We start from the raw sequence: 115,343 nt of genomic DNA on the forward strand, positions 1-115,343 counted from the left end.
AACCTCTTTTTCAGAAGTTTTTCTCCGCAGATTCAGCTTCCTGAACCTCTCAACCCGGCGGCCTGTAAGCCGTTGTTCCGTGTCGATGGAGGCGCATTATAGGGAGTTTCCTCACCCTGACAACCCCTAATTTGCGAAAAATAGCGCGTTCGCTGCATTCCACAGCAAAAGGGCAGTTTATACGCAGTTATGCACAAACTTATCCACATTCGTCCGCAGCTGCGAATTTAGACGAGCATCACGCAAACGTTTTCGCTACAATGCCTCGCAAAATCCAGGCCCCCTGTTGGGGGCGTTACCTGAATCCCGGGCCGGTTCTTTTCTCTATAGAGAAAGAAGTGACTAAGATTGATGTAACGCTCTTATCTATGCGAACCAAAGCCAAGGGATAAATCTCATGCAACAACCTCGTCCTGTACGTCGCGCTCTGCTTAGCGTGTCTGACAAAGCCGGAATCCTCGAATTTGCTCAGGCGCTGTCAAAGCGCGGTGTCGAGCTGCTCTCCACCGGTGGTACCGCCCGCCTGCTGGCAGATGCTGGCCTGCCCGTGACAGAAGTCTCGGACTACACCGGCTTCCCGGAAATGATGGATGGACGTGTCAAAACCCTGCACCCGAAAGTGCACGGTGGCATCCTGGGACGCCGCGGTCAGGATGACGCCATCATGCAGGAGCACAGCATCTCGCCAATTGACATGGTGGTAGTGAACCTTTATCCCTTTGCCCAAACAGTTGCCCGTGAAGGCTGCTCGCTGGAAGACGCCGTTGAAAATATCGATATCGGCGGCCCAACCATGGTGCGCTCCGCGGCCAAGAACCATAAAGACGTGGCAATTGTGGTCAAAAGCAGCGACTACCAGGCAATCATCGATGAAATGGATGCCAACAGTAACTCTCTGCAGCTGGCAACCCGTTTCGACCTGGCGATCAAAGCCTTCGAGCACACAGCCGCCTACGACAGTATGATTGCTAACTACTTTGGCAGCCTCGTTCCGGCTTATCACGGCGAAACCACTGAACCTTCCGGTCGCTTCCCACGCACGCTTAACCTGAACTTCATCAAGAAGCAGGATATGCGTTACGGCGAGAACAGCCATCAGGACGCTGCCTTCTATATAGAAGAGAACGTTTCTGAAGCTTCTGTTGCCACCGCACAGCAGGTTCAGGGCAAGGCGCTGTCTTATAACAACATCGCAGATACCGATGCGGCGCTGGAATGTGTGAAAGAGTTCAGCGAGCCAGCCTGTGTGATCGTCAAACACGCTAACCCTTGCGGTGTGGCCGTGGCAAGTTCCCTCCTTGAGGCTTACGAGCAGGCATACAAGACCGACCCGACCTCAGCCTTTGGCGGCATCATCGCATTCAACCGTGAACTGGATGAAGCAACAGCTCAGGCAATCATCAGCCGCCAGTTCGTGGAAGTGATTATTGCCCCTTCCGCCAGTGGAGCCGCCCTGAAAGTAACGGCAGCCAAGCAGAACGTGCGCGTGCTGACCTGTGGTCAGTGGCAACAGCGCCAGGCCGGTCTGGATTTCAAACGGGTTAACGGTGGTCTGCTGGTGCAGGATCGCGATCTGGGCATGGTAACCGAAAGCCAGCTGCGTGTGGTCAGCAAGCGCCAGCCAACGGAGCAGGAACTGCGTGACGCGCTGTTCTGCTGGAAAGTAGCCAAGTTCGTTAAGTCCAACGCCATCGTCTATGCGCGTGACAATATGACCATCGGCATAGGCGCAGGCCAGATGAGCCGGGTTTACTCTGCGAAAATTGCCGGGATTAAAGCGGCCGATGAGGGACTGGAAGTGAAAGGCTCGGCCATGGCCTCTGATGCCTTCTTCCCGTTCCGAGACGGCATTGATGCTGCTGCTGCCGTCGGCGTCAGCTGCGTTATCCAGCCGGGTGGATCTATTCGCGATGAAGAGGTGATCGCCGCCGCTGATGAACACGGCATTGCGATGATCTTCACCGACATGCGCCACTTCCGCCACTGATTAAGGACTCAAAGATGAAAATTTTAGTAATTGGCAATGGCGGACGTGAACACGCACTGGCGTGGAAAGCCGCTCAGTCACCGCTGGCAGAAACCGTTTTTGTGGCCCCGGGCAACGCCGGTACCGCGCTGGAACTCGCCCTGCAGAATGTGGCCATCAGCGCCACCGACATCACTGCCCTGCTGAACTTTGCGCAGAGCGAAAAGATCGATCTGACCATTGTCGGCCCGGAAGCGCCGCTGGTGATTGGCGTGGTTGATGCGTTCCGCGCGGCTGGATTGAAGATTTTTGGCCCAACTCAGGCGGCCGCCCAGTTGGAAGGCTCAAAAGCCTTCACCAAAGATTTCCTGGCCCGCCATCAGATCCCAACTGCGCAATATCAGAACTTCACCGAAGTGGAGCCGGCGCTGGCTTACACCCGCAGCAAAGGCGCGCCTATCGTGATCAAAGCTGATGGTCTGGCTGCCGGTAAAGGCGTGATCGTGGCGATGACGCTGCAGGAAGCGGAAGATGCCATCCAGGATATGCTGGCCGGTAACGCCTTTGGCGATGCAGGCCACCGGATTGTGGTGGAAGAGTTCCTCGACGGCGAAGAAGCCAGCTTTATCGTGATGGTCGATGGCGAAAACGTACTGCCAATGGCCACCAGCCAGGATCATAAGCGTGTGGGTGATGCCGATACCGGCCCGAACACCGGCGGTATGGGTGCTTACTCCCCGGCTCCGGTCGTAACCGATGAAATCCACCAGCGCGTGATGGACGAGGTGATCTGGCCAACCGTGCGTGGCATGGCTGCCGAAGGCAACGTCTATACCGGCTTCCTGTACGCGGGTCTGATGATCGATAAAAGCGGCCAGCCGAAAGTGATCGAATTTAACTGCCGCTTCGGTGATCCGGAAACTCAGCCGATCATGCTACGCCTGCAGTCAGATCTGGTGGATCTTTGCCTGGCGGCCATTGACGGCAAGCTGAATACCAAAGACTCCGTCTGGGATCCTCGTCCTTCACTGGGCGTGGTGCTGGCGGCGGGTGGTTATCCTGGCGACTACAACACTGGCGACCAGATCCACGGCCTGCCGCTGGAAGAGACGCCGGATGGCAAAGTCTTCCACGCGGGCACCAGAATGCAGGATGACCTGGTGGTGACCAACGGCGGACGGGTACTCTGCGTAACCGCACTGGGCGAGGATGTTGCCGCGGCACAAAAACACGCTTACGATCTGGCGAAAAACATTTCGTGGGAAGGCAGCTTCTGCCGTAAAGATATCGGCTACCGGGCAATTGACCGCAAATAAGAGTCTGGCCCCGACATACAAGCTGAATAACATCACAAAGGCCGGATAATCCGGCCTTTTTTATAGCTAAAAATCAGCCGCTTTCGGCTCAGCCGGGCAGACATCATCCTTTGAGACCAGCAGCAGTTGGGTACCTTTTGGCGCTTCCAGCCAGGAGAGGCTGACTGGCTTACCGGACTCCTGCTGGTGCTGCACAATGTAGTTGGTCGAGTAACGATCAAAGCCGGGCCGGATTTCGCCACCCTGACAAAGCGTGACGGTTCCGTCCGTTGACCAGTGGCCCTGTTTCAGCAATACGCGCCCTTCCAGCAGGTCGTCACTGATTTTCAGCATACGCCCTGCATCAAACTGATATAACGCCACAGCGTCAGGCGAGAGCGCTTCACGGCGTCCTTCCAGCTGCCGCTGCATAAAGCTGAGGCTGCCATCCTGGTCAAAACGCATCGTGACGCTCTCCGGATGCTCTCCGGCGGTGTGCCGTTCAATAGAGATCAGCTTATTTTCCTGCCACTGGTACTCGGTGGTTTCCGTGGCTGAGTCGCTGAAAGGGGTATAGACGGTCATCAGGTGGCTGGAGTGCGGCGCGCTCTCTTTGCGCCAGATCCTGACTGCCCCGCGATCGGCAAGGTACCCGCTGCCGGTGAAGTCAGGAAGCTTTGGACGCGAGCTGCAGCCTGCCAGTAACAGCATTATCGCGAGAGTGAACAGAGTGAAAGGAGAACGAGTCATAGTGTGAGTATCACACAAAGAAAGCAAAAATGCCGCAGCAGAGGAGGCTGAGGCAGTAGGAGAAGTGGACAGTGGAAGTCAGCCTGAACAAAAGGGGCTTAACGCCCCCCTGTTTGGAACTCTTCACTGTCACACTATTACTTAACAGCGTCTTTCAGTGCTTTACCAGAAACAAATGCCGGTACGTTTGCAGCAGCAATTTTGATTTCTTTACCAGTCTGCGGGTTGCGGCCAGTACGCTCAGCACGGTGGTTCACTTTAAAGGTACCAAAACCAACCAGTTGTACAGCATCACCTTCTTTCAGAGACTCAGTAATCGCAGCCAGTGTGGATTCCAGAGCAGCTTTAGCCTGGGTCTTAGACAGGTCCGCTTTGTCCGCAATTACATCAATCAGTTGAGTCTTGTTCATAAGTTATCCTTACAGTGTATTTATCGCTTGCTAAGCACCGAGTGCGAGGGAAAAACCAGATTCTGGCACTCTCCTGCATACACGCACCGATAGCCACTTTTTTCAGCCCCCCAAATGTAGACCAGACAGGGGGCCAATGTGAAGCCTTAAGGCGCTACAAATCAGGCCTGAAGTCACGTTTTCTCGCCTTATTGCTGAAAATTTATACCGATATTGCTGATCCCCGACTCCCGCAGGTCAGATCGCAGTCCTTTTATCAGTTCGGGATCCCTCTCCTCACAGGCGCTCAGCAGGCGAAAAATCTCCCACTGGATGTCCCATTCTTCTTCAACAGCGGGATTCTCTTTTAACTCTTCATCGGTCATTTCGCGTTCGGCCTGGGTCATTTCCAGCATCGCCACGGTGGTGATCGAAGTCTCGCTGACCGCAATGGCATGCGCCAGGGTTTCACCACTCAGGCGCGAATGCAGCAGCTCGCTCAGTGCCACACAGGCATCAATAGCCGGATAGACGCCATACAGGTCGTAATCCTCTGCTACCGGGATCGCCTCTTCCAGCTTTTCCAGCTGCGAGTCAAAATTAACTTTGGCATCTTTTATCACCAGAGTTTCCCAGATCAGGTCGAGAATGCGGCGATAAAGCTGACCGTCGCCAAACCCGGTCTGCTGGCAGAAAGCCCAATAGTTGGGATACATGCGTTCACACAGGCAGGCCATAAAAGTAACGTGCTGCCAGCTTTCCAGCTTTTCCAACCGCAGGTGAATCGGATTACGTAACATGATGGGCTCTCTTCAACATTAGTGCGCGGTCTGCAGTGTAACTGAAAAGACCGCGTCTCACACCGTTAACCCTTTGCTGACAGCCGCACAAAAGCCGGGCGCTGTGAAGCGACAGCATCGGCCCAGCGGGTCGGTTCTGGCAGACGATAACCCTGCAGACAGGTTTCCACCCAGTGCAGAGCTGTATCCGCGCTGATGCGATGGCCCGGAGAGATAAACAGCGGGTTACAGCGACGCTTGCTGCGCAGCACCCAGCCAATCTGCTCACCTTTATCCATCAGCGGCTGACGTGCACCTGGTTCCTCATCCAGCAGTTCGAATTTGCCGCACAGACGGCTCTTGGCAACCCCGATAGTCGGCACATCCACCAGCAGGCCAAAATGGCTGGCAACGCCAAGGCGGCGGGGATGCGCAATTCCCTGACCGTCAACAAACAGCAGGTCGGGCTGGTGTTGCAGCTGCTGCCAGGCAGCCAGCAGGGCGGGATATTCACGGAAAGAGAGAAAACCGGGGATGTAAGGCATGGTGGTGGCAATCCGCGCGACGCGGTGCTCAACCATTTTCAGCGAAGGATAGTCCAGAATAACCAGAGCAGCACGGGTGACCTCACCGCCCTGTTCAAAACCGACATCCGCGCCAGCGATATAGCGCGGAGGCATTACCTCAAAATCATCCTCGCGTACTACTGCGGCGGCACGAGTCAGCTGCTCTTGCTTTAATGCCTGAATATCCATACTCAGTCCTGATGATAAGGGCGTGAAAGTTTGTGAACCGCCTCCACAAAGACTCCGGCGTTTTCTGGCGGCACATCCTGATGAATGCCGTGGCCCAGGTTGAACACGTGACCGGTGCCATTGCCGAAGCCCTGCAGAATGCCTGCCACTTCCTGCTCAATGCGATCGGGCTGGGCATACAGCATTGACGGATCCATGTTGCCCTGCAATGCCACTTTATGGCCCACGCGGCGGCGCGCATCGGCGATATCGGTGGTCCAGTCCAATCCCAGCGCATCACAGCCGGTTGCAGCCATCGCTTCCAGCCACTGTCCGCCGCCTTTGGTAAACAGGGTCACCGGCACACGACGACCGTCGTTTTCATGCAGCAGGCCATCGACGATTTTGTGCATGTAATTCAGTGAGAACTCCAGATAATCACGGCCGGTCAGCACGCCACCCCAGGTATCAAAAATCATCACTGACTGTGCGCCCGCACGGATTTGCGCATTGAGGTAGAGCGTCACGCTGTCTGCCAGCTTGTCCAGCATCAGGTGCAGAGTCTGCGGCTCGGCGTACATCATCTTTTTCAGTTTGGTGAAGGCTTTGCTGCTGCCGCCTTCGACCATATAGGTCGCCAGCGTCCACGGGCTGCCGGAGAAGCCGATCAGCGGCACTTCACCCTGCAGATTTTTGCGGATGGTACGCACGGCATTCATCACATAGCCCAGTTCCTGCTCCGGATCCGGGACTGGCAGCTTTTCAACATCTTCCCGGCAGGTCACCGGGGAAGAGAAACGAGGACCTTCACCGGCTTCAAAATAGAGGCCCAGCCCCATCGCATCAGGGATGGTCAGAATATCAGAGAACAGGATCGCGGCATCCAGCGGATAGCGACGCAGAGGCTGCAGCGTCACTTCACAGGCCAGTTCGGCATTTTTGCACAGCGACATAAAATCACCGGCCTGGGCGCGCGTGACTTTGTACTCTGGCAAATAGCGTCCGGCCTGGCGCATCATCCACACTGGCGTCACATCTACCGGCTGGCGCAGCAGGGCGCGCAGATAACGATCGTTCTTCAGTTCACTCATCTTTAATGACTCTCTCTTTTTCAGGCGCGCAGTATACCATTCATTCCGCCTCGGCGCGGCAGAGGACAACGGTATCTTCAATCAAACGGCGAGCCACGGTCCCCGCAGGCGGCAGCTGTGGCAACGCATCAAAGCGATACCAGCCCGCCTCCAGCAGCTCTTTCGGATCGATGTTGATTTCACCACTGTCGTAATCGGCCATAAACGCCATCATCAGCGACTGAGGGAACGGCCAGGGTTGCGAGGAAATATAACGCAGATTTTTCACCTTCAGCCCGCTCTCCTCCATCACCTCACGCGCTACTGTCTGCTCCAGCGTTTCGCCCACTTCGACAAAACCGGCCAGCACGGTGTAAACGCCGTTGCGGTGTTTGGTGTGCTGCGCCAGCAGGATCTCTTCCCCGCGACGGATGGCCACGATAATGCAGGGCGCGATCTGCGGATAATAGCGCTGACGGCAGTGACTGCACAGGCAGGCCCATTCGGTTTTGCTGTGGTGCATCTCATGACCGCAATAGCCGCACCACTTATGAGAACGATAAAACTCTGCCAGCTGGATCCCACGCCCGGCAAGCTGGAACAGGCCAACGTCCTGATCGAGGATCTGCCGCAGCGATCCCATCTCTTCTTTACGGCTACCGCAGATCAACCACACCGGCTCACCCTGCCATTCGCCGATCAACGATCCTTTCGATCCACTCAGGCCTAATTCTTGTGCATTGCCGTATGGTAATTGACCTTTTGGTAACCAAAGTTTATGTTCGTGGCTGACAACCCACCAGCCAGCGTCTACGCTTGAAATCTCACGTTGCATAAATTTGCTCATCCTCAGCTTCACGGTGCTGGATTGGGGTTAGAGATAAAAATTAAACACTTACGGAGTCACTCATGCTTAACCAGTTGGAAGTTCTGACCGCGCGCGTTGGCGGGTGCAGTGACCTGGTAGACTTTTGTCTGCGCTCACGTAAGCAGCTGCTGGTTGCCTATTATCAGATGGTTGGCATCAAGCCTAACAAGGATTCGCTGACTACGCTCGATGAAAACGCGCTGGATACTTTTTGCCAGAGTCTGGTGGACTATCTTTCTACCGGTCACTTCACCATTTATGAACGCTTTATTGAAGAGATGGAAGGCAGTGAACAACTGGCAAAAGCCGCGCTAATCTATCCCTCTCTGCAGGCGAATACTGAGCAGATAATGCAGGTTTACGATTCTCATCTCGAAAATGCTATCGATGATGATAACTGCCTGGCGTTCCAGACAGCGCTGTCGGCCGTGGGCGAAGCGCTGGAGGCCCGTTTCACACTGGAAGATAAATTTATTCAGCTGGCGCTGAATAAAAACTCGGAGCAACTGGGTGCGGCTAACGATTCCCCGCTCGCTCGCCCGGCCTGAGAAGTTAGCAGTTTGTAAAACCCTTGTAGTTTCCAAAAAGCCCCTTTATGCTGAGTGGGCAATTAAGTGACCCGCCACCAGGCGTTCACACTCGTTCTGCCCTCCCCGCTGTGGGAAGCAGAATTCTTCTTGTCGGAGTGCCCCACGGGGCTGAGACCGTTAATTCGGGATCCGCGGAACCTGATCAGGTTAGTACCTGCGAAGGGAACAAGAGTAAAATTCAGTGATGGTGTGTCCCCGTATATCCTCACACCCTGCACTTACTCCTCCGAACTCCGGACAAGCAACTTTCCCTATTTATTCAGGAACGTGCTATGTCTACCGTTGATAAAAAACCCACCCGCCGTGAGCAGCGTGCTGAAGCACAACAGTTTATCGATTCCCTGCAGGGCACCGCTTTTCCCAACTCTAAACGTATCTGGCTGACGGGCTCCCGTGACGATATTCGCGTGCCAATGCGCGAAATCCAGCTAAGCCCGACAATGGTTGGCGGCAGCAAAGATAACCCGCAGTTTGAGGATAACGAGCCAGTGCCGGTCTACGACACTGCCGGACCTTACGGTGATCCTGAAGCGAAAATCGATGTGCATGCCGGTCTGGCACGGCTGCGTAATGAGTGGATCATCGGGCGTGGCGATACTCAACCAATTGAGCAACTCAGCTCGGTTTATACTCAGCAACGGCTGGCCGATGAAGGGCTGGATCACCTGCGTTTTGATAATCTTCCGCATCCACGCCGGGCGCTGGCTGGCCGCTGTGTTACCCAGATGCATTATGCACGCCTGGGAGTGATCACCCCTGAGATGGAATTTATCGCGCTGCGGGAAAATATGGGACGCGAGCGTATTCGTGGGGAAGCCCTGCTGCAGCAGCATCCGGGCAACAGTTTTAGCGCTCATCTGCCGGAAAACATCACGGCCGAATTCGTCCGCCAGGAAGTTGCTGCTGGCCGTGCGATCATCCCGGCCAATATCAACCACCCGGAATCGGAGCCGATGATCATCGGTCGCAATTTCCTGGTGAAAATCAATGCCAACATCGGCAACTCGGCGGTCAGCTCCTCGATCGAAGAAGAAGTGGAGAAGCTGGTGTGGTCAGCCCGCTGGGGTGCCGATACCGTTATGGATCTCTCCACCGGTAGAAATATCCACGAAACCCGCGAGTGGATCCTGCGTAACAGTCCGGTACCCATCGGCACGGTGCCGATCTATCAGGCGCTGGAAAAGGTGAACGGCATTGCCGAGAACCTTAACTGGGAGATCTTCCGCGACACCCTGCTTGAGCAGGCCGAACAGGGCGTGGATTACTTCACCATCCATGCAGGCGTGCTGCTGCGCTACGTGCCGATGACCGCCAGGCGCCTGACCGGCATCGTTTCCCGCGGCGGCTCAATCATGGCGAAATGGTGCCTGTCGCATCATAAAGAGAGTTTCCTCTACCAGCACTTCCGCGAAATTTGTGAAATCTGTGCGGCTTACGACGTCTCCCTGTCGCTGGGCGATGGCCTGCGTCCGGGCTCCATTCAGGATGCCAACGACGAGGCTCAGTTTGCCGAGCTTCACACGCTGGGCGAGCTGACCAAAATCGCCTGGGAATATGATGTGCAGGTGATGATCGAAGGCCCCGGCCACGTGCCGATGCAGATGATCCGCCGCAATATGACCGAGCAACTCGAGCATTGCCACGAAGCCCCGTTTTATACCCTTGGCCCGCTGACCACCGATATCGCGCCGGGTTATGACCACTTCACCTCCGGTATTGGTGCAGCGATGATCGGCTGGTTCGGCTGCGCCATGCTGTGTTACGTGACGCCGAAAGAGCACCTTGGCCTGCCGAACAAAGAGGATGTGAAGCAGGGACTGATCACCTATAAGATCGCTGCCCACGCGGCAGATCTGGCAAAAGGCCATCCTGGCGCGCAGATCCGCGATAACGCCATGTCTAAGGCGCGTTTCGAATTCCGCTGGGAAGATCAGTTCAACCTGGCTCTCGATCCGCACACAGCCCGCGCCTACCACGACGAAACGCTGCCGCAGGAATCCGGCAAGGTCGCACACTTCTGCTCCATGTGTGGCCCGAAATTCTGCTCGATGAAGATCACCCAGGAAGTGCGCGAATACGCGGCGAAGCAGGAAGCGGAAGCCAGACCGATTGAGATTGGCATGGCCGAAATGTCAGAAGCCTTCCGCCAGCGCGGCAGCGAGCTGTATCACCCTGCTGATGCACTCTCGCCGGAGGAAAAAGTATGAGCCGTGGCCCGTTTCCCGTCACGGAAGAGCGACTTGGCCTCTATCCGGTAGTTGAAACGGTGGAGTGGATCGAGCGCCTGCTGGCGGCTGGCATACGCACTCTGCAACTGCGCATTAAAGACCAGACGGAAGCCGCGGTCGAACAGGATGTGGCTGCCGCAATCGCACTGGGCCGACGCTACCGGGCGCGGCTGTTTATCAATGACTACTGGCGGCTGGCGATCAAATATCAGGCTTACGGTGTTCATCTGGGTCAGGAAGACCTGGACACCGCCGATCTGGATGCGATCCACCGTGCCGGTCTTCGTCTGGGTCTGTCCACCCACGATGATGCCGAGTTGGATCGCGCCCTGGCCGAGCAGCCTTCCTATATCGCGCTGGGCCATGTATTCCCGACGCAAACCAAAGAGATGCCCTCTTCCCCTCAGGGACTGGAAGAGCTGAAGCGCCATGTTTCACGATTAAAAGGAGTCTCAACAGTAGCGATTGGCGGTATCACTCTGCAACGCGCTCCTTCTGTGCTGGCAACCGGCGTGGGCAGCATTGCTGTGGTCAGTGCTATTACCCAAGCTGCGGATTGGAAATCTGCCACGGAACAGCTGCTGGCGCTGGCCGGAACAGGAGGTGCCGCCCATGTTCAGTGACAGCGATTTTATGCGCTACAGCCGCCAGCTGCTGCTGGAAGAGTTTGGTCTGGATGCCCAACAGAAGCTGCTGGCGGCCAGCGTGCTGATTGTAGGGCTTGGCGGGCTTGGCTCTCCTGCCGCGCTGTACCTCGCCGCGGCTGGCGTCGGTAAGCTGCTGCTGGCCGACGACGATAAGGTGCATATCAGTAACCTTCAGCGGCAAATTCTGTTTCGCAGCAATGAAACTGGCGAACCCAAAGCAGCCGCAGCGAAAAGGCATCTGCAATCACTGAACCCACAGGTGGAGTTTATCGCCGTGGAGCATCGTATGGATGCGAAAACACTGAAAGAAGCGATGCAGTGGGTCGATCTGGTGCTGGACTGCAGCGACAACATACAAACCCGCCAGGCGGTGAATGAAGCCTGTTTACAAAGCGCCACGCCACTGATCAGCGCCAGCGCGGTTGGCCTCAGCGGCCAGCTACTGGTGCTGACTCCTCCCTTCAGGCACGGCTGCTACCGCTGCCTGTGGCCGGATGATGCCGAACCGCAGCGCAACTGTCGGACGACGGGCGTGCTGGGGCCGGTGGTCGGCGTGATGGGAACGCTGCAGGCGCTGGAAGCCCTGAAGATGCTGTCAGGCCACGCTTCATCGCTGGACGGTAAGCTGAGGCTGTTTGACGGCCGCCAGCAAACCTGGCGCACGCTGAACCTTGAGCGCAGCGCCCACTGCCCGGTATGCGGAGGCGGCTATGAACATTGTGGTTAACGATGAGCCGATGGATCTGAATGACCCGCTGACGCTGAAGGCGCTGCTTGAGCAGCTTTGCCGCCAGCAAACGGGAACTGCGCTGGCAGTCAATCAGCACATTGTGCCCCGCGACCGCTGGGCTGACTGGCTCTTACAGGAAGGCGATGAGCTGGTGATTTTTCAGGCCATCGCCGGAGGTTGATATGTTACAGATAGCCGATAAAACCTTTTCTTCCCGTTTATTCACCGGCACCGGCAAATTTTCCAGCCCTGCCATGATGCTGGAAGCATTAAAAGAATCCGGCACACAACTGGTGACAATGGCAATGAAACGGGTCGATTTGCGCGGTGGTGATGATGGCATTCTGCGCCCACTGCAGCAACTGGGCGTGCAGTTGCTGCCCAATACGTCCGGTGCCAAAACGGCGGAAGAAGCTATTTTCGCCGCCAGGCTGGCCCGTGAAGCGCTGGGCACTCACTGGCTGAAGCTGGAGATCCATCCTGATGTGCGCTATCTGCTGCCTGATGCGGTTGAAACGCTAAAAGCGGCCGAAGCATTGGTGAAAGAGGGGTTCACCGTGCTCCCTTACTGCCACGCCGATCCGGTGCTGTGCAAAAGGCTGGAGGAAGCAGGCTGTGCGGCAGTGATGCCGCTGGGAGCACCCATTGGCAGCAATCAGGGGCTCAAAACCCGCGATCTGCTGGCGATGATCATAGAGCAATCCTCCGTGCCGGTAGTAATCGATGCAGGAATTGGCGCCCCCAGTCACGCCAGCGAGGCACTGGAGCTGGGCGCAGATGCGGTGCTGGTTAACACCGCCATAGCTTCAGCGATTCATCCGGTACAGATGGCGCGTGCTTTCCGGCTGGCGGTTGAGGCTGGAGCACTCGCTTATCGTAGCGGGCTGGGCAGCCGCCATCAGCAGGCGATTGCCACCAGTCCGCTGACCAGTTTTCTGCAAAACGGGGTAATGGAATGAGGAGCTTTGTCTCTGAGTGGGAAAAGCTGGAGTGGGACGATATCCGGCTGCGCATCAACAGCAAAACGGCAGCCGACGTTGAGCAGGCGCTGAATGCCCATAAAGTGGGCCGCGAGGAGCTGATGGCGCTCCTCTCGCCTGCCGCTCAGGCTTATCTTGAGCCACTGGCGAGAAAGGCGCAGCTCCTCACCCGCCAGCGCTTTGGTCATGCGGTGAATCTGTTTGTACCCCTGTATCTATCAAATCTCTGCGCAAACGATTGTACATACTGCGGCTTCTCCATGAGCAACCGTATCAAACGCAAAACGCTGGATGCGGATGAGATCGAGCGTGAATGCCAGGCAATCCGCGCTATGGGGTTCGATCAGCTGTTGCTGGTCACGGGCGAGCACCAGACAAAGGTGGGTATGGACTATTTCCGTCAGCACCTGCCGGCCATCAGGTCACATTTCAGTTCGCTGATGATGGAAGTGCAGCCGATGAGCGAACCGGAGTATGCCGAGCTGAAAGCGCTGGGGCTGGATGGCGTACTGGTGTATCAGGAAACTTATCATCCGGCGGTGTACAGCCAGCATCACCTGAAAGGGAATAAACAGGACTTCTTTTTCCGGCTGGAGACCCCTGACCGGTTGGGCCGCGCGGGCGTGGATAAAATCGGGCTGGGGGCGCTGATTGGGTTGTCAGAAAGCTGGCGTACGGACTGCTACATGATGGCGGAGCATTTGCTGTGGCTGCAAAAAACGTACTGGCAAAGCCGTTATTCTGTCGCCTTCCCCCGCCTGAGGCCCTGCGCTGGCGGGATCCAACCGGCTTCGCTGATGGATGAGGCTCAGCTGGTACAGGTGATCTGCGCCTACCGTCTGTTTGCGCCGGAAGTTGAACAATCCCTTTCAACCCGTGAATCACCGCAGTTTCGCGATAGGGTCGTGCCGCTGGCTATTAACACCGTCAGCGCCTTTTCGAAGACCCAGCCAGGCGGCTATGCGGATGGCAAAATCGAGCTGGAGCAGTTTGCTCCGCATGATAACCGCCATCCGCAGCAGGTGGCCAGAGCGCTGGTACAAAGAGGACTGCAACCCGTCTGGAAAGACTGGGACAGCTATCTGGGACGGAAGCCAGTGATTTAGAACGAACCCGCAGCGTTGTCAGGCATGCCACCAGAGATCGGCAAGTTTGGCAACGTCTGCTTCTGGTCGGCAAAAATGACCCGGCCAATCAGGCTGTCTTTATTCACCACGCCATATTTCAGGTTTGTTGCCAGGAACTTACGTTCCAGCCCGGTCAGTTTAATCAACGGAGGCAACGCTTCCGGCACGCTGTCCACCATCATCATTCGGCTGAGCTGTACGGCATTCCAGCTGACCAGGCGTTGATAATAGAAAGCATTAGCTTCGCATTTTCTCAAATAAAAGTTGTACTGATTGTACTCGCGAAGCGCCAGCTGTTGAGCAATATTCAGTATGAGATAGCCTGGATCGGTAATGCGCTGTACAACCTGTTCATAATCAGGTCTGCTTTTCAACTGGCGGAAATACTCCACAGCACCAAGTTCCATAATCGGACTGAAATAATGCAGCCAGCGTTTAATAAAATCATTACCCGGTGGCGCAGCCATAAACCAGGTTTCAATAATGGGATAATTTTTGTCTACCGTTGAAACATCACGATAAAAAGCGACCATATCGTAGCGACTGTTCAGATTTACCGACAGGAAGTTGTCAAGAGAACGATTAAGAATGGTCGTGGCATCCATCCAGATCCCGCCGTATCTGTATAGCAATTCCAGGCGGATATAATCGCTTTTATGGGCCACCAGCATATCAGAACGGGTGAACTGCAACCCAGGCAGAAACTGCTGCAGGTTAACACTGTTGACTACGGTCAGCTTATATTCCGGGTTTTCACGGGCTATTTTGTTCACGAATGCCTGTATTTCTGATGGCAGTGTGGAGCCTGCCCAGAACATCCAGATCTGTTTAGGAATGGCAGGCAAAGCCGCAGGGTGAACCACAATATCCAGGTCTTTCTCAAGAGAAGGATCGTAATCGGCTAATCTCTTGCGCTTACCTATTTTTTTCTCTGCCAGCAGCCGTAATGAGACCACATTTTTCAATAGCGGACGCACCAGTGCCTTGAGTGAATTCTTATTCATAACCTCTCCTGCGCCAGGCCATGAGAAAGACCCAGATAATATAGATATAGAAGATCCACGCCCATGAAATGGACGCAAAGAGGGACAGCAGATTTATTTTAATAAAGCTAACAAAGAAAATTCACATCAACAATGGAAAGTCGTGGAAAGCGGGAATTTAAGAAAAACCTCAGCGCCAGTTTATTCATTAATTTCACAAACATGCCGCAAATTCAGACGAGAAATTAATAAATATATTTAAGTTAAGCAATACTGAAGAAACAATCGCTTAATGAAATACATTTCGCAGTTTTGTTTATAAACATGTAACGATATTAATTAATCCTGAAGCGTCATCGCAAAACTAATTTATGGTACTGGTGGCATTTTTTTAGCAGCGTACGGTAAGCGCGGTCGATGCCATGACGGCACCGACCAGGCCCGGTGACACTCCTCCCCTGTCGGGCCTGCCTCACTTCATCACTGCCGAAGAGGGGAGGCATTTCTCCATGGCCAGCTCAACAGCGGCACCAAGGATCGCCAGCGCCTTATCAGTTCGCTCGGTAAAGGGCTGGGCATAGTTAAGGCGTAAACAATTACGGTACTTACCGGAAGCGGAAAACAGTGAACCGACGGCAATTTGTATGCGACTTTCACGCAATTCCCTGTTGAGACGCACGGTATCCAGTATTTCAGGTAATTCAATCCAGATTAAAAAGCCGCCCTGCGGTCGGGTGACGCAGATCCCACAGGGGAAGTGCTTGCGAACCGAAAGGGTAAATATCTCGAGGTTACGCTGGTACATCTGCCGCATACGCCGCAGGTGCGCAGGGTAATATCCCTGGCGGATAAACTCGGCCACGGCCATCTGTGGCTGCTTTGCCGTGGAGCCGGTGACGATATATTTCATGTGCAGCACACGGTCGAGATAGCGCCCCGGAGCCACCCAGCCGACCCGCAAACCGGGTGCCAGCGTCTTGGAAAATGAGCTGCAAAGCAGAACCCGGCCGTCTTCATCCAGTGATTTCAGGGTGATGGGACGGGGATAGTCATAACTCAGCTCACCGTAAACATCATCTTCAATAATCGCCACGTCAAAACGCTGGGCCAGTGCCATCAATGCGCGCTTTCGCGGTTCCGGCATAATAAAACCCAGCGGGTTATTACAGTTGGGTACCACGATAACCGCTTTCACCGGCCACTGCTCCAGGGCCAGCTCCAGAGCTTCAAGGCTGATGCCGGTGCCGGAGTCAGTGGGGATCTCAATGGCTTTAATGCAAAAGCCCCGCAGCGTCTGCATGGTGCCGTGAAACGTCGGTGATTCAACGGCAACAATATCTCCCGGCTGGCAAACGGCCCGGATCGAAACAGAGAGTGCTTCGTGGCAGCCAGTGGTGATCACAATATCCTGTGGCGTCAGGCTGCAGCCGCTGTCGATGGTCAGACGCGCAATCTGTTCACGCAGTTCCGGGACACCATAAAGATTGTCGTAATCCAGCATCCCCGGATCCTGCTGATGCCCGATGCGGCTGAAGATCTTCCACAACGGCTTAAGCGATGGCTGATCAAGATCCGGCATCCCGCTGCCCAACTTAACGATGTCCTTTTCTTCCCGAACGCTGAGCAGTTCGAGCACTGATTCCCACTGGGTAATTTCAACGGGTCGTTGCACCGGACGGGTTAATGCCGGGACGGGAGGAACCGCTTTGCGGGGCGTCACAAAGTATCCAGAGCGTGGCTGTGGAGTAATCAGCTGCTTCTCTTCCAGCAGATGGTAAGCCTGCTGAACTGTACTGATACTGACGCCATGTTCAGTACTCAGCGTTCTCACCGACGGCAGGCGCTCTCCAGCCTGATAAAATCCCTGCTCAATCCGCTTCGCCAGCAGATCGGCCAGATGCTTGTATCTTGTCATTGTATGCTCCGTTAAATCAGTCACCAGGGAAAACCAGTACAGATTGATTCGTAAACAACCATTCAGCGCCACTATTACGCAATCTGTATGTTAAATAAAGGTGATTTTTGCATCTGTATCGCCCGACACGTTCATTGCAGAATAGAGCCATATCAACGTGAGGAGGACAAGATGGAATTTCATGAAAACCGGGGTGGTCGCCCCTTTAAAGACTCACCGTTTCGCCTGATGTACCTGCTACCTTACCGACTGTGGAGAGCCTGGCGGCTGAGAGCACACACCCGCAAGGTTCTCTCCAACCTGAGTGACCTGCAGCTGAAAGATATCGGTTTAACCTGCGAAGATGTGAAGCGTTATAAATAATGTGGTGTTGGGCGCAGGGATTACTGCACCCTTTTTTGGGGCGGCTGAATTCGTTTAGCTGCCCATTTTTCGCTGGGATTTCAGGCATAAAAAAACCCCACCGAAGTGGGGTTTTTAAGCTGGGTATTAGCGACGATTAATCGTCGTTGCCACCCAGGCCAGCGTTCAGCAGCTCTGCCAGGCTGGCAGACGCTTCGTCTGCAGTCACCTGAGGCACCACTGGTGCTTCGCCAGCAGCCTTGCGGCGCATACGATCCTGGTGATAAGCGTAACCTGTACCGGCTGGGATCAGACGGCCCACGATAACGTTCTCTTTCAGGCCGCGCAGTTCGTCGCGTTTACCCGCAACGGCTGCTTCGGTCAGTACGCGCGTTGTTTCCTGGAACGAGGCCGCAGAGATGAAGGACTCGGTCGCCAGTGACGCTTTGGTGATACCCAGCAGATCGCGCACGTATGTGGCCGCGATTTTGCCGTTGGCTTCCAGGTCTCGGTTGGAGATCTTAACCCGTGACACTTCAACCTGCTCGCCATCCAGGAAGTCGGAACTGCCTGCACTTTCGATGGTGGCTTTACGCAGCATCTGCCGAACGATGACTTCGATGTGCTTATCGTTAATCTTAACGCCCTGCAGGCGGTAAACTTCCTGCACTTCGTTAGTGATGTAACGGGTCACAGCATGCACGCCACGCAGACGCAGGATGTCATGCGGTGACTCTGGTCCATCGGAAACCACGTCACCACGCTCCACACGCTCACCTTCGAACACGTTCAGCTGACGCCATTTCGGAATCATCTCTTCGTACGGATCGCTACCGTCTACCGGGGTGATAACCAGACGACGTTTCCCTTTGGTCTCTTTACCGAAGGAGATGATGCCGCTGATTTCAGCCAGGATTGCCGGCTCTTTCGGACGACGGGCTTCGAACAGGTCAGCAACACGTGGCAGACCACCGGTGATGTCCTTGGTACCGCCAGATTCCTGCGGCACACGAGCCAGGGTATCACCAGAGCTGATCTTGATACCATCTTCCAGCTGCACAATCGCTTTGCCCGGCAGGAAGTACTGAGCAGGCATATCGGTACCTGGGATCAGCACGTCGTCACCGTTACCATCAACGATTTTCAGCGCAGGACGCAGATCTTTACCACCGGCAGTACGTTCAGCACTGTCCAGGATCACCAGAGAAGAGAGACCGGTCAGGTCATCCGTCTGGCGGGTAATGGTCTGGCCGTCGATCATATCGGTGAAGCGAACGAAACCGCTCACTTCGGTGATGACCGGCATGGTATGTGGATCCCAGTTTGCTACGGTCTCGCCCGCTGCAACCTGCTCGCCGTCACCTTTCGCCATGGCTGCACCGTAAGGAACTTTGTAGCTCTCTTTGGTACGGCCAAATTCGTCGATCATTTTCAGTTCAACGTTACGTGAAGTGATGATCAGTTTGCCCGCGGAGTTGGTTACCGACTTGGCGTTGATCAGCTTCAGCGTACCTTTGTTCTTGACCTGAATGCTGGATTCAGCAGCCGCACGAGATGCCGCACCACCGATGTGGAACGTACGCATCGTCAGCTGTGTACCCGGCTCACCGATGGACTGTGCAGCGATAACGCCGATGGCCTCACCTTTGTTGATGATGTGACCACGTGCCAGATCGCGTCCATAACAGTGGGCGCACACGCCGAAGTCAGTTTCGCAACTTACAACAGAGCGGACTTTCAGGCTGTCGACTGAATGCTCTTCCAACAGGTCACACTGGTGTTCGTGCAGCAGCGTGTTACGCGGCAGCAGAATGTCAGCAGTACCTGGCTTCAGCACATCTTCCGCGGTCACACGACCCAGAACACGTTCGCGCAGTGGTTCTTTAACATCACCACCCTCGATAACCGGAGTCATCATGATACCTTCATGGGTACCACAATCGTCTTCGGTCACCACCAGATCCTGTGCCACGTCAACCAGACGACGGGTCAGATAACCGGAGTTCGCGGTTTTCAGTGCGGTATCCGCCAGACCTTTACGGGCACCGTGCGTGGAGATGAAGTACTGGAGTACGTTCAGACCTTCACGGAAGTTCGCGGTGATCGGCGTTTCGATGATGGAGCCATCTGGCTTAGCCATCAGACCACGCATACCGGCCAGCTGGCGAATCTGTGCAGCAGAACCACGAGCACCGGAGTCGGCCATCATGAAGATGCTGTTGAAGGAGACCTGACGCTCTTCCTCACCGTCACGGTTAATGACGACTTCGGTAGACAGGTTTTCCATCATTGCTTTCGCAACACGTTCGTTAGCGGCAGCCCAGATATCGATCACTTTGTTATAGCGTTCGCCGGCTGTGACCAGACCAGACTGGAACTGCTCCTGGATCTCAGCCACTTCAGCTTCCGCTTCGGTGATGATTTCCACTTTCTTCTCCGGGATAACCATGTCGTCGATACCAACAGACGCACCAGAGCGAGCCGCATAGGCAAAGCCGGTGTACATGGTCTGGTCAGCAAAGATAACCGTTGGTTTCAGTCCCAGGATGCGGTAACAGGTGTTCAGCATCCTGGAGATCGCTTTCTTGCCCAGCGCCTGGTTGACGATGGAGAAAGGCAGACCTTTTGGCACGATCATCCACAGGATGGCACGACCAATCGTCGTATCGATCAGGCTGGTTTTAGCAACCCACTCGCCCTGCTCATTTTTCTCGTGCTCAGTAATACGCACCTTAACGCGGGCGTGCAGAGAGGCCAGGCCAGCGCGGTAAATACGCTCAGCTTCTTTCGGGCCTGTCAGCACCATGCCTTCGCCTTTGGCGTTAACACAGTCGCGGGTCATGTAGTACAGACCCAGTACAACGTCCTGAGAAGGAACAATGATTGGTTCACCGTTCGCAGGAGACAGGATGTTGTTGGTAGACATCATCAGCGCACGCGCTTCCAACTGGGCTTCCAGCGTCAGCGGTACGTGAACAGCCATCTGGTCACCATCGAAGTCGGCGTTATAAGCCGCACAAACCAGCGGGTGCAGCTGGATGGCTTTACCTTCGATCAGCACTGGCTCAAAGGCCTGGATACCCAGACGGTGCAGCGTTGGTGCACGGTTCAGCAGGACCGGGTGTTCGCGGATCACTTCATCCAGGATATCCCAGACAACAGCTTCTTCACGCTCAACCATTTTCTTGGCGGCTTTAATGGTGGTAGCAAGACCACGCAGTTCCAGCTTGCCGTAGATGAACGGTTTGAACAGCTCCAGTGCCATTTTCTTCGGCAGACCACACTGGTGCAGACGCAGGTATGGACCTACGGTGATAACGGAACGACCAGAGTAGTCGACACGTTTACCCAGCAGGTTCTGACGGAAACGACCCTGTTTACCTTTGATCATATCGGCCAAAGATTTCAGAGGACGTTTGTTAGAACCGGTGATCGCACGACCGCGACGGCCGTTATCCAGCAGCGCATCGACCGCTTCCTGCAGCATACGTTTTTCGTTACGTACGATGATATCTGGCGCAGCCAGATCCAGCAGGCGTTTCAGACGGTTGTTACGGTTGATCACGCGACGGTACAGATCGTTCAGATCCGACGTAGCGAAACGACCGCCGTCCAGCGGAACCAACGGACGCAGGTCCGGCGGCAGCACAGGCAGCACGGTCAGGATCATCCACTCTGGCTTGTTGCCAGACTGCACGAACGCTTCCAGCAGCTTGATACGCTTGGTCAGTTTTTTACGTTTGGTTTCGGAGTTGGTTTCGTTCAGCTCTTCACGCAGCTGCTCGCATTCCTGCTCCAGATCCATGTTTTTCAACAGGGCCTGGATCGCTTCCGCACCCATTTTCGCGTCGAATTCGTCACCAAACTCTTCCAGCGCATCCAGATACTGCTCTTCAGTCAGGATCTGACGACGCTCAAGGTTAGTCATGCCGCCTTCAACAACCACATAAGATTCGAAGTACAGCACGCGCTCGATATCACGCAGTGGCATGTCCAGCAGTAAACCGATGCGGGATGGCAGCGATTTCAGGAACCAGATGTGCGCAGTTGGAGAAGCCAGCTCAATGTGGCCCATGCGCTCACGGCGAACTTTGGTCTGTGTAACTTCAACGCCACACTTCTCACAGATTACACCGCGATGTTTCAGGCGCTTGTACTTACCGCACAGGCACTCGTAGTCTTTTACCGGCCCGAAAATACGCGCACAGAAAAGCCCGTCACGTTCTGGTTTGAACGTACGGTAGTTAATGGTTTCTGGCTTTTTAACTTCACCAAAAGACCAGGAACGGATCATGTCTGGCGAGGCCAGAGCAATTTTGATCGCATCAAACTCTTCGGTCTTAGTTTGCGCTTTCAGAAACTTAAGTAAGTCTTTCACGGATTAGCTCCCGTCGGAGTGAGACTTCTCAGCACGCCCGGCAGGGCGTGCTGTAACCAGTACAAATTCGAGTGCTTACTCGTCTTCCAGCTCGATGTTAATACCCAGCGAGCGGATCTCTTTCAACAGTACGTTGAAGGATTCCGGCATGCCCGGTTCCATCTGATGGTTGCCGTCAACGATGTTTTTATACATCTTGGTACGGCCGTTCACGTCATCAGACTTCACGGTCAGCATTTCCTGCAGGGTATAAGCGGCACCGTATGCTTCCAGTGCCCACACTTCCATCTCACCGAAGCGCTGTCCACCGAACTGCGCCTTACCACCCAGCGGCTGCTGAGTAACCAGGCTGTAAGAGCCGGTAGAACGTGCATGCATTTTGTCATCCACTAAGTGGTTGAGTTTCAGCATGTACATGTAGCCAACGGTAACCTGACGTTCGAACTGTTCGCCGGTACGACCATCGAACAGGGTGATCTGACCGGAAGGAGGCAGGCCGCCGAGCTGCAGCAGCTCTTTGATCTCGCTCTCTTTCGCGCCATCGAACACCGGAGTCGCGATAGGCATCCCTTTCTTCAGGTTTTCCGCCAGACGCAGCACTTCATCGTCAGTGAACGTATTCAGGTCAACTTTCTGACGCACATCGGTGCCCAGATCGTACGCGCGCTGAATGAACTCACGCAGTTTGGACACTTCTTCCTGCTTCTTAAGCATAGCGTTAATTTTCTCGCCGATGCCCTTCGCAGCCATACCCAGGTGGGTTTCAAGAATCTGACCAATGTTCATACGTGATGGTACGCCCAGCGGGTTCAGTACGATATCGACCGGCGTACCGTTCTCATCGTATGGCATATCTTCGATCGGGTTGATCTTGGAGATAACACCTTTGTTCCCGTGACGACCTGCCATTTTGTCACCAGGCTGGATCTGACGTTTAACGGCCAGATACACTTTAACGATTTTCAGCACGCCAGGTGCCAGGTCATCGCCCTGAGTGATTTTGCGGCGTTTCGCTTCGAGTTTTTTCTCAAACTCGTGCTTCAGTTCGTCGTACTGCTCTGCCAGCTGTTCCAGCTGGTTTTGCTTGTCTTCGTCGGTCAGACCGAGTTCCAACCAGCGCTCGCGAGGCAGCTTGTCCAGTTTTTCCGCTTCAACGCCGCCGGAAACCAGCAGGTAGTTGATACGGCTGAACAGGCCGGCTTCGAGGATCTGCAATTCTTCAGACAGGTCTTTCTTCGCCTGCTTCAGTTGCATCTCTTCGATTTCCAGCGCGCGCTTGTCTTTTTCCACGCCATCGCGGGTGAAGACCTGCACGTCAATAACGGTACCAGACACGCCGTTCGGTACGCGCAGAGAAGAGTCCTTAACGTCAGACGCTTTCTCACCGAAGATCGCACGCAGCAGCTTCTCTTCTGGCGTCAGCTGGGTTTCACCTTTCGGCGTAACCTTACCTACCAGAATGTCGCCACCGGTTACTTCAGCACCGATATACACGATACCGGATTCATCCAGTTTGGAGAGCGCAGCTTCACCCACGTTAGGGATGTCAGCGGTGATCTCTTCCGGCCCCAGCTTGGTGTCACGGGACACACATGCCAGTTCCTGAATGTGGATGGTGGTGAAGCGATCTTCCTGTACCACGCGCTCGGAGACCAGGATGGAGTCTTCGAAGTTGTAGCCGTTCCACGGCATGAACGCGACGCGCATGTTCTGACCCAGAGCCAGTTCGCCCAGATCCGTTGAAGGACCGTCAGCCAGCACGTCACCACGTTCAATTGGTTCGCCCAGGTTGACACACGGCATCTGGTTGATACAGGTGTTCTGGTTAGAACGGGTGTATTTGGTCAGGTTGTAAATGTCGATACCGGCTTCGCCCGGGTACATCTCGTCTTCGTTAACTTTAATAACGATACGGGAAGCATCCACGTACTGAACGGTACCACCACGTTTCGCTACGGCTGTTACACCGGAGTCAACCGCTACCGCGCGTTCCATACCGGTACCTACCAGCGGCTTATCAGCACGCAGAGTGGGAACCGCCTGACGTTGCATGTTTGCACCCATCAATGCGCGGTTGGCGTCATCGTGTTCCAGGAACGGGATCAGGGAAGCACCGACAGAAACCACCTGCTGGGTGGAAACGTCCATGTAGTCAACCTGATCGCGGCTGAACAGACTTGATTCGCCTTTGCTACGGCAGGTCACCAGGTCGTCCACGAAGTGACCTTCGTCGTCGAGGTTGGTGTTCGCCTGAGCGATAACGTAGTTACCCTCTTCAATTGCAGAGAGGTAATGAATTTCGTCGGTCACCACGCCTTCGCGAACGCGACGGTATGGGGTTTCCAGGAAACCGTACTCGTTAGTCTGTGCGTACACGGACAGGGAGTTGATCAGACCGATGTTTGGACCTTCAGGCGTTTCGATTGGGCACACGCGACCGTAGTGAGTCGGGTGAACGTCTCGAACTTCAAAGCCTGCACGCTCACGTGTCAGACCGCCCGGGCCAAGTGCAGAGATACGACGCTTGTGCGTAATCTCAGACAGCGGGTTGTTCTGGTCCATAAACTGTGACAGCTGGCTGGAACCGAAGAACTCTTTCACTGCGGCAGAGATTGGCTTGGCGTTGATCATGTCCTGAGGCATCAGAGTGTCCAGGTCGCCCAGGGACAGACGCTCTTTCACCGCACGCTCAACACGAACCAGGCCTACACGGAACTGGTTTTCAGCCATTTCGCCAACGGAACGGATACGACGGTTGCCGAGGTGGTCAATATCATCCACTTCGCCAATACCGTTACGGATACCGATGAGCTTCTTCATCACTTCAATGATGTCGTCTTTGCTCAGGATACCTGAACCTTCGATCTCGTCACGCAGCAGAGAACGGTTGAACTTCATACGGCCAACCGCAGACAGATCGTAGCGGTCTTCAGAGAAGAACAAGTTCTCGAACAGGTTTTCAGCCGCTTCACGTGTTGGTGGCTCACCAGGACGCATCATGCGGTAGATCTCAACCAGCGCACTCAGGCGGTCGTTGGTTGGGTCGACTCGTACGGTTTCGGACATGTACGAGCCGTGATCCAGATCGTTAGTGAACAGCGTTTCAATACGCTTGTGGCCGGACTGGCTCAGTTTAGCCAGCAGATCCAGCGACAGCTCCATGTTGGCTGCAACGATCAGTTCGCCGGTGTTTTCGTCGATGTAATCTTTAGCGACGACTTTACCCGCGATGTATTCAACCGGAACTTCGATGTGTGCAACAGCATCTTTTTCCAGCTGACGAATATGACGTGCAGTAATGCGACGGCCTTTCTCTACGTATACCGTTCCGTTGGATTCAATATCGAAAGAGGCTGTCTCACCGCGCAGGCGCTCAGGAACCAGTTCCATCTGCAGCTTGTTGTCGCGGATTTCATACACGATTTTTTCAAAGAACAGGTCAAGGATCTGCTCAGTGGTGTAGTTCAGCGCACGCAGAATGATGGTCGCAGGCAGTTTACGGCGACGGTCAATACGGACGAACAGGTTGTCTTTCGGGTCGAACTCAAAGTCCAGCCAGGAACCACGGTAAGGGATGATACGTGCGTTATACAGCACTTTACCCGAAGAGTGGGTTTTACCCTTATCGCTGTCAAAGAAGACGCCAGGACTACGATGCAGCTGAGAAACGATAACGCGCTCTGTACCGTTGATAACAAAGGTACCGTTATCGGTCATGAGCGGAATTTCACCCATGTAAACTTCTTGTTCTTTGATGTCCTTAACGGTGCCTTCCGGCGCTTCGCGCTCGTAGATCACCAGGCGCAGTTTAACGCGCAGAGGAGCAGAATACGTGACACCACGAATCTGACACTCTTTCACATCAAATACAGGTTCGCCTAAACGGTAGCTGACGTATTGCAGCTCGGAGTTACCGCTGTAGCTTTGGATCGGGAACACGGAGCGGAAAGCAGCTTCCAGACCGTATTGACCTTCAGGATCTTGCTCGATGAACTTCTGGAACGAGTCAAGCTGGATAGAAAGGAGATATGGAATATCCAGAACTTGTGGACGTTTTCCAAAATCCTTACGAATGCGTTTTTTCTCGGTATAGGAGTAAACCATAGGGTTCCTCAGCTCGCTGAAAAGTAGAACCTCTCTGTCCGTCCAGGGGGGACAGTTCATGCAACGCTGTTTTGTCTGTTCGAAAAGCAGAAAGCTTTTCGTAATACCTCTTTCTATCACGCTTAAATCATTTCATTGCCGTTGTCAGGGCGGGGAGCCCGTTCAGGAAGGCAGTATATTAAGTCGTCGATAGAGAAAGATATTAAGCAAATCAATGACTAAACAGTGTGAAACGTCATTGACGCTTAGAGCGCAAAAAGGCTGGTGACCGAAAAGTCACCAGCCATCAGCCTGAGTCACCCTTGCGGATTAATCAAGCTGCAACCTGAAAGGTTGGCTTACTTAACTTCAACTTCTGCGCCAGCTTCTTCCAGTGCTTTCTTCAGAGCTTCTGCGTCGTCTTTGCTGATGCCTTCTTTCAGGGCAGCAGGTGCAGACTCAACCAGGTCTTTGGCTTCTTTCAGGCCCAGACCAGTCGCGCCGCGTACTGCTTTGATCACGGCAACTTTGTTAGCGCCGATAGCTTTCAGTACAACGTCGAACTCAGTTTTTTCTTCAGCAGCTTCAGCAGGACCGCCAGCAGCAACAGCTACAGCAGCAGCAGCAGAAACACCGAATTTTTCTTCCATAGCGGAAACCAGCTCAACAACGTCCATTACAGACATAGCCGCTACTGCTTCCAGAATTTGATCTTTAGTGATAGACATGACAATTGTTCCTGTGAATCAGAAAATAGTTTATACGTTAAAGTGCAACAGGCAAAAAGTGCGATTAAGCAGCTTCTTTGGCGTCGCGAACGGCTGCCAGAGTGCGGACCAGTTTGCCTGCAGCGGCTTCTTTCATGGTCGACATCAGACGTGCCAGCGCTTCTTCGTAAGTTGGCAGAGTTGCCAGACGGTCAATATTGGCCGCACTGATCAGCTCACCTTCAAAGGCCGCAGCTTTGACCTCAAATTTTGCATTCGCTTTCGCGAACTCTTTGAACAGACGAGCAGCAGCGCCCGGGTGTTCCATAGAGTATGCAATCAGGGTCGGACCGACGAACGTGTCTTTCAGGCACTCGAATGGAGTCCCTTCAACGACGCGGCGCAGCAGGGTGTTACGAACAACACGCATGTATACGCCAGCTTCACGACCTGCTTTACGCAGTTCAGTCATTTTGTCTACGGTCACGCCGCGAGAATCCGCAACAACCGCAGACAGCGCGCCTTTGGCTACTTCGCTGACTTCAGCAACAATCGCTTGTTTGTCTTGAAGATTTATTGCCATTAGCTTTTGCTCCTGGATTTTGGCCGGAGATGAATTTCTCCGGAACTCACTTCACCTGACCCCGGTTGCCCGGCGCAGGCGCTAAACACGGTGAGCAGAATCCAGCAAAGACTATAAAAATATTCTTCAGGTTCTGTCACCATCTACGCAGGAAATTAAGTGTTACCTTGCGGTCGCACACCTGCGGTCTTGGACGGAGGCCTGGATAAGGCCAGGCTCCAACCGAAAATTCTGTCTATCCGGCGTCATTCAAACTGCGAGTGACTGGAATAGGGGTTCTGTATAATTACAGAACAACGGGCGTAAGATTCTAGTAGAAACTTTCACCCGCGTAAAGCAGATTAGTTAGCAGCAGCGTTCAGGCCAGCCTGATCAACCGCAACACCTGCACCCATAGTGGTGGAGATGCTAACTTTCTTGATGAAAACACCTTTAGCCTGAGAAGGTTTAGCTTTTTTCAGCGCAACCAGCAGGGATTCCAGGTTTTCTTTCAGTTTATCTGCGTCGAAATCAACTTTACCGATAGTGGTATGGATGATCCCGTTTTTGTCGTTACGGTAACGAACCTGACCTGCTTTAGCGTTCTTAACAGCTTCAGCAACGTTAGGGGTTACAGTACCAACTTTCGGGTTTGGCATCAGACCACGTGGGCCCAGAACCTGACCCAGCTGGCCAACAACGCGCATTGCATCAGGAGATGCGATAACCACGTCGAAGTTCATTTCGCCTTTTTTGATCTGGTCAGCCAGATCTTCCATACCTACCAGCTCAGCGCCGGCTGCTTTAGCAGCTTCAGCGTTTGCGCCCTGGGTAAATACGGCAACGCGAACGGAACGGCCAGTACCGTGTGGCAGTACAGTTGCACCGCGCACGTTCTGGTCAGATTTACGAGCATCAATGCCCAGGTTTACCGCTACGTCAACGCTTTCTACGAACTTGGCAGTAGCCAGTTCTTTCAGCAGAGCAACAGCTTCGTTGATGTCATACTGTTTAGTTGCATCAACTTTGTCACGGATCACGCGCATGCGCTTGGTCAGCTTAGCCATTTCTTAGTCCTCTACTACCAGGCCCATGGAACGAGCAGTACCTTCGATGGAGCGAGTCATCGCTTCAACGTCAGAACCAGTCATGTCCGCAGCTTTGGTTTCTGCGATTTCACGTACCTGAGCACGAGATACTTTACCTACTTTGTCTTTGTTCGGCTTGCCGGAACCAGACTTGATACCAGCCGCTTTCTTCAGCAGTACTGCTGCAGGAGGGGTTTTGGTAACGAAGGTGAAAGAACGGTCAGAATAAACGGTAATAACAACCGGAGTTGGCAGACCTTTCTCAATGGATTCTGTTTTGGCGTTGAACGCTTTACAGAATTCCATGATGTTAACGCCCTGCTGACCCAGTGCCGGACCAACCGGTGGACTTGGGTTTGCCATACCGGCTGCAACCTGCAGCTTGACGTAGGCTTGTACTTTCTTAGCCATGATAATTCCTCTATTGGGTGCAAACGCTCTGTAAGGAGCTCCCCGTGATTAATATTCACACGCTGAATACAGCGCATAAAAACAAAAGGCGCGAAATTGTATTGCAATTTCGCGCCTCTCGCAACCGATTTTCACCTGCCGGGCTTACTTATTGATCACACTACCGCAAGCCGGGCTGGGGCTGAATATCAGCCTTTATCAACCTGTCCAAAGTCCAGCTCAACCGGTGTTGCACGGCCGAAGATGGAAACGGAAACTTTCAGGCGGCTTTTCTCATAATCCACTTCTTCCACCACACCGTTGAAGTCGGCAAACGGACCATCGCTGACGCGGACCAGTTCACCCGGTTCAAACAGGGTTTTCGGACGTGGCTTATCACCCGCTGACTGCAGGCGGTTCATGATCGCGTCGACTTCTTTATCGCTGATAGGTGCCGGACGATCGGAGGTCCCGCCGATGAAGCCCATGACGCGCGGCACGCTTCGCACTAAGTGCCAGCTTGCATCGTTCATGACCATCTGGACCAGAACATAGCCTGGGAAGAACTTGCGCTCGCTTTTACGACGCTGTCCGCCACGGATCTCAACCACTTCTTCGGTTGGAACCATAACTTCGCCAAAAAGTTCTTCCATGTTATGTAACTTGATATGCTCGCGCAGCGACTGGGCTACACGGCCTTCAAAACCGGAAAACGCCTGAACGACGTACCAGCGCTTTTTAGGAGCTTCAGACATCTCAGAACCTCAGGCCAGTGATAAACGATACCAGACGGACCAGAATACCATCCAGCCCCCACAAAATCAGTGACATCACGGCAGTTACCGCGGCAACGATTAACGTGGTGTGCAACGTTTCCTGACGAGTCGGCCAGATGACCTTGCGAACTTCAGTGCGCGCTTCACGGGCAAAAGCCAGCGTTGACTTGCCTTTTGCCGTCAGCAGCGCGATGCCACCTGCTGCTGCGATCAGGATTACAACGGCCAGCGCACGCAGCGGGAGGGTAATTTCACGGTAATAGTAGTTGCCTACGATAGCTGCAATCAGCAACACCGCCACAACCAGCCATTTTACCGCTTCCAGGCCGCGCCCGCTCCCTTGAGCTTCGGTATTAGCACTCATAAACCAACCTGCCACAATAAATCAGAAACTATTTTGCCCCGTAAAACGAGGCAACCGAACCGAATGATGCTGTCAGGCGAAACTCGGCATATAACGCCGTGCAACAGAGCCTGCCTCAGCAATGATTATGGTTGAAAATCACTGATGAGCCAGGTTCTATGTTACAGCGTGCAAAAAGGGCATCAAATGATGCCCTCTTCATGTGCGTTGCGTCAAATATTATCAGCGATTATGCGATAACTTTAGCAACAACACCCGCACCAACAGTACGACCACCTTCACGGATTGCGAAACGCAGACCGTCGTCCATCGCGATTGGGTGGATCAGGGTAACAACCATTTTGATGTTGTCACCAGGCATCACCATCTCAACGCCTTCTGGCAGTTCGATAGTACCGGTCACGTCAGTAGTACGGAAGTAGAACTGAGGACGGTAGCCTTTGAAGAACGGAGTATGACGGCCGCCTTCGTCTTTAGACAGAATATAAACTTCTGACTCGAACTTGGTGTGTGGCTTGATTGAGCCTGGCTTAGCCAGAACCTGACCACGCTGGATATCTTCGCGCTTGATACCGCGCAGCAGGATACCGCAGTTCTCACCAGCACGGCCTTCGTCCAGCAGTTTGCGGAACATTTCAACGCCAGTACAGGTTGATTTAGCGGTATCTTTGATACCAACGATCTCAACTTCTTCGCCCACTTTCACGATGCCGCGCTCAACACGACCGGTAACAACGGTACCACGGCCAGAGATTGAGAACACGTCTTCGATTGGCAGCAGGAATGGCTTATCAATCGCACGCTCTGGCTCTGGGATGTAGTTATCCAGGTGACCAGCCAGTTCGATGATTTTCGCTTCCCACTCAGCGTCGCCTTCCAGCGCTTTCAGAGCAGAACCGTGAACGATTGGGGTGTCGTCGCCCGGGAAGTCGTACTGTGACAGCAGGTCACGAACTTCCATTTCTACCAGTTCCAGCAGCTCTTCGTCATCAACCATGTCGCACTTGTTCAGGAACACGATGATGTAAGGAACGCCAACCTGACGACCCAGCAGGATGTGCTCACGAGTCTGAGGCATTGGGCCGTCAGTTGCAGCAACGACCAGGATTGCGCCGTCCATCTGAGCAGCACCGGTGATCATGTTTTTCACATAGTCGGCGTGGCCCGGGCAGTCAACGTGCGCATAGTGGCGAGTTGGGGTGTCATATTCAACGTGTGAAGTGTTGATGGTGATACCACGAGCTTTTTCTTCTGGCGCGTTATCGATCTGGTCGAAAGCACGTGCAGAACCGCCGTAGGTTTTAGCCAGAACGGTGGTGATAGCAGCAGTCAGGGTAGTTTTACCGTGGTCAACGTGGCCGATAGTACCAACGTTGACGTGCGGTTTGGAACGTTCAAATTTTTCTTTAGACATCGCTTGTCCCTCTAAGACACGGATAAATCGGTGATATCACCACATCAACCAGGCATTGCCTGAATAGTTGAATTTTAACGCACAGAGAAGAATCAGGGAGGGAGATTTAGAAGTGGTGCTGATACCCAGAGTCGAACTGGGGACCTCACCCTTACCAAGGGTGCGCTCTACCAACTGAGCCATATCAGCACGGCTTGGAGCGGGCAGCGGGAATCGAACCCGCATCATCAGCTTGGAAGGCTGAGGTAATAGCCATTATACGATGCCCGCATCCTGGAACTCTGCTACCTGTTCTGTCTGTAGCTTATGAATAATAAGAAAAGAATTCTCATTATTCGAGTCAACCCGCATACGCTTGATGACTCCGACTGTGCTTGTGCTCAGTCTAAAATCGGTATCCCATCCCCAGACGATTTATGGAAATTTTTCATCTGGTTCAACCTTAACCTCAAGGTCGGGATGGTGGTGGGGGAAGGATTCGAACCTTCGAAGTCGATGACGGCAGATTTACAGTCTGCTCCCTTTGGCCGCTCGGGAACCCCACCTGGGGTACTTGATGGTGCCGGCTACCGGAATCGAACTGGTGACCTACTGATTACAAGTCAGTTGCTCTACCAACTGAGCTAAGCCGGCATCAAGTGACGCGCATTCTAGGAAGACCGGCCGCATGATGCAACAAAAAAATCGCGATAAATGTTCTTATGCCTGGTATTTGTGCAATTCTTCGCAAATCGCCCCTCTTATTCAGGATTTCCGTTCATATAATCAGCGCAAGGGCGGTTTTTTCACCACCTTATTCCGGGGCATCTGACTGATAAAATCTGGTGGGCAGCATCGTCGTTAAATGAGAGTGGTGATTTTTTTGCACCATGGCGATCGTTTTGCACGTTAAGCGTGCGTTTTTTCTGCAACACGGCACATCTCTTTCCCATCCGGGCAGCGTTTTGTGAATTGGATCACTTATTGCATTTCTTCTTATAAGCCAACAGAGGAGGACACCGCATGAAAATCGTGATGATCAATGCCGCCACCCTACCTGTCTATCGTAGCGAACTGGCAGAACTGCTGCTTAACGCAGTCACCAGCGACGCCGCGGATGGCGAACGACAACGTCTTTCTCAGGAGCAGGCAGAGAGTTATTTTCACAGCCTGCGGGCCGGGCTGGCTAAAGGTGACAGAAAGCTGTGGATTGCCCGCGACGATCAGGGCGTCACTGGCAGCGTCCAGCTGGAGGTTTGCCTGAAGCCGGAAGGCCGTAATCGCGCCGAGATTCAGCAACTGCTGGTTCACGATCGCGCCCGCCGCCTGGGCACAGGTAAAAAGCTGATGGCAGCTCTGGAAGAAGAAGCAATGAATCTGCAGCGCGGCCTCCTTTATCTGGATACGCCAGCAGGAGGTGCCGCCGAAGCTTTTTATCGCGCGCTGGGATATCGTTGCCTGGGCGAGCTGCCTGACTTCTCCTGCACTTCTGAAGGTTACTCCCACTCTGCCGTCATCTATTACAAGCGGCTGTTTGCGGTTAATCAGGTTATCAGGGCGATTGCCAGCTAAAAATTCAATAAATGCGGGTGCCGTTACGTTTGCACCCGCAGATTTTATTTTTCCTTCTGGTTAGGCCCCGTCTGGTGGTAACCTCCTGCCCATTGTTTTCTGAAATTTCCCTTAGTCCGTGAGTCGGCGTTGCCGCGCTCCTGAAATGTTTTCACATCACGACGGGCAAATTCTTGCTGGCAGAAGCATGCATATGAGTAAAAAAGAATCCTTGTTGACCACACCCTACCTGCAATTTAACCGCACTCAATGGGCCGCGCTGCGTGATTCCGTGCCGATGACCCTGAGTGAAGAGGAAATTGCCCGTCTTGAGGGGATAAACGAAGATTTGTCTATTGAGGAAGTGGCTGAGATCTATCTGCCGCTCTCCCGCCTGCTTAACTTTTATATCAGTTCCAATCTGCGCCGCCAGGCCGTGCTGGAACAGTTCCTCGGCACCAACGGCCAGAAGATCCCCTATATCATCAGCATTGCTGGCAGCGTGGCGGTGGGCAAAAGCACCACGGCTCGCGTACTGCAGGCTCTGCTCAGTCGCTGGCCGGAACACCGCCGCGTTGAGCTGATCACCACCGACGGTTTTCTGCATCCCAATGATGTATTGAAAGAACGCGGGCTGATGAAGAAGAAAGGGTTCCCGCAATCGTATGATATGCACCGGCTGGTGAATTTCGTGTCCGATCTGAAATCGGGTGCATCGCAGGTCACCGCTCCGGTTTATTCACACCTGATTTATGACGTCATTCCTGACGGCGATAAAGTGGTGCAACAACCGGACATCCTGATTCTGGAAGGGCTGAACGTGCTGCAGAGTGGTATGGATTATCCCCATGACCCGCATCACGTCTTTGTTTCTGACTTCGTGGATTTCTCCATTTACGTTGATGCCCCACAGGAGCTGCTGCAGCACTGGTACATCAATCGCTTCCTTAAATTCCGTCAGGGTGCCTTTACCGATCCCGATTCCTACTTCCACCACTACGCACAGCTGCCGGAAGATGAAGCTGTGGGCATAGCGAAACAGCTATGGGAAGAGATCAACCTGATGAATCTGAAGGAAAACATTCTGCCGACCCGCGAGCGGGCAAGCCTGATCATGACCAAAAGCGTTAATCACGCGGTGGATCTGGTGAGATTAAGAAAATAACCGCTGGCCGCCTCATTGCGGGTGGCCACGTTCACGTTTTTAGCGATGCGCATCAAGCCAGACAGCGTAGGCTTCATCCCAAATCGCCGCAGGCGTTCCCGCTTTACCCAAACCAAATCCATGCCCACCACGGGTAATTTTAATCTGCTGGACCGGCACGCCCATCCGGCGGCAGGTATCGTGCATGATTTGCGTGTTATGCGGATTGGAAATTGGATCGTCATCGGCCTGCGCTAAAAATGTCGGCGGAAACTTACGTGTGACGTAGCTTTCCACGGACCAGCCAGCTTCATCCGCTGGAGAAGGATTTGCGCCGAGCAGCTCAAAATGAGTGTGCGTATTAATGTAAGGGGGTTCGAGGGTGATCACCGGGTAGATTAACGCAGCGGTGTCCACCACCGGTACGATATGATCCATCGAGTCCTGCGGTTCATAAGTCACGAAATCAGGACGCGCCGCCGCCATACCCATCAGGTGGCCGCCAGCCGAGAAACCCAGCAGATGAACTTTGCGCTCCATTGAGCGAACCAACCTGATCGCCCGCTGGGCATCCTGCAGCGGTGCCAGCCGCCCGGCCTTCCACTTCTCACGCGGCAGCCGGTAACTCAGTACATAAGCAGTGTAGCCACGGGCATTCAACCAGCGCGCCACCGGCCAGGCCTCCCCCCCCATACCAATCCAGCGGTAACCGCCACCGGCCGCGATCAGCACCGCCGAACCGTTAGGCTCCTCAGGCTGAAAGCGTTGGATCGCAGGGCTGACAATATTCGACCATGAGCCGTTAGCAGAAATACGCAACTCCCCACTCGGGCCTCCGCCGCCAGGAGGATCGTCCTGCCAGAGAGGAATAATATCTTCTCTGGCAAACAGCTTTCCGGTCGTCATGGCAAGCAACGTGGCGCCGGTTCCCAGTATCAACCGACGACGACTAATCATCTGGCATTTCCATCCTCTGTGACAAACAAAATGACATAACCATGCCGCCGCACCGGACAGCCGTGCGTACAGAGAAAATATGCAATGTGAGTGCCAAAAACAATTGGGTAATTACGGGCCACACTATGCCGGGCTTTTATAACCGTTTTTTTTATCGGCATGAAGATGAAGTCTCTTCACCGCTTTTTATGCGATTTGCCCCCGATGAGGCAAGCAAAAAAAGACTCAGCCAGAAAAAAGAGGGGAAAACTGCCCGGAAAGACCAGGCAGGGAGTAAGGTCAATGGCTCGCGGCCTTTTCACGGCGGGACAAGCTGTCCAAGTAGCCCATCACAAAAGCGGACAGCACAAATGCCAGATGGATGATCACATACCACATCAGCTTGTTGTCCGGGATATTCCTCGCATCCATAAATACCCGCAGCAGATGAATAGAAGAGATCGCCACAATTGAGGCCGCGACTTTATTTTTCAGTGAGCCGGAGTCCATTTTGCCGAGCCAGCTGAGTTTTTCCTTGTCCGCGGAAATATCCAGTCTGGAGACGAAATTCTCATATCCCGACAGCATCACCATCACCAGCAGGCCGCCAACCAGCGTCATGTCGATCATCGACAGCAAAACCAGCACCAGATCGTTTTCGGCCATCGCCAGCACATTTGGCAGCAGGTGAAAGACTTCCTGGAAAAACTTGATAGCCAGCGCTAACAGGCCAAGCGACAGCCCGAGGTAAACCGGTGCCAGCAGCCAGCGCGAAGCATAAATAAGATTTTCAGTGAAACGTTCCATAACATCCCGTAGGCAGTTCAACACGGGCATCAGTATACCTGAGTCAATGTTAAATTCTGCATCGGGGGCCGTCATAACCCCGGAATTTAACGGACTTTACTTGCCTGCGAGGTGGGGGCATTCTCCGTGGCCGGTTCCAGCACGCGCTGAACCTGGCGCTCATAGCCAGTCAGGCCCTGAGTCATTTCATTCCCGGCGCGGGCCTGACCGAAACAGAAGCCAGGATCGCACAAAGCCGCAGCATAGCTTACCGGCGCGGAAAGCGCGGTCGCTGAGGCAAAGCAAGGGCCGCCGAACGCCAGAGCGATCAGGATTAGGGAAGATTTTTTCATGTTAGGTTGCCGTAGTTAACTGACTGCAGGATTACCCTGCCAGCGCTGACTCAGTAAAACTCCCGATGCTGATTGCGATAGTCTCTGGGTGTGACGTTAAAATGCTTTTTGAACACGCGCTGGAAGCACTGCTGGGAAGAGAAACCCAGGTCCATTGAGATGGTCATGATAGTTTTGTGCGAGCTGACCAGACTTTTGGCGGCTTCATCCAGACGGCGGCAGCGGATAAATGAACCCAGGGTCATGCCCTTTTTCTCTTTAAACGCACGCTGAAGATGCCATTTTGAATAGCCGGAACGCGCTGCCACGGCTTCAATATTTAACCCATCGTCCAGATGTTCTTCAATCCAGTCGATGATGACTTCCACGATTTCGCCTTTCACTTGCTCTCTCCTGCTTTAGGCCCCCTGCATACGGTGCCGCCAGCCCTGCCACGATGAAAATAATTACTGCTTTGTGTTTATTGAATAAATTTTGATATGCAACTAATAACGTAACTTATCAAAATTTTATGAAAAGAAGGATATAAAGAAGTCTAAAATAGTTCAAATAGATATTTTGAATCTTCATTTATAGACTTCATCTATATTCTAACGGAAAGGGTATCAGGACAGCCCGGAGAGGGCTGCCCTGTGCTCCTCTAAAACAGGGAAACGATGCGACGTAACAGCCGAATTCGTGGTTCTATGGATGCCGTTTCCAGCCACTCAGCCGGGCTGTGGAAACCCGCGCCAATCGGACCCAGGCCATCAAGCGTAGGGATACCCAATGCGGCAGTATGATTTGCATCACTTCTCCCACCCACGGCCTGCCAGGTAATGGCAATCCCCTCTTCTTTTCCTGCCGCTTCCACTTTCTGCATCAGCAACTGCGTTGCCTCACTGGCCGCCATAGCGGGCTTATGAGTGAAACGGACAATCGAGGTGGTGACCCCTTCAAGAAAACCTTTCGCGCATAAAGCCTGAAGTTGGCTGTCGATACGATCGTATTCGTCGTTCTCCCAGAAACGTACATCCAGTTCAGCCGTCGCCTTATCGGCCACCACATTTCCGGCACTTCCGCCATCAACAACGCCGACATTCAGCGTGGTGCCGCGCTGCCAGTCTGCCAGAGCGCTGATGGCAATGACGCTGTGAGCCAGCGCGGTGATTGCCGAGCGCCCCTTTTCAGGATCGTTACCGGCATGCGCAGCGACCCCATTGAAGGTGAGCTGGTAGCCCGCCAATCCACTCATGTGAATAAACCGAGCCGGTCTCCTCATCCGGATTCATCGCGACCGCAATTGTCAGACGCCGGGCATCTGCCTCATCTAACCCGCGCATTGCCCACAGGATATTAAGCAGCCCACTTTTCATATCCGCCACGCCTGGGCCATAAAGGCGATTTACATCCTGGCTCAACGGACGCTGGGCAACGGTACCCGGCGGAAATACTGTATCCAGATGCCCCACCAGCAGGAGATCACATTTCTCAGCCTGCTTTTTATTGCAGACAAACAAGCCTGGCCCCACCTTATCGCCCAGATCGACCCGTTCGGTATGCCAGCCTTCGCGTTGCCACAACGCTTCCATGATGCCCGCCACTGTGGCGACGCCGTCAGGTGTCTGGGTACCGCAGTCAACATTCACCAGCGTTTTCAGTTCTTCAATGTAATGTTCAAGATTCATTGTCACGTCCTGTTCAGAGAATAATGCGCATCAGCAGCATGGCCAGCAAAGCATTGATCACCGAAATGGCAATCATCAGCGGGATACGTCCGGCTCGCGTGCCGATCACGCCAAGAACCCGACCGAGATACTGCCCCTGAGAGCCCATCAGATAGATGGCTGGTGCGAGGATCGCAAGGTGTTCGCCGGTAATCTCCAGGGCTTTAATGATGATAAAGGCCATCACCACATTAGGGAGGGTGCTGGTCGTGGCAATGTTCCAGCCCTTGCGGGCACCTTCCACAAACACATCGGTAATAACAGGATTGGACTGAGGAGCACTCATGACGCTTCTCCTTCTGCCGGGGAAGCGATGGTAGCGGATTTTCCGGTCAATTTAATGATCAGGCGCATCAGATTCGCGCCGAAGATTTTCATCACGACCATCACCGCGATGCAGGCACCGATTGAGGTGGGAACCGCAGCCGTTCCATCTGCCGCCATTAGCGTGAACAGGATCGCGCCGGAAGAGAAAAAATTAGTGATCATTGCCCCGGCAGAAAACTGAAACATGGCAAAAACATCTTTCTCATTTTCAGTAAGTTGCCCCTCATTGGCCAGATTTCGCGTCAGCGACGCACCGACATCCGTGCTTTGCAGGCTGCCAATCAGCGCCAGTCCGGTTATACCCGGTATCCCCAACAATGGCCGTAACAGAGGAGTCAGCAGCTTACGGGCGGCACGCAGTGCGCCATAATGTTCCAGCACGTTGATCATGCCGAGAGCAAACATCACCGCGGGGATCAACCCCAGCGCAAACAGAAACCCATCCATCGCGCCGCTGCCGCCCGTACCACGAAACGCACTGGCTGCAGTGGTCAGGGTGCCCTCCTCCAGACTGGCTTTACTCACCACTTTGCCGAAAGTACCATTGAGCGTGGTGAAATCGAAAACGCCGTACCACTCTTTTCCGCTTAGCAGACCAGAGAAGAAAACCGCTGCAAATCCCAGCGCTAAGTATGCGCCAGGCCCTACCTTGTAATCCTCAGGTGCAGAACTGTTCATATCCTTTTCCTTGTTAAAGTGCGATCACGCAGGACCATTCTGGCGAAATTTCACTCAGGAAAAATGATGCAAATCATTACGTCACGGTACCACCCGGGAGAAAAAGACAAAAATGTGAGCCGTAAGCGGAGTGTCTGCGTCCTCTTTTCAGTTATAAATGGCCTGGCAGTCAATATCGGATTTAAGATAGGGTTTAAATAGCTGAAATAGATAATTCAGAATCATATATATAGATACCCCCTATCGAGGGCAGCCATGTTAGATCTCAATCTGGTCCGCGTGTTTACCGCCATCTATGAGACCCGCAGCGTCAGCGGAGCAGCAGACCGGCTATTTATCACTCAGCCCTCTGCAAGCTATGCGCTGGCGCGGCTGCGCAATGAAACAAACGACGAACTGTTCAAGCGCAGCCGTAAAGGAATGGAACCCACGCCGACAGCCGTTCAACTGTATAAGGTGTTTAAAAAATCCCTGACCGGCATTGAGCTGGCCGTGGCTGAAACCCGCAATTTCAAACCCGAAACCGCGCGCCATAAATTTCGCCTGGCCCTTTCCGACTTGGGCGAGCTGCTGTTACTGCCACGCCTGGTCACGCATCTTCGACAGGTCGCCCCTAACGTCCAGCTGGAAGTGCTCCCGGTGGATATGCAAAAACTGGATGAGTGGCTGCTGACCGGCAGGATTGATGCGGCCATCTGTAACCGCAACGAGACGGTCTCCTCCGCCCAACGCGAGCTGATTATGTATCAACGCTACGTCTGCCTGCTGAACAGTAACCATCCGCGCATTGGCGATAAGCTGACGATGGACGACTATATGCATGAGCAGCATGTGGTCGTCTCAGCCACCAGCGGCCACCATATTGTGGAAGATCGCCTGAAGGAGTTCGGGCTGGAGCGGGATATTGTGGTGGAAGTGCCTCACTTTGCCGCATTGGGTGAGCTGATCGCCTCCAGTGAACTGCTGGTGACGCTGCCTTTCAACGCTGCCAGCATCTACGTCAGGCGTGGCAATGGCCGCATCCTTGAGCTGCCTTTCAACGTGCCTAACCCGGAAGTTTTTCTGTACGCTCACACGGAGATTGGGGATATCACTGCCAAAACATGGTTTTACAACGTGCTGTGTCAGGCCGCACCGATGATGATCGACCCTGTCTCATAGAAGACTCTGCGACGGGAAAACCGGATGCAGAGCACATTCCGGATAAGCTTTTTCGCCAGCGGACCGGCCTGCGGCGGAAATGTGAACCGCTTCAACCAGCCTTGTGACTCTTGCTGAATTCATCGCGAAAATACGCCCGTAATTTCGACATCAGCACAATGACCCGCCCTGAAACGCCCTCCTATAGTTGAAGAAACCCCGCTTATCAGCAGCAGAAGGTTAATTATTATGACTGTAAAAAACAGCTCGCACGTCCGCGTGTGGATATTAATGCTGATATTATTTCTCTCCGTCATCGCCTATGCGGATCGTTCTATTCTCTCGATAGCCGGTGGAGCGATTAAGGATGAATTCGGCCTTTCACCCCTTCAACTCGGCTTTGTTCTTTCAGCTTTCAGCTGGGCATATGTAATCGGCCAGATCCCCGGCGGTTTATTTCTTGACCGCTTCGGCACAAAAAAAGTGTATGGCGTGACGCTGGTGCTATGGTCACTTTCAACATTAGCGATGGGCTTTGTCGGAGAATTTGCCACGGGTATCACCAGCGCGCTGGTCATTATGTTTACTCTGCGCTTCACTCTGGGATTAATAGAAGCGCCCAGCTTTCCGGCCAATGCCCGCATCGCCATTATGTGGTTCCCGAAAGCCGAACGCGGGCGCGCCTCTTCGCTCTTTGCCTCTTCTCAATATTTTGCCGTGGGAATTTTCTCTCCGCTTTCCGGCTGGCTGGTCTCAGAGTTTGGCTGGCCGTGGCCGTTTTTTGTGCTCGGTATGATCGGTATCGTCGCCTTCTGCGCATGGCTCTGGTACATGCAGGAACCGCGTCAGCACCGTGGCGTTACTCCGAACGAGCTGAATCATATTGTTGAAGGCGGCGGCCTGATTGATATTGATTCCGCCGTGCAGAGAAAAGATAAATCACGCCTTTCCCGTGAAACTTTCCACAAGCTGTTAACGAACCGGATGCTGTGGTGCGCCTATATTGGCCAGTACTGCACTATCGCGCTGAGTTATTTCTTTATCACCTGGTTCCCTATCTATCTGGTCCAGGCGCGGGGAATGGATATCCTTCACGCCGGATTTGCCACCGTCGCCCCTGCGCTGTTTGGTTTTGCCGGTGGCATCTCTGGGGGAGTTATTTCCGACTACCTGATCCGCACCGGATGGTCAGTCTCGTGGGCACGTAAAACACCTTATATTGTCGGCATGCTGATGGCTGCCACCTTAATAGCTGCAGCCGTTGCCAACAGTAATTTCTGGGTCATTGCGATCATGTCTTTTGCTTTTTATGGCAAGGGGATTGCGGCAGGTGCAGGGACCTGGGCCATTATCAGCGATACCGCACCAAAAGAAGCCGTTGGCCTGGCCGGAGCGATATTTAACTGCGTCGGTAATATTGCCGGAATAGTGACGCCTGTTATCTTCGGCTATCTGGTCGCGCTGACCGGCGGCTACAGTGTGGGTCTCGTATTTGTTGGCGCACACTGCGTGGTCGCAGCAGCCTGTTTCCTGTTTATCATGGGGCCAATTGTGCGCGTCGGCGGCGAAACGCCCGAAGACGAGGTTGGCTATCAGCTGCCGCAGCGTGCACGCTAATCAGGCTTAACCCGCCACCGCCCGGCTTTAACGCCCCGTGCGGTGGCGGCAGAAGACGTTGATCTTCGCGCGCAAAACCGTCACTTTAGCTCTTCATGATTCACCAGGTACGGGCCGCCGTACCGGTATGAAGACGGAGTGCATCGATGTCAATAACCCTTCTGACGCAGCTGGCCGATCTCCCCGCCAGTCAGTGGGATGCCCTCACCCCTGACGATCAGCCCTTTCTCCGCCACGCCTTTCTCAGCACGCTGGAAGAGAGCGGCTGCCTGGGCAAAGGTACCGGCTGGCAGCCACAACATCTGCTGTGGATGGAAAATGGCGAAGCTCGTGCAGCCTTGCCGGGCTACCGCAAAACCCACTCAATGGGCGAGTACGTGTTTGACCATGCCTGGGCTGATGCCTGCCTGCGGGCCGGTGTGCCTTACTACCCCAAATGGCTGGCCGCCGTTCCCTTCAACCCGGTAACCGGAGCGCGTTTACTGGGTGAGCCTGATGCGGCACTAAAGCTGCTGCTGAGCATTCCGGGCTTTCTGCAGGAGCAGCAGTTGTACAGTGCGCATATCAACTTCGGCAATGCTCCGACTGCGGAGCTACTGGCCAGCCAGCCTCGCTGGCTGCATCGTCTTGGCTGCCAGTACCACTGGCACAATCCCGGCTACCGGGATTTCCAGGACTTCCTCGATACGTTGATGTCGCGCAAGCGCAAGCAGATCCGCAAAGAGCGCGAGTTGGTCGCCAGCCAGGGTTTTGAGTTTGAGTGGCTGGCGGGGCATCAGTTGACGGAAGCTCACTGGGACTTCGTTTATGCCTGCTATGCCAACACCTATGCCGTTCGCGGCCAGCGCCCCTATCTGACGCGCCAGTTCTTCAGCCTGCTGGCGGAGAGAATGCCGGAGGCGATCCGCGTGGTACTGGCGACGCAAAACGGTCTGGCCGCCGCGATGGCGTTCAGCCTGGTGGATGGCAATACCTTCTATGGCCGCTACTGGGGATGCCTGGAAGAATTTAACCGCCTGCATTTCGAAACCTGCTTCTACCAGGGAATGGATTACGCCATTGCCAATGGCCTGCAGCGGTTTGATGCAGGCGCACAGGGCGAACACAAGCTGGTGCGGGGCTTTGAGCCGACCATTACCCAGTCCTGGCACTATTTGCGGCATGAAGGGCTGCATGAAGCAGTGAAGGATTACCTGCAACAGGAACGGGAAGGTGTGCTGGCATGGGCAGAAGAAGCACGGGAATCACTGCCCTTCCGGCGTAATGAGGGCGTTTGACTGGACCCGCGCCTGCAACGGCGCGAGTCCGACAGTTTGCTTCTGACGTAATGGCCTGCGCTCTCCACGCAGGCGGATCAATATTCGCCGACAAAACCACCGGTCTGATGTTGCCACAGGCGGGCATAGAGTCCACCTTTCGCCAGCAGCTCTGCATGGCTGCCCATCTCGGCAATCCGGCCGTTCTGCAGCACGACTAAGCGGTCCATTTTGGCAATGGTCGACAGCCGGTGCGCAATGGCGATGACCGTTTTGCCTTCCATCAGCGTTTCCAGGCTCTCCTGGATCGCCGCTTCCACCTCTGAGTCCAGCGCCGACGTGGCCTCATCCATAATCAGGATCGGGGCATCCTTCAGCAACACTCTGGCAATCGCGATACGCTGGCGCTGACCACCAGAAAGCTTCACCCCACGCTCACCAACATGCGCATCCAGACCATAGCGGTCCTGAGGGTCAGAGAGCATCGGGATAAACTCATCGGCTTTGGCACGATGGATCGCCAGCTGCAGCTCCTCTTCGGTGGCATTGGGGCGACCATACAGTAGATTATCGCGGATGGAACGGTGCAGCAGCGAGGTATCCTGGGTGATCATCCCGATTTGCGCACGCAGACTCTCCTGGCTGACCAGGGCGATATCCTGACCGTCAATCACGATCCGGCCGCCGTTCAGGTCATACAGGCGTAGCAGCAGGTTCACCAGGGTAGATTTTCCCGCTCCGGAAGGGCCAATCAGCCCGATTTTCTCTCCCGGACGGATGGTCAGCTGCAAATTCTCAATGACCCGGCGATCTTTGCCGTAATTGAAGTTTACGTCTTCGTAGCGGATCTCACCGCTGTGGACTTTCAGCGCCGGAGCCTGCGGTTTATCGGTTACGCTCACGGGCTGAGCGATAGTTTGCAGGCCATCCTGCACCATCCCGATATTTTCAAAAATGCCGTTTACCACCCACATGATCCAGCCGGACATGTTCACGATGCGGATTACCAGACCGGTAGCCAGAGCGATGGCACCCACGCTGATCAGCGACTGCGTCCACAGCCACAGCGCCAGGCCGGTGGTCCCCACAATCAGCAGTCCGTTCAGCGTGGTGATCGCCACATCCATATTGGTAACCATACGGCCCTGCTGGCGACTTTTATCGGTCTGATCGCCTATCGCCTCACGGGCATAGGCTCGTTCCAGATCGCTGTGGGCGAACAATTTAAGCGTGGTGATGTTGGTGTAACCATCAACGATGGTCCCCATCAATTTAGATCGCGCATCGGAAGAAGCCACAGAGCGGGATTTCACCCGCGGCACAAAATATTTCAGGCTGATAATGTAGCCCGCAATCCACAACAGCAGTGGGATCATCAGCCTCCAGTCAGCCTCGGCGAACAGCACCAGCGAAGTGATGGCATAAATCAGCACGTGCCACAGCGCATCCACCGCCTGAACGGATGAGTCACGCAGGGCGTTCCCGGTTTGCATAATGCGCTGGGCAATGCGCCCGGCAAAATCGTTCTGGAAGAAGTTCAGGCTCTGGCGCAGAACGTAGTTGTGGTTCTGCCAGCGGATCATACTGGTCATGCCGGGGTTGATGGTCTGGTGTACCAGCAGGTCGTGCAGGCCGATGAAAATCGGCCGCAGCACCAGCGCCACCACCACCATCCAGATCAGCTCGGCGGCATGATCGCGAAAGAAAGTGGCGGCAGGCGTGCCATTCACCATATCAATAATGGTGCTGAGGTAGCGGAACAGCGCCACCTCAATCAGTGACCCAATCAGCCCGACCACCAGTAACATGGCGAAACTTTGCCAGACCTGGCGCAGGTAATAAACGTAAAAAGCCCAGACGCCGTCAGGCGGTGTGTTGCTGGGCGCATCCTGGAAAATATCAATCAGTCGTTCAAAGCGGCGATACAGCATTTAAGGCTCACTTTACTGGCTTAAAGAAGTGATTTTAGCCCAAAAGCTACTCTTTATCCGGCTCGACCACCACCAGCCGTGGGCCATATTTGCTGCGCTGCTTCAGATTGGGAGACTCTTCGGTGATGATCATGCTGATATCGCTGAGCGGGCATACATGCGCCAGCGCGCGATAACCCATCTTGCTGCTGTCGGCCAGCACCACAGTTTTCTCAGCCGATTTGATCATCGCCTGCTTAACCGGAATTTCGATGGTATTGATATTGGTGATGCCGTTTTCGAAATGCACACCTTCAGAGCCGAGAAACGCCCAGTCAACATGGACGCTATTGATCTTATCGACCGTCTCCTGCCCGACAAGGGTATAAACCTTATCCAGCATCATCCCGCCAGCCACATGTACCGTGATGCCAGGGTGATTGCCCAGCGCCATCGCGCAAAAAATATCATTGGTGACAACAGTCAGGTTTCTTTTGTCTTTCAGCGCCAGTGCTAACTCATAAACGCTGGAACCGTTATCAAGGATCAGCGACTGCCCGTCCTTCACCAGGCTGGCAGCGTAGCGGGCGATGGCGGTTTTGGCAGAAGCGTTCATCTGCAGCCGCACGTTATAAGGCGTATCGAAACCGCCCTCCGTTTCAGCAGGCAGCAACCCACCATGCGTACGCATCACTCTACCGGTTTTTTCCAGCAAAGAGAAGTCACGCCGGATAGTGGAGCTGTCCACTCCAAAGATCTCTGACAGCTCAGCTGCGTTCAGATACCCTTTTTCTGCGATCATTTCTACTATTTGCGATCTGCGCTGTGCCGCCCTCATCCTGCATTCCTTGAGTCTATAATTGCACGTTTTCATGCATATAGTGGCTTACATCCGCCTGCATGTCACCTTTAACGGGCTTTATTTGCGCAAAAAATTAATAAACAGCCCGAATATGAGCATTGACTGCACGATTTCGTGCATATATGTTTAATCACATCAGGAACATTTATCTTTAAAGAGAAAACGACCCATGACGGCTACCCCCTTCAGCGCTTACGAGAAAGAGTTAGAACAGCAGATCGGCTCGCTGAGCGATCAATTGAACTACTCCCTGCCAGAAGCACTGAATGCGCTCGACCTTACTCAGTACGATCGCATCGTGCTGGCCGGAATGGGTTCTTCAGATTATGCGCTGATCCCCATCGAAAGAGAGCTGGTTGCAAGGGGTTTCGCGGTCTGGCGCATTGATGCAGGCCGCTTACTGGATATGCCTGAACTGGTCACAAAGCAGACCTTATTGTGGGTGACTTCGCAGTCTGGCATGAGCGGTGAAATTGTCGCAATGCTGGAAAACATCCGGACAGCGAAAACGCTGATTGGCGTCACCAACGATGCGCAGAGCCTGCTGGCAAAACGGGCAAATATTTTAGTAGAGCTTAAGAGTGGCGAAGAATCAACCGTCAGCGCAAAAAGCTACCTGAACACGCTGGTCGCCAGTTATCGTACGCTTTATGCCCTGACCGGGCAGGATGAAACACCATTAGTTACCAGGGTAAGTGCCGTGCTGCCGGAAGTCGCGGAAATCATTAAAAACCGCGCGCCGGTACAGGCGTTAACCGATCGGCTTTTCACCCATGCTAAACCTCGGGTGGCGCTGATCGGCATGGGAGCCGATGCTGCAACGGCTCTGACAGGCGCACTGATCGTTAAAGAAGCCTCAAAAATAAGTGCGGAAGGGTTCGTCGGCGGTGAATTCCGCCATGGCCCGATGGAGACTTCAGGGGAAGGCATGCTGGCTTTACTGTTCGGCGACGGCAGCGACATTACGCTGCAGACGCTGGCCTGCGATCTGGCTGACAACGGAACCGAAGTCATTACCGTAGGACCAGTGGTTTACTCCGGCAGTCAACAATTGCCAACACCAGGGGAATCTCCACTGATCCGTTTGCTCTGCGCTATGCTCTGGGTGCAGCACCTGACCGTGACTCTTGCTCGTGGTAACGGGATGGTGCCTGGCGAATTCCTTTATGGCAAAAAGATAACGGTAAAAATATGACAACACATGCACTTTCTCTTCGCGCAGGCATTGATATAGGGGGCACTGGCACCCGGATTATTTTGCTGGACGGCGAACAGGAAATTGCAAGTGAGACCGTTCCTTCAGCCTGGTTCGCCACCCTGCCCTCGGTTCTGCGCGCCAAAGCTCTGGTGGATAAAATTTGCCACCTGTTACCGGCAGGGAGCTCCCTGACCAGTCTCGGCATTGGTGCCAGCGGGCCGGTTAATAACACCACGGAAATTATTGAAAACGACGACACGCTGGCCTGTTTCTCTTATTTCCCACTGGTTTCACAGCTGCGGGAACTGCTGGCGGTGCCGGTAGCGATCGACAACGATGCTGTTGTGGCTGCGCTGGGGGAATATCACCTTGGCGCGGGCCGGGAAAGTGAGCGCATGATGATGGTGACGCTCGGAACCGGCATCGGCGTGGCAGTGCTGGATAAGGGGCAGCCATTCAGAACGTTTGGCGGTAAGCATCCGGAAGCCGGACACATCCCGGTCTCTTCCGACCCGGTTATCTGCTACTGCGGTTTACAGGGGTGCTGGGAGATGCTGGCGTCACGGACTCGACTACAGCAGGCGCTGCATAAGGAGATCCCGGATTTGCAGTGGGGTACCAGCACCTTCTCAGTGCTGAGTGAAATGGTCGCAGCCCGCCCTCGCGTGGCGGAGATCATGCACAATTACGGTCAGATTGTCGGACGCGGCCTGAACACGCTGCTGACGCTTTATGGCCCGGATATCACCGTATTAAGCGGCAGCGCAGCCGCTCTGCTTCCTCTTTATCAATCGGGCCTGGATGCCGCACTGATCCGCGCTGGCGGCTACGCCGTCAACCGCAAAATTACACATTCAACTCTTGGCGACGCGGCGGGCGCGCTGGGGGCGGCGATACTGCCAACATTACGGGGAACCCGCCAGCCATAAACAGTAAATAATCTGATTAATATCTCCAGGTCACGCGGCGGGCGTGCCGGGGGCAGCAATACAGCCAACACCCAGGGGAACCCGCCAACCGTACGTTATAAAATAAGAAAGTGCTGTCAATTCAAGCCTGGCCCATTTAATTTACGGTGGGTCCAGGCGTTTTGCTGACCTTAATATCACTTATCAATCGCTTCTTATGTATCATAACGGAGAGTTTGTATGACGAGTCGATTTACCCCCCGCTTTACCGGTTATTTACTGACCCTGTTGGCAGTGAGCGCCTCCGGGATGGCCTCAGCCAAAACGCAAATCAACGCTCTGTTTATGTCACAGGCCGCCTACAGCGAAAGCGATGTGCGCGCCATGACCAGCGATTTCGAAAAAGCCCATCCGGATATCACCGTCAATCTGGAATTCGTTCCTTATGAAGCGCTGCACGATAAAATCGTCGCTGCTCGCGGTGCAGGCAGCAACGGTTACGATGTGGTGCTGTTCGATGATATGTGGCCCGCTGAATTCAGCAAATTCAACATGCTGAAAGATATCACCAGCCAGATCACGCCGGATGAAAAAGCCAAAGTGTTTGACGGCGCCTGGAGCACCGTAAGCTGGAACAACAAACAGTGGGGAATGCCGTGGATCCTCGATACCAAATATCTCTATTACAACAAAGCGATGCTGGCTAAAGCCGGGATTGCCAACCCGCCAAAAACCTGGGAACAGGTGATGGAACAGTCGCAGATCCTGAAAGAGAAAGGCATCGTCAAATACCCGCTGGTCTGGAGCTGGTCACAGGCTGAAGCGCTGGTGTGTGACTACACCACTCTGGTATCGGCCTTTGGCGGACAGTTCTATAAAGACGGCAAGCTGAACTTCAGCGATGCCGGCTCAGTCAAAGCCGTTGATTACATGAAGACCTCGCTGGATAAAGGCGTCACGAACCCGAACTCCCGTGAGTATCTGGAAGAGGACGTGCGCAAAGTCTTCTCTAACGGCGATGCGGCCTTCGCACTGAACTGGACCTACATGTACAACATGGCTAACGATCCGAAGCAGAGCAAAGTGGCGGGTGACGTGGGCATCGTACCTGCTCCGTCTGAAAAACCGGGCGAAGTGGCCGCGATGAACGGTTCAATGGGGCTTGGCGTGACGCAGACCAGCAGCCATCCTGACGAGTCGTGGCAGTATATCCGCTACCTGACTTCACAGCCGGTGCAGAACAAATATGCCCGTCTGAGCCTGCCGATATGGAAATCGTCCTATGACGATCCTGCCGTGCAGAAAGGTCAGGAACCGCTGATTGCCGCGGCGAAACCAGCGCTGAATGTGATGCTGATGCGTCCGATCACCGCTGACTATTCCCGTTTGTCCAACACCCTGCAACAGCAGCTCCAGCAGGTGCTGCAAGGTCAGCAGATGCCGGAATCCGCCATGGAAGCCGTGACCAAAAGCGCCCAACGTCTGCACTAAGGGGTATTGATGCTCAGTTTGCCACAACGCGAGCAGCGTCAGGCATGGGTGCTCCTGGCTCCCATGCTGATCGTCATGGGGATGCTGACCGCCTGGCCCCTGCTGCGCACTATCTGGCTCAGCTTTACCGATGCCGCTTTAATCAGTAACGGCGGCACCATTAACTACGTCGGGGTGGAGAACTATCTTTACGCCCTGACCGATCCGGACTTTCTTTCTTCCCTGCTCCGCACCCTTTACTTCACCATACTGTCGGTGGCGCTGGAAGGCATTATCGGCGTGCTGGTTGCGCTGCTGCTTAACCAGAAATTTTACGGTCGCAGCGTGCTTCGGGTGCTGGTGATCCTGCCCTGGGCACTGCCTACCATTGTCAATGCGATGATGTGGCGACTGAACTTCAACCCTGACTACGGCAGCATCAATGCCCTGCTCACTCAGTTGGGGATTATTGATGGCTACCGCAGCTGGCTCGGCTCGCCGGATTCCGCGTTGAACGCCGTCATGCTGGCTGACGTGTGGAAAAACTACCCGCTGGTGACCTTACTGGTGCTGGCGGCACTGCAATCAATTCCGGAGGATCTGTTCGAGGCTGCCAGGCTGGACGGCGCTTCCGCGTTCCGCCGCTTCCGCGCAATTACCTTCCCGGCAATTGTCGGGCCGCTGAGCGTGGCGCTGGTTCTGCGCACCATCGACGCCTTTAAAATCTTCGACATCATCTACGTGATGACGCGCGGCGGCCCGGTGGACAGCACTAAAACCCTCAGCTTTTACGTCTACCAGGAGTCGTTCAGCTACCTGCGGGCCGGCAGCGGAGCAGCCTATGCCATCCTGATGACGCTGATGTGCAGCATATTAATCGCTATTTACATGGCGATGGTCTGGCGTCAGCGCCGCAGGAGTACCACCAATGAAACGTAATATTCGCACCTTCTTCCGCTATCTGGCGGCCCTGTTGGTGGCGATCAGCATTATCGGCCCGATGCTGTGGCTGTTTCTGATGAGCGTCAGCTCCAACACCGATCTGACCCGCGTGCCGCTGGAGTGGCTGCCGCGCCAGTGGGATTTCAGCCGTTATGCCCGACTGGTCTCGCTGGAGCCGGGCCAGCCCGGAGAGCTGTTCCTGCACGCGCTGGGTAACAGTATTCTGGTCGCCTGTGGCGCCACCCTGATTTCGCTCCTGCTGGCTATTCCTGCGGCGTTCAGCTTCTCCCGCTATCCGGGCCGCGACGGCTGGCTGTACGGCAGCCTGGCGATTTATATGGTGCCGCCGGTGGCGTTCGTGCTGCCGCTGTACTTTGTCCTCACTCAGCTCAGCCTGCTGAACACCCATCTGGGGCTGGTGCTGGTCTACTTTTCGCTGATCCTGCCCTTCCTCACCTGGATGCTGAAAAACCAGTTCGACGCCCTGCCGCTGGATATCGAACAGGCGGCAAGGCTGGACGGGCTGCGCTTCTGGCAGGTACTGCTGCGCATCACCCTGCCGCTGGCGAAACCGGTGCTGGGTGCTTCCGCGCTGTTCGGCTGGCTGCTGGCATGGGATGAATTCTTCTATGCGCTGCTGTTTACCAGCAATATCAGCGCACAAACGCTGCCGGTGACCATCGCCGGTTTTACTGCGGGACGCGCCACCGATGACGGGCTGATTGCCGCCGTTGGGATTCTGGCTTCCGTGCCGCCGCTGTTTATTGCCATCTGGCTGCAAAAAAGCCTGGTCAGCGGACTGGCCAGCGGTGGCAGCAAAGGCTGACCGTATTTAAGAGAGGAATGTATGGCTCGTGTAGAACTGGCTGGCGTGGCAAAGCGTTATGGCAAACAAACGGTGCTGAATCCGCTGAATCTCACCATCCCCGACGGCAGTTTTACCGTGCTGGTTGGCCCTTCCGGCTGCGGAAAATCCACCCTGCTGCGCCTGCTGGCGGGGCTGGATACCGTCTCAGACGGCGCGATCCTGCTGGATAACAAGCAGATTAACGATCTCGATCCGGCGGATCGGGATATCGCGATGGTGTTTCAGAGCTACGCCCTATATCCCCACCTGACCGTGTCTGAAAACCTGGCTTTCCATATGAAGGTCCGGCGCGTTAAGCGGGAAGAGCAGCAGAGCAAGATCGCCCGCGTGGCGGAGATTTTAGGCATCAGTAAGCTGTTGAGCCGCTATCCCCGTGCGCTGTCGGGTGGCCAGCGCCAGCGCGTGGCAATGGGCCGCGCAATGGTTCGCAACCCACAGGTTTTTCTGTTTGACGAACCGCTCTCCAACCTTGATGCCCAGCTACGTATGGAGCTGCGGGCAGAAATTAAAGCCCTGCATCAGCGCTTCAAAACCACCATGGTTTACGTGACTCACGATCAGGTTGAGGCAATGACGCTGGCGGATCAGATTGTGGTGATGCGCGACGGCGTGATCGTCCAGCAGGGCAAACCGCTGGAGATTTATGACTACCCGGTGAATACCTTCGTCGCCCGCTTTATTGGTTCGCCGCCGATGAATCTGCTGGAAGGCCAGCTGGAAACCCGGCAGGGCATACCTGGCGTACAGTGCAACGGCCTGTGGTTTGCCCTGCCCGCCCGCTGGCATCAGGCCGCCGCACAGCAGGGCCAGAGGCCGGTGATTGTTGGCATCCGGGCACAGGATTTTGTTTTCAATGCGGCCAGCGATCTGCCGCAGGCGCGGGTGAAACTGATCGAGGTGACGGGAGAATCCAGCCTGCTGCACGTTGAGTGGCAGGACTTCCCGTTGCACGTCCAGTTCGCCGGACGGGTAGCCGCAGAGCCTGAGCAACCAATTTCACTGGGGATCAGCGCCGATAAACTGCATCTTTTCGATGTGCAGAACGGTGAAAGGCTGGTTATTTCTTCCGAAACAGAAATAAAGTCTGCGAGTTAAGCCGGATAATAATCAGAATGGAATCAGTGTAGTGTACAGGCTCTGGCAAACCGCCAGCATACCGTAACCCGCAAGCGAGACTCATCATGGCGAAAGGAGTGGTAATTTTACTGCACGGCGTTGGCAGCAACGGAGACGATCTGGCCGGTCTGGGCACCCACTGGTCCGGCGATCTGCCCGGCGTAAGCTTCGCCAGCCCTGATGCCCCTTTCCGGTTTGAACACGGATCAGGCTACCAGTGGTTCAGCGTGGCAGGGGTCACTCCGGCCAACCGTGCGCAGCGGGTTGAAGAGGCTCGCGATGCCTTCGACGCGGAACTCAATGCGATCCTGACTGAACATCAGATGCAGGACCAGCTGGATAAAGTGGTTCTGGTGGGTTTCTCGCAGGGGTCAATTATGGGCCTGGATGCCGTGATTTCCGGGCGGTGGCCGGTAGCCGGTCTGGTTGCGTTTTCCGGTCGCTTAGCCTCGCCTGCGCCCTATAGCGTCGCAAAGGAGACCCCGGTGATGATTATCCACGGCATGGCCGACAGCGTAATCCCTTATGCCGAAAGCGAGATTGCGGCAGAGAAACTGCGCGAGCTGGGTGTAGTGGTCAGCACCCAGTTTGCCCCCTCTGTCGGGCACACTATCTCAGCTCAGGGCGCACGCAGCGCCGCAGAGTTTATCGGTAAATGCCTGGCCTGATAACTGACCGTTAAGCGCATTTAACGGCATTTCCGGAATAAAAAGTCACTGATATTCCTCAATAAGCGGTGGCTCTTTCATCGGCAGAGTAATCACAAAGCGGGCACCGCCTTCCGGGCGGTTTTCCGCATGGATCTTCCCGCCATGGATATCGACAATCGCCTGGCAGATTGCCAACCCCAGCCCGACGCCCAGCAAGGCGGACTCCTTGCTGCCACGGGAAAACTTCTCGAAAATCTGTCGTTCCTGGCCCTGCGTAATCCCGGGGCCGCTGTCCCAGACTTCAATCGTCAGCCACTGCCGCGCCTGAGTCCGGGCGCGGATACCAATCGCCGCTTGCGGGCCAACATATTTCTGCGCATTCTCCAGCAGGTTGGTCAGAAGCCGCTCCATCAGCGGCCCGTCGACGTGGATCAGCAGCATATCCTCCGGCATATCCAGTTCGATTTTGCGGCCGCCCAGCGAAGGGGCCATCATCCTCAGCGTGCTGCCGATCAGCTCATCCAGCGCCATCCACTCAGCCCGCAGGCTGAAACCGCCGGACTGCAGCCGCGCCATATCCAGCAGATTGTTGACCAGCCTGATGGTATTCAGGGTCTGTTCGCGCATCGCACTGGCCTGCACGGCGTGTTTTGAGCCTTCGCTCACCAGATCCAGCGTCAGGATCTCTGACTGACCAAACAGTACGGTCAGCGGCGTACGCAGGTCATGAGAAAGAGCAGAAAGCAGCGCATTACGCAGCTGCTCACGCTCGGCGGCCAGGCGTGAAACGGCTTCACGCTGGCTAAGTGCAACACGTTCCAGCGCATTGGCTATCAGCACGGTGAAGGTTTCCACCAGCCGTTGCTGCTCGGGGATCATCAACTGACGCAGGTTTAACGGCTCCAGCACCAGTAACCCCAGCGTCTCACTGCCGCTTTTCAGCGGGATGATCTGCCACGGCACGGCCGGTAGCGTGTCTGTTCCGGCTCCGGCAGGCTGCCCCTTATCAAAACTCCAGCGGGCAATCGCCCGGTCAGGCACGGCACTCAGGCGGGACTCTCCTGTCGCCACCAGCTCGCCGTTCTCATCCGGCAGCATCAACTCGCTTCTGGCCTGCAGCGTGATGTCCAGGCTGCGGGGTAAAGCCTGAGCAATATCCTGCTGGCTCAGCGCCCGGCTGAGAGTCCTGGCCATTTCATATAAATGCCGCGCCCGCTGTTCACGGTAACGGGCCACACGAGCCTGGTAGCGCACCCCGGCGGTCAGGTTTCCGACAATCACCCCGACGGCGAGCATCACCCCAAAGGTCACCAGATACTGCACGTCTGAAACGGCGATCGTGCCGGTGGGTGAGACAAAGAACAGATCGAAGGCGATGATGTTGAGTACCGTTGCCACCACCGATGGCAGACGACCATAACGCAGGGCTACCACCACTACGGCCAGCAGATAGACCATCACCAGATTGACGGAGTCGACGCCGGGCAGCACCCAGCGCCCCAGCAGAGTGACCAGCGTACAGAGCAGCACTGCGGCGATGCAGCCTCTCAGCTTCATACGCCATTTATCGCTCAATACTCTGTTGTCTGACAGCGGGCTGGCTGGCAGGGAGACCGGCTCATCCAGAGCGACAATCACCAGATCCAGATCCGGCCCCAGCTGGCCCAGCCGATCGGCAAAGCTGTCGCGCTTCCAGCGGCGGGTGGGCCTGCGACCAATAATGATTTTGCCCAGATTGTGCTCACGGGCGTAACGCAGCACCGCGTTTGCTTCGCTGGGATCACAGAGCGTGGCGGTTTCAGCTCCCAGCTCCTGCGCCAGTTGCAGGGTGCGCAAAATGCCGCGCCGCCGGGCTTCAGAGAGGCGGTGCAGCCTTGGCGTTTCGACGTAAACTGCGTGCCAGACGCTGTCGAGACGGGCTGCCAGACGGGCTGCGGTTCTGACCAGTTTTTCGCTGCCGGTATTCTCGCCGATGCACAGCAGGATTGCGTCCCGCGTGTGCCAGACTTTTTCACGCCCCTGGCTGTCGCGCCAGGCCCGCATCTGCTCATCGACGCGGTCAGCCGTACGGCGCAGCGCCAGTTCACGCAGCGCGAAAAGGTTACCCTTACGGAAGAAGTTTTCGATGGCGCGTTCGGCCCGGTCGCCAATATAGACCTTGCCTTCTTTCAGGCGCTGGCGCAGGTCGTCGGCGGGCAAATCCACCAGCACCACCTCATCAGCAGCATCAAAAAAGGGGGCGGGAACGGTCTCACGCACGCGGATACCAGTCACGCCGCCGACCACATCGTTCAGGCTTTCCAGATGCTGAACGTTAACGGTGGTCATCACGTTGATGCCCGCATCCAGCAGCTCTTCAATATCCTGCCAGCGTTTTGGATGGCGTGAACCGGGCGCGTTGGTGTGCGCCAGCTCATCCATCAAAATCACCGCAGGGTGTCGGGCCAGCGCGGCATCCAGATCAAACTCCGGATGGCGGTTCTGCCCGGTTGCCCGCCGTGGCAATACGGTCAGCCCGTCCAGCAGCGCAGCCGTTTCCTCACGACCGTGGGTCTCCACGATGCCGATCAGCACCTCCAGCCCCTGCTCACGCAGGCGTCGCGCTTCCTGCAGCATTGCCCAGGTTTTTCCCACGCCGGCACAGGCACCAAACCAGATTTTCAGCTTGCCGCGACCGCTCTCATCAGCCTGCAGTAACAGCGCATCCGGATCGGGGCGCTGTATCTCATCGTTCATCGGAGTCCTTGTTGAAAATCACTGTAATGCGTCGAGCGCCAGATTCAGCTGCACCACGTTGACACCCGGCTCACCGATAAAACCGGGTAGCGATGTGGAAGTATTGTCATCAATCAACCGGTTCACCTCTGAGACGGATAGCTGACGTGCCGCAGCCACACGAGGCACCTGCCAGAAAGCCGCTTCAGGGGAAATCTGCGGATCAAGCCCGCTGGCAGAAGCCGTGACCAGATCCACCGGCACGGTCGCACTGGCCTGCGGGTTTGTCTGACGCAGCGCCGCCACCCGCTGTTTCACCGCTTCATCCAGCGCCGGGTTAGTCCCGGCCAGATTGCTGCCAGAAGAAGCCAGCGGATTATACGGCGAGTCACCGGTGGCAGAAGGCCGTCCCCAGAAATAATCAGCACGGGTAAAATTCTGACCAATCAGGGCCGAGCCGCGCACTTTGCCATCCACCTGCAGCAGCGAACCATTAGCCTGCGCCGGAAACAGCATCTGCGCCAGCGCGGTAGTAACTAAAGGATAAATCAGGCCAGTGATGACTGACAGCAGCAGCAGCAAAATCACCGCAGGACGTAATTGACTCATGTGCGTTTCCTCAGAACCAACCGGTAACGGTCAGCAGCATATCGATAATTTTGATCCCGGCGAACGGCACCAGCAGCCCACCAAAACCATAAACCCACAGGTTACGACGCAGCAGTGCTGCGGCACTCAGCGGCCGGTAACTCACCCCTTTCAACGCCAGCGGGATCAGGAACACAATCACCAGCGCGTTGAAAATGACCGCAGACAGGATCGCGGAGTCCGGCGAGTGCAGGCGCATCACGTTCAGCGCATTGAGCTGCGGATAAGTCACCGCAAAGGCGGCAGGAATGATGGCAAAATACTTCGCAACGTCGTTGGCGATACTGAAGGTGGTCAGCGAGCCACGGGTCATCAGCATCTGCTTACCGATATGTACCACTTCCAGCAGCTTGGTGGGGTTAGAGTCCAGGTCCACCATGTTGCCCGCCTCTTTCGCCGCCTGGGTTCCGGAATTCATCGCCACGGCGACGTCAGCCTGAGCCAGCGCCGGAGCATCGTTGGTGCCGTCACCGGTCATCGCCACCAGCCGCCCTTCGGCCTGATACTGACGGATCAGCGCCAGCTTGGCTTCCGGCGTCGCTTCTGACAGAAAGTCATCCACACCGGCCTCGGCGGCAATGGCGGCGGCAGTCAGCGGGTTATCCCCGGTGATCATGATGGTTTTGATGCCCATCTTGCGCAGCTCGGCAAAGCGCTCTTTAATGCCGCCTTTAACGATATCTTTCAGCTCCACCACGCCCATCACTTTCGCGCCGTCACACACCACCAGCGGCGTGCCGCCTGCACGGGCGACCTCCTCCACCAGTTGGTTCATCTGCGGCGGGAACTGGCCACCGTTACTGTCAATGTGGCGGCGAACGGCATCCACAGCGCCTTTACGTACCACGCGATCCTGCACATTGACGCCGCTCATCCGGGTCTGCGCAGAGAACGGGATGAAAGTGGCACCCATGCTGTTCAGATCCCGCTAGCGCAGATTGAATTTCTGTTTCGCCAGTACCACGATACTGCGTCCTTCCGGTGTTTCATCGGCCAGAGAAGCCAGCTGTGCCGCATCGGCCAGCTGTTCGTCAGTCACGCCCGGCGCAGGCAGAAACTTCGTGGCCTGGCGGTTCCCCAGCGTGATGGTCCCGGTCTTGTCCAGCATCAGCACGTCAACGTCACCGGCGGCTTCCACTGCGCGGCCACTGGTGGCAATGACGTTCGCACCCAGCATCCGGCTCATCCCGGCCACGCCGATCGCCGACAGCAGGCCACCGATAGTGGTGGGGATCAGGCAAACCAGCAGGGCCACCAGCACGGTGATACTGACCGCATTACCGCCCCAGGCAGAGAACGGCCAGAGCGTGGCGGTGGCCAGCAGGAAAACGATAGTCAGCGCCACCAGCAGAATAGTCAGAGCGATTTCATTGGGTGTTTTACGGCGTGATGCGCCTTCCACCATCGCGATCATCCGGTCGAGAAAGGTTTCTCCAGGATTGACACTGCACTGGATCACCAGCCAGTCAGAAAGGATGCGCGTACCGCCTGTCACCGAGGCAAAGTCGCCACCGGATTCCCGAATGACCGGCGCGGACTCACCGGTAATCGCGCTTTCATCCACCGATGCGCCCCCTTCCAGCACTTCGCCGTCGCAGGGAATGATGTCCCCGGCTTCCACCAGCACCACATCGCCTTTACGCAGAGAATCTGCAGCAACCTGATGATATTTTTCGCCATAACGTGGCGCAGCCATTTTTTTCGCATAGCTGGTTTTCTGTACGCACTTCAGGCTGTTGGCCTGCTCCTTGCTGCGCCCTTCTGCCAGCGCTTCGGCAAAGTTGGCGAACAGCACGGTGAACCACAGCCATAGCGAGATGGCTGCGGTAAAGCCAGCGCTGCCAGGCGTTTTCCCCATCATCATAGAGATGACCAGCAGCGTGGTCAGCACGCTACCCAGCCACACCACAAACATCACCGGGTTGCGAAACTGTACGCGCGGACTGATTTTTTTCACCGCATCGCTTGCTGCTGCCCGCATCAATGCACCGTCAAACAGCGCCTGTTGATTACGACTCATGATTCTTCTCTCCGGCGATTATTGACCGAACATTTGCAGGTGTTCTGCCACCGGCCCCAGGGCCAGAGCAGGAATAAACGTCAGCGCACCAACCACCAGCACGGTGCCGATCAACAACGCAATAAACAACACGCCATGCGTTAGCAGGGTACCGTTACCGACCGGCTGAATTTTCTTCACGGCCAGCGAACCGGCAATTGCCATCACCGGAATGATGATGCCGAAGCGACCAATCAGCATGCAGAACGCCAGCAGCAGATTCCAGAACGGCGTGTTGGCGCTCAGACCGGCAAAGGCGCTGCCGTTGTTGTTAGCTGCAGAAGAGACGGCATACAGCACTTCGCTAAAACCGTGGATGCCCGGGTTGGTCATCCCGCTGCGCCCGGCATCGGTCATCATCGCCAGCGCGGTGCCCAGCAGCACCAGCGTGGGCGTGACGAGGATCGCCATCGCGGTCATTTTCATTTCCCAGACGTCGATCTTCTTGCCGAGGTATTCCGGCGTGCGGCCAATCATCAGCCCGGCAATAAATACCGCCAGCAGCACAAACAGCAGCATGCCGTACAGGCCCGCGCACACGCCGCCAAACACCACTTCGCCAATCTGCATCAGCCACATCGGCACCATGCCACCCAGCGCGGTGAAGGAGTCATGCATCGCATTAACCGCACCGCAGGAGGCCGCCGTAGTGATCACCGCAAACAGGCTGGAGTTAAGGATGCCAAACCGTGTTTCCTTGCCTTCCATATTGCTGGCGCTGTCAGCCCCCAAAGTCAGGAAGTGCGGATTACCGCGCAGTTCAGCCCACATCACCACCACCACCGCTGCGATAAACATCACTGACATCGCCCATAATAGTGCATGGCCCTGTCGGCGATCTTTCACCACATCCCCAAACGCGAAGCAAAGTGCGGCCGGGATCAGGAAGATCGCCAGCATCTGCACGAAGTTGCTCAATGCAGTCGGGTTCTCAAAGGGATGAGCAGAGTTGACGTTAAAGAAACCGCCGCCGTTGGTGCCCAGCATCTTGATCGCTTCCTGCGAGGCAACCGGCCCCATTGGCAGCGTCTGCTTAACGCCTTCCAGCGTGGTGAGGTCGAGATAGCCCGAGAAGTTTTGCAGTGTGCCCTGGCTGACAAAGAACAGGGCAATCAGCAGAGAGAATGGCAGCAGCACATACAAAGTAATGCGTGTCATGTCGCGCCAGGCATTGCCCAACATACCGAGTGAGCGATTGGCAAACCCACGGATCAGAGCAAATGCCACAGCAATCCCGGTGGCAGCCGACAGGAAATTCTGTACTGTCAGTCCCACCATCTGGCTAAAGTAACTCAGCGTGCTTTCACCAGCGTAAGACTGCCAGTTAGTGTTGGTCACAAAACTGACCGAAGTGTTCAGCGCCAGATGCCAGCTCAGGTTGGGCAACTGCTGTGGGTTAAGCGGCAGGCTGGCCTGGACCATCAACATCACGGTAAGCAGGATAATGCCGGCAATTAAGGCCATGCTCACAACACACCTCCGGGGCGCTTTCAGATACGGATATTGTTGCCGGAGGGGTGCAAAGTTGATGTAAAAATACGGGGAGAGGGTGTAAAAAAAGTATAAAAATGGCGAAAAAAAAGACCGTTTATTGTCGGTTCTACCGCATTGGAGATCGGCGGAGGATCTTAAAGCACCGCGCGACATAGAAACCTACAGTGGTTTAGTACAGGCCAGGTAAAATAACGGGATTATCCAGACAGCCACTCTGTAGCCATTTGCAGGAGGGGTTATCCGGATAAGCGGACTGTGTCGCGCATGGACGCGCGACTCAAGCCTACAAGGATGTATTTACGGCGTGTCAGTGTTCCGGATAACCCCTCCTGCTACCACCGGACATTACAGCGACCGAATCATTTCCCGAATAAGCTGGCAAGCGATAAGGTCATTGCAGGCGCTACTCATTGCCCCATTGGTTCAGAAATGTCGCTATATCATCAATACGCTGTTCGTCGATACCGGCTTTACTTGCCATCTCTTGCTGCGCATCTTCACTGATTTCTTCATTATTCGTTAAACGGGTGAGCAGCAGTTGGAAATAGTGCGCCAGAGATTCACGCTCTGACTCGCTCACCGGCTTTACCGATTCCGTCGAATACTCATCCACGATGTCATAAAATTTAAGTGGTATTTCCTGGTTCATAAAACATCCCCATGGGTTAAGGTCTTGTCCGTTGCTGCTTGCACCGCCTGCCCTTGATCATATCATTCTTATTTGGTTTTTCTGACTCTATGTCGTGGGCAAAGAGCCGACGATGAATTCGCCAGTCGGCGTAAAATTCGTTATTATCCGCTGCCACTCGCCATCCGGGCAGCCTGATGTCTACGATTATCGATACCTTTATTGCCCCGCCGTGCCATAAGCAGACAGAGATCCTTTATCAGGACGATCACCTGGTGCTGATCAATAAACCCAGCGGGTTGCTCAGCCTCTCGGGGAAAAATCCGCAAAATCTCGATTCGGTGCATCACCGGCTGGTTCATACATTCCCCGGTTGCACCCTCGTCCATCGTCTTGATTTTGGGACTTCCGGTTTGATGGTCATTGCCCGCAATAAAGCAATCAATGCCGCCCTGTGCCAACAGTTCAGCCAGCGCACAGTGACCAAGGTGTACAGCGCACTGCTCTGTGGGCATCTGGAAGATAACGAAGGGGTTATCGATGCGGCGATTGCCAAAATCCCGGCGCTGTTTCCGCTGATGTCGATTTGCTCCATTCACGGTAAACCTGCCCGCTCCCGCTATCGGGTTATTGAGCGCTTTTATCATCAGCTGGAAGACAAAACGTCACTGCCATTAACGCGGGTGGAACTCATCCCCGAGACAGGGCGCACCCATCAGCTACGCATTCACTGCCTGCAGTTGGGCCACCCTATTCTGGGCTGCGATCTGTATGGCGGTCGCCTGCTGCCCGGCACCGAACGGACGCCGCGTCTGATGCTGCACGCCAGCGAATTGCATTTTACTCATCCCGTCAGCAAAGAGCGGATCGAAGCCTGCTATGCCAGCCCGTTCTGAAAGCAAAAGTCATTTACCACATCAAATCATCAGGCACTTTGAAATCGGCATACGGATCTTCTTCATTTTCCTCTTCCGCGCTGAGTGCGCTGTTTAATACAATGCTGTTCGCATCCCTCTGCGCAATTTTATCGGCTACGATTGCGGGGATAACAGCATATTTGCTCTCTCCGCTATTCCCCTCAACCAGGCGAACAATAGCAAGACGGCCACTGATTAGCTGGGATTGAGTTGTCTTATCAACCGCTATTTTTTTAATCAGATTATTGTCGGTGAAATTAAAATCAATCTCACCTTTTGAAATAACGACCTTGTTCATTTCAATGAGCTGCTTCACCTGAGCTTTATATTCTTTCGACAGAGCAGCTTGTTTTTGTTGTTCGCTTATTTGTTTATCGCGCTCAAGCTGCGCTTTTTTATTTTCTTCCACCGCCTCTCTTGCCTCACGAGCCTGAACCCGTGATTTTTTGGCCGTTCTCTGCACTTTTTCCATCTTTTTACTTGTCACTAATCCAGCTTTAAGCATCTGCTCTTGTAAGGTAAGTTTTGTCATTTTCGTTTCTAAACCCGTTGAATAATGCGTGGGATTATACCTCTAATCGCAGAGGCTGTACCACGCACCAGCAATCATTCCACTGCATCCACAATCGGGTCACGAACGATAAATAGATAGGACAAGGCACCCAGCACCGTCACACAGGCACACAGCGTCAGCGCCATACTGAACGAACCGGTTTTATCGAGGATCCAGCCAGTCAGCACCGGCGCAAACGAAGCGAAAATAAAGCTGGCAAAGTTCTGGATGCTCCCCACAGATGCCGTCATTCGCGAAGTCACATTCACGTGGATCAGCCCCCAGCAGGACGTACCGGCAAAGTGGATACAGAACAGCGCCATACCAATCAACACCACCGCCATCGAAGTGGTAGTTGCCTGCACCACAACTGCAGTAAAGGCCGCGGAGAACAGCATCCCGGCCACGATACAGATTTTACGGGTTTTCACCGGCTCCATCCCACGGCGCACCAGCGCATCCACCACATAGCCATTCAGCAGCATACCCGCTGCACCGAACAGGAACGGGATCGCCGTCAGCCAGCCGGTGGCTTTTAAATCCAGATGATAAGTGGTCTGCAGATATCCCGGCAGCCAGGCCAGGTACAGCCATGCGGTATAGTTAATGCCGCTGAAGCCGATCATCATTCCCCACATGGTGCGGTTCTTAAACAGGCCGCGCCACTCCTTCATGCTCATCTTTTCCTGGCGTGCCCGTACGCTGCCCGCGTCCAGATAGTTAACTTCTTCCCTGGTCAGCGTTTTATTGTCGCGGTTGCGGTAAAGCATATACCAGCCCACCGACAGGAAAATGCCCAGAATACCGATGGTGACAAACATTGCGCGCCAGCCCATCGACAGCATCATAGCTGCCAGTATCGGCGGGCTCACAGCCAGTCCAATCATCGAAGCCGCGTTGAAAAAGCCCATCGGCATGCCACGCTCTTTGATATTGAACCAGTCGTTAACGACCTTCACACCGCACGGGTTCATCGGCGCTTCACCAATTCCCAGCCCGATACGCACCAGGATAAACTGCGTGAAATTATGCACCAGTCCGGACAACGCCTGGAAACAGGACCAGATAAACATGCCGATGCCGAGCATAATACGCGGGCCTTTACGGTCCAGCAGCGTCCCGCAGGGGAGCTGAGCGATACCATAGGCCAGTGAAAACGCGGACAGCAACAACCCGATTTCGGTGGCGTTCAGCCCCATATCTCCACGGATCGTGGTGTTGGCGACGGAGAGCGAACTGCGGTCGAGATAATTAATAATCGCTGCCAGAAACAGCAAAATCATCGCTGTGGTTTGCACACGCTTGATGCGGACTGAGCGGATCAGCGTACCCTGTGCGGGTACGATATCGACTGGATCGTTGCCGCCAGCAATATCGCTGCCGCTGCCAGTCACAATCGGGCTGTTACTCATAAGGCACTCCCCAGTGTCAGGTGATCTGTTAAGCCGCCACAGGCGGTGAAGATGTCCCGATCAGAGTAATAGGCGTGTTAATTTCACGTAGTAATCATGTTGCTGTTCCGTGCGACAGATTGCGGTTTACTGTTTTTTATTGGTTCTTTATCGCCATGTGTGGCCAAAAGCGGGATCTCAGTCACTGTACTGATTAATGGAGCGGATCATCGACTGCTTCGCGGTGGTGAGGTGGCGGTGCAATTCGCAATGGGCTTCCACATCGTTGCGGCTGATAATCGCAGTGAGGATCGCCATATGCTCCTCCAGCGCGACAATATTGCGCTGCTTCAGATCGCTCTCATCCCATTGATAGTGAGAGTGAAAAATGACCGAAATAATTTCCAGCGACTGATCGATAAAGGGGTTGTCGGCGGCCGAAAGGATCAGCTGATGCATCTCACGATCCAGCTGCGCAAACATCCGGTAACTGCTGGCAATGGTGTCGCGCATCTCCCGATGGCGGCTCAGCAAATCACGGGCCTTGATCCAGCGCTTGTCGTCAGAGGGCAGATTCATAAAGCGGTTCAGTCCATGCGTTTCCAGCATTTCCCGCAGCTCGAACAGCTTTTCGGCATAATGCTGCTCAAATTTTTTCATCAGCCAGTGGCCTCGCCGCACGCTTTCAATCAGGTTGTAACGGCTGAAGCGTAACAAGAATTCCCGCACCACCACCGGACTGACGCCAACCTGCTGAGCCAGCTGCAGCTCAGAGATGCTCTCGCCAGCCCGCAGCACCCGCTGGTTTATCATCTGAAAGAATGCCTGCTCAAACTGTTGCGACTGCACTTCCAGCGAGGCGCTGACCGCATCAAACCCGTCATCCTCCGCAGGTGGCCGCACAATCAGATATTGATTGTTCACCTTGTTCAGCACGCCCCGTTCATGCAGATGCGCCAGCGTATGCCGCACGGTAGTCCGGCTGACGTTAAACATTTCAGCCAGAGCGGCCTGTGGCGGCAACGGTGAGCGGATGTGCTGGCGGCTGATACCTTCCAGCATCTGATTGACCACGTTATGGCGAAGATTTTGCGTGCGGCTCATGGCGTATCCTGGTTTTTTATCTATTAAAAACCAATTCTGTCCCGCGAAAGCCGCGCTCAGTCACAAAATCGCCGCCAGCCTCTGCGCCTTCCCCCCGGTTTAGCCCATAAATCAGGCATCACAACGGAGAACAACCATGACCATGATGACGACGCTGGTGTGCCAGCAGCCGAAAGAGATGCTTTATCAGCAGCGTGCCAGGAGTGAACCAGCAGCTGGGGAAGCGCAGCTGAAGATGATCACCGCCGGGATCTGCGGCACCGATATCCATGCCTGGGCAGGCAATCAGCCCTTCTTCAGCTATCCCCGCGTGCTGGGGCATGAGCTGTGCGGGGAAGTGGTGGCGCTGGGGCCTGGCGTCAGTCAGTTCCGCGTTGGACAACGAGTTTCGGTCGTTCCTTATCTTTCCTGCGGCATCTGCCCGGCTTGTGAAAGCGGCAAAACCAACTGCTGCGAGAAAATTTCAGTGATCGGCGTACATCAGGACGGCGGATTTTGTGACTACCTGAATGTACCAGCCAGCAATCTGCTGGATGTTACCGACGTGGATCCGGAAGCGGCGGCTCTGATTGAGCCTTTCGCCATCAGCGCTCATGCGGTAAGACGCGCCGCAGTCCAGCCTGATGACAGTGTTCTGGTGGTGGGCGCAGGCCCAATCGGTCTGGGCGTGGCGGCGATAGCCAGTGCGGCGGGTGCCCGGGTGATAGTGGCAGATACCAGCCCGTTCCGCCGCGATCATGTGGTGCAAAACCTCGGGTTGAAGGCGCTGGATGCTGCCGCAGAGGGTTTCGAGTCGCAGCTGCGTGAACAGTTTGCAGGGCGTCTGCCGGGAACGGTGATTGATGCCACCGGCAGCCCGGTTGCCATGAATAACGCGGTGAAACTGATTGGTCACGGCGGCAGCATTGTGTTTGTTGGGCTGCACAAAGGGGATATCCAGATTGCGGATATCGAGTTCCACAAGAAAGAAACCACGCTGATGGGCAGCCGCAACGCCACTCACGAAGACTTTGCCAGAGTGGCGCAGCTGATGGCTACAGGCAAAATCAGCGCCGGGATGATGCTCAACCGGCGCTTTGAGTTTGCCAGCCTGGCAGAAAGTTTTGAATCGCAGGTGATCAATAATCGCGAGCTGATTAAAGGGGTGATCCACTTTTAATCAGCGACTGCCCCGTCCAACACCGGAACGGGGCTGCTCGCAATAACTGATGGCCTTCCCTCCACTCAGGTGGTCAGCAGCGTATGCAACGCCTGCAGATCGCGCTTCACCCACTCCACGTCCTGAGCAAATTTTTCATCAGACATCAGCGGCTGGCGGAAGACAGTGATCAATACTTCTGCGCCCTCTTCATTTCCCACTACCCGCATCGGCATATACACTTCTTTGCCAAAACCGGTATCAACGTAATGGTCCATCACGCCAAAGGGATTGTGTTCAGTGAAGCGGATTTTCACCGAATCGCCCGGCCCGGTCGTCTTCCAGGCGTGACCTTCCTGTACCAGCGTGGACTGACTGAGGCCAGAGGCCCATTTGGGGAAATAGTCAGGTTTCCAGATGGTTTCGTACAGATCAAGCCAGTTACGGGGAATGGTCAGACTGACGGTTTTAGATGGCAGCACAGGGCCTCCTGAAATTATGCAGTTAAGGTGATTTAACCACTGAGAGGCGCTGAGGGGAAGGGGCGGCAGGCCGCCCTCAGGAACTTCTTAAATCGACTTTCGAGGTTTCCACGTCATACACACCGCTGACGCAGAGATCGATGGGATTCGGGTGCCATTCAATCAGCCCGCGAATTTCAAAAATGACCATCCCATTTTTACCCGGATGGTCTTTATCAATTAACGGGCGGACTAACAGCGATTCAGGAATAATTCTGGACTCAAAACGCAATATCGCATTTCTGATGTTTTTCTCAATGATGTTCCAGTTGTGATGATTGGCATATCTGCCTGCCAGCGCACCAATACCGTAGTTCATGACTGAACTACAAACAGCCTTATGGCGGTGTTCATCCAGTCGATCTTCGATATTGGTATTATTCAGCAAAGAGGAAATATCCTGCTGAACAATAGCGCGCATCTTTCTTCCATCAAAATGAAAGGCATCATAACTTTCCAGCTGTTTTTTAGGCTCGTCGTCCAGCAACCTTTCAAACAGCGTCGGCAGATAATGCTGCTTCTTATCCATGTCCTGCTCCGTTATGCAAAGGTGATTTCTGTCACTTCAAGCAACGAGAATTCGCCCCGATCGGTGATCAGCATTTTCCTGCCCATACCGGTAGAGAAAATATCTGACTCCTGAACCCATTCGGTCACTGTACCCAGCTTCAGTTTTTGTTCTGCATCTGGCGTGACGGGATAGCGGGCCGGAATATAGCCATAATAGAACTCGTTATTCACCTTGATATGAGCCGGTGCCCAGATCAGATCCAGCAAATCTTTTGGTTGAGGCACAGTCATTAGCTGAATGACGGAATAAGGCACCTGACGATAGCCGCCCGCGCTGACAAACTCACAGACCGGGCCGAGACGGCCGTCACTGTCGGCGATCCAGTTAAATGCACCGGTCATTTCACCTTTACCGGCCGTTTCAGGCGCCAGCTCGAATGCCTGAGCACGCAAAGCTTCAGACTGTTCGTGTTCCTTTTGAGTGTGCAGCTTGTTGGCCTGAAGCAACATTGACATCCACTCAGGTGACGACTCATCCAGCAGGCCAGCGGTACGTTCGCCCGCCAGCACGCTCTCCCTGACCAGCTCACTGAACACGAGGTTTTTATAGAGCTCGGTCTCTTTTTGAGCATTATCATCGATCAGTTCAATGGTCTGCAGCTGCATCAGGGCTTTTTCCCACAGGCCTTCAATGCAGTACAGTTTGAACAGGGTTTTTCTCAGTGCGATATCTTCCGGTTTCGCTTTAACCCGAACCAGAACATCCGCAAGAACATCGCTAAGCTGTGAGGTCTTTAATACTTCAGTTAATGAAGAAGCTTCAGTCATTTTATAATCCTTTCCGTGGTTAATTAATAAAGGCTGTCCAGCCCTGTTTTGTACAGATCGTGGAACACCAGCTCCGGTACATGTTTTTTCTCTCTTGAGGAGATATTTTCCGGGGCCAGAGATTTGAGGATATCCAGCTTCTCTTCCTCACCCAGCAGGTCGTCATAGGAGTCCATCATATTCATCTCCTTCCAGACTTCATCGATCAGTGAAGGCGCTTCGATAATGCACTCTGTCAGGGTCCGGGTTTTCATCTCGTCTCTGATCGCATCAAAATAGTGATCGCTACCGGAAAGTTTGTTATTAAGCTCAGGATTCTCGTCAAAAAACTTCCTGTTTTGCTCACCCCAAATGAGGAATTTTTTGTACTCAACTTCAAGTTTTTTCAGGATATCTTTTTCTGCCTCAGCGCCCTTTACGGCATCGTTAAAATAACGAAGATCGCCGGTATAATGGCCGCCATTAGGCAAAATATCCTCCAGTTCCGGGACGATCAGACTGGCTTTTTCCTCCGCAGAATGCACATTAAGCAAGCTGTGAAGCATGTCATCATGGGCAGCCGTTTCATCGCCCAGCGTCACTTCAAACGTGAACTGACCCAGCTGAATAACGGCCCCAAAACGCAGAGAGTGTGCCTGTCCGCGCTCAAGTTCATGACCATCAATTAAGCAGATAAACTCTTCGCAGTCATTGAAAATGACCGGCCCGACAGCAGCAGTGTAAAAATAAACAACGTTGTTTTTATCCTGCGGTAACGGCGTCCCAAATGTTCCCTGCCGCACACTGAAACAGGCCGCATTTTTAAAGGTATAAGACTCTGCAAGATTGAAAACCAGCTGAGTATCGGGCCAGGTCATTAACAGTTGCATGATTCAGCCACCAATAAATACATCGCCCGAACCGCTGCAAATTGGCGCACCGCAACCGGTCACATCGCCAAGCCTTGCCGCAGGGCTACCATTGATAAAGACGGTACCCGATCCACATGCCACCGGAGCGGCACCGTGTAACAGTGCGCAGGGTGCCACGCTGAGCCCTACGGCACCGGCGGGCAATCCATTGATAAAAACATTGCCGGAGCCACTGACGAGTGCTCCACCATGCCCCGTTGCATCGCCTAATCTGGCTGCAGGTTGTGACATATATCACCTCATTCTGTTTAACGAAAAACAAGCTCCCTTATGCAGGAGGGAAAAAATCACTTTCCCCTCCTGCATCTTCACTTTTACCGTGCCAGCCGGAAGAAGAGCGGAGAATTACTCTTCATCTGGTGGTTCCCAACTCCCGGTATTCGTTGGTTCCGGTGTCGTTGGTTCCGGTGTCGTCGGTTCCGGTGTCGTCGGTTCCGGTGTTGTCGGTTCCGGTGTTGTCGGTTCCGGTGTTGTCGGTTCCGGTGTTGTCGGTTCCGGTGTTGTCGGTTCCGGTGTCGTCGGTTCCGGTGTCGTTGGTTCCGGTGTCGTCGGTTCCGGTGTCGTTGGATCTGGATCAGGTGTTGGTAATGGAGGCAATGGCAATGCCAGGCCTACAAAGCCAAACGCTGACAGCCCCGGCAGACCAGGGATTACAGCCGCACCACCACCACCACCGCCGCCGCCACCGCCGCAGTTGCAGCAATCGCCAGGGTTCAAATCTATCTGGCCGCCCTGCAGGACGATATGGTCAGCCACCATTTTGATTTTTTTTGCAGAGATACACATCTCTCCACCGGCCGTCATCACAAATGGTCCGCCTACAGTCATAGTATGCGGGCCGCCAATGGCATTAGTGTGTGGTCCGCCAACCGCAAGGTTATAGGCTCCCCCGACGTTCTCAGCCATCGCACCACCTACCGCCAGGGTATAAGCTCCCCCGACGTTGGTCGCAAACGCTCCGCCAACGTTTATCCCTTTCGCAAGGGCAACGTTATCAGACTGCGATCCACCCACCTGAATACCTAAGCCCAGCCCCACGACCAGGGCACTGTTCCCGATGATATTCGTCTTTTCATCCGCCCCGACAAAAGTCGTACTGGACGCGCCGATGGTAGTGGTCGAATTTAAACCGATCACCTGGTCTTCATTACGCTTGGTCAGGCGAGACATATCACGTTCAGCCTGCTCCCAGTAATATTCCTGGCCTGGCTTATCCTCGAACTGGATGCCGTTAAAGTTGGTCCGTCCGCCGCCTACTGTGCGGCTGATCAGCCCACTTTGAGTGGCGTTCTCAGGCAGATCCCACGGCGGCATGGTTACGTTGTTGTAGAGGGTTCCCAACACCAGCGGACGATCGGGATCGCCGTTGATAAAATCAACAATGACCTCATGGCCCACGCGAGGAATGCAGATGCCACCAAATTGGTTCCCTGCCCACGCCTGACTGACGCGGATCCAGCAGGAGTCCGTCTCACGGTTTTGACCATAGCGATCCCACAGGAAGCGGACTTTGATTCGGCCATAGGTATCGGTCCAGATATCTTCACCTGGCGGCCCTACCACCACAGCCGTTTGCGGGCCGCTGGTTTTAGGACGGATAGCCAGCTGCGGATGACGGTAAATCTTGGTCGTCGGCTGCACCGTGAATTCACAGTGATAGCTGAACTCACCCGAACCGGTCAGCTGGCTAATATCGATAATTTCCAGACGGCTGGAGATCACCATGTATTCGCGATTGGCTTTCTCCAGCGGGCAACCCTGCAGCTCGAAATCGATGCCGCAGGCGATACCTCTCAGCTCACCCGCCCCTATGGCACGGGAACCCAGCGCACCACGCTCTTCACTGCGGATTTTGGCCAACTGCTCACCGATATCCGGCTGATCGTAATCGCCCGGCCAGTGATACACCTCCATCTCATTGAAGCTGGTTTTACGCGGCTTGCTGTCAATCGCCGAGATATCAGCACGCGATTTGGTAAAATCGTAGTCGTTGGTATACCACTTACCGGAAGTGATGGTTTCCTGGAACTCAAAGCGACTGATGTATTCCTGATCGGCTTTTGGCGTATCCGGCATGTACTGGATAACGTGGTAAGCCTCACTTTCAGACTGCTTGTGCGCACCAACATGATCGACCAGCACCAGCTTATGCTTCTGTTCAGCATGCTCGTAGAACCAGTAAATCCCCCACTCCTCCATCAGACGCTCGATGAAGTTAAAGTCTGTCTCACCGTACTGCACCTGGAAATCCAGCTGGGGATAGGTGGCCGTCAGTCGTTTCTCAACCGGGAAGTTGTACTCTGACAACACCTCTTCAATGATTTCCACCACCGTCTTCTGTTGGAAAATTTTGAAGTCTGATGTTAAATCAGTCAGATACAGCCATGGCCTCAGGATAATTTCAAAAATTGCCTGATTCGCATCCCGTCCCAGGAAACGTGCCCGTTGTACCAGACCAGAGATTTCACGGGTTCCCTGCCCGAGACCTAACAGGTCATCAAGCCCGTTACCGTCGAGTTCCATCGAAACGGTCATCTCTTTACCGATCAGCGCCTTAATGTCGATATTCGACGCTGACTGCCAGGGGATCAACGGATTCGCCGGCGTTTTAACGGTCAGGGTATAGGTATATAAAGTTGAGAATGCCTCTTCACCTTCGAGTTTTGTTAAAACTAAAGCTGGCTCGCCCAGCAAAAGAGGCATTGCCGAACTGCTTAAAGTAATAGTTCTTGACATATCAATACCTGGTAATTAATTAAAGTTATGAGTGACAGACAAATTCTGTTTGCCTCCCTGCCTGAAGTGAGATTTTTTGTGAGTCGATTATTTTTCCATACCTGGTTTGCCTCCAAAGCCATACATTCCTTTCCGTTTGAATACAGCCTGGCCAACCCTTCCATGGCATGATTTCAATCCCATTATCGCTATTTATTTTCTCTTCACTTTCACTCAATTCAGAAAGCAGTAACTCCGACCGGTTTCTGAATTTATATTGCTCATTAATTGCCAGTGATTCCCAAAAAGGCGAATATGAGCGCCGTAGCGACTTTATCCAGTCCTGCAGGGCAGCCCGGTCACTGACCACACCATCCTGTCGCTGTATACCGATCAGCATCCTTGATAACCAAAAGGCCACATGGAACCTGGACTTTAAATTTTCACGGAGCCAGTGGTATGACACCCGGCTGTAAAGTGCGAAAACAGGCTGAGTCTCAGAAGACTTAATGCCGGTAACAAAGGCGCCAAAATAATAATATTTTCTCTTTCCGATACTGATCGGCATAACAAAGCACCAGGGATGAGTATCGCTCAGATGCTGGCCCGCTAACGTGGCCTCCATCTGAGGAATAATCTCATCCAACAGAATATCTGTTATTTTTTGTTGTTTCTTTTGGGAAGAACTGAACTTTGTTCTTGTCGTTTCTCCCATTACAGATATCCAAACGTCCATGTTCATCTTTCCTGATAATTAATACTGGCCGCTCAGAAATTTCCCGGACAGGAAAAATTCTTCAGCAGGTCAATAATCAATTCATCTTTATAAGTCAGCCCTGTGACCTCGACCTTAACCTGGCGTTTGTCCATATTAAAGATCAGCACTGGCTGGCCTGAGTCAGAGGTTTCAATATCTTCCACCGTATCCAGCCATCTCATCAGCGCCCACGGCCCGGTTTTAGTCATTCCATTGTCTTTCAGCGTCACACGAGGCTTGGTGCTCATATTCACCACCGACTCAGAACGGCTGCCAGGCCATGCGAACGATTTCGGCATCACCGGACCATGAGAATAAGTCATGGTGCTGCCATCAAAGTTCAGCGTCAGCTGGGTAATGGAAGGGGACATGTAAGGGACTGCTGCCGTATAGTTCACGCCCAGCTTGCTGCCGCCATTCTGGAAGAAGGCTTTGCGAATAAGCTGTGCCTGTTCAAAGACATCCAGCGCCTCAGAATCCTGCGTATCGACATCACCTTTGTAGCGCCATGGCCGGGTTGAAGTATCCACTTTATCGGCCAGATTTTTCTTGAAGTAATCGTCAACCACGCCGCCTGCCGCAAAGAATTGCTCAAAATCCCGAAGGCTCACTTCTTCCGGCACATCGGCAAAGGGATAACGTCCCTGCAGCGTGTTACGACAAACTTCACCTAAACTGGCGGCGATTGTTTTGTTGGTGTTGCTGACAACCTGATGATTCACACGCTTATAAGCGCCATTCAGCAAGGGAGCGATAATGTATTTGAACGGATCTGGCCACACTGCAGATTCTGCACTCAGCCTCTGACCGGCATCAGAAACGGTAGGCAGGTTGCCATTCCTGATAGCACTGTCGGAAATCACCAGCTGCGTATACTGATCGTTCAGTACGCTCATGATGGTGCTCAGCTTGGTGCCTGAAGCCAGCCCGCCATTAGCAGTGCTCCCGCCAACGAATTCACGAAGCGGCGCAAAATAGTTATCCACCCCCTGACGCAGAATGTTCTTTTCGTGGGCTGCTAACGCCAGGTTGAGTTTTGAGGCCGCATCAAGGAGCTGGGTATTGTTCACGCCCATCCCCATGCTGCCCTGCCCTTTGAGCAGGCTGGCAGGCTGATCCGCCGCCAGCGTGGTCTCTTTTACCGCCTGCTTCGCCAGATTGATCAGCGGAGAGTTAGTGGAGACCAGGGTACGCATCATATAGATATCAAACGACAGGCCCATGCTGTTGTTATCCAGCCCATCAGACTTCAGGCGGATATTCTGCAGGAAGGTCTGCCACTGCCGGGTGTACTCTTTCAGATAAAGCCGGGTCAGGGCATCTTTAGTCGGGTCAATTATCCCGGCAGTATGGTCCACTTTCAGCGATTTTAAAGACGCAAGAGGCTCAGGGTTTCCCATTACCCAGCGATCTTCCTGGTCAAGCCCCCGTAAAATACCGCTGAGTTTTTTTTTAAAAACCTGATGGTAACCGTCGTAAGTGAACAGGCCAGGAACCCCCTTTTCTGCCAGATCCGAATTCACTACGGTAAACACCTGGCCGGCTTCTTCATCGGTCATTTTACTCAGCGTCAAGTTTTCTGGCGCATCTGCCTCCATCGCGGCCTTCACGCGGTCATACAAACGCGCGCTGAGCGGATTGCGGTTCAGCATATCCCGGGCTTCTTTGATCAAATCCTTGTCCATCGGCTGACCATACTGGCGCCAGTTCTCATGGCTGAAGAGTTTATTAAGATGAGCCATAAACAGGCTTCTCTCTTCATACGGCAGAATTTTCCCTGAGTTGTCCCAGGCTTTGGTGATTTCGGCAACCAGGTAATCCTGGTTATACACGCCTTCGCCAGAAAGCATCAGGTACAGCTTCAGCGTGTTATAAATGTCCGTCGTATCGCTGTTGAATACGGCGTTTTGCAGCGCATCATGGGCCTGGCTTTCAATCATCGGGAACAGCAGTCTTCTGAGGAAGAAGTGGTACAAGCCGTCAGAATCCCGATCCAGATCTTTCCCGACATAAAGCCCATACCGGTACTCCATATCCGGGTTCTGCACATTAAGCCCACCAAATTCCGGCAGGAACTGCGCCAGATTCAGTAAGGTCGGCACCATTTTCTCGTTGGTGGTTTTCACGAAAGTTTTCACTTCGCCTTCCAGTCTGGCCACTTTAACTGCCGTCGCTTCAAGATAGGCTCCATTATTGTGGTAGCTGTGATACAGCCCGCTGAGCAGCAGAACGGCCGCCACCACACATAAACAGTGCCCGAAGAAATTCTGGAAGCGATATTTTGACTCCACCCGGAGGTTGTGACGCACCAGGTCCGCATCTTTAATAATGATTTCGGAGAACAGTTGGCGAAGAAAATACTGGCGGCCGTAAGAGACATCCTTAACCAGGAAGTCAGCGTCTTCCTGCAGCGAAGCCGAATAAGCCAGAGCATCAGGGCTACGGTTGCTTATAAAGTTGCGCCATTTCTGCATCAGCGTGCTGTTGTTCACCATCACGCTGTTTTCTGGCTGGTTACTGCTGCTGAAATAGACGCCGCGCAGAGAGGTGTAGCTTTGAGTCTCGTCGTAACGCGAAGCAAAGAACACGTTCTGCAGAATATCCGTGACGCTCTGCGTCAGCATTCTGAAGTCCTGCGGCAGGGCGTACATTTTCTTTCTGTCAGCGTTGTCGTACTCTTCCTGCTGACGCATGGTCATGTTTCTCTCAATGCGGTTTTCCAGCAAAGAGAGTTCAGATTCGACCAGCGTGCGCAGTTCAGTCACGGCGGTTTTCATCTCATCGCCATACGGGAAGGTAACGCCCCAAATCTGCTCACGTTCCTGCTCGGTCAGGATACGGAAATACTCCGCAAAGCCGGTCAGCTGATCCAGCTTGGTTACCAGCACATAGACCGGGAAACGAACGCCCAGTACCTTGCGCGTGTCATCCAGGCGCGAACGAATTTTGGCTGACAGATCGTAAAGCTCAGTTTTACTGCGCCCCATCACATCAGAGACAGAAACGGTCACGATGATGCCGTTCAGGGCCTTAACCGGGCGATATTTTTTGATCGCTTTTAAGATCCCATTCCACTCAGGCATGCTGCTATGTGCTTCATCAACATACTTTCCGGCGGTATCAATAAATAACGCTTCATTGGCAAACCAGCACTCACAGTTCGCTGTTGGCGGGCTCTCTTTACAGACCCGGTTCAGCTGTTCTGGCAGAGGGAAGTTTTGGCCTGAAGATAAAATGGCCGAGGTTTTTCCAGCCCCCTCTGTGCCCAGCACCATATACCAGGGAAGATCGTTAAGGGATTTCGAAGGCAGGAAAAAACGCTGGAACCATGAAACGTTTTTGCGGATTTTTTTGATGTAACTGACCGCATCACGGATCACCGCATTAATTTCGGTCACCTGAGTATCGACTTTGACTTCTTTACTGCTGAAAAGAGTATCCAGTAATTTCGGATTATTTTTCAACGCCAGCAGTAATTTCCAGGCACCGTACACCAGCGCCAGGAAAAGGATCACGCCAATGACGATAAATCTGGCCGACATCTCTGCCAGTGGGTAACCATCGCCGATGAACACATAGGGGCCAATAACCCAGACGATCACGCAAGCGGTGGCGACGGTGATCAGGAAAAACGGGGTGTTGAACCACAGACCGATCAGGCAGAGCAGCGCCAGCACAATAAAGATCACGCGGGCTTCGGTGCTTTCAAGTGGGCGTGTCTCACCGAATCCCAGGAACGGCCCCAGGAACCAGATTGCCGCAATCAGCAACGCGAAGAAGGCGATGACCATCATGACCTTTGTAACGCGCAACGAGAAAATTCTATTTAAATAAAACATTAGTTAACTCATCAATAAGTCACGAAAAATTCCACACGCCTGTTCTGCGCACGCCCTTGCTTGTCTTTATTGCTGCTGACAGGCTGACTGTCTCCAGCGCCCTGTACGGTTATTTTTGCCGGATCAATTCCCTCGGCAATGAAATAACGGGCAACATCTGCAGCGCGTTTTTCTGACAGCATTTGGTTATTCGGGAATGCTTTCGTTTTAACGGGTGTGGAGTCGGTGTGGCCAACAATGATCACTTTGCCATTCACGCGATGAACTTCTTTTGCCACGCGCTGAAGAATTGGCTCCATATCTGGGATAATTTTGTCCGATCCCGACTGGAAGATTGAATCGCCGCGGAAAACTACCTTGCTTTGAACCTGAGTTTCATCAACGCTTACCAGCTGTTTTCTGATCTCTTCTTTCAGCAAGATGGCCAGACGCAGGCGGGCAACAACCGGTGGTTTGCTCACGTTGAGACGCTGCATGGCATAAATGCGTTTTTGCAGGTCGAGTTCGTGGACCGAGAGCCAGTATTTGCACCAGATGTAGGTGGAAGCCACCAGGATAGCAGCCAGCAGGCAAGTGACGCGCACCGGGATGATCAGGCGCTCTCGCTTCTTACTGCCCCTCACAACCAGCCCGTGAGGAGACAAGGCCGATGGCATTGAATCCCGGGTGCTCTGGATGATGGTCAGCAGACGCTGGCGGATTTTTGTCAGTTGACGATCGCCATCTTCAAGAATGCTGTAACGTCCTTCGAACCCCAGCCCCAGAATACGCAGCAGCACCTCAAGCACGTCAACGTACTCATGTGGGTTCATGGAGAGACGACCAATCAGCAGGAAGAATTTATTCCCGCCGTCGTTATCGCCCTCAAAATGGTTCAGAAGGTTGCTTTGTGACCAGCCCGCCTGTAATCCCCATGGGGTGGTGTGTGCAGCCTCATCCAGTGCGGTACAGATGCAATAGCGCACGATGGCCATTTTCTTCCATGAGATTTCCACCTCATCACACACCACGCTGAACAGGTTGATTTCGTTTTTCAGGCTTCTTTTCAACACGTCAGCGTGCTCTGATGACTGCATGCTGTCAGGCATATCGCTTAACGCACGCAGCAGAGGCTGAACGGCCTCCAGCAGGGGGTTATCAGCCGCTTTGACTTTTAATACACGCTGCTGAACACCTTCACTTTTTAACGAGGCTTCATTTTTATTGCTACGCACGCCCATGGCGAAAGCATCAGTACTGTCGATCCCTGCGATGCCAGGCACATCAAAACCAGCCTGATCATCAAGCAAAAACTTACCCAGTGCCTGAGGCGTTAACGCTTCATCGGGCATTTGCGTCGAGTCCGGACTCTCCAGATCCCTTGGCTGGTCTAGTTCACTCATTAGTTTCTGACTCCCCACAGCTCCATTTTCAGTCCCGGGAAATCACCCGCGACATGAAGAGCCAGCGCACCCGTTCCGGCAATTTTTTCCCAGAAAGGCCCACTTTTGAGCAGGTCAAAATAGACATATCCCGAGTGATAAGGGATCTGCCGTGGTGGCACTGGCAATCCTTGTAAAACCAATCCAGGCAGATGCGAACGAACTAATTCATGCAGTTGTTGTGGTGCGCTGATCTTGGCCTGTGCCGAGAATTGCTGCTGCAGAACATCCATTGGTAACTGTGCGTTAACCGCCAGCACCAGGTTCGAGAATGAGCGCAGTTCTCCTGGCAGTACCGAAGCAGACCAGACACCATTGCCTTTAGCATGCAGAACAATCATCTGACCGGCACGGATCAGGATCTGGTTCAGCAGATCGTGCAGTTCTTCAACCAGCGGACGAATTGACTGATAAAGCCTCGCATGGTCATAACCCGGCGCGCTTTTAGGGCGACGTGTTTTAGTGCGAATAAAAGTCGACAACTCGCCGGAAAACTTCGCCAGCTCCTGATACAACATAATAGGCGGCAGTTCCGGGATGTTTCTTAAGTGATCCAGTATCGGCTCATACTTATTGAAGATCTGCAGCAGCAGATAATCCACCACTTCCGCACTGCCACTGGCTTTACCATCGCTGTTGGAAAGACGTTCGGCCAGCATTTCCGCACGCATCTTCACCAGACCGTTGAGGTGAGTCAGCCACTCGGTCAGCAAATGGTTCGCGGCATAACCGGTCACCGGCGGAATGTGGTCTTCAACGTGCAGCAGGACGCTGCCGTCCGGCTGAATCGCTCTGACCCTGGTCAGCGGCAACCCAATCCAGGACTCGGTCATTTCGCTTTCTGCCACCAACTTCAGGCGCAGTTTCGCCAGCTGAACCGGTTTGGGTCCCTGACGGATGGAGTTGGTGTCGCTGAGATCCGTTTCAAAAGCAGAAAAACGAGCCAGCGAACCATAATCGTTAGGATCAAAGATGGTTTCGTCGCTGTTATCCAGGCGCAACGGCACCGCCAGATAGATCATCTTACCGAGGTGATCGGGGGTGATGGTCAGCGGTTCAGGCAGCTCAGCATGGCCGGGAATATCAAACGGCGTGCCATCAGGTAATACTCCCCTGCCCGAACGCAGCACGAGTTTTCCGTAAGAGAGAGCTTCCAGATCGATATCATAGTGCGCGAACCCCCAGAAGAAGGGAGTAATAGTCGCGGCACGTTTATGTGCGTAATATTCTAAATAGCGTTCCTGCTGCTGAAAAAGCTGAGGGCGCAGAAAGAGACCCTCACTCCAGACGACTTTATTTGTTCTCATCGGTCAGTCCATTTTATCGATCGAGATTGCTAATGTGTTAAAATGCACGCTAAATGCTATCGGATCTCCCGGGACTATTTTTCTCCACCAGGATTTCTTTTTGTGCTTTTCAGAAAGTTCAACCGTGTCACTCCAGCCTGCCTTATCAATTTCCCGATAGGCTGCTGTTACCCCCAGAGCAATGGCATCTTTACCTGGCGTAAGTGTAATTATTCTGGTTTCACCGGGTTTCAGTATCGCCTCATAAATTTTTGAGGATTCTTCTTTTAACTCTGGGTTGGTGTTATCTGTGATGGTGAAAAAATCACTGTTCTCAAAGTTATCTAAGGCCTTAAGTTCATAAATCGCGATACTTAAAGGCGCAGCCTCCCCTTTTTCATTAGGGTTAACATCGTCTGACGAGGTCAGGCTGACTTTGATTTTTTCAGATTTTTGCTCTTCTTTTGGTGCGGAAAAGCCGCAGCCAACCAAAAACAAGGATAAAAATAAAATAATCGTGTAGCGAATAACGCTTTCAGTATATTTAGTTGTTTTTCTAACTTGCTGCATCTTGCTGTACCTCGGGCAACCTGGCCAGAAAAAGGTTTTCCGGAATTTCCCGCTGCCGAAACTGGTAGCCTGACTGAGTGAAAAACTTGCCACCCCGAAAGATGGCAAGTTTACTCACAAACCTGAAAGCAAATTAGCTGCTCAGGTTAGCTTTAACGTCATAGCTTGCAGAGATAACACCAGATTTGGAGCCTTCTGAATTCTGCATGACGTAGTCCTGGGTCACTTTAGTGAAGGAGAACTTCACCAGTTCGCGTGGACGAGTTTCATCTTCTGAAGAACCGGCCATATCAACGCGGGTAATAATGACATCAGTAAATTTGATGGTCAGGTATTCCAGCGGATCTCCACCTGCTTTGCGAACAACGAAAGTAATGTTTTTGATGTGCTTACCGGAAAGGCAGTAGCTCAGCAGGTTAGGGCTGGCTTTGTCGGTGTAGTGAGTAAAGCAGAAATCATCAACAGATGCTTTACCAGAACCGCCGCCTGAACCACTGTGCATATTAGAATGCTGAGCAACATCCCACTGCCAGCTAAGAACTTCAATTTCGTTAGTATGTGTAGCATCCAGTGATTCACCTTCGATGCCATCGATTTTTAAGAACATATCTTGTGCCATGATAATTTCCTTATTAAGCACTTATTGAAAGCGTTACACGTATGTGTAACGACCTGGTAAAACAGTGAACTTTACTGAGTTAACAGCAAATATTCCCTGCTAATAACTTTTAAAAAGTTTTTCGTCAGCCCGTTACCCGATAAAGAACGGGCTTCAGATAATCCTTTTTTAATTACGCAACGCCTTTCAGCGAAGGCAGTTTAGCAACCATACGCAGTGAAACAGTCAGGCCTTCCAGCTGGAAATGCGGACGCAGGAAGAATTTCGCCTGATAGTAGCCCGGGTTGCCTTCCACTTCTTCAACCACAACTTCAGCCGCAGCCAGAGGACGACGTGCTTTGGTTTCGAAAGAGGAGTTAGCCGGGTCACCATCCACGTAGTTCATTACCCAGTCGTTCAGCCAGCGCTGCATTTCATCGCGCTCTTTGAAGGTACCGATTTTGTCACGCACGATGCACTTCAGATAATGAGCGAAGCGCGAACAGGCGAACATGTACGGCAGACGGGCAGACAGGTTGGCGTTGGCCGTTGCATCCGGATCGTAGTATTCAGCCGGTTTCTGCAGAGACTGAGCACCAATAAAGGCCGCATAGTCAGTGTTTTTACGGTGAATCAACGGAATGAAACCGTTTTTTGCCAGTTCAGCTTCACGACGGTCAGAAATCGCAATTTCCGTCGGGCATTTCATATCAATGCCGCCATCGTCGGTTGGGAAGGTATGGCATGGCAGACCTTCAACAACACCACCACTTTCCACACCGCGGATCAGCGTACACCAGCCGTAATGTTTGAATGAACGGTTGATATTCACCGCCATCGCATAGGCTGCGTTAGACCAGACATATTTGCTGTGGTCTGCGCCGTCGGTGGTCTCTTCAAAGTTGAAGTGATCAACCGGGTTGGTACGAATGCCATATGGCAGACGAGCCAGGAAGCGTGGCATAGCCAGACCGATGTAGCGTGAATCTTCTGACTGGCGCAGTGAGTTCCAGGCTGCATATTCCAGGTTCTGCGTGAAGATTTTGGTCAGATCGCGTGGGTTAGCCAGCTCCTGCCAGGAATCCATCTGCAGCACGTTTGGTGATGCGCCGGTAATGAAAGGCACGTGCGCAGAAGCAGCAACTTTACCAATTGAAGACAGCAAATCCACATCTGGCGCAGTATGGTCAAAGAAGTAGTCGGCAACCAGACAACCGTAAGGTTCGCCACCGAGCTGACCATACTCCTCTTCATAAATCTGCTTGAATAAAGGACTCTGATCCCAGGCGATCCCTTTATAGCGCTTCATGTTACGTCTTAAATCGTCCTTTGAGATATCCATGAAACGCAGTTTCAGCTTCTCATCGGTTTCGGTGTTATTGACCAGATAGTGCAGACCACGCCAGGCGCTTTCCAGAGCCTGAAACTCCGGATGGTGCAGGATCAGGTTAATCTGCTCTGACAGTTTACGGTCAATCTCAGCGATAAATTTCGCGATGTTTTTGTAAGCATCGTCAGCAACGGTAATAGAGCTGGCCAGAGCCTGCTCGGCCAGTGTTTTCACCGCATTTTCAACAGCAACTTTTGCCTGGTCAGACTTCGGTTTGAATTCTTTATTCAATAAAGAATTAAAATCGCTATAAGTGGTAGTTGCAGCTGCTGCTTGCTTATTATTTTCTACTTTAATAGACATGATTCCCTTCTTATGACTCAATCTTTCCGTGGAACATTGCCAGCTTCACTTTTTGGCTTTGGTTCTGCAGCCAGAGTGTTAAGCAGCGTTTTATCGTTCAGCACTTTCATAACCAGACTTTCTGCACCGGCTTTGCCGTCCATATAAGTCTGCAGGTTAGCCAGCTGCGTGCGGGCTTCCAGCAGTTGAGAAAGTGAGTCAACTTTTTTAGCAATTTCGTCCGGAGAGAAATCATTGATACTTTCAAAGGTCATATCAATCATCAACTGGCCTTCACCCGTCAGCGTGTTTGCTACGGCAAAAGCAACTCGTGGTTTCATTGCCTTCATACGTTCATCGAAATTATCGATGTCAATACTCAGGAATTTACGATCTGCGACCGGTGGTAATGGCTCCAGAGCTTTACCAGACAGATCGGCCAGTACACCCATAACAAACGGAAGTTCAATTTTCTTCTCGCTGCCATAAATTTCCACATCATATTCAATCTGAACGCGTGGAGCTCGGTTTCTTGCAATAAACTTTTGAGAACTATTATTAATAGCTGCCATGATGTCCCTTTCACTGTGCACTTTAAAGGATTAAATTTCAATTTTCATTGCCGTCTGGCAATAAATTACAAGGATTTTCTTCTGAATATTATTTGCACCCCGCCTGACCTACTGGCAGCCAATGCACCAACCCCCTTCATTCTATTTATAAACAAGCTCAACGCCAGCAAGTGATCTCAATTTTCCTGCCGTAACGGCATCACTGCCTTTGGCATAGTAGCTTGCTGTATATTGATGTGTTACATCACCCCCTGCGGAAGGGATAGCATAATCCTGTCCGCTGGTTGCATCATCAATAACGACCTGCGTTCCATTTTCTTTACGAATTCTGACCTGAACATTTTCACTGTATTCAGTCCCTGTCGTGTTAACAAGATTGCCTGTCGTTGTATCGGCTGCATTCTGATTACTGACAAATGTTACAGCAACGATACGATCGGACGGACATTCTTTCAGGGTAATATCAAAATCTTTATTTCCGGCTTCGGAACCACTGACTTTCAACGCTGAAGTGCTAATTGTGGGTAACAAAACCGTCTCTGAATAAGTTCCACTATTGACGCTTATAATGCAAGTCTCATCGTTATAAACGCCCTGAAAAAGTACATCAATATTACAGTTAATGCTGCAGGAAGTGTCCGCTTTTAACTGCAGCGAAAACAGAAGTCCAGAAAAAAACGCAGTACTTACTGCATAACGTTTAAGTTTATTCAATGAGCGCATGTGACCTCCAGCTGAGCCATATTAGTGTCTTTCGCATCTGGCAATTTACTGCCCGGCCGAACACGACAGACTGTTGACTTGTCGCCCATCACATACAGCACATTGCTGGCAGCATCCCAACCGCGAATAAAGGCCTGTCCACCCTGCCCAACGATGCTCTGGCTCACCCCATCTTTATCGGCCAGTTCGGTACCAATTGGCATATAAGCGCCTTTATCATCCCTGACCGTCAATACGGCCGGCGCACCGATAATCGTTTTCATCTGAATAAAGGATGCCGATCCGGCCCGTGGCACCACCACGCTTTCACTCTCGAGAACATCCACCGTATCCGGCAATCCTTTTGCATCAATTGAAACGGTATTCTGACGATAGGCAGTCAGCGAAGGCATAATGGCATAGCCATTGCTGTCAATCGTCGACCCGTAACCATTCATCACTTTTGCCCCTTCTCCGCCCGGCACATCAATAATGGCAAACGCAGAGTCACCCAATTGCGGCCCAAGAGTCATACCGCCCCGATGGGCAACCAGACTGCCATTTGCCGACAATGACAACTGTTTAGTTGAATTGCTGTTTGCTGATGCCGTCATACCAACCTGGCCATAAGGAGAGCGGTAGTTAACATTACCCGTTACGCCTTCCTGGTTTGTTCCTTTGCTATAGCGACCAACCGAGGTGCCCACACCATAGTTCAGTTCATTTCTTTCGCCCTGGCTACCGTTCGCGCTAGCCTGCAGGGACGAGTTGCCCGAATTATCGTGTGTATAAGTCGAATAAACCGAGCTGAATATCGGTTTACTATTAATATTATCCCGCCCTAATGGCACGTTGACTGAGAATGTAAAACTGTTCACATCCTTGCTGTTACCCGAACGCAAACGAGAGGCCGAAAGTGACCATGAAAAATAGCGTTGGGACTGGTTATAGCTAAGTGAATACTGTTTCGCCGATGGCCTGCCATCCCAATAGTTATAAATACTGCCGGAAGCATTAATATAGGCGTTATTCCACAAGCGCTGCCCCATCGTCAGCGTTACTCTTTCGCGCGTGCGGTAATCCGCCTCATAATGAGAGTAACGTGAGCCATATCGGTCAATGCTTGCTTCCCTGAAGGTATAAAACCCCTTAGTCGAATAGCGATAGGCTGCTAACGTAAAGTCCGTGTTGGTTGGCTCAATATATTTGCTGTAACCAATCCTGAAACTGTTGCCTGATTTTTTCTTGTCATCACGTAAATCACTCTGCGCGTAGGTTCCATCCATGGAAACACCACCTAACGGAGTATTGATAGCATTACCAATGGCCAGCGCCTGGTAGTGCTGAGAAGCCTGAAACCCGCCATAAAGGGTGTACATGCTCGTCAGGCCGTACTGGTAGACGCCCTGCAATACTTCAGGGTTGCTGCTCAGCACATCGTCCCTTAATTGCCCTACGGACAAACCAAACTGCGAGACACCTTCGTGCAACAACATTGGCGGGGCCGAAAATGGCACATTCTGACTACGCTGCCGACCGTCAGCCTCGGTCACGGTGAGCAATAGATCACCGCCGTAACCCATCGCGCCGATATCAGTCAGTTCAAAAGGCCCTGGTGGGACCGTAGTTTCATAGATAACCTGACCACGCTGCGTGACTGTTACTTTGGCGTTGGTTTCCGCATTTCCCCGCAGGACAGGCACATAGTTACGGATCCCTTCAGGCAACATCCGATCATCACTCTGCAACTGCACACCACGTAACGTGAAGCTGTCGAAAACATCGCCGCTGGTATTACTGTCCCCCAGCGTCAGCTGACTTTTTAATGGCGTGATATCGGTCTGCGCATAACCCAACAGGTTTTGCGTATGCATGCCGTCATAGTTTGACCAGTTGGTATTAAGCCGCTTTCTCAGACGCCATCCGGCAACGTTAAATCCCGCCAGTACCCCAATGTTATTGGTATAAGTGGTACTATTACGACCACTGTAATTTCCTGCCCCTGAATTCAGGGTATACAAGTTAGCGTTATAATCCAGGAACCCTGCCGTGACGCCAGAATCCCAGGTATTAGGATCGATGTAGCCTCGCGGGAAATAAATTACGTTAGCCTGTGGCACAACGACCGAAATTAAATAGTCGCCACTATCATAATTAACGGAACTGCCCGCGATAATGTTCTGTAATCTGAGGCATTCACTGGTTTCTGAGCCAGTTTGTTGTTCCAGTTTCTTTTGCACTGCGGCGTCCAGCTTGATGCCCATGCGCTCGATTTCCGCCAGACTGAAGCAGGCATGAGCGCTTGTTTCACCGGAGGCGGCAGTAAAACGAATGGTATACTTCCCCCGATTTTCATTATTTACAACAACAATGACAGGATAGCTTCCCGGTGCCACATAGTTTCCTCTGTCGTAGCGGGAAACATCAACGCCAGCGCCATGCATAAACGACGGATTGAATTCAATAACTGCAGGTTCGGTAACCGTACTCTGCTCAGGAGGTGCAGCCAGTGCTGCCCATCCCGCAGGGGCCACCACTACCGCACAAATAATTTTAACCGTTGTTATTATTTTTCTGGACGAAAAGGCGCACGTGGGTGTGCTTTTCGGTTTAAGGCATAAACTCATCTCTGATTGATGCACCTGGTAAACTCCTTTTTCCAGCGGGCTGCCGCCACTTTTCACGGACTGAGCATTCGCTCTCCCTGTCCGACTTTGCGCACTTCATTCGCGCATTTTACTTCTGTTGTTGTAAACTCAATCCTTTACTTCTGCTGCTGTATAACCAATGTTTTTCCGTTGCTGGTTTTCAGCGTGCCTTTATAAACAGAACCATAATCAGTTAACAAACGGAAGTTCACTCCCGACATGCCTGCGACACTTCCTTTGTTTTTCAGCAGAAAATCCTGGCTGGCAAAAGGTGCGATCATATCTGTGTTCAGTGCAACTGGCTTCCCACCAAGCTGTACATCAGCACCATCGAAAGACAAATAATAAGGCGTTGGGTTAGTCACCCGAATCCCCGTATTATTCCCCAATACTTCCCACTTAATTTTATCAACTTCACCCACTCCGGAACTGGAAAGAGCCTTAGGTCGATAAAATATTTTAATTCTGGTTCTGAACGCCAGTTCCAGGCGATCAACTTTGTCGGAGTTTTTTATGACTGGCGGCACTTCAAGCATATTGAACCAGAATACAGATTCCCGGTCCTGCGGCAGCGCCATACCGTTATAGATCATCCTGACACTCTGGCCTTTCCCCGGTTCAACCCGAAATACAGGTGGCGTGACCATAAAAGGAACTTTAATTGAATTGACATCAGCATTAGCATCACCGTCATCTACCCAGACCTGAACTAATGACGGATTAACGCCTTTATTGTTTGTCCGGACATTCAGTTCTTTTTCATTACCCGGGAAAATAATACGCGTGCCGCTAATTGTCATCGCCGCCTGGCTGTTGGCCACCAGACATAACATCAAAAGGGCTGAAGAAGCTATTTTAACAAGCATATAATTACCCACTGAGAGTTCGACTCTTCATCAAAAGCGATACAGGCCCTGGATTTATTCATCCGTAACACCAGTCCCTTATATTTTTCAGCAAGAGCGACCTCTCGGCCGCTCTTTCTGGCTAGCGTGTTAAGACGCTATTATGGGTAAGCCAGAGTGTACTGAGCTTTAGCGTGTACCAGACCAGCGGTAGTCGCAGCAGTCGCGTAGTAACCACCGTAGTAACGCATGGTCGCAGCACCGCTGGCAACAGCTACTTCCTGACCTGTTTCACCCAATTTCAGCTGCGCTTCATCAGAGTTATACAGACGAACCTGAACGTTGGTTGCCGCAGTACCTGTACCAGAATAATCATTGGTCAGGTTACCGGTTGCAGAATCGGTACCAGTACCACCAATAGCTTCAAAGTGTGCAGCAACTTTAGTGATCTCGGTAGGGCAAGAGATCACGTTAATGTCAAAGCCTTTTGATCCAGCAACATCTGTTGCTTTAGCTAAAGATTTGGTAGAAACGGTAGGCAGATCTACAACGATATTTACGCTATCGTCAGCAATTGTACAGGTTTCAGTGATCAGTTCACCGTTAAATTCTACAGTACCTTTACCGTCGGTAGCTGCAGCGTTAACGAAAGAAGAAGAAGCCATCATACCCAGTGCCAGTGCACATACAGTCAGTTTAAAATTACGCATGTAAAAATTTCCTATTTAAATATAAATTAATTGCATTCGGCGCACACACCCTGTGTTTGCCATTTCCATTGCTATTCAATTGCACTACTGTTTATTCGTTTTTTTCCTCTTCCTCCTGTTGTTGGAAAATAATCTCTATTCCATTTTCTTTATTCATTTCAAGCTGAATAGTCTGGCCGGTAATCGCCGTTTCACTACCCAGAATGCGACGCCCCATTTCTGGTACGATATTTTGTTCAATAAAGCGGATCAGCATCCTTGCGCCGGTCTCTGCCACCGGGCACTGGTCCACAATAAACTGCACCAGTTCATCGCTGTATTTCAGCACTGCACCGTGCTGTTCCAGCAAACGCGCACCTAACTTATTAAGATGCAAACGGACAATGTGCTGCAAAGATTCAGGCTGCAGTGGAATATAAGGAACCACACCCAGCCGGCCTAAGAATGCGGCCGGGAAGGTTTTCAATAGTTCCGGCTGCAGCAGTTTTTTCAGGCTCTGTGCGTCCGGCGCGGTATCCGGATCATTAAACAGGCTGCTCATCATGTCACTACCGGCATTACTGGTCAGTAGTAAGATGGTGTTTTTAAAATCAATCTGGCGCCCTTCGCCATCTTCCATACTGCCCTTATCAAAGACCTGGAAGAACAACTCATGCACGTCCGGATGCGCTTTCTCAATCTCATCCAGCAGCACCACGCTGTAAGGCTTACGACGGACCGCTTCGGTCAACACCCCGCCCTCACCATAACCGACATAACCCGGAGGGGAGCCTTTCAGGGAAGAGACGGTGTGCGCCTCCTGGTATTCACTCATATTAATGGTGATCAGGTTTTGTTCGCCGCCATAAAGCTGCTCGGCGATCGCCAGGGCCGTTTCTGTTTTACCGACACCGGATGGTCCTACCAGCATAAAGACCCCGATTGGTTTTTTCGGGTCGGCCAGACCAGCACGGGCGGTCTGAATGCTTTCGCTGACCTGGTTCAGGGCGAATTCCTGACCAATCACTCGCTCTGCCAGACGCTGAGGCAATTCCAGCACGGCACGAATGTCGTCCTTCATCATTTGGCCAACAGGGATCCCGGTCCAGTCGGCAACGATGCTGCCGATAACACCCGCATTCACTTCTGCCTGCACCATCGGCTGCTCCTGGCGCGCCTCTTCAAGGCTGGCCTCCAGAGTGGCGAGCTGAGCCTGCCGCTGCTGGATTTGTTCACGATCGGGAGCCTCTTCGGCCACCAGAACCTGCAGCTCTTCACGCACGGCAATAATCGAGGAAACCAGCCCTTTCTCATGCTGCCAGCGTTGCTCCAGCAGTTGGGATTTCTCAGTCTGCCCAGCAATATGCTCCTGCAATGATTCCGCACGGCTGCTCTCGCCTTTGCCAAAATGCAGCGCTTTTTCAACCAGCGATAACTCTGTCTCGGCTGTTTCGGTCTGGAATTTCAGGATCTGCAGTTCGGTCGGCGGCGCATGTTGTGCGACAGCGACACGGGCACAGGCAGTATCCAGCAGACTGATCGCTTTATCGGGCAGCTGAAGAGCCGGGATGTAACGGTGAGATAAGCGCACCGCTGCCTGCAAAGCTTCATCCATGATCCACACGCCATGGTGTTTCTCAAGCATAGGGATCAGGCCACGCAGCATTGAAGTTGCCGTCTCTTCATCTGGCTCACCCACCTGCAGCACCTGGAAGCGGCGAGTCAGGGCAGGATCCTTTTCGATATGACGCTTAAATTCACTCCAGGTGGTTGCACCGATGGTACGAAGCTGTCCCCTCGCTAAAGCGGGTTTAAGCAGGTTGGCAGCATCGCCTGTTCCGGCCGCGCCACCGGCACCGACCAGGGTATGAACTTCGTCAATAAACAGGATAACCGGTTGAGGAGAAGCGATGGCTTCCTCCAGCACGGCTTTCAGACGTGCCTCAAATTCACCTTTCATGCTGGCACCCGCTGAGAGTGCCACAACATCCAGGGTCAGCAGACGTACCTGTGAAAGAGCTGGAGGAACATTACCCGCAACAATTGACTGAGCAAGCCCTTCAACAACGGCGGTTTTACCCACGCCTGCCTCACCCGTCAGCAGAGGGTTGTTTTGACGGCGACGGAGCAGAATATCCACCATGGTATTAATTTCATGGTCACGACCCAGAACAGGATCGATTTTACCTTCGCGAGCCAGCGCAGTAAGGTCAGTAGTATATTGCGCCAGACCTCCGCTATTTTTCTGACCGGCTAACGCATTGCTGGCTTCACCTGGAATGGCCCCTTCATTCAGGACGCTGCCGTCATTTGCGGCTTCGCCAGCTTCCACAGAAGCCTGAGTGATATAACCAAAATCATTGGTCAGATGCTCAAGAGAAATACGTTCCAGAGCCGGGGAAATATCAAATAAAGCGCGACGCAGCTCCATAGTAGTCAGCATCGCAATCAATAAATGACCGCTGCGAATACGACTGTCGAAACATTCGAGGCTGGCATAAATCCAGGCGCGTTCGATAGCCAGTTCAATATGGTAGGAGAAGTCAGAAATGCTGCTGGCACCAGAGGGTAAGCGGGTCAGCGCCTGAGCGAAACCGCGCTCCATGGCATCCACATCCACTTCAAAATGGCGTGCAATCAGGCGGAAATCGCTTTCTTCCTGCTGCCACAGCTGGTTAAGCCAGTGAACCAGCTCAACATAGGGGTTGCCACGCAACTTACAGATAGTCGTTGCATTTTCAATACTTCTGAACAGTGTTGCGTCCAGCTTTCCGAATAAATTTTGCCTGGTAATAGCCATAATAAATAAAATTCCTTTGGGGCCCTTTGGGCTTCTTATGCATACACATCCGTGCTGTCAAACTATACTAGCCAAGCAAATACATAACGCAAAGGACAGAATCATCTCGAAACTGCTTTTAGGATTATTGGCCGAACTTAATTCCTTATTTGTTTCGGACACTCTTTTCAATTCATTATTATTAAAGAGTTTTTACTTTAAAAGTAGTGATAAGATACCCAAAAGAGCATGAATATCGAAATCTTCAGATTGAGTCGTCACAATCGTCATGATATAAGATTCTTACGCGAATAAGGAGGGGGCGTGAGAGGATCCAGCGGGAATGCCGGATATATCATATATCTTCTATTGTTTTCCTCTTTGTTATCAGGATGAAAATAAAGACCCTCACCTTCAACCGCCAGGATGCATTCAGGGATGAACGTTCTGTTAAGGTACTCACATCACCTTTCCACCCGTTACGCCCTCTATAGTTATCTACCAGTTTACGGCCATAGGGTTATTTCCCCCCAACATTCTGAGTCAGAAGAATGGTTTGAGCCCGAACTGAAAATCCCAAAAAAAAAATTGAAGAGTGATAAAAATGGAATTAATGGGGTACACCAGTGGATCATAAATTTCTTGATTATTATAATCATGAACTCACCTTCATGAAAGAAATGTCACTTGAGTTTGCTGAAAAGCATCCTAAGATTGCTTCCCGTCTGGGTATGCATGGTATTGAGGTTGCCGATCCTTATGTTGAACGACTGATCGAGGCATTTTGCTTTTTATCCGCCAGGACACAAATAAAGCTGGATGCGGAATTCCCCAAATTCACCCAGCGCCTGCTGGATATCGTCTACCCGAACTATAACTCGCCAACCCCCTCAATGGGAGTGGTTCAGCTGACCCCGAATCTGAAAGAAGGCGATCTGACTCAGGGCTATCGGGTGGCCAAAGACAGCGCGTTCCATACCAGGATCCTGCCGGGTGAAAGCTCCCGCTGCGAGTTTCGCAACGGTCAGGAGGTCACTCTCTGGCCATTAGAAATGACGGAAGCCCGGTTGACCTCCATTCCGCCCGACCTGCCTAACCTGGAAAAATACCGCATTTCGCATGCGAAATTAAAAGGTGCGCTGCGGATTAAGTTGAAGCTGCAGGGTGACAAAATATTTTCCCAGTTAAAAGGTCTGGATGAATTACCCCTTTATATTGATGGTGATGAAAGGGTTGTCTCCCATATCTTTGAGCTGCTGCATACCAGTAATGTGGCGATGATCATTCGTTCAGGCGGCACAAAAGCGCAGGATGTGGTGATCAATCAGCGCCCTCTGGCTTTCGAAGGGCTGAAACCGGATCAGACGCTGCTGCCGCTGGCATGGAACATGTTCCATGGTCACAACCTGATCCATGAATATTTTGCCTGCCGCCAGCGTTTTTACTTCTTTACGCTGACCCAACTGGCGCAGGGACTGCAACAGAATCATACCAACGAAGCCGAGCTTATTATTTTGCTCGACAGCCTGCCGCAGAATCTGATTGGTCATGTTGATCCATCGAAATTCTTATTGTTCTGCACGCCGGTCATCAACCTGTTCCCTAAAGTCGTCGACAGGATTGAGGTCAACAGAGCGCTTAATGCCTTCCATGTTGTTCCGGATCGCAGCCGCCCTATGGACTTTGAAATCTTCTCGGTGAATAAAGTCCTCGGCCAGCAGGCAGAGAAAAGTGAAGAGGTGGTTTTCAATCCGCTCTATCAGACACGCCACTGCGACTACGGCAATTTTGGCCGCTACTTTTCTATCCGCCGCGAAGCCAGGATCAAAGAAGAGACCAAAAGAAAGTACGATACCAGGACCCCCTATCTGGGCACCGAGGTCTTCGTCTCGCTGGTCGATCAGCAGGAAGCGCCTTATGGCGATCACATCCGCTATCTCTCCGTCGAGGCAATGGTCACAAACAGGGATTTGCCGCGATTGATCACCCGAAGCGGCAGTTTCGATCTGTCAATGACCGATGCCGTTCCTATTCTGGGCGCCACCTTTATCTGCCAGCCAAGCGCGCCACGAGCGCCTTTTGCGCTGGGGGAATCTGCCTGGCGCCTGATCCGTCAGTTGAGTTTTAACTACCTGCCGCTGTCAGATATGGAACACGGATTAGGTGGGGAATCTATGCGTAATATGCTGCGTCTGTTCCTCAACAGTTCGGATCATGAGTCCAACGCCCAGGTTAACAGCCTGATTGGCTGTAAAAGCGAACCGGTCACCCGCCGTCTGCCTGGCGATGGCCTGCTGGTCTATGGCCGGGGAGTCCGCTGTACCCTGACCGTGGATGAAGAAGGTTTTTCAGGCATCAGTCCCTATCTGTTTGGGCTGATAATGGAAAACTATCTATCCCGCCATGCTGCCATCAACATCTTTACGGAAACTGAACTGCACTCCATGCAACGCGGCCGGGTCGCCAGCTGGCAAGGCCGTCCCGGCAAAAGAGGGGCGCTGTGATGTCCGTAGCGCCATCAGGAATGAACACTTCATTACCCACGCTGGATGCCTGGTTTAATGAGGAACGCCCCTGGGATGCAGGTTTTATCAGCATTATGCGGGCTATTGCAGCCAAAAATCAGGGGTCGCCTCATCCAGGGATGGCGGCTTTGCCATCTCAGGAAAAATACCGTATCGGCCAGTCGCCCACGATGGCGTTTTCACCCCGCGAGATCGCCGATATTGGTGTTGAAGAGGGCAGAACGAAGCTGCAACTTTTCGGTCTGGGCGTCTGGGGTCCGCAGGGAGCGATGCCGCTGCATATGTCGGAGCTGGTTTATTCCCGTTCCGAACAACATGACCAGACGATGGTGGATTTTCTGGATATCTTCCACCATCGCGCGCTTTCATTATTTTATCGTGCCTGGTTTGTTGCACAGGACACGGCTTCGCTGGATCGCGCAGCAGATGAACGCTTTTCATTTTATATCGCCAGCCTGGTGGGCATGGACCCGCAGGAACTGAACAGCGATATTTTGCCCGCACATGCCCGCCTGGCCTCTTCTGCCCACCTGATCCGCGAAGCGCGTAATCCGGAAGGCCTGCTCGGTGCACTGCAGTATTACTTCGAAGTACCGGCAAAAATGGAAGAGTTCGCCAGCCAGTGGATTTTTCTGTCTCCCAAAGATCAGTCAATCCTGGGTGAAGCCGACTGTGCCATGTCGCTGGGTGATGGTGCCATTCTGGGCGATACGGTGAAGGACAGGCAGCATAAGTTCAAACTCATTCTTGGCCCCCTTACGCTGCAGCAATATATGCGTTTCAGCCCGTGGGGACAGGATCTGCCGGTACTGCGAGAGTGGGTACGAAACTTTATTGGTTTTGAATATGCCTGGGATACTCAGCTGGTTCTGGCAGCCAGTGAGGTACCACTTGCCACGTTGGGTGGTGAACATCAGCTGGGGTACGCCACCTGGCTGGAAAGAGCGGATACCGAGACTCCCGTTTATGGGATGAGCTTTGAGCCTGAACTCTATCAGGGCCAGATGCAGTAAATACGCTCGTTGGGAAAGCGAACAGGACGATTTCGTTAACAGCCAGTTATCAGGATAAAGGACATTACCGTGGCTGAAATAAATACAGCGCAACTTAGTAGTTACTATCAACATCTGTCCGAAGCCATTGCCGGGGAGCTTCCTTGTGGGGAGAACCTGGAATATGACGCCGGCTTCATCATGCTGCAGTCAAAATTACAGCCACGGCTGGATGTGGAATACGGCAACTTTGTCGAGGCGGCAGAGCCTGTCAACTGGGCCGAAATAGAGCGGGAATGTCTGGCGCTGCTGCAAAAAAGCAAGGATATCCGTCTGGTCATCGCACTGATCCGCTGCCGCACCCGACAGATTGGCCTGTCAGCACTCAATGAAGGGCTGCAGGCGATACGTTATTTGCTGCGAGCTTTCCCGGAGGATCTTCACCCTCAACTGCTGGACGAAGGTGAATTTGAGCCGCTGATGCGGGCCAATGCGCTGTCTGAGCTGGAAGATGCCAATGGTCTGCTGGCCGATATCCGCAATCAGGCGCTGCCCAAAGCGGCAGGCTTACAAATCACGATCAAAGAATTTGAAAAGGCCAACGCCTCTCCCCGTGAAGAAGGCGCGTTACCTGAAGCAACCGTCACCGCATTGCTGCATGAATGGGATGAGCGCGAAGACAAAACCATTCATTCTCTGCGAGAAGCGTGGAGCTGCCTGACAGAGATTAAGGATGAGCTGGGGGATTCACTGGGCCACGATACGCCTGATTTCTCGCGGCTTACTCCCCTGCTGAACATATTTGTCACTCAGTCATATCAGCCTTCTGCACCAATGGAAGTTGTTCCTTATGAGAGCGAACAGGAACAGCAAGCTGAATCAGAACAAGACGATGCAGAAACCATCGCGACAGAACCCGTTGCCGGAGATGAAACTCAGGTCCAACACAGCCCCCGTATTGTCATACAGAAAGCAAAAGAAATTGAGAATCGCTCCGATGCTTTAGCAAAGCTCAGAGAAATTCGGACGTGGTTCACAAAAATGGAACCCAGCAGTCCTGTCATTCTTTTATTAGCATTCGCGGAATCAACCATCGGTAAGAGTTTTTCAGAATTATTGAAAATATTACCAGCCGATATAATTGAAAAAATGGATCCAGACAAGGAGAAGTAAGATGCTACGGAAGGCTATATTTTTATCGCTGAGCGGACTTATCGCGGGAAATGCGGCAGCAGATTGTACGTTGATAAGTGGGATCCCCACCACATTGTCTCTCCCGGCTCAGACCATTGCTATCAGTGCCGATGCAGTGGCTGATACCACAATCCCGATTGCTGGTGCTATTTATACCACTCCACCAATGGGAGCGTCTGTTACCTATGAAGGTTGTCTTAATGGTGCGCCAGCAGGCAGGAGACTAATTGATTTAACTGATACCGTTGCAACAAGATTATATAAAACCAATGTCCCGGGTATTGGCGTAAAAGTACATTTGTATAATCCTTCCAGCGGCGGTTTTGGCGCTTATCCCGCTGATTATAATGTCACATTTGAAGACGGTACAGCTGAAGGAACAGCTAACTGGGCAGCAGGTCGTTATTACCGCGTTCAGTTTTACAAAGTGGCCGATAAACTGACACTGACCGATCCTGCCGGAGATGTGGTTCTTGATGCGAAAACACTGGCTTATGAATGGGTCGGAAGTGATAGCGTTCGCCCTATGTCATTGTTTGTCAATCAAATAAAAATAGTCAGCACGCCAGCCTGTACGGTTGAGGATACCAAAACGATTGATTTTAATACGGTAACTCCAGCGATGGTGGCCGCAGGTGTTGAAAGAGATCTGGATTTCAGTCTGAACTGTAAAACAGATTATGGCACCTACTCCACGACCGCCAGCGTCACCACGACCACCCCTTCAACGGATTCCACCTACATAAAGGTCACGGATGCCGGCGGTAATATGGATAACCTTGGCATCCAGATATTAAACAGCAGCGGTGGTGTGATGGCTGTTAATGGCACTGTACTGGAAAGAATAGCTACCACCGCCAGTGGTACCGCAGCTCAATTTAACTGGAAAGCTAAGCTGGTCAATGTTTCATCAGGATCTTCCCGCCCGCAAAATGGTCAGTTTACTGCTCGGGCGGAGATCGTTTTGAATATCAATTAACTGACGAGCAGTGCGATTTTAAGGTGACTATATGGAATTAAAACCTGAAATTTTTGTCAGTATTGCCAGCTACCGGGATGCGGAGCTCATCCCCACGCTGACTGATATGATAAAAAACGCCTCGGACTTGCACTCACTTAACATTGCTGTTTGCTGGCAGGACGAGGGGGATATCACCCCCTTTCTGAATGAAGGAATGGAATTAAGTGAGCAGACAAAAAGCGGGGATCACGACTTATTTGTTTTCAATTATCAGGGGGCCCGCATTCAGTTTTTGAGTGTACATTATTTCCTCAGTGAGGGCGCCTGCTGGGCAAGACATCTTTGCGAAAATCTTTATAACAACGAAGACTATTTTCTGCAGATTGACTCTCATTGCCGGTTCGTTAAGAACTGGGATAAAGTGATGGTCTCGATGCTGGCTGAATTACAAAAGCAGAGCAGCCATCCGGTGATCTCGTCTTATCCTCCAGGGTATAAACCGGGCGATGAAAGTTCTAAAAATACCTACGTGAGTCGCCTGGTGTTTCGCGGCTTCTCCAGCGATCGAGTATTACAGCTGACCTCTGTTGATTTTAAAAACGACGAACCGTTAAGAGGAACCTATCTGGCAGGAGGGTTTATCTTTGCTAAAGGATCGTTTGTTATTGATATACCGAATGATCCCGAGATTTTCTTTGAAGGTGAAGAAATTGCCATGGCCGCGCGTGCATTTACCCACGGCTATGACGTGTGGCATCCGCATAAGATTTTACTGTGGCATTTTTATGGCAGAAAAGATCACACCAAAGTGTGGTCAGATCATAATGGGGAAGCTAAAAAAGCCGGTTCGATTGATAAAGCCTGGTGGGACAGGGACAGCGCTTCTAAAAAGAGGGTCAGAACTTTACTCGGCTACGAGAAAGACGGCCCCGATATTGACCCACGCTATGCACTCGGAAATAAACGAACGCTGACAGAATTTGAGGAGACAATTGGGGTGGACTTTACACTTTGCAGTGTACTGCCAGAAGTGGTGGAAAATGGGCGTTGTTCCTATTTCACTGATAATCATTTGCAGGACTGGCGAAAAAGGGTGATCAACACCAATAAAAAAACGTTAACCATTCCGAAATCTGAACTTGACTGTCAGCTGAACAATATTTCTCGCCTTCATATTGGTGTTTACAGTAGCAATAACGATCTGCTTGATAAAAAAGTGTTAAGTGCGGAAGAGATCGACAAGTCAATTAATAAAGAAAATGTCGAAGAGTTAAAATTTGAGCTGGATTTTACTACATTACCCTCGCTGAAACCCAGTGTGATCAGAGTCAGTCCCTATATTCATAATGAAGGATGGGGAAAAATTGTGGAGAGGGCATGGTGAAAAGCGAAGTCTATTATAACAGAGTCATCTGCATCGATACATTGCTGTCATTAAATGGCGTAATCCCCTCTCTGGCAGAGTTTCAGCTAAAATTAGTTAATCTTATTGATCAATTCAGCAAAGAGCTTATTTCAGAGGGGCAGTGTGAACAGCTCAGTGATGATCTGTGCCATATCATTTGCAGCTACCTCGATAAGCACATCGCGCTTCGCCTGCATAGCAGCAACATTTCCTGGGAAAGAAACTTGCTGAGCCGTCATTTCTATGGCTATGACATAGAATTCGGCTCGCTGGCGGACAGAATCGGCCTGCTGTTAGAAAACAGCGACGGAAAGATTTTCAATTACGCTTACCGGCTTCTCCCCTTGATCCTCAAGTCCCTTGGGGAAGACAAGAACATTTCTGCCCTGATACTACGCTATGCCCCTGAGCCTGTGGCAGAAGTATTGCCCGAGTCTGAAGAGGATAAAGCAGAAGAAATCCTTCTTTTTACCCCGGCAAAACCCCGCAGCTCCTGGGCTAATCCTGCCATCTGGCAGACAGGGATCATGCTGATCCTGCTGCTGCTGCTCTGGATTTATTGCAGCAAATATCTGGATGGTTTTTATTAAATGTTTGCTTCAACTCACCCAATTAAGACTTCCGGCCCCCTTCTGACACCACCGGAACAGGACAGAGCCATGGTTATTTTCATCATCGGTCCCTATGCCAGAAAATGGTTCCCTCATCCCCAGCCCATCAGCGATCGGGCTGATGATGAGCTGATACGCTGGATACTGGCTCCGGATGCTGAGGATTTGCACAAGCAACTGAATCGGGTACGCAGCGCTAACCGGCAGACGGTTACCATGACATTTTTCCCTTTTCTTCCGGACGGCCAGGAGAGCAGTGAGCTCACACTGGCTCAAATAGCCGACTGGCAGGCCTCATTCAACGCGCTTCCTCTGGCGGAATCGCTTCCCTGCATTTTTGGCCTGTATGCACAGCTCAGCCAGGAACGCTCCGTGGAAGATCCCGATCGCGCCATCTGGCTGGGGGGATTTGATGTTGCAGCCAGAAAAGAGACCACGCTCAGCAAAGAGTTTGTCGCCCTGAGCGAAATGCTCGGGCAGCACAGCCAGCATGGCGATTACCACGCCATTCAGCGCTTTGCGATGGCAGATGCCCTGCAGTTATGGCTGCGCGAGACGGGCGTCATGAAGTCATTACAGGCGCTGTTCAACCAGACCTCCCTGAAGCTGACCGGCGTACTGCTCTCTGACTATGGTGAAGGGTTTGTGCGGCATGGTGCCTGGGCAAACTGGATTGCCAGCCGGTTTGAAATCTATCCCGGCCTGGCTTCCTCAATGGCCCTGCCTCAGCTTCCTGATGTGCTCTATAAACCGGGCGTAAAAACGATTATCAGAGAAGCAGAAAAGCCCCGTAAGAAAGTTTGCTGGTTACCCATTGCAGTGGCGTTAGTGCTCGGCCTGACCCTTGCCGGGACGACCTGGTTCGAAGGGCAGCATCTCCTGAAAGCCAAAAAAAGCCTGGAAGCATTTAATAATATTGACACTATTTATCTGCAACAAAAGCGGGATGCATTCGGCGTATTAGCACGGGAAAACGACAGCCTGAGAGGCTGTACAGCCAGTAAATTTTTGCAGGCGCTGGGTCTCTCCAGATGCAATAAGATCCGGGCTGAAATCAGCAACACCATCAGCCTGTATGAAAGCTCACCGATTCTGTTCTCTTCCGGCCCGGTGGCTTTATTTTCCCTCAACAGCTCTGAGCTGGGGGAAGGTAGCGATGAATCGTTAAAGGTTCTCCTGCCAGTGGTCGCCAATAATCGTCAGACCACCTTTATGATCGTGGGCCACTCGGATAATACCGGCTCTCCGGAACTGAACATTCAGTTGTCGGAGAAGAGAGCAAAAGCTGTGCGTGACTGGCTGGTAAAACATGCTGACGTACCGCTCACAAACTTTATGGTTAAGGGAGTTGGAGACACCGCCCCCATAGCCAGTAATGAGACCGAAGAGGGTCGAAAACAAAACAGGCGAGTGGATCTTATCCCCATCCCTGCGAATCAACATACTAATGATGAGTAAAGGACTATGAGTAAAAATAAATCGACCTATATCATTTACGAAGGATCACTGTTAACTGAAGCTCCGGTATTTGACCAGAGTGTCAACGTATTGCGTTTTCGTGACCCTGAAGACTTTGAGTATACCATTCTGATCAACCGTGCATTTTTAGCAGAAGACCAGACTCTGGAAGAATTTTGCGAAGCACAAATGACGTTTATGACCAACACCATGCCGGCATTTGCCGTTGAAGGTAAGCAGCTGAAAAGCGAAATTGGCCCGGCCAAACTCCCGGTGGTGCAGATAGCTAACCGTTTTTATCTTGATGGAAAATTGATGAAGCAGGTCCAGACGATGGTGGCATTGCCCTATCATCCGGTAGTCAACAGTGGCAGAAATAATATTATTATTTTCACACTGAACGTCGAGAAAGAATTCACTGAATATCAGCGTAAACATTACGTTCAGCTCATTAACAGCTTCGATCCTGAAGCCACTCCAATGAATATGAAACCATAAATTCATTTCAAAAACGCAGGCCCGGAACATGTGTTCAGGGCCTGAAGAAAACTACAAAATAGTCAGAGACATAAAGTACTGCGGTCTTTATTACCACAATGCGCGATAAAAGACGCATATCTGTAGAACTCAACCCGGTTAAGCATACCAAGTTTTCTGATGCTGTTCCGGCAATGTGTATTAATGGTTTTCTCTGAACGATTCAATATCCTGGAGATATTGCCGATATTATGCCCCTTACCAATCAGCAACAGGATTTTGCACTCGGTCAGAGAAAGTTGCATAAATTTTTTCAGCCCAATGGTTTTATGGTTTTCCGGGCTACTGAAAGAAGAGTAATCCATGCTGGCTATCAACAGAATTTTTTCGAGCTTCCCCATGATTTCTGACAAATTATTCTGTCGGCAACCAAAGGGAATATGGATTGTCGTTCTGTTAAGCTTGTTGTTTTCACTCCGCCAGCGCCGGCACTCCTTATTCATCTGAATACTGACCATCGAATCGCGGATGATGATATTTTTTTCATTGCTGTCCTCCGCAGGTTCACCGACCAGAAAGCACAACGATGATTTACTCAACGCGCTGTTGACTTCATTAATGAGGAGGCTAAGGCCAAAAGTATAATAGAAATTATCACTTTGCAATGATACTTTCACAATATCCTTACATTTATTATCAACATCTTTAAACATAACCATTAAATTTTCCTTTTACCTGATGATCCCAGCCTGGGCAACCATGGAGATAGCTCTGCATGGTGGTAAGCGACTCCATGAACCAGAGAGAAAAAGTCATCTCTCAGGAATAAGCGACAACACCTTTCCGTTTGTTAAGTAGAAAAATAGTGACGAAGGTAAAATCTCATTTTTTATGTTGAGTTATTTTGCTGACTTTGTAAAAATTTTGTTATATTATAATTTTCCAGTCAGAAGCTCAGTTGCAGATTATTAATAAAGTCAATCAAGATAACTCTGGAAAAAAATAACTATTATTACCCATCACATTGCCTGAAGTATTAATTTCACTTCCCTCCGTCTTAATACCTGACCAATAGTTTAGTAACAAAATTAACATTAACGCCCATGCTACCTTCCTGAAAAGGATGATGTAAATAGTAAAAAATCTACATTTTACGCTTAAAACTTTAATGCATTAATAAAATTCAATGCATTTGACTTAGTTATCCATAACCAGTCAGGGTCCGAAAAAAATACAATTACAGGTTATTTTATTATATTTCACCAGATAAACACCACATAAAGTCAAATAAAAGAAACGAAGAGCTAAAAAATCAGCTCTTCATTTATCCTTTTTATTCATCTCATGGTTATTTTCCCCATGTCGCTTCCAGCACGCGGATCCAGTTGCCATGGCAAATCTTTTCCAGCAGCGGCTTATCATAACCATGCTCTGCCAGCGCACTGACCAGCAACGGCAAGCCAGCGACATCTTTCATATCCGATGGCAACGTGGTGCCGTCAAAATCGGAACCAAAACCAACATTGTCTTCACCCAGTTTTTCCACCAGATAATCAACGTGACGAACAATCTCCAGCACCGTGGCATCCTCAGCCTTCCTGCCATCGGAGCACAGGAAACTGGTGCCGAAATTCACCCCAACAAACCCATTAGTTTCACGGATGGCAGCCAGCTGGCGACCGGTGAGATTGCGCGATTGAGGGCAGAGTATATGAGCATTGGAGTGGCTGGCAACCAGTGGCGCGTTGGAGATTTCAGCGGTCTGCCAGAAGCCTTTTTCATCCATATGCGACAGGTCCACCATGATACGTTTGTCGTTACAGGCACGAACCAGCCGCAGCCCCGCTTCTGTAAGACCGTTACCGATATCCGGTGAGGATGGAAAGCGGAACGGCACGCCATCGCCGAAAATGTTCGGACGGCTCCACAATGGTCCCAGCGTGCGCAGACCGGCAGCATAAAGCACATCCAGCAGCTCCAGCTCAGCATCCAGTGCCTCTGCACCCTCAAGGTGCATCACCATCGCTATCGCATTATCGCGCATGCACTGGCGGATATCCGCCGCCGTCCTGCATATCTTCGCAGCACCCGCCGACTGTTGCTCAATCCGCAACAGAGTGGAGATCATCGACAGCGTGATTTCCAGCGCTTCCGCCCTGCCCGGGGTTGGTTCAATGCCGTCATGGTTTTCATGCACTGCCGGCGAGGTTCTGGCCTCAAATCCAGTCGAAGGCACATAAGCCGCAAACAGGCCACCGGCAAAACCGCCCTGACGCATCCTGGGCAAATCCATCTGCCCTGCGGCTGGCCCATTGAGAAACACCGCTGCCGAATCGTTTTGGTTCGACAACCACAGACGCATCAGGAGATCGTTATGACCATCAAATACAGGTATGGCGAAAGTATCAGAATGCAGGTGTTGAGACATTGGAGGTCAGCTCTCGAGCGGTTAGGGCAGAACTGTCCTCTCATGACGCAGTTTGCACCACAAAAAGACAGCTTCTTTGCCCGATAAAAAAGCTTTTGTCCTCCACCAGTACCCGAGTGCACGACAGGCTGTCAAGGAAAAGGATCAATGCCCTGCTATTAATCCTTTTATATCAGCTTGATGCAGAAATTATGTCGGAGTAGTGAGGCTATCCAGCACCTGCGCAGAGTGGGCAGCAAAAACACTGCATCCGGAGCTGTTCCCGGATCTGGATATGATGAAAGCAACTCAGGATTTCTATGCCCGCTTCTTCGACTACACGCTGACGACAGATGATGCTCACCGGAGCCTGCAGGCAAAGGGACCTGAGTAATCCGAAAAAAGGCAGATTCTCATTTGCAAGCTGAAAAGGTTGACGTTTTATTGTGCAATCGCCAGAGTCTGATGCAGCTTATGGGCGTATGTGGCACCGTTCATTCATCAGCAACCAACTGTGACGTGAACGATAAAAAAAACCTGACTTTTTACGTCAGGTTTTGTTTGCCTCTTCTTAAGACTTAAGCTGTTCCAGCAGTTGCGCTTTCCCTTCCTGAGAAGTACGTTCAAAACTCAGGGGCGTCACGGAGATATAACCTTCCTGCACCGCTTCCAGCTCGCTGCCTGGCATCTTCGGCAGCTCACCGTGTTCCACACGGATCCAGAAATACTCGTCGCCATACGGATCCGGCACCGGCGTGACTTTCAGCCCGGTGACTTTTCCCATTCCCTGGCTGGTGACCTTCAGGCCCTTGACGCGATCCACCGCCACATCAGGGAAATTCACGTTCAGGCAGCACTCTTTCTGCAGCTGCAAATCCAGCAACTGCGAAATCGTCTCCAGCGCGTAACGTTCAGCCACCGACCAGTCGATCTTCGCATCCTGCTCTTTAACCTGGCTGAGTGCGATTGAAGGAATTGCCAGCAGCGTGCCTGAAATCCCGGCCCCGACGGTGCCGGACAAAACCGTCTCAAAACCGATATTCGAACCGAGGTTAATACCCGACAGGATCAGGTCAGGTGGCGAACCGGCCATAATGTGCCGCAGCGCCACAGCCACGCAGTCCGCTGGCGTGCCATGCACCGCAAACTTCTGCGGACCCTGCTGGGTGACCCTTACCGGCTCGCGCAGGCTGATTGAATTGGAGACGCCGCTGCGATCCGTGGCGGGCGCGACAATCCACACCTCTTCTGCCAGTTGCTTCGCCACTGATTCCAGCAGCACGATCCCTGGTGCATCCAGTCCGTCATCATTGGTCAACAGGACCCGATGAACTTTCTTTGCCATCTTTCACTCCCGGGTAAATTTGAAGGCGAGAGCCGCCCTATTAAACATAGAAGTTTTCCACAAATATTCGTCCATTCAGAACATAAGGCTATCCGCCCGGTAATTCCGCAGACAACCGGGTGTCAGGGATGTTCACCAAATGCACTGGCAAACAACCCTTTCTGTTCCGCCATCGCATCCTGCTCATCCTGTCCTTCACAGATCAGCTCAATGCTGGAATGACCTTTTACCCCCGCGCCCAGTACGCTCATCATTCCTTTAATTTGCGTCTCTTTCCCGTCATGTATTAAAACCACTTTTGACTGATACTTCTTTACTGTTTTCGCTAATGTTGCTGCCGGACGCGCATGTAAACCGGTACTGTTTATTACCCGGATCTGTTCCTTAAGCATAGGAATACCCTTAAGATAAAATGCATCTTAATAGTTTAGTACAGTAAGTTTAAAAAAGAATTTTAATGAATATTGTTCATCATCATTATTTTACTGTAGACGTCATTTTCCACAGCCGATTTAGCCTGGGTCATCACACCGGCTAAATTCGCTTCATTATTATTCCTGTTGTAAGCATGACCTACAGAGGATATAAATGCCTTCCGTAAATCACTGGCAATATTCACTTTCACCACGTTGTAATTCACAAAAGTTTGCAGCGTCTTTTCATCAATCCCCGAGCCGCCATGAATAACCAGCGGGACAGGCGACAGTGAAGCGATTTCCTGCAGCAACGGGATATCAATGCGCGGGATATCATCCAGACCGTGGACGTTACCGATGGAGATTGCCAGCATATGGCAGCCGGTCTCTTGCACGAAACGCTTCACTTTTTCCGGTTCGGTTTTGCAGTCCGCTTCACTGACAGGGTCATCTTCTTTGCCGAGGATGGCACCCTGTTCAGCCTCGACAGGAACTCCATAATACTTATAGAAATCAATGACTTGTTTTGTGAAGGCGATATTTTCTTCAAACGGTAAATCTGCGCCGTCAATCATCACGGAAGTAAAACCGACCCGCACGGCCTGCTTCACATCGTCAAAGGTTTTGCCGTGATCCAGATGCAGGCTCACCGGCACATCCATCATTTCCGCCCGACGCCGCACAATCTCATAGATATAGTCGTAACCTGACAGTTTGGCATTGGTCGGTGCAATCTGGATGAAGTTTGGCAGTTTTGACCGCTCAATAGCATTCAGAATAGCAATGGTGGTTTCCAGATTGGTGGTATTAAAAGCCCCGGCCATGCCCCAGCACCACCGGCCCGGTCACGGTCTGATGCTGCGCTTTATGAATGTCAGTGCCACACAGGCCACAGGCTTTCATTTTGATCAACAGATCGCCTTCGCCGATGTCAGGTAGTGCGACTTCTTCGTAACGGATATCACCCTTTGCATACTAAACGCTGGCTTTCATACTGACTCCTTATTGGCCTGCCGTTCGATTTGGATCTTTTCATGGTAAAAAGGCAGATACACATGTCTGAAGTGATCAAGACAGTCGCTGACCAGTTCCTCCACCAGCAGATAATGCGTTTGATCTCTGTTCCCGGCTGGCTGCTATCATCGCCGCCCCTTTGCTGACCGCTTCATCAATGTCGCAGGCGATCACTTCCCGGTTAAGTATTGTGGATTTCAGCCGCAACCAGAACGAATTTTTACAGGCTGAGCCGATCACCTTCACCTGTTCAAAATGGCGGTCCGTCAGGGTTTCACAAGTGTCGAACAGGTTTTTCAACTCAAAGCACAGGCCGAGGAAGATAAACTTCAGGATTGCCTTTTTATCCGTGTTTTCGTTGATGCCGTAAAACATTGCCCGGGAAAGGATGCTGCGGTTCGGCGGGCCACTTCCTCGCAGATGTGGGATAAATCCACCCATGCTTTTGCGAAATTCCGCTACGTCATTCAACTCGCTGTCCAGTTCGGCCATCAGCCCGTTGAAAGCCTCCGCGCTGACGTTAAACAACTTACGAAACCACTCAATGCAATAACCTGCGGAGGGCAAAGAAGCGTAAAGTGTGTGCCTTCCCGGCACCACATGCAGTCCGTTTGAAAGCCGCGCACGATAAAACTCTTCAGATAATTCAGTCTGTTACTGCAGAATCAGCAGACCTTCAGTGGTGGCGGTAGAGTTAAGGATCTGGCTGCCGTCCTTCACTCCGGCGGCGACAGAACCGCACATATGGTCATGACCGGCGACGGCAATCCCCACCTTCCCGCTTAGTCCGGTACGCGAGACAACGGACGGCAAAAGCTGCCCGATCTCAGTGCCCGAGGCGACCACCGGGCTGAAAATATCCCCCGGCAGTTTGCTTTTTTGCAGGATGGTTTCTGACCAGCTGGCACTGCGGATATCCAGCGCCAGCGTGCGGGAGGCCAGCGACGCCTCCGCCCGCTTCACGCCACAAAGCCGGAATGCAATGTATTCCGCAATGCACAGCCAGCTCACCCGGCTGTCCGGTAAACCATGATGCTCAATGATCCAGCTGATTTTGTTCAGGCTGTAGTTACTGTGCGGCGGGATACCGGTGATGCGATACAGCTCCTGCTCGTCAAACTGCGTGAGCATTTTCTCCAGCTGCGGCTGAGTCCGGGTGTCATACCAGGTCATCGCCGGGCCGACAGGCCGGTCACTGCCGTCCAGCAGTACCCCGGCTTCGCCGACGCTGGCCACGGCAAGCCGCCAGTGCACCTGTAAACAGCAGGCCGCGAAATTTTTTTAACACGCTAATAACCCCCAATTGCATTCCGTTTTGAACGCGGAAAGTGAAAAAGAGTATGCTAAACAAGATCTAACCATAGCGGATATTCAGCATAAAGCCGACTCATCGCCCGGCTGACGGGGCCTGCAAAGCGGCCTCGTTAGCAAAAAGGGCTATGAAGAATGGCGATTTTCCACTTCCAGGGTACATTTATTTTGTAAGTGCAGATTAAAAGGATCGGATCATGCTGAACAGTACAGGTTGGTTGCTCACAATGTTGTGGCTGACTCTTTGCTGCCTGCTTGAACCAGAAGCGCCCGAACGTTCAAGTTTCTTTATGAGCGCCTGAGGCCCAGGCCTCTGGTGAGCTGAGCGGCAATGTAATACCCAGTGCCTGATAACAGAAAGGGGCGAATATCTTCGCCCCTTTCTTTTACCTTCAGTGTCTCGCAGGCTGCTTACTTCCTGTTGAAGTCGATCACCATACGGCCTTTTATTTTCCCTTCGAGCATCTCATTGAAGATCGCATGGATCTCCTCTGGTACACGACGGGTCACCTTCGGCACCACTTTACCTTCTGCCGCAAACTGGAAAGCTTCCGCCAAATCTTCCCTGGTCCCCACCAGTGAGCCGACGACCTGAATGCCGTCCAGCACCAGCCGTGGAATATTCAGACTCATGGAGTCCGGCGGCAGGCCCACCGCAACGATACGGCCCCCGGCCCGCATTGCATCCACCGCCGAGTTAAAGGCAGATTTTGCCACCGCGGTTACCACTGCGGCATGGGCACCTCCCACTTTCTCCTGAATCACTTTGGCCGCATCCTCCTTCGCCGGGTTGATCACCAGATCCGCGCCCATTTCACTGGCAAACTACAGTTGGGCATCATTGACGTCTATCGCAATCACTTTGGCATTGAAGACATTCTTCGCATACTGTAGCGCCAGGTTGCCCAGGCCACCCAGGCCGTAAATCGCGATCCATTTCCCCGGCTGAACACCGGAAACTTTCACCGCTTTATAAGTGGTGACCCCGGCACTGGTCACGCTGCTGGCAGCCGCTGAGTCCAGACCATCCGGTACCTTCACCGCATAATCTGCCACCACGATACACTCTTCTGCCATGCCGCCATCCACGGTAAATCCAGCGTTCTTCGCATCGCGACACAAGGTTTCATTGCCGGTGGTGCAGTATTCGCAATGGCCGCAGCCCTTATAGAACCAGGCAACGCTGGCCCGATCGCCAATCTTCAGCGACGTAACGCCAGGCCCCACTTTCTTCACCACGCCAACGCCTTCATGGCCCAGAACAATGCCGGTCCGGTCGCCAAAGTCGCCATCTTTTACGTGCAGATCCGTGTGGCAAACTCCGCAGCAATCCATTTGTAACAGCGCCTCACCGTACTCCAGCGCCCGCAGTTTTTTGTCCACAACATCGACGGAATGATTTTTATTTACCACTACAGCTTTCATCTTCCTTTCCTCTCTGAGTGTTTTCCGTTCATCCACTATAGAGGCATTCCTGCGCGATTTTTTAATTCAGAGCAGGCTAAAAGGCCAAAAAATGCAGTAATAAACAATCATGCTTTTATGAATGAACGACCGGCCCAATAATAATGAAACATCGTTTTATTAAATTAGTGAAGTGAGCGAGGTTTTTCTTCTTCTCATCGCCATACCCTTAACCCGGCTGGCAAAATCGCAAAGGTTTTCCAGTCAGCATCACTCTACTTTAGCCCCATCCCCCGACTTTAGGCCGGGCGTGCAATCTGGTAAATCAGGACGAAAACTATGACGACACGTAAACCTGGAACGCTAAATTATCTTGCTTATGGCTCGGGAGATTTTCTCGGTGCTGGCACAATGGCACTGACCTCGGCCTGGCTGCTCTATTTCTATACTACGTTTTGCGCCCTCAGCCCGATTGAAGCCACCTCCATCTTCGCCATGGCCCGTATTGTGGATGGCGTGGTCAGCCCACTGATGGGCTATCTGACCGATCATTTCGGTTCAACAAGGCTTGGCAAACGCTTTGGCCGCCGCAAATTCTTTATCCTCACTGGCATCCCGCTGGTGTTCAGCTACAGCCTGATGTGGCTGGGAGATATGACTTACGTCTATTACCTCCTGACCTATCTGATTTTCGAAGTGGTGTACACCTCCATTCTGGTCCCTTACGAAACGCTGGTACCAGAAATGACCGATGACTTTAAAGAGAAGACCAAATTCTCTGGTGCACGCATCGCACTAGCGCAGCTTTCCGCTATTCTGGCGGCATTTCTGCCCGGCATCCTGCTCAGCTATTTTGGTAAAGATAATCCTCTCTCCTTTTTCTATTCGAGCCTGGTGTTCTCCGTGCTTTGCGCCATCGTGCTCACCCTGGTGTATTTCTTCACCTGGGAACGTCCGGCGGAGAAAAAATCCGCTGTGGCACTGGCTGCTGAGCAGCAAAAACTGACGCTTGGTCAAAGCCTGGGACGCCTGAAGATTGATCTGCTGTCAACGTTGCGCATTCGGATATTCCGTCAGCATCTGGGCATGTATCTCGGCGGCTATATCGCCCAGGACGTGTTCAATGCGGTGTTCACCTATTACGTGGTGTTTGTGCTGATGCAGAGCGCCACCGTTGCCTCCACTCTGATGGGTACGATGGCCGTTCTGCAGTTCATTGCCGTGATTGGCATGATCCCGCTCTGCATCCGCTTTGGACCAGCCCCGTCTTACCGCATGGTGGTCGTGCTGTTTGGCCTGAGCAGCATCTCATATGGCCTGCTCTATTACGCTGGCCTGAGTGATGTCTTCTCGCTGCTGCTGCTGATTTCTGCTATCGCAGGTCTGGGACGTGGCGGTATCAACTACGTGCCGTGGAATATTTATACCTACATCGCTGACGTGGATGAAGTGATTACCGGGCAGCGCCGCGAAGGTATTTTCGCCGGCATCATGACCCTGACCCGTAAAGCCTCTCAGGCAGGTGCAGTGATGCTGGTCGGCATTCTGATGCAGTTCTCCGGATTTGTTGCAGGCAGCAATGAACAGACTCCGCTGGTCAGCCACACCATTCTGGCCATTCTTTGCGGCGGTACGCTGCTGGTACTGTGCATCGGTTTCGCTATCTCCCTGCGCTTTAAACTCAACCTCAAAACACACCAGATCCTGCGCGAAGAAACCGAAAAAATGCGTGTGGCTGGCAACGTCACCCCAGACAACATTACGCCAGTGGCCCGGGCAACAGTAGAGATGCTGGCTGGCCTGCCCTATGAAAATCTGTGGGGCAATAACAACATTGGTTACCTCAACCGCCACAAACCCGCTGCGAAGTCGCTGTCTGGCCGAGTGGCCCGCCTGGATAACACTGGCGATAATTTAACCCATTTATAGTTGACTAAAGATCCATGAGGAAAAGTGCATTATGGTCGTATACCCAGTGAAACACAGCCCGCTCCTGTGCCAGCCCGAACGGTTTATCTCCAGTCAGGAGCTCCATCAGCTCATTAATAAACTGGTGGATAACCTGGTCAATATTACCGATGAAACCGGCGAATTTTTGCTGAGGCTGGATGATGGCAGGGTCATTGATACCAAAGGTTGGGCTGGCTGGGAATGGACGCACGGCGTGGGTCTGTACGGTATTCATAAATATTACCGCCAGACCGGGGACGATCGGTTGCGTCAGATCATCGATAACTGGTTCGCTGACCGTTTTGCCGAAGGCTCCACCACCCGCAACGTTAACACAGTTTGCCCGTTCCTGACGCTGGCATACCGTTATGAAGAAACACGCGATCCGCGCTGGCTGCCCTACCTGGAGAGCTGGGCAGACTGGATCATGCACAGTATGCCGCGTACCGACATGAATGGTCTGCAGCACATCACGCTGGCGGAAGAGAATCATCAGCAACTATGGGACGACACGCTAATGATGACCGTATTGCCGCTGGCAAAGATCGGCAAATTACTGAACCGCCCTGACTATATCGAAGAGGCTAAGTATCAGTTCCTGCTGCATATTCAGCATCTGATGGATAATGAAACCGGGCTGTGGTTCCACGGCTGGACGTTCGATGGTCACCATAATTTTGCTAATGCCCGCTGGGCACGTGGCAACAGCTGGCTGACCATCGTGATCCCGGAATTTGTGGAGCTGCTTGAGCTGCCTGAAAAAGATGCAACTCGTCGCTTTCTGCAACAGGTTCTGTCCCGTCAGCTGGCCGCGTTGGAAAAATGCCAGGACGAGAGCGGACTGTGGCACACGCTGCTTGATGACCCGAACTCCTATCTTGAAGCCTCTGCCACGGCTGGCTTCGCCTTCGGCATGTTAAAAGCCGCACGCCGCCACTGCGCCGATCCTCGCTATATCGCTGTAGCGGAAAAGGCTATCAAAGGGCTGATTTCCAGGATTAATTCTGAAGGTGAACTGACTCAGGTCTCCTTTGGAACAGGCATGGGCAAAGATCTTGATTTCTACCGCCAGATACCGCTCACCTCAATGCCTTACGGGCAGGCGATGGCGATACTGTGTCTGGTGGAATACCTGCACGTCTATCTGTAAATAAGGAAACCTGCATGATTCTGAACGATTTTTCTCTTCACGGAAAGGTGGCGATCGTCACCGGATGCAATACCGGCTTAGGGAAAAGTATGGCAGTTGCACTGGCGCAGGCTGGCTGTGACATTGTGGCGATCAACCGCAGTGCTCCACTGGAGACCGCCGAAGAAGTGCAAGCACTGGGGTGCCGCTTCCTGAGCCTCAAGGCCGATCTGAGCCGACAGGACGAATTGCCATCACTGTTGGAACGTGCAGTAAAAGAGATGGGACACGTCGACATTCTGGTCAATAACGCAGGCATTATCCGCCGTGAGGATGCGGTTAATTTCAGCGAGAAAGACTGGGACGACGTAATGGATGTGAATGTGAAAACGCTGTTCTTCTTATCGCAGCAGGTGGCACGCCAGTTTATCGCCCAGGGGCGCGGCGGCAAGATAATCAATATTGCCTCCATGCTCTCCTACCAGGGCGGCATTCGCGTGCCTTCTTACACCGCCTCCAAAAGTGCGGTGATGGGACTGACACGTGAGCTGGCCAACGAATGGGCGAAATACGGTATCAACGTTAACGCGCTGGCACCCGGATATATTGCCACCAATAACACCGAAAAACTGCGCAAGGATGAAGTGCGCAGTGAGGAAATTCTGTCCCGTATCCCTGCCGGGCGCTGGGGACAACCACAAGATCTGATGGGACCGGTGGTGTTTCTGGCCTCACCAGCTTCCGACTATATCAATGGATACACCCTTGCGGTGGATGGCGGCTGGCTGGCGCGCTGATCCTTTCTGCACCCTTTAAACGACTGAATGCTCAATGCAGGAGAGAAGATGAATATTGCACTGATGATGGAAAACAGCCAGGCGGGGAAAAATGCCCTGGTATTACAGCAGCTGCAAGCTGTTGCTGCGGATAACCACGATGCGGTATTTAACGTGGGGATGAGTGACGATCAGGATCACCATCTGACCTATATTCACCTGGGGATTATGGCGAGCATCCTGCTGAACGCCAGAGCGGTGGACTTTGTAGTGACCGGCTGTGGCACAGGCCAGGGGGCAATGATGTCACTGAATATTCATCCGGGCGTGGTTTGCGGATATTGTATCGACCCGGCGGATGCCTTCCTGTTTGCTCAGATCAACAACGGTAACGCCCTGTCACTGCCGTTTGCCAAAGGCTTTGGCTGGGGAGCAGAGCTGAACGTACGCTATATCTTTGAGAAAGCGTTCACTGGCCGCAAAGGCGAGGGCTACCCTGTCGATCGTAAAGAGCCGCAGGTACGCAATGCCGGGCTGCTGAATCAGGTTAAAAACGCCGTGATCAAAGAGGGCTATCTGGAAACTTTAAGCGCCATCGATCCGGAACTGGTGAAGACCGCTGTGGGCGGCAAACGCTTCCAGCAGTGCCTGTTTGAGCACGGCAAAGATGCGGAAATCATTGCCTGGGTCAGAAAACTGATTCAGCACTGATAATCTTGTGCCGTGGTCAGTGATACAGCTGACCACGGCCAATAAAAACTTCAGCCATCCTGATTCGGATAATATAAGCATCTTCCGTTGTCCCTCCAGTTTCAAATTACATTCAATGTTATCTCTCCCGATCATTATTTACATTAAATTCACAGTGGATAACTATTCTAAATTGATCTGCATCAATCAGGCACACCACCATTAACGTTTCATATAACCGTTTAAAAGAGGTTTAAATAATCCTGTTATATTTGGTGCAGAAACATACAGAAACTATGGAGAAATAAATTTATGAAAACTGGAATTATTGGTCTGATGATTGCTGGGGTACTCACCTCTTCCGTTGCTTTTGCTCAGGAAACGACTACCTGTGTGAAAATGACTGAACCTGAAGTTGCCGCGATGTTTGATCGCTGGAATGACTCACTGAAAACTGGCGATGCCAAAACTGTTTCAGAAAACTATCTTTCCGATGCTGTTTTGCTGCCAACTCTGTCAGATAAAGCACGCCTGACCGACGAAGAACGTATCGATTATTTTGAAAAGTTCCTGGCGAAGAAACCGGTCGGCCATATCGACAGCCGTACTATCCGTACCGGATGTAACAAAGCCATCGATACCGGAACTTATACCTTTACCTTTGGCGATGGCAGTACAGCTGCAGCCCGTTATACCTTCACCTACAGCTGGAACGGTGAAAAGTGGCTGATCTCCAGTCACCACTCTTCAGCAATGCCGCAATAATCCTTTTTAAATCTCCACATCCGCAAGGTGTGGAGATTTTTTTATCCTGACCAACCTGTTTTTAACTGAGGTGTTCAATGAAAATTCAATCAGCTCTGCTTGCCGTAATGACCGTATTTGCCCTCACCGGCTGTTCAAGCAATTATGTAATGCAGACCCAGAACGGCGAAATGATCATCACCAAAGGAAAACCAGAAACAGATAAATCTACCGGGCTGGTAACTTACCGTGACGCGGCAGGTAACCTGCATGAAATTAACCGCGACCAAATCAAACAGATTGTAGAAAAATAAAAATAATTTCAATAACACTCTGAAATAATTCAGGACGAGCTGCCCTTACCCCCTTGAATGGCAGCCGATAGCTGTAATTGAATTAAGGCTGGAAACCCATGTCACTGATTAAAAAACTCGCTTATGTGGCTATGCCACTGATGCTGGCCTCACTGCTTTCTGGTTGTGTTTTTCCTCATCATAACGCGCATCACTCAACTCCTGAGCCGCACCATCTGCCAGAACATCATCAGCCAGACAACCACCACCACCATGAGTCGCACCCTAATCATCCGCACCACTCATAATGCCCATAAGTCTGAGTCACCTACTTTTTATCACGATAAATCAACAGGTTCCCCCCCTCAAAATCAGGCCTGGAATCTGCATATATTGATTAGGATCTCTTTAGTTACCCACCTTTCAGTGTAATATCAACCCTGCAGGGATGGCTATGCCATTGATGACCATTATCACAGGGAGTTAATATGCCAGTTTCCACCTTTACGCTGCCCGGCGAGATCGCCGTGACCGTCAGAACGCCCGCTTCAGAAGTTTCCGCCCCCGCTATCATTCTTTGCCACGGATTCTGTGGGATCCAGCAGTTGCTGCTGCCCGCCTTTGCCGATGCATTTATGCAGGCGGGCTTTACTGCCATCACTTTCGATTATCGGGGATTTGGTGCCAGCGGTGGCGAGCGAGGCCGACTGGTACCGGAGCAGCAAATAGAAGATATTCTTAGCGTGGTCAACTGGGCCAGGACACTGCCGGGTGTGGCCGAAATTGGATTATGGGGAACCTCATTTGGTGGCTGCCATGTGCTGGGGGCGGCAGCCCGGGATCCGCAGATTAAGTGCGTGGTCAGCCAGCTGGCCTTTGCTGATGGTGAGGCTATCGTCACCGGCAAAATGTCGGCGGAGGAGAAGTCCGGCTTTATCGCCACCCTGGATAAAATGGCCGAAAAACAGGCCAGCACCGGCAAGGAGATGTTTGTAGCCATTACTCGCGTGCTGAATGATGCCGAGTCGAAAGCTTTCTTTGAAAATCATAAAGCAGAGTTCCCGACCATGGATATCAAAATCCCTTTTCTTACCGTCCGGGAAACGCTGCAGTACAAACCTCAGGACAATGCCCGCAAGGTCAGTTGTCCAACTCTTGTGGTGGTTGCCGGTGCAGACAGCGTCAATCCTCCCGAGCAGGGCATCGCTCTGTATGATGCCGTCGCGTCACAGGAGAAGAAATTGCACCTTGAAGATGGCGCAAAACATTATGATATGTACAGCGGCGAACATTTCAGCAATATCATCAGCCAGCAGATTGACTGGTTTAAAACCTGGTTGTGAACTCGCTCAGCTGATGGCCGTTAATCCTTAACGGCCTGTTCTGCTGATGCCCCGCTAAGTTTAAAGACCGGAGATCCCCGCCCAGCCGTGGATCGCCATATAAATCCCCACTACCGCAATAAGTGCGCTGGAAAAATACGGTGCACGCTGCGCTAATTTATTCAGCCCACTCCAGCGCTTTGTCGCCTGGCGCAGACTCAGCGCGGCTCCCACGCCAACGGTAACCAGCGTCAGGGCCAGCCCAATACTGAAACACAACACCAGCAGTGCCCCCAGCGAGAATGCCTTCACCTGAATGCACAGCAGCAGTACGGTGATGGCCGCCGGACAGGGGATTAATCCTCCGGTCAGGCCAAACAGGACGATCTGGCCGGTGGTCACTTTGCGGTTAGCAAAACGCTTTTCGATATCGTTCGCATGCGCCCGGGCATGAGCGTCCTGATACTCTTCGGTGCGTAAATCGATGCGAGGTAGCGCGGCACCTCCCTGTAGGTTTAGCCGGGCTGGCTGATGCGAATGAAAATGCAGGGCGTGACTGTGGCCGTGGTTGTGCCCGTGAGTATGAATGTGGTCGTGGCTGTGTCCGTGGTCGTGACTGTGCTCATGATCGTGACTGTGCCCATTTTTCCAGTCATGTGCTTCACGCCAGGTCCGCCAGCACATCCAGGCCGCCGTCGCCAGAATAATGCCGCCGGAAATCAGCTGAAACCAGGGCTCGGCAGCATCGGCAGTAAAGCGGTTGCTGATATACATCCCACCCAGAGCAATCGCCCACACCACCATGGTATGAGATACCGTCGCCGCCAGACCAAGCAGTGCAGCCTGCTTCACCGTACCGCGCACAGCGATAATAAACGCCGCCATCATGGTCTTCGAATGCCCAGGCTCCAGCCCGTGCAATGCGCCCAGCAAAATGGCACTGGGAATAAATAACCACGCATTCCCTGCACCCTGCTGAAGTAATACGGTAAAATCCATCATGCTTGTTTTTCCTGCACCACTGACAATAATTAATTATACTATACCCCAGTATACTATCTAATCAAGGAGCTCATGTGTCCCATACCATCGCCGATAAGAAAAAACTGCTGACGCGGGTTCGCCGCATCCGTGGGCAAGCCGATGCGCTGGAGAAAGCGCTGGAAAGCGAAACCGGCTGCATTGCCATTTTGCAGCAGATCGCTGCCGTTCGCGGAGCGGTCAATGGATTAATGAGCGAAGTGCTGGAAGGGCATATCCGCGAGCACCTGATGGAAGAGGAGCTGGATAAAGCGGAAAAAGAGCAGGATCTGGAGAAAATTGTCGCGGTAATCCGGTCGTACATGAAGTAACGTCTTGTGCAGCACAATTGAAAACGTCTTCGGTTATGCTTAGCTGGCGAGCCGTGCTCAGAGCGCGGACTGATTAACGTAAGTCCTTTTATAAGGAGCAAGTATGAAAAAAGTAATGCTACTGCTCGCCGCCCTTGCGGCAACCGGAGCGGCCCATGCTGAGGGAGAATCTGACGATCCGGCCCAGGGGTATATTGCCAATCTGTGTACCCTCGTCACTCAGGAAAAATCGTCCGGCCCGGTGGACAGCTATATAGCGAAGTTGAAAGCCCTCGATGCCCGTGGACAGTCCCCATCTGCACAGGAAAAGCCAGAGTTTGATGAAGATGAAGCCCGCACGGTGATCGCCGCGTGGATGAACCTGAGCGAAGACCAAAAGAAAGAAGCCCGCCAGAGCCAGGAAGCCTGCCAGAACGCTACGCTGGACGAATATCAAAGCCAGGATTGACCCCTCATCTCAGGCCCCTGTCGGGGCCTGTGGCAAATTTTCAATCCGGAGTGCCAT

The 115,343-nt window shown here is 52.7% G+C and carries 102 protein-coding genes, 4 tRNA genes, 4 pseudogenes and 1 riboswitch (1 of these 111 running past the window's edge); of the genes and pseudogenes, 42 read left to right on the forward strand and 68 right to left on the reverse strand.

The genetic code is table 11. The annotated features are described in order from the left end of the window. Nucleotides 1-397 precede the first annotated feature (397 nt). Nucleotides 398-1,987: a bifunctional phosphoribosylaminoimidazolecarboxamide formyltransferase/IMP cyclohydrolase gene (gene purH / locus AC3Y5R_RS14235; RefSeq protein WP_489921893.1), complete on the forward strand. Its 1,590-nt coding sequence runs from the start codon at nt 398-400 to the stop codon at nt 1,985-1,987. 14 nt (nt 1,988-2,001) lie between these two features. Further along, the gene (purD, locus tag AC3Y5R_RS14240; RefSeq protein WP_489921894.1) at nt 2,002-3,282 is read left to right on the forward strand and encodes a phosphoribosylamine--glycine ligase; all 1,281 of its coding nucleotides are present in this window, start codon (nt 2,002-2,004) and stop codon (nt 3,280-3,282) included. A gap of 66 nt (nt 3,283-3,348) precedes the next feature. Here the strand turns inward: purD and AC3Y5R_RS14245 are convergent, their stop codons facing one another. From AC3Y5R_RS14245 to nudC, 6 genes are all read right to left on the reverse strand, one after another. Then, nucleotides 3,349-4,011 carry a DUF1481 domain-containing protein gene (locus tag AC3Y5R_RS14245; protein ID WP_489921895.1) on the reverse strand — a complete coding sequence of 221 codons (663 nt, stop codon included), beginning with the start codon at nt 4,009-4,011 and terminating at the stop codon, nt 3,349-3,351. Nucleotides 4,012-4,148: 137 nt separating this feature from the next. After that, nucleotides 4,149-4,421 (reverse strand): nucleoid-associated protein HU-alpha, encoded by a 273-nt coding sequence (hupA, locus tag AC3Y5R_RS14250; protein ID WP_002438605.1) that lies wholly within the window; start codon nt 4,419-4,421, stop codon nt 4,149-4,151. Nucleotides 4,422-4,609: 188 nt separating this feature from the next. Then, nucleotides 4,610-5,200, reverse strand: coding sequence for a YjaG family protein (locus tag AC3Y5R_RS14255; RefSeq protein WP_489921896.1), 591 nt, complete (start codon nt 5,198-5,200; stop codon nt 4,610-4,612). A gap of 65 nt (nt 5,201-5,265) precedes the next feature. Beyond that, a complete protein-coding gene (gene nfi / locus AC3Y5R_RS14260) occupies nt 5,266-5,934 on the reverse strand; it encodes a deoxyribonuclease V (RefSeq protein ID WP_489921897.1) in 669 nt (222 codons plus the stop codon). Nucleotides 5,935-5,936: 2 nt separating this feature from the next. Further along, the gene (gene hemE / locus AC3Y5R_RS14265; protein ID WP_489921898.1) at nt 5,937-7,004 is read right to left on the reverse strand and encodes a uroporphyrinogen decarboxylase; all 1,068 of its coding nucleotides are present in this window, start codon (nt 7,002-7,004) and stop codon (nt 5,937-5,939) included. Nucleotides 7,005-7,044: 40 nt separating this feature from the next. Next, nucleotides 7,045-7,818 (reverse strand): NAD(+) diphosphatase, encoded by a 774-nt coding sequence (gene nudC / locus AC3Y5R_RS14270; RefSeq protein WP_489921899.1) that lies wholly within the window; start codon nt 7,816-7,818, stop codon nt 7,045-7,047. Between the two features lie 74 nt (nt 7,819-7,892). Between nudC and rsd the strand changes: the two genes are divergently transcribed. The 7 genes from rsd (at nt 7,893) to thiH (ending at nt 14,132) form a co-directional block, all read left to right on the forward strand. Further along, nucleotides 7,893-8,399, forward strand: a complete 507-nt coding sequence (gene rsd / locus AC3Y5R_RS14275) for a sigma D regulator (protein WP_489921900.1) — start codon at nt 7,893-7,895, stop codon at nt 8,397-8,399. Nucleotides 8,400-8,522: 123 nt separating this feature from the next. Further along, nucleotides 8,523-8,623, forward strand: a riboswitch (TPP riboswitch). A 90-nt stretch (nt 8,624-8,713) separates the two neighbouring features. Continuing rightward, entirely contained in the window at nt 8,714-10,648 is a 1,935-nt protein-coding gene (thiC, locus tag AC3Y5R_RS14280; RefSeq protein WP_489921901.1) for a phosphomethylpyrimidine synthase ThiC, read from the forward strand. Then, complete coding sequence (gene thiE, locus AC3Y5R_RS14285; protein WP_489921902.1) at nt 10,645-11,292, forward strand: thiamine phosphate synthase; 648 nt, start codon at nt 10,645-10,647, stop codon at nt 11,290-11,292. Before thiC ends, thiE begins: the two co-directional genes overlap by 4 nt. Then, nucleotides 11,282-12,043: a HesA/MoeB/ThiF family protein gene (locus AC3Y5R_RS14290; protein ID WP_489921903.1), complete on the forward strand. Its 762-nt coding sequence runs from the start codon at nt 11,282-11,284 to the stop codon at nt 12,041-12,043. The genes thiE and AC3Y5R_RS14290 overlap by 11 nt, the downstream gene beginning before the upstream one ends. Then, on the forward strand, nt 12,027-12,227 hold the full coding sequence (gene thiS, locus AC3Y5R_RS14295; protein ID WP_489921904.1) for a sulfur carrier protein ThiS: 201 nt from the start codon (nt 12,027-12,029) through the stop codon (nt 12,225-12,227). Before AC3Y5R_RS14290 ends, thiS begins: the two co-directional genes overlap by 17 nt. Nucleotide 12,228: 1 nt before the next feature. After that, on the forward strand, nt 12,229-13,005 hold the full coding sequence (locus tag AC3Y5R_RS14300) for a thiazole synthase (RefSeq protein ID WP_489921905.1): 777 nt from the start codon (nt 12,229-12,231) through the stop codon (nt 13,003-13,005). Next, a complete protein-coding gene (gene thiH, locus AC3Y5R_RS14305) occupies nt 13,002-14,132 on the forward strand; it encodes a 2-iminoacetate synthase ThiH (RefSeq protein ID WP_489921906.1) in 1,131 nt (376 codons plus the stop codon). Before AC3Y5R_RS14300 ends, thiH begins: the two co-directional genes overlap by 4 nt. Here the strand turns inward: thiH and AC3Y5R_RS14310 are convergent. Both AC3Y5R_RS14310 and AC3Y5R_RS14315 read right to left on the reverse strand, forming a co-directional pair. Continuing rightward, nucleotides 14,129-15,157: a glycosyltransferase family 32 protein gene (locus AC3Y5R_RS14310; RefSeq protein ID WP_489921907.1), complete on the reverse strand. Its 1,029-nt coding sequence runs from the start codon at nt 15,155-15,157 to the stop codon at nt 14,129-14,131. The two genes, thiH and AC3Y5R_RS14310, sit on opposite strands and share 4 nt — an antisense overlap. A 451-nt stretch (nt 15,158-15,608) precedes the next feature. Then, nucleotides 15,609-17,051: an aminotransferase-like domain-containing protein gene (locus tag AC3Y5R_RS14315; RefSeq protein ID WP_489921908.1), complete on the reverse strand. Its 1,443-nt coding sequence runs from the start codon at nt 17,049-17,051 to the stop codon at nt 15,609-15,611. Nucleotides 17,052-17,222: 171 nt separating this feature from the next. Here AC3Y5R_RS14315 and AC3Y5R_RS14320 point away from each other — a divergent pair, with 171 nt between their 5' ends. Continuing rightward, nucleotides 17,223-17,414 carry a DUF1127 domain-containing protein gene (locus AC3Y5R_RS14320; RefSeq protein WP_489921909.1) on the forward strand — a complete coding sequence of 64 codons (192 nt, stop codon included), beginning with the start codon at nt 17,223-17,225 and terminating at the stop codon, nt 17,412-17,414. A gap of 136 nt (nt 17,415-17,550) precedes the next feature. Here AC3Y5R_RS14320 and rpoC read toward each other — a convergent pair whose 3' ends face one another. The 13 genes from rpoC to AC3Y5R_RS14385 all read right to left on the reverse strand — a co-directional run bounded on the left by rpoC (nt 17,551) and on the right by AC3Y5R_RS14385 (nt 31,788). Further along, nucleotides 17,551-21,771 carry a DNA-directed RNA polymerase subunit beta' gene (gene rpoC, locus AC3Y5R_RS14325; protein ID WP_158781636.1) on the reverse strand — a complete coding sequence of 1,407 codons (4,221 nt, stop codon included), beginning with the start codon at nt 21,769-21,771 and terminating at the stop codon, nt 17,551-17,553. A gap of 75 nt (nt 21,772-21,846) precedes the next feature. Next, complete coding sequence (gene rpoB, locus AC3Y5R_RS14330; RefSeq protein WP_489921910.1) at nt 21,847-25,875, reverse strand: DNA-directed RNA polymerase subunit beta; 4,029 nt, start codon at nt 25,873-25,875, stop codon at nt 21,847-21,849. A 338-nt stretch (nt 25,876-26,213) separates the two neighbouring features. After that, nucleotides 26,214-26,582: a 50S ribosomal protein L7/L12 gene (gene rplL / locus AC3Y5R_RS14335; RefSeq protein WP_034934450.1), complete on the reverse strand. Its 369-nt coding sequence runs from the start codon at nt 26,580-26,582 to the stop codon at nt 26,214-26,216. Nucleotides 26,583-26,646: 64 nt separating this feature from the next. Beyond that, complete coding sequence (gene rplJ / locus AC3Y5R_RS14340; RefSeq protein ID WP_158781633.1) at nt 26,647-27,144, reverse strand: 50S ribosomal protein L10; 498 nt, start codon at nt 27,142-27,144, stop codon at nt 26,647-26,649. Between the two features lie 341 nt (nt 27,145-27,485). Then, nucleotides 27,486-28,190 carry a 50S ribosomal protein L1 gene (gene rplA / locus AC3Y5R_RS14345; RefSeq protein ID WP_158781632.1) on the reverse strand — a complete coding sequence of 235 codons (705 nt, stop codon included), beginning with the start codon at nt 28,188-28,190 and terminating at the stop codon, nt 27,486-27,488. Between the two features lie 3 nt (nt 28,191-28,193). Further along, the gene (gene rplK, locus AC3Y5R_RS14350; RefSeq protein WP_489921911.1) at nt 28,194-28,622 is read right to left on the reverse strand and encodes a 50S ribosomal protein L11; all 429 of its coding nucleotides are present in this window, start codon (nt 28,620-28,622) and stop codon (nt 28,194-28,196) included. Nucleotides 28,623-28,810: 188 nt separating this feature from the next. Next, nucleotides 28,811-29,356: a transcription termination/antitermination protein NusG gene (gene nusG, locus AC3Y5R_RS14355; RefSeq protein ID WP_158781631.1), complete on the reverse strand. Its 546-nt coding sequence runs from the start codon at nt 29,354-29,356 to the stop codon at nt 28,811-28,813. 1 nt (nt 29,357) lies between these two features. After that, nucleotides 29,358-29,741, reverse strand: a complete 384-nt coding sequence (gene secE / locus AC3Y5R_RS14360) for a preprotein translocase subunit SecE (RefSeq protein ID WP_158781630.1) — start codon at nt 29,739-29,741, stop codon at nt 29,358-29,360. Nucleotides 29,742-29,970: 229 nt separating this feature from the next. Beyond that, on the reverse strand, nt 29,971-31,155 hold the full coding sequence (gene tuf, locus AC3Y5R_RS14365; protein WP_489921912.1) for an elongation factor Tu: 1,185 nt from the start codon (nt 31,153-31,155) through the stop codon (nt 29,971-29,973). Between the two features lie 113 nt (nt 31,156-31,268). After that, nucleotides 31,269-31,344: transfer RNA gene (locus AC3Y5R_RS14370), tRNA-Thr, on the reverse strand. 6 nt (nt 31,345-31,350) lie between these two features. Then, a tRNA-Gly gene (locus AC3Y5R_RS14375) sits at nt 31,351-31,425 on the reverse strand. 190 nt (nt 31,426-31,615) lie between these two features. Then, nucleotides 31,616-31,700, reverse strand: a tRNA-Tyr gene (locus tag AC3Y5R_RS14380). A 12-nt stretch (nt 31,701-31,712) separates the two neighbouring features. Beyond that, nucleotides 31,713-31,788 (reverse strand) — tRNA-Thr (locus tag AC3Y5R_RS14385). A gap of 369 nt (nt 31,789-32,157) precedes the next feature. Between AC3Y5R_RS14385 and AC3Y5R_RS14390 the strand changes: the two genes are divergently transcribed. Further along, a complete protein-coding gene (locus tag AC3Y5R_RS14390) occupies nt 32,158-32,706 on the forward strand; it encodes a GNAT family N-acetyltransferase (protein ID WP_489921913.1) in 549 nt (182 codons plus the stop codon). Between the two features lie 193 nt (nt 32,707-32,899). Next, nucleotides 32,900-33,850, forward strand: coding sequence for a type I pantothenate kinase (coaA, locus tag AC3Y5R_RS14395; protein ID WP_489921914.1), 951 nt, complete (start codon nt 32,900-32,902; stop codon nt 33,848-33,850). A 39-nt stretch (nt 33,851-33,889) separates the two neighbouring features. Here the strand turns inward: coaA and AC3Y5R_RS14400 are convergent, their stop codons facing one another. The 7 genes and pseudogenes from AC3Y5R_RS14400 to AC3Y5R_RS14430 all read right to left on the reverse strand — a co-directional run bounded on the left by AC3Y5R_RS14400 (nt 33,890) and on the right by AC3Y5R_RS14430 (nt 38,615). Then, on the reverse strand, nt 33,890-34,786 hold the full coding sequence (locus AC3Y5R_RS14400; protein WP_489921915.1) for an alpha/beta hydrolase: 897 nt from the start codon (nt 34,784-34,786) through the stop codon (nt 33,890-33,892). Nucleotides 34,787-35,065: 279 nt separating this feature from the next. Beyond that, on the reverse strand, nt 35,066-35,572 hold the full coding sequence (locus AC3Y5R_RS14405; protein ID WP_158781160.1) for a TIGR00645 family protein: 507 nt from the start codon (nt 35,570-35,572) through the stop codon (nt 35,066-35,068). An 86-nt stretch (nt 35,573-35,658) separates the two neighbouring features. Continuing rightward, entirely contained in the window at nt 35,659-35,904 is a 246-nt protein-coding gene (locus tag AC3Y5R_RS14410) for a hypothetical protein (RefSeq protein WP_489921916.1), read from the reverse strand. A gap of 50 nt (nt 35,905-35,954) precedes the next feature. Next, nucleotides 35,955-36,287, reverse strand: coding sequence for a helix-turn-helix domain-containing protein (locus AC3Y5R_RS14415; RefSeq protein WP_158781156.1), 333 nt, complete (start codon nt 36,285-36,287; stop codon nt 35,955-35,957). Between the two features lie 257 nt (nt 36,288-36,544). After that, nucleotides 36,545-37,571 (reverse strand): annotated as a pseudogene (locus tag AC3Y5R_RS14420) (M20 family metallopeptidase). Between the two features lie 13 nt (nt 37,572-37,584). Further along, nucleotides 37,585-37,896: a hypothetical protein gene (locus AC3Y5R_RS14425; RefSeq protein WP_489921917.1), complete on the reverse strand. Its 312-nt coding sequence runs from the start codon at nt 37,894-37,896 to the stop codon at nt 37,585-37,587. Beyond that, the gene (locus tag AC3Y5R_RS14430; protein ID WP_489921918.1) at nt 37,893-38,615 is read right to left on the reverse strand and encodes a nucleoside recognition domain-containing protein; all 723 of its coding nucleotides are present in this window, start codon (nt 38,613-38,615) and stop codon (nt 37,893-37,895) included. The genes AC3Y5R_RS14425 and AC3Y5R_RS14430 overlap by 4 nt, the downstream gene beginning before the upstream one ends. Before the next feature lie 255 nt (nt 38,616-38,870). On the opposite strand from AC3Y5R_RS14430, the gene AC3Y5R_RS14435 reads away from it, so the two are divergent. From AC3Y5R_RS14435 to AC3Y5R_RS14445, 3 genes are all read left to right on the forward strand, one after another. Then, nucleotides 38,871-39,776 (forward strand): LysR family transcriptional regulator, encoded by a 906-nt coding sequence (locus AC3Y5R_RS14435; protein WP_489921919.1) that lies wholly within the window; start codon nt 38,871-38,873, stop codon nt 39,774-39,776. Nucleotides 39,777-40,004: 228 nt separating this feature from the next. Then, nucleotides 40,005-41,372, forward strand: coding sequence for an MFS transporter (locus AC3Y5R_RS14440; protein WP_489921920.1), 1,368 nt, complete (start codon nt 40,005-40,007; stop codon nt 41,370-41,372). Between the two features lie 146 nt (nt 41,373-41,518). Further along, nucleotides 41,519-42,649 carry a GNAT family N-acetyltransferase gene (locus AC3Y5R_RS14445; RefSeq protein WP_489921921.1) on the forward strand — a complete coding sequence of 377 codons (1,131 nt, stop codon included), beginning with the start codon at nt 41,519-41,521 and terminating at the stop codon, nt 42,647-42,649. Between the two features lie 77 nt (nt 42,650-42,726). Here AC3Y5R_RS14445 and AC3Y5R_RS14450 read toward each other — a convergent pair whose 3' ends face one another. Both AC3Y5R_RS14450 and AC3Y5R_RS14455 read right to left on the reverse strand, forming a co-directional pair. Continuing rightward, entirely contained in the window at nt 42,727-44,559 is a 1,833-nt protein-coding gene (locus AC3Y5R_RS14450; protein ID WP_489921922.1) for an ABC transporter ATP-binding protein, read from the reverse strand. Nucleotides 44,560-44,605: 46 nt separating this feature from the next. Next, on the reverse strand, nt 44,606-45,376 hold the full coding sequence (locus AC3Y5R_RS14455; protein WP_489921923.1) for a DeoR/GlpR family DNA-binding transcription regulator: 771 nt from the start codon (nt 45,374-45,376) through the stop codon (nt 44,606-44,608). A 193-nt stretch (nt 45,377-45,569) separates the two neighbouring features. Between AC3Y5R_RS14455 and AC3Y5R_RS14460 the strand changes: the two genes are divergently transcribed. The 7 genes from AC3Y5R_RS14460 (at nt 45,570) to AC3Y5R_RS14490 (ending at nt 52,570) form a co-directional block, all read left to right on the forward strand. Then, nucleotides 45,570-46,595: an SIS domain-containing protein gene (locus tag AC3Y5R_RS14460; RefSeq protein WP_489921924.1), complete on the forward strand. Its 1,026-nt coding sequence runs from the start codon at nt 45,570-45,572 to the stop codon at nt 46,593-46,595. Further along, nucleotides 46,592-47,527 carry an ROK family protein gene (locus tag AC3Y5R_RS14465; protein WP_489921925.1) on the forward strand — a complete coding sequence of 312 codons (936 nt, stop codon included), beginning with the start codon at nt 46,592-46,594 and terminating at the stop codon, nt 47,525-47,527. Before AC3Y5R_RS14460 ends, AC3Y5R_RS14465 begins: the two co-directional genes overlap by 4 nt. Before the next feature lie 219 nt (nt 47,528-47,746). Continuing rightward, a complete protein-coding gene (locus tag AC3Y5R_RS14470; RefSeq protein WP_489921926.1) occupies nt 47,747-48,997 on the forward strand; it encodes an extracellular solute-binding protein in 1,251 nt (416 codons plus the stop codon). A 9-nt stretch (nt 48,998-49,006) separates the two neighbouring features. After that, nucleotides 49,007-49,915: a carbohydrate ABC transporter permease gene (locus tag AC3Y5R_RS14475; RefSeq protein ID WP_489921927.1), complete on the forward strand. Its 909-nt coding sequence runs from the start codon at nt 49,007-49,009 to the stop codon at nt 49,913-49,915. Next, a complete protein-coding gene (locus AC3Y5R_RS14480; RefSeq protein ID WP_489921928.1) occupies nt 49,905-50,744 on the forward strand; it encodes a carbohydrate ABC transporter permease in 840 nt (279 codons plus the stop codon). The genes AC3Y5R_RS14475 and AC3Y5R_RS14480 overlap by 11 nt, the downstream gene beginning before the upstream one ends. A gap of 21 nt (nt 50,745-50,765) precedes the next feature. Continuing rightward, nucleotides 50,766-51,881, forward strand: a complete 1,116-nt coding sequence (locus tag AC3Y5R_RS14485) for an ABC transporter ATP-binding protein (protein WP_489921929.1) — start codon at nt 50,766-50,768, stop codon at nt 51,879-51,881. Between the two features lie 86 nt (nt 51,882-51,967). Next, nucleotides 51,968-52,570, forward strand: a complete 603-nt coding sequence (locus AC3Y5R_RS14490) for an alpha/beta hydrolase (protein ID WP_489921930.1) — start codon at nt 51,968-51,970, stop codon at nt 52,568-52,570. Nucleotides 52,571-52,615: 45 nt separating this feature from the next. On the opposite strand, the gene kdpD is transcribed toward AC3Y5R_RS14490, so the two are convergent. The 5 genes and pseudogenes from kdpD to AC3Y5R_RS14515 all read right to left on the reverse strand — a co-directional run bounded on the left by kdpD (nt 52,616) and on the right by AC3Y5R_RS14515 (nt 60,117). Continuing rightward, nucleotides 52,616-55,288, reverse strand: a complete 2,673-nt coding sequence (gene kdpD, locus AC3Y5R_RS14495) for a two-component system sensor histidine kinase KdpD (RefSeq protein WP_489921931.1) — start codon at nt 55,286-55,288, stop codon at nt 52,616-52,618. Between the two features lie 18 nt (nt 55,289-55,306). Beyond that, complete coding sequence (gene kdpC / locus AC3Y5R_RS14500) at nt 55,307-55,876, reverse strand: potassium-transporting ATPase subunit KdpC (protein WP_489921932.1); 570 nt, start codon at nt 55,874-55,876, stop codon at nt 55,307-55,309. A gap of 10 nt (nt 55,877-55,886) precedes the next feature. Next, nucleotides 55,887-57,935, reverse strand: a pseudogene (gene kdpB / locus AC3Y5R_RS14505) (potassium-transporting ATPase subunit KdpB). A gap of 18 nt (nt 57,936-57,953) precedes the next feature. Further along, a pseudogene (kdpA, locus tag AC3Y5R_RS14510) lies at nt 57,954-59,432 on the reverse strand (potassium-transporting ATPase subunit KdpA); the annotation flags it as partial. 439 nt (nt 59,433-59,871) lie between these two features. Beyond that, entirely contained in the window at nt 59,872-60,117 is a 246-nt protein-coding gene (locus AC3Y5R_RS14515; RefSeq protein WP_489921933.1) for a YmjA family protein, read from the reverse strand. 176 nt (nt 60,118-60,293) lie between these two features. Here AC3Y5R_RS14515 and AC3Y5R_RS14520 point away from each other — a divergent pair, with 176 nt between their 5' ends. Then, nucleotides 60,294-60,992 carry an RluA family pseudouridine synthase gene (locus tag AC3Y5R_RS14520; RefSeq protein ID WP_489921934.1) on the forward strand — a complete coding sequence of 233 codons (699 nt, stop codon included), beginning with the start codon at nt 60,294-60,296 and terminating at the stop codon, nt 60,990-60,992. A 13-nt stretch (nt 60,993-61,005) separates the two neighbouring features. On the opposite strand, the gene AC3Y5R_RS14525 is transcribed toward AC3Y5R_RS14520, so the two are convergent. From AC3Y5R_RS14525 to AC3Y5R_RS14535, 3 genes are all read right to left on the reverse strand, one after another. After that, on the reverse strand, nt 61,006-61,545 hold the full coding sequence (locus tag AC3Y5R_RS14525; protein WP_489921935.1) for a DUF2058 domain-containing protein: 540 nt from the start codon (nt 61,543-61,545) through the stop codon (nt 61,006-61,008). Nucleotides 61,546-61,619: 74 nt separating this feature from the next. Further along, entirely contained in the window at nt 61,620-62,849 is a 1,230-nt protein-coding gene (locus AC3Y5R_RS14530) for an MFS transporter (RefSeq protein ID WP_489922020.1), read from the reverse strand. A gap of 306 nt (nt 62,850-63,155) precedes the next feature. Continuing rightward, on the reverse strand, nt 63,156-64,061 hold the full coding sequence (locus tag AC3Y5R_RS14535) for a GntR family transcriptional regulator (protein WP_489921936.1): 906 nt from the start codon (nt 64,059-64,061) through the stop codon (nt 63,156-63,158). 136 nt (nt 64,062-64,197) lie between these two features. Between AC3Y5R_RS14535 and AC3Y5R_RS14540 the strand changes: the two genes are divergently transcribed. Further along, nucleotides 64,198-65,220, forward strand: a complete 1,023-nt coding sequence (locus AC3Y5R_RS14540) for a zinc-binding alcohol dehydrogenase family protein (RefSeq protein WP_489921937.1) — start codon at nt 64,198-64,200, stop codon at nt 65,218-65,220. A 65-nt stretch (nt 65,221-65,285) separates the two neighbouring features. Here the strand turns inward: AC3Y5R_RS14540 and AC3Y5R_RS14545 are convergent, their stop codons facing one another. The 19 genes from AC3Y5R_RS14545 to tssH all read right to left on the reverse strand — a co-directional run bounded on the left by AC3Y5R_RS14545 (nt 65,286) and on the right by tssH (nt 89,083). Beyond that, nucleotides 65,286-65,681 carry a polyketide cyclase gene (locus AC3Y5R_RS14545; RefSeq protein WP_489921938.1) on the reverse strand — a complete coding sequence of 132 codons (396 nt, stop codon included), beginning with the start codon at nt 65,679-65,681 and terminating at the stop codon, nt 65,286-65,288. A 76-nt stretch (nt 65,682-65,757) separates the two neighbouring features. After that, nucleotides 65,758-66,249, reverse strand: a complete 492-nt coding sequence (locus AC3Y5R_RS14550; protein ID WP_489921939.1) for a type VI secretion system baseplate subunit TssE — start codon at nt 66,247-66,249, stop codon at nt 65,758-65,760. Nucleotides 66,250-66,260: 11 nt separating this feature from the next. Beyond that, a complete protein-coding gene (locus AC3Y5R_RS14555) occupies nt 66,261-67,058 on the reverse strand; it encodes a type VI secretion system accessory protein TagJ (protein ID WP_489921940.1) in 798 nt (265 codons plus the stop codon). A gap of 23 nt (nt 67,059-67,081) precedes the next feature. Next, nucleotides 67,082-67,927 (reverse strand): TagK domain-containing protein, encoded by an 846-nt coding sequence (locus tag AC3Y5R_RS14560; protein ID WP_489921941.1) that lies wholly within the window; start codon nt 67,925-67,927, stop codon nt 67,082-67,084. Nucleotides 67,928-67,930: 3 nt separating this feature from the next. Continuing rightward, complete coding sequence (locus tag AC3Y5R_RS14565; RefSeq protein ID WP_489921942.1) at nt 67,931-68,200, reverse strand: PAAR domain-containing protein; 270 nt, start codon at nt 68,198-68,200, stop codon at nt 67,931-67,933. 114 nt (nt 68,201-68,314) lie between these two features. Beyond that, nucleotides 68,315-70,672 carry a type VI secretion system Vgr family protein gene (locus tag AC3Y5R_RS14570; protein ID WP_489922021.1) on the reverse strand — a complete coding sequence of 786 codons (2,358 nt, stop codon included), beginning with the start codon at nt 70,670-70,672 and terminating at the stop codon, nt 68,315-68,317. Nucleotides 70,673-70,730: 58 nt separating this feature from the next. Then, nucleotides 70,731-71,420 carry a hypothetical protein gene (locus tag AC3Y5R_RS14575; RefSeq protein ID WP_489921943.1) on the reverse strand — a complete coding sequence of 230 codons (690 nt, stop codon included), beginning with the start codon at nt 71,418-71,420 and terminating at the stop codon, nt 70,731-70,733. A 32-nt stretch (nt 71,421-71,452) separates the two neighbouring features. Continuing rightward, nucleotides 71,453-75,280 carry a type VI secretion system membrane subunit TssM gene (gene tssM, locus AC3Y5R_RS14580; protein ID WP_489921944.1) on the reverse strand — a complete coding sequence of 1,276 codons (3,828 nt, stop codon included), beginning with the start codon at nt 75,278-75,280 and terminating at the stop codon, nt 71,453-71,455. A gap of 11 nt (nt 75,281-75,291) precedes the next feature. Then, a complete protein-coding gene (gene tssL / locus AC3Y5R_RS14585; protein WP_489921945.1) occupies nt 75,292-76,662 on the reverse strand; it encodes a type VI secretion system protein TssL, long form in 1,371 nt (456 codons plus the stop codon). Beyond that, complete coding sequence (gene tssK / locus AC3Y5R_RS14590) at nt 76,662-78,008, reverse strand: type VI secretion system baseplate subunit TssK (RefSeq protein ID WP_158780615.1); 1,347 nt, start codon at nt 78,006-78,008, stop codon at nt 76,662-76,664. Before tssK ends, tssL begins: the two co-directional genes overlap by 1 nt. A 3-nt stretch (nt 78,009-78,011) precedes the next feature. Then, the gene (tssJ, locus tag AC3Y5R_RS14595) at nt 78,012-78,557 is read right to left on the reverse strand and encodes a type VI secretion system lipoprotein TssJ (RefSeq protein ID WP_158780616.1); all 546 of its coding nucleotides are present in this window, start codon (nt 78,555-78,557) and stop codon (nt 78,012-78,014) included. 133 nt (nt 78,558-78,690) lie between these two features. Continuing rightward, nucleotides 78,691-79,176, reverse strand: a complete 486-nt coding sequence (locus AC3Y5R_RS14600; RefSeq protein ID WP_158780617.1) for an Hcp family type VI secretion system effector — start codon at nt 79,174-79,176, stop codon at nt 78,691-78,693. A gap of 172 nt (nt 79,177-79,348) precedes the next feature. After that, nucleotides 79,349-80,848, reverse strand: a complete 1,500-nt coding sequence (gene tssC / locus AC3Y5R_RS14605) for a type VI secretion system contractile sheath large subunit (RefSeq protein ID WP_158780618.1) — start codon at nt 80,846-80,848, stop codon at nt 79,349-79,351. A 17-nt stretch (nt 80,849-80,865) separates the two neighbouring features. Then, on the reverse strand, nt 80,866-81,399 hold the full coding sequence (gene tssB, locus AC3Y5R_RS14610) for a type VI secretion system contractile sheath small subunit (RefSeq protein WP_158780619.1): 534 nt from the start codon (nt 81,397-81,399) through the stop codon (nt 80,866-80,868). 141 nt (nt 81,400-81,540) lie between these two features. Then, nucleotides 81,541-82,122: a fimbrial protein gene (locus AC3Y5R_RS14615; RefSeq protein WP_489921946.1), complete on the reverse strand. Its 582-nt coding sequence runs from the start codon at nt 82,120-82,122 to the stop codon at nt 81,541-81,543. Continuing rightward, complete coding sequence (locus AC3Y5R_RS14620; protein WP_489921947.1) at nt 82,110-84,785, reverse strand: fimbria/pilus outer membrane usher protein; 2,676 nt, start codon at nt 84,783-84,785, stop codon at nt 82,110-82,112. The genes AC3Y5R_RS14615 and AC3Y5R_RS14620 overlap by 13 nt, the downstream gene beginning before the upstream one ends. Before the next feature lie 80 nt (nt 84,786-84,865). Beyond that, nucleotides 84,866-85,615, reverse strand: coding sequence for a fimbria/pilus periplasmic chaperone (locus tag AC3Y5R_RS14625; RefSeq protein WP_489921948.1), 750 nt, complete (start codon nt 85,613-85,615; stop codon nt 84,866-84,868). A 140-nt stretch (nt 85,616-85,755) separates the two neighbouring features. Beyond that, nucleotides 85,756-86,304, reverse strand: a complete 549-nt coding sequence (locus AC3Y5R_RS14630) for a fimbrial protein (protein WP_489921949.1) — start codon at nt 86,302-86,304, stop codon at nt 85,756-85,758. Nucleotides 86,305-86,395: 91 nt separating this feature from the next. After that, nucleotides 86,396-89,083, reverse strand: coding sequence for a type VI secretion system ATPase TssH (gene tssH, locus AC3Y5R_RS14635; RefSeq protein ID WP_489921950.1), 2,688 nt, complete (start codon nt 89,081-89,083; stop codon nt 86,396-86,398). Between the two features lie 605 nt (nt 89,084-89,688). Between tssH and tssF the strand changes: the two genes are divergently transcribed. The 8 genes from tssF to AC3Y5R_RS14675 all read left to right on the forward strand — a co-directional run bounded on the left by tssF (nt 89,689) and on the right by AC3Y5R_RS14675 (nt 98,706). Continuing rightward, nucleotides 89,689-91,566 carry a type VI secretion system baseplate subunit TssF gene (gene tssF, locus AC3Y5R_RS14640; protein WP_489921951.1) on the forward strand — a complete coding sequence of 626 codons (1,878 nt, stop codon included), beginning with the start codon at nt 89,689-89,691 and terminating at the stop codon, nt 91,564-91,566. After that, a complete protein-coding gene (gene tssG / locus AC3Y5R_RS14645; RefSeq protein WP_489921952.1) occupies nt 91,566-92,600 on the forward strand; it encodes a type VI secretion system baseplate subunit TssG in 1,035 nt (344 codons plus the stop codon). The genes tssF and tssG overlap by 1 nt, the downstream gene beginning before the upstream one ends. Before the next feature lie 69 nt (nt 92,601-92,669). Continuing rightward, nucleotides 92,670-93,752: a type VI secretion system protein TssA gene (locus AC3Y5R_RS14650; protein ID WP_489921953.1), complete on the forward strand. Its 1,083-nt coding sequence runs from the start codon at nt 92,670-92,672 to the stop codon at nt 93,750-93,752. Nucleotide 93,753: 1 nt separating this feature from the next. After that, a complete protein-coding gene (locus AC3Y5R_RS14655) occupies nt 93,754-94,752 on the forward strand; it encodes a fimbrial protein (protein WP_489921954.1) in 999 nt (332 codons plus the stop codon). Between the two features lie 31 nt (nt 94,753-94,783). After that, nucleotides 94,784-96,118, forward strand: coding sequence for a GlcNAc-transferase family protein (locus tag AC3Y5R_RS14660; RefSeq protein WP_489921955.1), 1,335 nt, complete (start codon nt 94,784-94,786; stop codon nt 96,116-96,118). Then, the gene (locus tag AC3Y5R_RS14665) at nt 96,112-96,729 is read left to right on the forward strand and encodes a hypothetical protein (protein ID WP_489921956.1); all 618 of its coding nucleotides are present in this window, start codon (nt 96,112-96,114) and stop codon (nt 96,727-96,729) included. The genes AC3Y5R_RS14660 and AC3Y5R_RS14665 overlap by 7 nt, the downstream gene beginning before the upstream one ends. Before the next feature lie 69 nt (nt 96,730-96,798). After that, nucleotides 96,799-98,208, forward strand: a complete 1,410-nt coding sequence (locus AC3Y5R_RS14670; protein WP_489921957.1) for an OmpA family protein — start codon at nt 96,799-96,801, stop codon at nt 98,206-98,208. 6 nt (nt 98,209-98,214) lie between these two features. After that, complete coding sequence (locus tag AC3Y5R_RS14675; RefSeq protein WP_489921958.1) at nt 98,215-98,706, forward strand: DcrB-related protein; 492 nt, start codon at nt 98,215-98,217, stop codon at nt 98,704-98,706. A 62-nt stretch (nt 98,707-98,768) separates the two neighbouring features. On the opposite strand, the gene AC3Y5R_RS14680 is transcribed toward AC3Y5R_RS14675, so the two are convergent. The 9 genes and pseudogenes from AC3Y5R_RS14680 to adhP form a co-directional block, all read right to left on the reverse strand. Continuing rightward, a complete protein-coding gene (locus AC3Y5R_RS14680; RefSeq protein ID WP_489921959.1) occupies nt 98,769-99,404 on the reverse strand; it encodes a helix-turn-helix domain-containing protein in 636 nt (211 codons plus the stop codon). A gap of 629 nt (nt 99,405-100,033) precedes the next feature. Continuing rightward, nucleotides 100,034-101,113, reverse strand: a complete 1,080-nt coding sequence (locus AC3Y5R_RS14685) for a dipeptidase (RefSeq protein ID WP_489921960.1) — start codon at nt 101,111-101,113, stop codon at nt 100,034-100,036. Nucleotides 101,114-101,663: 550 nt separating this feature from the next. Beyond that, the gene (surE, locus tag AC3Y5R_RS14690) at nt 101,664-102,437 is read right to left on the reverse strand and encodes a 5'/3'-nucleotidase SurE (protein ID WP_489921961.1); all 774 of its coding nucleotides are present in this window, start codon (nt 102,435-102,437) and stop codon (nt 101,664-101,666) included. 122 nt (nt 102,438-102,559) lie between these two features. After that, on the reverse strand, nt 102,560-102,829 hold the full coding sequence (locus AC3Y5R_RS14695; protein ID WP_489921962.1) for an HPr family phosphocarrier protein: 270 nt from the start codon (nt 102,827-102,829) through the stop codon (nt 102,560-102,562). Nucleotides 102,830-102,891: 62 nt separating this feature from the next. Next, the gene (locus AC3Y5R_RS14700; protein WP_489921963.1) at nt 102,892-103,677 is read right to left on the reverse strand and encodes a class II aldolase; all 786 of its coding nucleotides are present in this window, start codon (nt 103,675-103,677) and stop codon (nt 102,892-102,894) included. Beyond that, complete coding sequence (locus AC3Y5R_RS14705; RefSeq protein WP_489922022.1) at nt 103,661-103,756, reverse strand: hypothetical protein; 96 nt, start codon at nt 103,754-103,756, stop codon at nt 103,661-103,663. The genes AC3Y5R_RS14700 and AC3Y5R_RS14705 overlap by 17 nt, the downstream gene beginning before the upstream one ends. 165 nt (nt 103,757-103,921) lie before the next feature. Beyond that, on the reverse strand, nt 103,922-104,467 hold the full coding sequence (locus tag AC3Y5R_RS14710) for an FGGY-family carbohydrate kinase (protein ID WP_489921964.1): 546 nt from the start codon (nt 104,465-104,467) through the stop codon (nt 103,922-103,924). 54 nt (nt 104,468-104,521) lie between these two features. Beyond that, nucleotides 104,522-105,103 carry an FGGY family carbohydrate kinase gene (locus AC3Y5R_RS14715; RefSeq protein WP_489921965.1) on the reverse strand — a complete coding sequence of 194 codons (582 nt, stop codon included), beginning with the start codon at nt 105,101-105,103 and terminating at the stop codon, nt 104,522-104,524. A 486-nt stretch (nt 105,104-105,589) separates the two neighbouring features. Beyond that, nucleotides 105,590-106,603, reverse strand: a pseudogene (gene adhP / locus AC3Y5R_RS14720) (alcohol dehydrogenase AdhP). 318 nt (nt 106,604-106,921) lie between these two features. Between adhP and AC3Y5R_RS14725 the strand changes: the two are divergent. The 8 genes from AC3Y5R_RS14725 (at nt 106,922) to uilS (ending at nt 113,507) form a co-directional block, all read left to right on the forward strand. Beyond that, nucleotides 106,922-108,511, forward strand: a complete 1,590-nt coding sequence (locus AC3Y5R_RS14725) for an MFS transporter (RefSeq protein WP_489921966.1) — start codon at nt 106,922-106,924, stop codon at nt 108,509-108,511. Between the two features lie 31 nt (nt 108,512-108,542). Beyond that, nucleotides 108,543-109,682 carry a beta-galactosidase BglB gene (bglB, locus tag AC3Y5R_RS14730; protein WP_489921967.1) on the forward strand — a complete coding sequence of 380 codons (1,140 nt, stop codon included), beginning with the start codon at nt 108,543-108,545 and terminating at the stop codon, nt 109,680-109,682. 14 nt (nt 109,683-109,696) lie between these two features. After that, nucleotides 109,697-110,458, forward strand: a complete 762-nt coding sequence (kduD, locus tag AC3Y5R_RS14735; protein ID WP_489921968.1) for a 2-dehydro-3-deoxy-D-gluconate 5-dehydrogenase KduD — start codon at nt 109,697-109,699, stop codon at nt 110,456-110,458. A 48-nt stretch (nt 110,459-110,506) separates the two neighbouring features. Beyond that, a complete protein-coding gene (locus tag AC3Y5R_RS14740; protein WP_489921969.1) occupies nt 110,507-111,148 on the forward strand; it encodes an RpiB/LacA/LacB family sugar-phosphate isomerase in 642 nt (213 codons plus the stop codon). 291 nt (nt 111,149-111,439) lie between these two features. Beyond that, nucleotides 111,440-111,892, forward strand: a complete 453-nt coding sequence (locus AC3Y5R_RS14745; protein WP_158780649.1) for an SgcJ/EcaC family oxidoreductase — start codon at nt 111,440-111,442, stop codon at nt 111,890-111,892. Between the two features lie 77 nt (nt 111,893-111,969). Next, a complete protein-coding gene (locus tag AC3Y5R_RS14750; protein ID WP_489921970.1) occupies nt 111,970-112,185 on the forward strand; it encodes a YgdI/YgdR family lipoprotein in 216 nt (71 codons plus the stop codon). A gap of 98 nt (nt 112,186-112,283) precedes the next feature. Next, on the forward strand, nt 112,284-112,472 hold the full coding sequence (locus AC3Y5R_RS14755) for a hypothetical protein (RefSeq protein WP_489921971.1): 189 nt from the start codon (nt 112,284-112,286) through the stop codon (nt 112,470-112,472). A 180-nt stretch (nt 112,473-112,652) separates the two neighbouring features. Continuing rightward, nucleotides 112,653-113,507, forward strand: coding sequence for a UilS family quorum-quenching N-acyl-homoserine lactonase (uilS, locus tag AC3Y5R_RS14760; RefSeq protein ID WP_489921972.1), 855 nt, complete (start codon nt 112,653-112,655; stop codon nt 113,505-113,507). 60 nt (nt 113,508-113,567) lie between these two features. Here the strand turns inward: uilS and AC3Y5R_RS14765 are convergent, their stop codons facing one another. After that, nucleotides 113,568-114,488, reverse strand: coding sequence for a nickel/cobalt efflux protein RcnA (locus tag AC3Y5R_RS14765; protein WP_489921973.1), 921 nt, complete (start codon nt 114,486-114,488; stop codon nt 113,568-113,570). Between the two features lie 74 nt (nt 114,489-114,562). Between AC3Y5R_RS14765 and AC3Y5R_RS14770 the strand changes: the two genes are divergently transcribed. Both AC3Y5R_RS14770 and AC3Y5R_RS14775 read left to right on the forward strand, forming a co-directional pair. Next, nucleotides 114,563-114,838 (forward strand): metal/formaldehyde-sensitive transcriptional repressor, encoded by a 276-nt coding sequence (locus tag AC3Y5R_RS14770; RefSeq protein WP_489921974.1) that lies wholly within the window; start codon nt 114,563-114,565, stop codon nt 114,836-114,838. Between the two features lie 103 nt (nt 114,839-114,941). Continuing rightward, entirely contained in the window at nt 114,942-115,286 is a 345-nt protein-coding gene (locus AC3Y5R_RS14775; RefSeq protein WP_489921975.1) for a hypothetical protein, read from the forward strand. 40 nt (nt 115,287-115,326) lie between these two features. Here AC3Y5R_RS14775 and AC3Y5R_RS14780 read toward each other — a convergent pair whose 3' ends face one another. Next, nucleotides 115,327-115,343, reverse strand: the end of a protein-coding gene (locus AC3Y5R_RS14780) for a chaperone modulator CbpM (RefSeq protein ID WP_489921976.1). Its footprint extends 289 nt past the window's final position; 17 of the gene's 306 nt are visible here — the last part of the coding sequence; its start codon lies off the right edge, out of view — the gene reads right to left on this strand; the stop codon is at nt 115,327-115,329.

The organism is Erwinia sp. 009765445 (assembly GCF_058137865.1).

Coding starts and splice junctions, on each gene's coding strand:
- purH (WP_489921893.1), top strand. CDS start 398: ATGCAACAACCTCGTCCTGTACGTCGCGCTCTGCTTAGCGTGTCTGAC.
- purD (WP_489921894.1), top strand. CDS start 2,002: ATGAAAATTTTAGTAATTGGCAATGGCGGACGTGAACACGCACTGGCG.
- AC3Y5R_RS14245 (WP_489921895.1), bottom strand. CDS start 4,011: ATGACTCGTTCTCCTTTCACTCTGTTCACTCTCGCGATAATGCTGTTA.
- hupA (WP_002438605.1), bottom strand. CDS start 4,421: ATGAACAAGACTCAACTGATTGATGTAATTGCGGACAAAGCGGACCTG.
- AC3Y5R_RS14255 (WP_489921896.1), bottom strand. CDS start 5,200: ATGTTACGTAATCCGATTCACCTGCGGTTGGAAAAGCTGGAAAGCTGG.
- nfi (WP_489921897.1), bottom strand. CDS start 5,934: ATGGATATTCAGGCATTAAAGCAAGAGCAGCTGACTCGTGCCGCCGCA.
- hemE (WP_489921898.1), bottom strand. CDS start 7,004: ATGAGTGAACTGAAGAACGATCGTTATCTGCGCGCCCTGCTGCGCCAG.
- nudC (WP_489921899.1), bottom strand. CDS start 7,818: ATGCAACGTGAGATTTCAAGCGTAGACGCTGGCTGGTGGGTTGTCAGC.
- rsd (WP_489921900.1), top strand. CDS start 7,893: ATGCTTAACCAGTTGGAAGTTCTGACCGCGCGCGTTGGCGGGTGCAGT.
- thiC (WP_489921901.1), top strand. CDS start 8,714: ATGTCTACCGTTGATAAAAAACCCACCCGCCGTGAGCAGCGTGCTGAA.
- thiE (WP_489921902.1), top strand. CDS start 10,645: ATGAGCCGTGGCCCGTTTCCCGTCACGGAAGAGCGACTTGGCCTCTAT.
- AC3Y5R_RS14290 (WP_489921903.1), top strand. CDS start 11,282: ATGTTCAGTGACAGCGATTTTATGCGCTACAGCCGCCAGCTGCTGCTG.
- thiS (WP_489921904.1), top strand. CDS start 12,027: ATGAACATTGTGGTTAACGATGAGCCGATGGATCTGAATGACCCGCTG.
- AC3Y5R_RS14300 (WP_489921905.1), top strand. CDS start 12,229: ATGTTACAGATAGCCGATAAAACCTTTTCTTCCCGTTTATTCACCGGC.
- thiH (WP_489921906.1), top strand. CDS start 13,002: ATGAGGAGCTTTGTCTCTGAGTGGGAAAAGCTGGAGTGGGACGATATC.
- AC3Y5R_RS14310 (WP_489921907.1), bottom strand. CDS start 15,157: ATGAATAAGAATTCACTCAAGGCACTGGTGCGTCCGCTATTGAAAAAT.
- AC3Y5R_RS14315 (WP_489921908.1), bottom strand. CDS start 17,051: ATGACAAGATACAAGCATCTGGCCGATCTGCTGGCGAAGCGGATTGAG.
- AC3Y5R_RS14320 (WP_489921909.1), top strand. CDS start 17,223: ATGGAATTTCATGAAAACCGGGGTGGTCGCCCCTTTAAAGACTCACCG.
- rpoB (WP_489921910.1), bottom strand. CDS start 25,875: ATGGTTTACTCCTATACCGAGAAAAAACGCATTCGTAAGGATTTTGGA.
- rplL (WP_034934450.1), bottom strand. CDS start 26,582: ATGTCTATCACTAAAGATCAAATTCTGGAAGCAGTAGCGGCTATGTCT.
- rplJ (WP_158781633.1), bottom strand. CDS start 27,144: ATGGCAATAAATCTTCAAGACAAACAAGCGATTGTTGCTGAAGTCAGC.
- rplA (WP_158781632.1), bottom strand. CDS start 28,190: ATGGCTAAGCTGACCAAGCGCATGCGCGTGATCCGTGACAAAGTTGAT.
- rplK (WP_489921911.1), bottom strand. CDS start 28,622: ATGGCTAAGAAAGTACAAGCCTACGTCAAGCTGCAGGTTGCAGCCGGT.
- nusG (WP_158781631.1), bottom strand. CDS start 29,356: ATGTCTGAAGCTCCTAAAAAGCGCTGGTACGTCGTTCAGGCGTTTTCC.
- secE (WP_158781630.1), bottom strand. CDS start 29,741: ATGAGTGCTAATACCGAAGCTCAAGGGAGCGGGCGCGGCCTGGAAGCG.
- tuf (WP_489921912.1), bottom strand. CDS start 31,155: ATGTCTAAAGAAAAATTTGAACGTTCCAAACCGCACGTCAACGTTGGT.
- AC3Y5R_RS14390 (WP_489921913.1), top strand. CDS start 32,158: ATGAAAATCGTGATGATCAATGCCGCCACCCTACCTGTCTATCGTAGC.
- coaA (WP_489921914.1), top strand. CDS start 32,900: ATGAGTAAAAAAGAATCCTTGTTGACCACACCCTACCTGCAATTTAAC.
- AC3Y5R_RS14400 (WP_489921915.1), bottom strand. CDS start 34,786: ATGATTAGTCGTCGTCGGTTGATACTGGGAACCGGCGCCACGTTGCTT.
- AC3Y5R_RS14405 (WP_158781160.1), bottom strand. CDS start 35,572: ATGGAACGTTTCACTGAAAATCTTATTTATGCTTCGCGCTGGCTGCTG.
- AC3Y5R_RS14410 (WP_489921916.1), bottom strand. CDS start 35,904: ATGAAAAAATCTTCCCTAATCCTGATCGCTCTGGCGTTCGGCGGCCCT.
- AC3Y5R_RS14425 (WP_489921917.1), bottom strand. CDS start 37,896: ATGAGTGCTCCTCAGTCCAATCCTGTTATTACCGATGTGTTTGTGGAA.
- AC3Y5R_RS14430 (WP_489921918.1), bottom strand. CDS start 38,615: ATGAACAGTTCTGCACCTGAGGATTACAAGGTAGGGCCTGGCGCATAC.
- AC3Y5R_RS14435 (WP_489921919.1), top strand. CDS start 38,871: ATGTTAGATCTCAATCTGGTCCGCGTGTTTACCGCCATCTATGAGACC.
- AC3Y5R_RS14440 (WP_489921920.1), top strand. CDS start 40,005: ATGACTGTAAAAAACAGCTCGCACGTCCGCGTGTGGATATTAATGCTG.
- AC3Y5R_RS14445 (WP_489921921.1), top strand. CDS start 41,519: ATGTCAATAACCCTTCTGACGCAGCTGGCCGATCTCCCCGCCAGTCAG.
- AC3Y5R_RS14450 (WP_489921922.1), bottom strand. CDS start 44,559: ATGCTGTATCGCCGCTTTGAACGACTGATTGATATTTTCCAGGATGCG.
- AC3Y5R_RS14455 (WP_489921923.1), bottom strand. CDS start 45,376: ATGAGGGCGGCACAGCGCAGATCGCAAATAGTAGAAATGATCGCAGAA.
- AC3Y5R_RS14460 (WP_489921924.1), top strand. CDS start 45,570: ATGACGGCTACCCCCTTCAGCGCTTACGAGAAAGAGTTAGAACAGCAG.
- AC3Y5R_RS14465 (WP_489921925.1), top strand. CDS start 46,592: ATGACAACACATGCACTTTCTCTTCGCGCAGGCATTGATATAGGGGGC.
- AC3Y5R_RS14470 (WP_489921926.1), top strand. CDS start 47,747: ATGACGAGTCGATTTACCCCCCGCTTTACCGGTTATTTACTGACCCTG.
- AC3Y5R_RS14475 (WP_489921927.1), top strand. CDS start 49,007: ATGCTCAGTTTGCCACAACGCGAGCAGCGTCAGGCATGGGTGCTCCTG.
- AC3Y5R_RS14480 (WP_489921928.1), top strand. CDS start 49,905: ATGAAACGTAATATTCGCACCTTCTTCCGCTATCTGGCGGCCCTGTTG.
- AC3Y5R_RS14485 (WP_489921929.1), top strand. CDS start 50,766: ATGGCTCGTGTAGAACTGGCTGGCGTGGCAAAGCGTTATGGCAAACAA.
- AC3Y5R_RS14490 (WP_489921930.1), top strand. CDS start 51,968: ATGGCGAAAGGAGTGGTAATTTTACTGCACGGCGTTGGCAGCAACGGA.
- kdpD (WP_489921931.1), bottom strand. CDS start 55,288: ATGAACGATGAGATACAGCGCCCCGATCCGGATGCGCTGTTACTGCAG.
- kdpC (WP_489921932.1), bottom strand. CDS start 55,876: ATGAGTCAATTACGTCCTGCGGTGATTTTGCTGCTGCTGCTGTCAGTC.
- AC3Y5R_RS14515 (WP_489921933.1), bottom strand. CDS start 60,117: ATGAACCAGGAAATACCACTTAAATTTTATGACATCGTGGATGAGTAT.
- AC3Y5R_RS14520 (WP_489921934.1), top strand. CDS start 60,294: ATGTCTACGATTATCGATACCTTTATTGCCCCGCCGTGCCATAAGCAG.
- AC3Y5R_RS14525 (WP_489921935.1), bottom strand. CDS start 61,545: ATGACAAAACTTACCTTACAAGAGCAGATGCTTAAAGCTGGATTAGTG.
- AC3Y5R_RS14530 (WP_489922020.1), bottom strand. CDS start 62,849: ATGATTTTGCTGTTTCTGGCAGCGATTATTAATTATCTCGACCGCAGT.
- AC3Y5R_RS14535 (WP_489921936.1), bottom strand. CDS start 64,061: ATGAGCCGCACGCAAAATCTTCGCCATAACGTGGTCAATCAGATGCTG.
- AC3Y5R_RS14540 (WP_489921937.1), top strand. CDS start 64,198: ATGACCATGATGACGACGCTGGTGTGCCAGCAGCCGAAAGAGATGCTT.
- AC3Y5R_RS14550 (WP_489921939.1), bottom strand. CDS start 66,249: ATGGATAAGAAGCAGCATTATCTGCCGACGCTGTTTGAAAGGTTGCTG.
- AC3Y5R_RS14555 (WP_489921940.1), bottom strand. CDS start 67,058: ATGACTGAAGCTTCTTCATTAACTGAAGTATTAAAGACCTCACAGCTT.
- AC3Y5R_RS14560 (WP_489921941.1), bottom strand. CDS start 67,927: ATGCAACTGTTAATGACCTGGCCCGATACTCAGCTGGTTTTCAATCTT.
- AC3Y5R_RS14565 (WP_489921942.1), bottom strand. CDS start 68,200: ATGTCACAACCTGCAGCCAGATTAGGCGATGCAACGGGGCATGGTGGA.
- AC3Y5R_RS14570 (WP_489922021.1), bottom strand. CDS start 70,672: ATGCCTCTTTTGCTGGGCGAGCCAGCTTTAGTTTTAACAAAACTCGAA.
- AC3Y5R_RS14575 (WP_489921943.1), bottom strand. CDS start 71,420: ATGGACGTTTGGATATCTGTAATGGGAGAAACGACAAGAACAAAGTTC.
- tssM (WP_489921944.1), bottom strand. CDS start 75,280: ATGTTTTATTTAAATAGAATTTTCTCGTTGCGCGTTACAAAGGTCATG.
- tssL (WP_489921945.1), bottom strand. CDS start 76,662: ATGAGTGAACTAGACCAGCCAAGGGATCTGGAGAGTCCGGACTCGACG.
- tssK (WP_158780615.1), bottom strand. CDS start 78,008: ATGAGAACAAATAAAGTCGTCTGGAGTGAGGGTCTCTTTCTGCGCCCT.
- tssJ (WP_158780616.1), bottom strand. CDS start 78,557: ATGCAGCAAGTTAGAAAAACAACTAAATATACTGAAAGCGTTATTCGC.
- AC3Y5R_RS14600 (WP_158780617.1), bottom strand. CDS start 79,176: ATGGCACAAGATATGTTCTTAAAAATCGATGGCATCGAAGGTGAATCA.
- tssC (WP_158780618.1), bottom strand. CDS start 80,848: ATGTCTATTAAAGTAGAAAATAATAAGCAAGCAGCAGCTGCAACTACC.
- tssB (WP_158780619.1), bottom strand. CDS start 81,399: ATGGCAGCTATTAATAATAGTTCTCAAAAGTTTATTGCAAGAAACCGA.
- AC3Y5R_RS14615 (WP_489921946.1), bottom strand. CDS start 82,122: ATGCGCTCATTGAATAAACTTAAACGTTATGCAGTAAGTACTGCGTTT.
- AC3Y5R_RS14625 (WP_489921948.1), bottom strand. CDS start 85,615: ATGCTTGTTAAAATAGCTTCTTCAGCCCTTTTGATGTTATGTCTGGTG.
- AC3Y5R_RS14630 (WP_489921949.1), bottom strand. CDS start 86,304: ATGCGTAATTTTAAACTGACTGTATGTGCACTGGCACTGGGTATGATG.
- tssH (WP_489921950.1), bottom strand. CDS start 89,083: ATGGCTATTACCAGGCAAAATTTATTCGGAAAGCTGGACGCAACACTG.
- tssG (WP_489921952.1), top strand. CDS start 91,566: ATGTCCGTAGCGCCATCAGGAATGAACACTTCATTACCCACGCTGGAT.
- AC3Y5R_RS14655 (WP_489921954.1), top strand. CDS start 93,754: ATGCTACGGAAGGCTATATTTTTATCGCTGAGCGGACTTATCGCGGGA.
- AC3Y5R_RS14660 (WP_489921955.1), top strand. CDS start 94,784: ATGGAATTAAAACCTGAAATTTTTGTCAGTATTGCCAGCTACCGGGAT.
- AC3Y5R_RS14665 (WP_489921956.1), top strand. CDS start 96,112: ATGGTGAAAAGCGAAGTCTATTATAACAGAGTCATCTGCATCGATACA.
- AC3Y5R_RS14670 (WP_489921957.1), top strand. CDS start 96,799: ATGGTTATTTTCATCATCGGTCCCTATGCCAGAAAATGGTTCCCTCAT.
- AC3Y5R_RS14675 (WP_489921958.1), top strand. CDS start 98,215: ATGAGTAAAAATAAATCGACCTATATCATTTACGAAGGATCACTGTTA.
- AC3Y5R_RS14680 (WP_489921959.1), bottom strand. CDS start 99,404: ATGGTTATGTTTAAAGATGTTGATAATAAATGTAAGGATATTGTGAAA.
- AC3Y5R_RS14685 (WP_489921960.1), bottom strand. CDS start 101,113: ATGTCTCAACACCTGCATTCTGATACTTTCGCCATACCTGTATTTGAT.
- surE (WP_489921961.1), bottom strand. CDS start 102,437: ATGGCAAAGAAAGTTCATCGGGTCCTGTTGACCAATGATGACGGACTG.
- AC3Y5R_RS14695 (WP_489921962.1), bottom strand. CDS start 102,829: ATGCTTAAGGAACAGATCCGGGTAATAAACAGTACCGGTTTACATGCG.
- AC3Y5R_RS14700 (WP_489921963.1), bottom strand. CDS start 103,677: ATGGCCGGGGCTTTTAATACCACCAATCTGGAAACCACCATTGCTATT.
- AC3Y5R_RS14705 (WP_489922022.1), bottom strand. CDS start 103,756: ATGAAAGCCTGTGGCCTGTGTGGCACTGACATTCATAAAGCGCAGCAT.
- AC3Y5R_RS14725 (WP_489921966.1), top strand. CDS start 106,922: ATGACGACACGTAAACCTGGAACGCTAAATTATCTTGCTTATGGCTCG.
- bglB (WP_489921967.1), top strand. CDS start 108,543: ATGGTCGTATACCCAGTGAAACACAGCCCGCTCCTGTGCCAGCCCGAA.
- kduD (WP_489921968.1), top strand. CDS start 109,697: ATGATTCTGAACGATTTTTCTCTTCACGGAAAGGTGGCGATCGTCACC.
- AC3Y5R_RS14740 (WP_489921969.1), top strand. CDS start 110,507: ATGAATATTGCACTGATGATGGAAAACAGCCAGGCGGGGAAAAATGCC.
- AC3Y5R_RS14745 (WP_158780649.1), top strand. CDS start 111,440: ATGAAAACTGGAATTATTGGTCTGATGATTGCTGGGGTACTCACCTCT.
- AC3Y5R_RS14750 (WP_489921970.1), top strand. CDS start 111,970: ATGAAAATTCAATCAGCTCTGCTTGCCGTAATGACCGTATTTGCCCTC.
- AC3Y5R_RS14755 (WP_489921971.1), top strand. CDS start 112,284: ATGTCACTGATTAAAAAACTCGCTTATGTGGCTATGCCACTGATGCTG.
- uilS (WP_489921972.1), top strand. CDS start 112,653: ATGCCAGTTTCCACCTTTACGCTGCCCGGCGAGATCGCCGTGACCGTC.
- AC3Y5R_RS14765 (WP_489921973.1), bottom strand. CDS start 114,488: ATGATGGATTTTACCGTATTACTTCAGCAGGGTGCAGGGAATGCGTGG.
- AC3Y5R_RS14775 (WP_489921975.1), top strand. CDS start 114,942: ATGAAAAAAGTAATGCTACTGCTCGCCGCCCTTGCGGCAACCGGAGCG.